The organism is Pseudomonas sp. NFX5, from assembly GCF_049132125.1.
In the GTDB taxonomy this organism is placed as follows: domain Bacteria; phylum Pseudomonadota; class Gammaproteobacteria; order Pseudomonadales; family Pseudomonadaceae; genus Aquipseudomonas; species Aquipseudomonas marginalis.
Genome location: NZ_JAFMZG010000038.1, coordinates 1 through 115,343 on the forward strand (window position 1 = coordinate 1; position 115,343 = coordinate 115,343).

A 115,343-nucleotide genomic window follows, 5' to 3' on the forward strand; every position below is an offset into this window, starting at 1 on the left:
AACTGGAGACCCTGGGCATGGAGCCGCAGCTGCTGGCGCGCCTCGACACCTTGATCCGCCAGCCCCATGGCATCGTGCTGGTCACCGGGCCTACGGGCAGCGGCAAGACCACCAGCCTGTACGCCGCGCTGGCGCGGCTGGATGCGAGCACCAGCAATATCCTCACCGTGGAGGACCCGGTGGAATACGACCTGCCGGGCATCAGCCAGATCCAGGTCAACGCCAAGATCGATATGACTTTCGGCCTGGCCCTGCGGGCGATCCTGCGCCAGGACCCGGACATCATCATGATCGGTGAAATCCGCGACCTGGAGACCGCGCAAATCGCGGTGCAGGCCTCGCTCACCGGGCACCTGGTGCTGGCGACCCTGCACACCAACGATGCGGTGTCGGCGGTCAACCGCCTGATCGACATGGGCGTCGAGCCGTTCCTGCTGGCCTCGTCACTGCTGGGGGTCTTGGCGCAACGCCTGGTCCGCCGCCTGTGCCCGCATTGCAAGCAGGAAGACCCGGCCGCGCCCGGCACCTGGCGCCCGGTGGGCTGCGCGCAGTGCAACCAGATCGGCTACAGCGGGCGTACCGGTATCCATGAATTGTTTTGCGTCGACGACGAGGTGCGCAGCCTGATCCACCAGGGCGCCGGCGAGCAGGATCTGCGCGTGGCGGCACGCCGTGCGGGGATGTTCAGCATGCGTGAAGACGGCGAGCGCTGGGTGCGCAGCGGCGCCACCGCGCCGGAAGAAATCCTGCGCGTGACACGGGACGCCTGATGAATCGCTACCGCTATGAAGCCGCCGATGCCAGCGGCAAAGTCGAGGCCGGGCACCTGGAGGCCGACAGCCAGAGCGGGGCGTTTGCCGTGTTGCGCAGCCGTGGCCTGACCGCGCTGCTGGTGCAGGTCGAGGGCGGCCAGCAAAGCGCCGCCGGCAGCAGCCTGTTCAGCGCCAAGCTGTCGGATAACGACCTGGCCTGGGCCACGCGGCAACTGGCGAGCCTGCTCGGCGCCAGCCTGCCCCTGGAGGCGGCATTAAGCGCCACGGTGGAACAGGCGGAGAAAAAACACATCGCCCAGACCCTGGCCGCCGTGCGTGCCGACGTGCGCGGCGGCATGCGTCTGGCGGATGCGCTGGCGGCGCGGCCACGGGACTTTCCGTCGATCTACCGCGCACTGATCGCGGCGGGGGAGGAGTCCGGCGACCTGGCTCAGGTGATGGAACGCCTGGCCGACTACATCGAGGAGCGCAACAACCTGCGCGGCAAGATCCTCACCGCGTTTATCTACCCCGGTGTGGTCGGGCTGGTGTCCATCGGTATCGTGATTTTTTTGCTCAGCTACGTGGTGCCCCAGGTGGTCAGCGCGTTTTCCCAGGCGCGCCAGGACTTGCCCGGGCTGACATTGGCGATGCTCAACGCCAGCGACTTTATCCGCGCCTGGGGCTGGCTGTGTTTCGGCGGGATTGTCGGTGGGTTCTGGGGCTGGCGCCTGTACCTGCGCAACCCGGTGGCGCGCTTGAACTGGCACAGCCGCGTGCTACGCCTGCCGCTGATCGGGCGTTTTGTGCTGGGCCTGAACACCGCGCGCTTCGCCTCGACCCTGGCGATCCTCGGCGGTGCTGGCGTGCCGTTGCTGCGGGCCCTGGAAGCGGCGCGGCAAACCCTGTCCAATGAGCGCTTGAGCCAATGCGTCAACGATGCCACGGCCAAGGTGCGTGAGGGCGTCAACCTGGCCCCGGCACTGGCGGTGGAAAAGGTCTTCCCGCCGGTGCTGATCCACCTGATCGCCAGCGGCGAAAAAACCGGCTCGCTGCCCCCGATGCTGGAGCGGGCGGCGCAGACGTTGTCACGGGATATCGAACGGCGGGCCATGGGCATGACGGCGTTGCTGGAGCCGCTGATGATCGTGGTGATGGGCGCGGTGGTGCTGGTGATCGTGATGGCGGTGCTGTTGCCGATCATCGAGATCAACCAACTCGTTACCTGAATGCATGCGGTTAAAAAATGTGGGAGGGGCGGTGCGACGATTCGACTTGCTCCCGATAGCGGTGGGTCAGTCACCTCAGTTATTGCTGACATACCGCAATCGGGGGCAAGCCCCCTCCCACATTGAACCCTGTCTGTTCAGTTGATGTTGGGGCAGGCCGATATCGCCGGCTCCCAACCTCGGGTTCCTCATTCCGTCACATCCAGGCCCCGCGCCACAGCCCGCGCCACCTTGGCGAAACCCCCGCTGAAACCTCGCTGTCACCTGCCGCCAAACCGCTCACAATCATGACCAAAACACCCGAGAATCTTTTTAAAAATCAAGCCCTTCCTCCCGAGGTTTTTTCCTTTTGCTGTCATCGGAAACTGCGAAATTTCCTACCCATGGCCTCACCCCTCGCCACCCCCGAGACCCGGCCTGGGACCGAAGCCATGGCGTCATGCAAGAGCCATCTACCCCAACGTACAAACACGACGAAAGGAGATTCTTCATGTTTAAGCGCAACGTTCTCGCGGTATCCATGACCCTCGCTGCACTGTGCTCGGCACAGGCTGCAATGGCTGACATCAACGGCGGTGGTGCCACCCTGCCACAAGCGCTGTACCAGACCTCCGGCGTGCTGACGGCCGGTTTCGCCCAGTACATCGGTGTCGGCAGCGGCAACGGCAAGGCAGCCTTCCTGAACAACGACTACACCAAGTTCCAGGCGGGCGTGACGAACAAGAACGTGCACTGGGCCGGCAGCGACTCCAAGCTGAGCGCCACTGAGTTGTCGACCTACGCCTCTGCCAAGCAACCGACCTGGGGCAAGTTGATTCAGGTGCCATCGGTGGGGACTTCGGTTGCCATTCCTTTCAATAAAAGCGGTTCCGCCGCTGTAGACCTGAGCGTTCAAGAGTTGTGCGGCGTGTTCTCGGGCCGTATCAATACCTGGGACGGGATTTCCGGTTCTGGCCGTACCGGTCCGATCGTTGTGGTTTATCGCAGCGAAAGCAGTGGTACCACTGAGCTGTTCACCCGTTTCCTCAATGCCAAGTGCAACGCAGAAACAGGCAACTTCGCCGTCACCACCACCTTCGGCACCAGCTTCTCCGGCGGCTTGCCTGCCGGCGCCGTTGCTGCTACTGGCAGCCAAGGTGTAATGACTGCCCTGGCCGCCGGCGATGGCCGCATCACCTACATGAGCCCTGACTTCGCCGCCCCGACATTGGCCGGCCTGGACGACGCCACCAAAGTGGCTCGCGTGGGCAAAAACGTCGCCACCAACACCCAGGGCGTTTCGCCTGCCGCCGCCAACGTGTCTGCCGCCATCGGCGCAGTACCGGTACCGGCTGCCGCTGATCGTTCCAACCCGGACGCCTGGGTTCCAGTCTTCGGTCCGGACAACACCGCCGGTGTACAGCCTTACCCAACCTCGGGCTACCCGATCCTGGGCTTTACCAACCTGATCTTCAGCCAGTGCTACGCCGACGCGACCCAGACCAGCCAAGTGCGTGATTTCTTCACCAAGCACTACGGCGCCTCCAACAACAACGATGCAGCCATCACCGCCAACGCTTTCGTTCCGCTGCCAACCGCTTGGAAAGCCACCGTTCGCGCCAGCTTCCTGACCGCGAGCAACGCCCTGAGCATCGGCAACACCAACGTCTGCAACGGTATCGGTCGTCCGCTGTAACCCTCGCTTTCAACGACCTGCACCACCTGATCAGCAACGGCCTGTGCCGTTGCTGATTTTTGCGTTTGTGCGGTTTTTTCGAGCCGTTAACAGCCCTCTATGAACTTTGCGTGACAGAAGTTCAGTCCCGTCCCTCGCCAACCGCCTAACCCTCATACGTGAGCCTGTCTTGCTCCCTGCGTGATAACAAAGAAGGAAGATCCCCGATGGTCCGCTGCAAATCGCCGGTTAACCTGAAAGCCCAAGAAACTGTGCTGCGCCTCAAGCCCCTGGCCCAGGCCATCGCCTTGTTGATGGTGGCGGGCAATGCCCATGCGGCCACGGCGTTCAGTTCCAGCTGGTTTGCCGATAAAGGTGCGACCCAGGCGGCGACGGCGGCGCGGATCAGTGCCGGGCAGGTGCAGGGGATTCCTTCGCTGAACCAGCAGGCGCGGGTCAACCAGCAGTTGGCGCGTTCCATCAGCACTTTGAACACCAGTGTGGCGGCGATTGCCGCGCAGCAGGCGGCGCAGGCCGCCGGGCGCCAGGCTGCGTTCGGCCAGGTCTCGACCATTCCCGATGGCCTGGGCAAGGGTGGCCTGCAGGTGGATAACAGCCTGACCCAGGGCTGGACCAACGCCAAGGGCCCGGTGCAGACCCAGGCCGGCGGCAAGACCACGGTGACCATCGAACAGACCGCCGACAAGGCCATCCTCAATTGGGAAACCTTCAACGTCGGGCGCAACACCAGCGTCGACTTCCAGCAGCAGTCGAGCTGGGCCGTGCTCAACCGCGTCAACGACCCGAATGCGCGCCCGAGCGAAATCCAGGGCCAGATCAACGGCGCCGGTACGGTGATGATCGTGAACCGCAACGGCGTGGTGTTCAGTGGCACCAGCCAGGTCAACGTGCGCAATCTGGTGGCGGCGGCGGCGAACATCACCGATGAGCAGTTCACCCAGCGCGGTATCTACGTGGACGCCACCGGCACCCAGCCGACCTTCACTGACGCGGCCGGCAAGGTCGAGGTGCAGCGCGGCGCATTGATCCAGACCCACAACCCCGCCACCTCCACCGACGCCGGCGGCTATGCCTTGCTGCTGGGCTCGGAAGTGGAAAACGCCGGTACCCTCACTACCGCCAAGGGCCAGACCACCCTGGCCGCCGGCGACAGCTTTTACATCCGCAAGGGTGTCGGCACCACCGGCAATGACCGCTCCACCACCCGTGGCAATGAAGTGGCCACCAGCCTCAAGGCCGGCAGCAGCGCAGGCAAGGTCAGCAACACGGGCCTGATCATGGCGTCCACCGGTGACATCACCCTGACCGGGCACCAGGTGCAGCAAAATGGCGTGGCCTTGGCCAGCACGTCAGTGGACGCCCGTGGCACCATCCATTTGCTAAATTCCGCTACCGACACCACCAGCAGCGTGATCCTGGGGGAGGGCAGCACCACCGCGATCCTGCTCGACAGCAGCGGCAGCACCGCGCTCAACGGCCAGAAGGACAACGGCCTGATCAAGCTCGACGGCACGCCCGCCAACCTGATCACCGGCCAGTTCAACAACCTCAGCGCCGTGGCCGACCGCACCGACCAATCACGCATCGAGATCGTCAGCGGCGGCACCGTGGACTTCCAGAAAGGCTCGATCACCCTGGCTACCGGTGGGCAGGTCGCGGTCAGTGCCACCGGGCGCAGCCTGGTACGCGACGGGGCGATGATCGATGTCTCCGGGGCGGTCGGTGTCAAGGTGTCGATGGAATCCAACAACATCAAGATCAACGTACAGGGCAACGAGCAGCGCGACGCACCGGTCAACCGTGACGATGGGCAGTTGATCAATAACGATGTGTGGGTCGACCTGCGCGAGCTGGTGTTTGTGCCCGCAGGCACCAACGGCTACGCGACGGATCGCTGGTACACCGCTGGCGGCTTGCTGGAAGTGGGCGGCTACCTGGGCACCCAAGGCCACTCGGTGGGTGAGTGGATGGCCCAGGGCGGTACCGTGACGTTTACCGGCAAGGACGTGGTGACCCAGAAGGACGCGCAGATCAACCTGTCGGGCGGCACCGTGGATGTGCAGGCCGGGTATATCCGGCAGACCTGGCTCAAGGGCCCGGACGGGCGCCTGTATGAACTGTCCAACGCGCCGGGCGACATTCTCTATTCCGGGTTCTACAAGGGGTATGAAGACACCAGCAAGCGCTGGGGCCAGACCGATTACTACTACAACCCGATGATCGCCAAGCAGCGTCGTTATGAGAGCGGTTACACGGTGGGCCGCGATGCCGGCAAGCTGGTGATCGGTACCACCAGCGCGGTGCTCGAGGGCCAGGTGATCAGTGACGTGTTCCAGGACGATCGCCAGACCCAGGCGCCGAACATCAACCTCGACGGTTACCAGCAGTCGCAGAAGGCCATGGCCCAGCGCGCGCAATTGATCATTGGCGGCTACACGCCTATCTACAACAAGACCACCGGCACCCTGCGCTATGCCCTGGGCGCAAACGCGGACGAGGTATTGATCGAGGGCGGTACGCAAAAAATCGCCGATGGCCTGGACCTCACCACCGCGCTGCCCGCGGACCGCCAGGGCAAGATGGTACTCGACAGCGACCAGCTCAATGGCTATCAGTTGGGCGCGATCAAGATCGCGGCCAAGCAGCAGGTCACCGTCAACGGAGCGCTCAAGGTGGCCGATGGCGGCGATATCACCCTGTTCGGGCCAAGGGTCGACATCAACGCCAACCTCACGGCCCACGGCGGCAGCCTCTATGCGGGCAATATCCTCAGCCAGGTCGACCCGCTTAAAGGCGGTGCGGTAGGCGACAGCATCCTCAACGGCGGCGGCACGCTGAACGTGGCCAGCGGGGTCATGCTGGATGCCACCGGGCGCTGGAACAATCTGCTGCTGGAACCGGCCAACAGCAGCGGCTTGGCCTATGTGAACGGCGGCAAGGTGTCGCTGCGCAGCACTGGTAGTGTGAACCTGGCGGCCGGCAGCGTGGTGGACACCTCCTCCGGTGGCACCCTCGGCTTGGATGGCAAGCTCAACGGTGGCAAGGGCGGCGACGTGACCTTGGCGTCTCTCGGTACCCTGGGTTTGGACGGCGAGATTCGCGGTTATGGCGTGAGCGGTGGCGGCACCCTGGCGTTACAGGCGCGCAAAGTACAGATCGGCGACAGCGCCACGGCGCCCGATGTTGGCACCGTGCAACTGGCGGGGGATTTTTTCAACAAGGGCTTCTCGGCCTATGACATCACCGGCAATGAAGGGCTGCTGGTCACGGACGGTACCCAGGTCGACGTCACGACGCCGGTCTACCGTATTGGCGAGCGGACCTCGGCCGCTCCCACGGGCAGCGACCCGGCCACCGCCCTTGAACGCTGGACGCCGGCGCTGTACCAGGAAGACGCTGCCAAAGGCGTACTGACCCAGCGCCGTGGCGCCAGCCTGACCTTGACCGCCGGCAATCTAAATTCCACGGCGGCTGAACTGGCCACCACAGCCTTGAGCGTGGGGCAGGGCGCGGTGATCACTGTCGACCCAGGCCAGGCCATTAACCTGCGCAGCGTCGGCCAGTTGACCATGAACGGCCGCCTCAACGCCTGGGGCGGCAGCGTCAGCCTGGGCGGCCTGACGGCGACGGGCTCGGAAGCGGCCAACGCCGCCGGCCATAGCCGTTCGATCTGGGTGGGTGAAAACGCGCTGATCGACGTGGCGTCGCGTGGGGTCACGGCGGTGAGCAACCGTGGCAATGTCTACGGCCAGGTGCGCAATGGGGGCACTATCAGCATCGGCGGCGACATCAACCTGGCCACCGGTATCGCCAAGGCCAGTGACCTGTTTGTGGTGGTGCGCGACGGCGCGCGCCTGGACGCGTCCGGTGCCCAGGCGATGCTGGATGTTCCCGGCCAGGGCCGCGTGCCGGTGGCCAGCAATGGCGGCAGCATCAGCTTTGCGTCGAACAACGGCCTGTACCTGGACGGCAGCTTCGTTGCCCGCGCGGGTGGCGCAGGTGCTGCGGGCGGTAGCCTGGCCCTGGCCCTGGAAAGCCCGTATTACCTCAAGGCCGGCGTCAACGACAGTGTGCTCAAGGTGCGTGAACTGGTGCTCAGCCAGACCCATCAAGCCAGCCCGACTTCCAGCCTCGAGTACGGCCATGGCCGCCTCGGCGTGGACCAGATCAGCGCCGGCGGCTTTGACAACCTGGCGCTGCTCAGCAACGGCTTGCTGAGTTTCGACGGTGACGTGTCGTTGAGCATGGGCCAGAGCCTGCGCCTGTACGGTGGCAGCTATAACCTCAGTGAAAACGCGGCGGCCAGTTCGCGGGTCAACCTGTCGGCGCCATACCTGCTGTTGGCCGGCATCCTCGCGCCGGCAGAATCCGGCAAGGAAGCCTATACCCGCGCGGTGCCGGTGTTGCCCAATCCCTCCGCGCTGGCCACCACGGAGCAGTTCAACGCCAACGCCAACCTGATCGACGTGCGTGGCAATGTGTTGTTCGGCAACAAGAGCTATCTGTTGCGGCCCGACAACAGCCAGGTCAGCCTCGAACGGCGGGGGTTTGATGATGTGCAACTGACCAGCCAGGGCGACTTGCGCTTCCTGGCGGGGGCGGGGGCAGATGTGATTGCCCAGGGCATTAGCACGCAATTAGTGACCAGTGGTGACATGACCCTGCGCGCGGCGCAGTTGTATCCGGCGACTGAAGTCGGCGCCCGGGTACTGGCGGGCTATCTGAATAATGCTGCCAGCAATGACACAGGCTTCAATTACGATCCGACACGCACCCTGACCATCGCACGCACCGCCAATAGCAATGCCGCCATGCCTTACTCGGCCTTTGGTCGTCTGCAATTGGGCGGGCCCACCATCAGGCAGGGCGGGGTGGTGCGTGCGCCACTGGGGCTGATCGAGATTGGCAACCTGGGCTCTACCAACGTGCAACTGCTGCCGGGCAGCCTCACGTCGGTGAGTGGCAAGGGCCTGGTATTGCCTTACGGCGGTACCGTGGACGGCCAGATCTACAAGTACAACGGCAAGACAGTGACGTTTGTCGGCCAGGGTGGCGGCAACAGTGCGGGCAGCCTGAACGTTGGGGTGATTCTCGGTGGCCAGCAGTTGACGGTGCTGCCGCAGGCGACGGTGGATCTGTCCGGCGGTGGCGAACTGCTCGGCGCCGGATTTATTTCCGGGCGCGGGGGCTCTACGGATGCACGTTACAACCCACTGGTACAGTTCGGTGCCAACGGCGGGTTTGTACTGCCGGGTCTGAGCACCAACCCGATCTATGCGATTGTGCCGGGCGTGCAACCGGGCTATGCACCGGTGGCGCCGGAAGGTGGCGCGGTCGATCCGTTGATCGGCCAGCAGATCACAATCGGCGCCGGCGTGCCGGGCCTGGCGGCCGGCACCTATACCCTGATGCCGTCCACCTATGCTTTGATGCCTGGGGCTTTCCGGCTCGAGATCAACGGCCTGGCCGGGTTGGGCACCGACGGTGCGACCCAGGCGTTGCGTAATGGCTCATGGGCCACGGCAGGGCGCTTGTCCATCGCCAATACCGGTATCAACAACAGTACGGCCAGCCAGGTAATTCTCACGTCGGCCGATATGTTGCGTCGTTACTCCCAATACAACGAAACCGGCTACGCACAGTTCGCCGTGGCCGACGCCACCAGGCTTGGTGTACCTCGGGCACTGCTGCCGGTGGATGCCAAGACCCTGCAACTGGCCCTGCGGCCAGGCGCAGGTGCGGACGCCTTTTCGTTCCAGGGGATCGGCCGCTTCGAGGCCGCTGACGGCGGTTACGGCGGTACCGTATCGCTGATAAACGAAGAAAAGGGCAGCTTGGGAAGGGACATCGAAATTGTCGCGGCAGGCAACGCGGCTACCGCCAATTTCAAAGGCATTACGGTGGATGCGGACAGCCTGAATGCAATGGGCGCGGCTCGCCTGTTGATCGGTGGAATGACCTATGTCACGTACGGCCAGGGTGGCAACTACATCAACCTCCCCAGCAGCATCATCAGTTCCATCATCCTGCGCGACGGCGCGAAACTGGCGGCACCGGAGGTATTACTGGTGACCTCCACCGGAAAAATTACGCTCGAACAAGGCGCCTCGATCAACACGATAGGCCAGGGCAAGGCCAGCTACGACGCACGTGACGGTTTTATCTACAACCTGAGCAATGTGCTGGCGGTGTCCAATGGTTTGCTCAACGTAATCGCCGCGCCGTCATTGGGCGAAGTCATCAGTGGGGGCATCCAGTTAGGCGTGTGCAACAGCGCGCCCTGCAGCGGCCAGACAGCCCTGTATTCCGAAGGCAGCATCGTTACCTTGACCGACAGCTCCCTGCAGATGGGCGATGAGGTGCGCTATGGCACCCGCCACCTGAACCTGGGCGTGTCCAGCATCAACGTCGGCAGCCCCGAAGCCCTGGCCGCTGCAGCCGCCAACAATCGCCTGCCGGTGGGCATGACCCTCAACCAGCAAGTGCTGGAACGCCTGCTGCGCGGCGACACCCAATTCGGCGCCCCGGCCCTGGAAACCCTGCAGCTGTCGGCGCGTGACAGCTTTAACTTCTACGGCACCACCACCCTGGATACTTATGACGCCGTGACCGGCAAGTCGTTGCTGAGCAACCTGATGCTGTCCACGCCGGCGATCTACGGCTCTGGCGGCATGAACGACGTGGCGACTATCCACACCGCCAACCTGATCTGGCAAGGTGCCGTCGCGCCGCCTGTGGCGGCGGTGACCGGCGGTGCCGGCAGCGGCAGCGGGCGCCTGGACATCAATGCCGAGCGTATCGAATTCGGCTATGGGGATTTTGCCCAGCCGAGCACGACCAATACCTTCGACCGCCTCGCCCTGGGCTTTGCCAACGTCAACCTCAATGCCAGTGAGCGCATCACCGCCAACCACAAGGGCAGCCTCTCGGTGTACCAGAGCCAGGGCGCGTTTGATGCGATCAAGGGCTTTGCCTACAGCGGCGGCAACCTGAATATCCTCACGCCGCTGATGACCGGTGAGGCCGGCTCGGTCAACCGTATTACCGCCGGTGGCGCGATTGATGTCAGCGCCTCGGCTGGCGCAGTAGGCAAGGTGGACGGCATCGGCGGCGAATTGTCATTGCAAGGCGATAGCCTTCGCCTGGCCACTGCCGTGGTGCTGCCCAGCGGCAAGGTCACTTTGGGCGCGCGGGGCGACGTGGTGTTGACCGATGCCGCCTCGATTGATGTGTCCGGCCGGGCCATTGCCTTCAATGACTTGACCAAATACAGCGCAGGCGGCGAGGTTTTGCTGGAGAGCCGTGCCGGCAATGTGCAGCAGGCCGCCGCTTCGACCATCAACCTGTCGGCGCAGCACAACCAGGCGGGCAAGTTGCGCGCGGTGGCGGTGGACGGCGCTGCGGGGATCGTCGACCTGGCAGGCAAGATCATCGCCGGCAGCAGCGGTGACTACGATTCCGGTGGTACGCGGGTGCCATACCTCGCGGGTGCGGTGGAGATCCAGGCCCAGCGCCTGGGCGGCAGCGGTACGCTCAGCGACCAGTTCGCAGCGCTCAACCAACGCCTCAACCAAGGCCAGGTCTACGGTGCACGCAGCTTCCAGCTCAAGCAGGGCGACCTGACCATCGGCAATGACGTCAAGGCCAACAGCGTCAACGTCTCGATCGACAATGGCAGCCTGCGCGTGACCGGCCTGGTGGATGCCAGCGGCGAGCGCGTGGGCAGCATAAACCTGGCCGCCAAGCAGGGCCTGAGCCTGGACGGCACGGCGGTGCTCGATGCCCATGGCAGCCAACTTCGGGTGGACAGCTACGGCAAGATCATCGATTCGCCTAACCGCGCCATCGTGGTCCTCGGCTCTGGCCAGGGCCAGTTGACCCTGGCCGAGGGGGCGCGCATCGACCTGCGTCACGGTACTGCTGCCGCGACCGGCAATGACGGCCGCAACCGTGGCACGCTGGAACTCAACGCGCCGCGCGTGGGCGGCAATGACATCGCCATTGATGCCAGTGGGCAGTTGACTATCCAGGGCGCGCGTTCGATTGCGCTCAATGGCATGAGAACCTACGACGATGCCCCGACCAACACCGATGAAACGCCCAATGGGCGCCCGTACCAAGTGATTGATCATGACTACCTCACGAAAGTCGTCGATCCAGCAAATACGAATTTCATCAACGCCGCGCGTGTTAACAGCAACTTGCTGCGCAAGCTCGCCGGCTTGAACAACGCCACGTACGGCGATGTGTTCCACCTGCGCCCCGGCGTAGAGATCATCAGCAAAACCCCGGATGGCGACCTGGTGGTGCAGGGCGACCTGGACCTCTCCAGCTATCGCTACGCCAGCCTCAAATCAACGGCCAAGACCGAGTCCGGCAGCCTGACCCTGCGCGCCGGTGGCGACCTGAATATCTATGGCAGCATCAACGACGGCTTTGCCGCGCCACCGGCCACCGACGATGACAATGGCTGGGTGCTGCGCGCCGGTATCGACTACACCGGCGGCACCGTGGTGGTACCGGGCAGCGGCGTGACCCTGGAGGTGGGCACCGTGTTCCCCGCGGGCGCTGCGCTTAATTTCGATGTACTGACCAACCCCCTGTTTCTGCCGCCGGGCACCCGATTGCCCGTCGCGGCTACGCTCAAACAACCGTTGGTACTCCCGGCGGGTACTGTGTTGGCGGCGGCTGTTCGGGATGCCTCGGGCAATGTGCTGTTCGCGGCGGGCACGTTGCTGACTCAGAGCCAGACCCTCGCCATCGGCAGTGTCCTGGATGCCGGCAGCCTGTTGAGCACGTCAGCCAGTGTCGACGGCTTGATCTGGCCCAAGGGCGTGCCATTGGCCACCAAGGTGACGTTGACCGCCAGCCAAGTGCTGCCCCGGGGCGCCCTGTTGCCGTCGGGAACAGACGTGAAGCTGCCGGGCGGCGTGGAGTCGGTGACGTTGCGTGACGCCGGCCACCCAGGCAAGAACTGGGCAATTGCACCCATGCTGGAGGAGGGTGCGCAGTCGTGGTCGATTCGCCTGGTTGCGGGGGCCGACACCGAGGCAGCCGACAGTCGCCTGCTGCAACCGCATCCGGTAAGCGGCAATCTGCGCTTGGCGGACAGTCACTATGGGACGTTCGGGAAAGGAGCCCAGGTCTGGACCGAGGAGGGCTCCATGGGGTGGTTCGGCGATGACAGCATGGTAGGCCAACCGGTTGATTTCGACGCAATACAATACCCAGGCGTATGTGACGACTTCCCGGAATACTGCGTTATCAGTGGTGAGGCCTACACGCTGCTGGTGGGCGGCAGTACTCGCTTCAGCGTAATCCGCACCGGCGCCGCAGACCTTGACCTGCTGGCCGCCGGCAACCTGAGCATGGAGTCGCTGTTCGGCGTATACACGGCAGGCAGCTCGTCCACCGGCACCTCGACCAACGATCCGTATAACCTCAAGCGAGCCCTGGGCAGCAATGGCAAGGTATTGGCTAACGCCGGGGGCAACGAAAAGCTGGTCAACGCAGACACCGGCAGCCTGTACCGCGCCTGGTACCCGGATACGGGCGGCAACTTGCTGCTTAAAGTGGGCGGCAACCTGACGGGCAATATCACCAGCCCGGCGCAGAATGGCGTTGGTCGTCCGGTACCCAGCGACCAGGGTCAGGATTCAGCCAACGTCGGCAACTGGCTGTGGCGTCAGGGCAATGGGCTCAGTGGGAGCCAGGCGCAAGCTACCGCCTGGTGGATCAATTTTGGTTCCTACGTCGCCAGCGACCGTTCGGACCAGATGGTCGGGTTCACCGGGTTTGGCACCCTGGGAGGCGGCAACCTGAATGTTGATGTGGGTGGCGATGCAGGACTCATCAGCCCTGTCTCGTCAACAGCTCTGAACGTCAGTCGCCGCAGCCAAGGCCTGGTACTGGCAGTCGGCAGCACCGGTCGGGTCGGGGCCGATGGCAGTGTGCAACTGACGGGGGGCGGTGATCTGAACCTGCGGGTCGGCGGAGCGGTGAACCCCGCCAGCCAGACCTTCGCAGACCACCTCAATGGTGCGCTGGTGAACCTGCGTGGGCACGTGCAATTGACCGGTGGCGCCCTGGGCAGCCTGACGCTGCGTTATGGCAACCGGTTCACAGACCAGAGCCCCAGCGAAGTGCGCGCCTACGATCCTTTACGTTCCACTTCGGCCATGGCCTCGGGTGGTTTGAGCCTGTTGCCGGGCGATGCCACTTTCAGCCTGTCCACCCGTGGCGACCTGGTGTTGCAGGACGTCGCCGACCCTGGGCGCGCGCCGCAGATGAACGCCTTGACCTTCGTCAATAAGGGGGTCAACGGGATCGGACAAAGCTGGTTCAGCTTGTGGACCGACCGCACAGCAGTGGACCTGTTCTCTGCCGGGGGCAACCTCACGCCGCTGACCCAGACCCTGGAAACCGATATGGCGGCGGTCTATCCCGCGACATTGCGTGCGGTTGCCGCTAACGGCAGTCTCTATTACGGCAGCGCCTCGACCAGTAATCCTGGCGACGTGCAGCCGCTCAGGGCGTTGGTACTCGCACCTTCGTCCAATGGGCAACTGGAATTGCTGGCCGGGGATTCGATCTCCGGCGGCGATCTGACGATCAGCCGCTCCAGTGCGGCACCCAATAGCCTGGCGACTATTCTGCGTCCGGCCTTCGCCGGTTTCCTGACGGATCAAAAAACGGCAATAGTGGGCAGTGGCAATCTTTCCAGCGATGGAAACCTTGCCACCTTGACGGTTTCCCCGCTGTTTGCCTTTGGCCCCAACACCGCCAGCATGGCCTGGGGTGACGCCCTGGAACCTGCGCGTTTCTATGCGCTGAGCGGGGACCTGCTGGGCGTCAATAGTGGGCGCGCCCTCACCATCACGGGGGTGGGTGACGCTCGGTTCGGGCAAACCTTTTACGAAGGCGCAGGCCCGGTATGGATGCAAGCCGGACGCGATATTGTTGGCAGCGGCACGCGCTTGAGCGGTGCCAGCGCAGGTGTCATCGTTACGGGGCAATACACCTTTACCGGCAACCTGTTCGTGCACAACAGCCCCACCGATATCTCCATCGCCAGCGCCGGCCGCGACATCCTCTACAGCAGCTTTAACATTGCCGGCCCCGGTACGCTGGAACTGACGGCGGGGCGCAACATCCAGATGGAAGACAAAGTCGCGGTGAACAGCCTGGGTGCTGTGGCGGCGGGCGACAGCCGCCCTGGCGCAAGCATCGTCATGCAAGCCGGCATGGGCGCCAATGGCCCGGATTACCGCCGCTTCGTCGAGGCCTACCTGAATCCCGCCAACCTGGCTCAAGCGGGTGAGTCGTTGCAGGGCAGCAAAGTCGCCAAGACCTACGAGAATGAACTGGTGTCCTGGCTCACCGAACGCTTCGGCTTCGCCGGCGACAGCGAACAGGCCCGGACCTACTACGCCGCACTGCCCGCCGAACAACAACGGATCTTCGCCCGCGACGTGTACTTTGCCGAACTCAAGGCCGCCGGCCGTGAGCACAACCAGGACGGCAGTGTGCGCCAGGGCAGCTATGTGCGTGGTCGTGCCGCGATTGCCCGGTTGTTCCCCGAGACCGACGTGGCCGGCAACCCGATCACCTACAAAGGCGATATCACGATGTTCGGCGGTGCCGGCGTGCACACCAACTTCGGTGGCTCGATCCAGATGCTCACGCCGGGCGGCCGCCAGACGTTCGGCATCGAAGGTTTCGCACCGCCGTCCACGGCTGGGGTGATCACCCAGGGCGCGGGAGATATCCAGCTGTACTCCCTGGGCAGTATCCTGCTTGGCCAGAGCCGCATCATGACCACCTTCGGCGGCTCGATCATGGCCTGGACCGCCCAAGGCGACATCAACGCCGGTCGCGGCTCCAAGACCACCGTGGTGTACACGCCGCCCAAGCGCGTCTATGACAACTGGGGCAACGTGAGCCTGTCGCCGTCGGTGCCGAGCACCGGTGCGGGGATCGCCACGCTCAACCCGATCCCGGAAGTGCCGGCGGGGGATATCGACCTGATCGCGCCGCTGGGCACCATCGATGCGGGGGAGGCGGGCATTCGGGTGTCGGGTAACGTCAACATCGCCGCCCTGCGGGTGGTGAACGCGGCGAACATCCAGACCCAGGGCAAGTCGTCCGGGGTGCCGGTGTCGGCCACCGTCAATACCGGCGCCATGAGCTCGGCCAGCGCAGCGGGCGCGGCGGCGTCCCAGGCCGCAGAAGACGCGGCGCGCAGCCAGCAGGCGGCGGCCAAACAGGGCCGGCCGTCGATCATGACCGTGGAGGTGCTGAGCCTGGGCACCGAGCCGTTGCCGCGTGAACCGGAACCTCGGAAAACCTCGGGCTACAACCCCGACAGCCCGGTGCAGGTGCTGGGCGCGGGGCCGCTGAGTGATCAGGCGCGGGCGCGGTTGACGGATGAGGAGCGTAAGCAGATCAGTTTGTAGAACTTCAGAAGGACCTCTCGATGTACCGTTCGGGGCGATCAGTGATCGCCCCATTTTTTTGCGCAAGCAGAAGGGTGGCGAGCTTCTTATTAGCCGACCGGTATGGTGGGGGAGACTCGGTTAAAACTGTGGGTCCGACGATTCGACTTGCTCCCGATGGCGGCCTTTGGGTCGACCATTTGTTGGAGTTGGAATGAGTACATATCCGTTGCTGCGGTAACGGCTGCCTATGGTTCCGCTCTTACAGCGGGTCACTTTTGGCAAACGCCCCAAAAGTAACCAAAAGGTCTTGCCCCACCACTTGGTGCCTCGCCTAGGCTCGGCATGCCCTCACTCCGGCTTGAATCCGTGGGCCGCCGTCATGGGCCATCCCTGGCCCAGGACGGCTAACCCGGCGTCCTGCCGGGTTACCCACGGATTCAAGCCTGCGTTCGGCCAGCGTGGTTGACGGGGCGCCTAGGATCAAGATCAAAAGCCAGAGCAAAAGCAGAGCAAAAGCAGACCGAGGTCCATCTGATATATGGAGATCCAAATGTGGGAGGGGGCTTGCCCCCGATGAGGGAGTGTCAGTTGATGGATTTGGTACTGACCCACTGCAATCGGGGGCAAGCCCCCTCCCACATTTACCCAGTACACCAGACCCAACTCCGGTCGGCTCCAGGGCCGCACATGCCGACCCGGAAAAATTGCCCCCCTCACAATCCCAAATGAAGCTTTCATGACAAAAGTTCGGTAGCTCATCGCCACTTCCGTCTTGCCTATGTAACGCGCTGGAGGCCGCCACGAGCCGCCTCCCCAGCCGTCAGCGGGACGCCAGGAGTGGGGCAATGGGAACTATGGAACGTTACTCGAAAGTTGGCATGCAGGAGCTCGACCAGCGCCTGTCGAAGATCGTCGAGGCTGCGCGCAAGAAGCCGGTTTCGGTGTACCGCTACGGCGCGCCGTGGGTGTGGATCGTCTCCCAGGACGACTGGCAGGGCGCCTTGAAGGAAGTGTCCAGCTACATCCCGGCGGGGCATTCGCTGGTGTTGTTGCGCCCGCAGATCGACGAGGTGCTCGAGCAGCATCGCGACCTGCTCCAGGCCGCGCCGGGCATGGCGATCGCGCCGCAGACCGTGGTGCAGATCCTGCTGCTGCAACTGCTGTATTCGGTGCCCAGCGAACAGCAGCTGCACGAGCAACTGAACTACAACCTGCTGTTCCGCTGGTTCGTCGGCCTGGAGCTGAACCAGAAGGTGTGGAGCATCCACGCTTTGCAGCGCGACATCGCCAGCCTGTTGAACAACCCGCAGGCCGTGCAGTTGATCCAGACCATCATCGGTGACGTGTTCTGTGGCGCCTTGCTGCACATGCCGGAGTTCTCTCTGAACTTCGCCTTGCTGCACACCTGGCTGGCGCGGCACAGCCATCTTTCGACCAGCAGCAATTGAGCAGGCCAGACGCCGTGCAATCGGCGACGGCGCAAAATCTTAGACAGTTAGGGGGCGGTGTGGAGCATCTGTTCAAATCAACGCTGGCGTTGTGCTGCCTGACGCTGGGCGTCCTGGCGCAAGCGGTGTGGGCCGAGGAGGGCGATGAGGCCCCGGCGCGCAAGGTGGACGTCAACGAGTACTTCGTGCGCGGCAATACCGTGCTCGATGCGGCGACGATCGAGGAGGCGGTGTACCCGTTCCTTGGCCCGCAAAAGACCCTGGACGATATCGAAGGCGCGCGCGATGCGTTGCAGAAGATCTACCAGGCGCGTGGCTACCAGTCGGTGTTTGTCGAGCTGCCGGAACAGAAGGTCGATGACGGCATCGTCTATCTGCAGGTCAGCGAAACCAAGGTCGGCCGCGTGCGTGTGGTCGGCGCCAAGCACTACTCGCCGGTGGAGATCCGCGAGGAAGTGCCGGGGCTCAAGGAAGGCGCGGTGCCGGATTTCACCACGGTGCAAACCCAGCTGGCCGGGCTCAACCGCAGTGCCGGCCGGCAGGTCACGCCACTGGTCCGCGAAGGCCAGCGCCCGGGCACCATGGACGTGGATCTGCAGGTCGAAGACCAGAACCCCTGGCACGCCAGCCAAGGCCTGAACAACGACTACAGCGCCGACACCGAAAAGCTGCGCTCGGTCGCCACCCTGGGCTACGACAACCTCTGGCAACTGGGCCACAGCATTTCCCTGACCTACTTCACCGCGCCCCAGGACACCGAGAATGCCAAGGTCTGGTCGGGCTCCTACAGTGCGCCGCTGAACGAACGCTGGACCTTGCAGTTCTCCGGTTACCAGTCCGACAGCAACATCGCCACCATCGGCGGCAGCAACGTGTTGGGCAAGGGCCATTCCTACGGCGTATCCGCCATCTACAGCTTGCCGGCGGCGGGCAACTGGGCCAATTCGTTTTCGTTCGGTGTGGACTTCAAGGATTTCGACGAGCAGATGAAGTTCGGCGCCAGCAGCGACCAGGTGCCGCTCAAGTACGCGCCGTTCACCCTGGGCTACAACGGCTATCGCTACACCGAGCAATCCCAGCTGGGGCTGGGCTTGAACCTGGTGGTCGGCACCCGTGCATTTTTTGGCTACGGCAGCGACGCCGAGGAGTTCGATTACAAGCGCTACAAGGCCAGTGCCAGTTTCGCCGTGCTCAAGGGCGACCTGAATTACACCTACACCTTCGCCAACGATTGGCAGTCGGCCTCCAAGGGCGCTTTCCAGCTGGCCTCCGGGCCGCTGGTGTCCAACGAGCAGTATTCCGCCGGCGGCGCCACCTCGGTGCGTGGCTACCTGGCGGCCGAGCGCACCGGGGACGAGGGCTATTTGCTCTCCCAGGAACTGCGCACGCCGTCCCTGGCCAAGTTCCTCGGCAGTTATGTGCAGGAGTGGCGCTTCTATGCGTTCGCCGAAGGCGCGCGCATGCGCCTGCACGACCCGCTGCCCGAGCAGGAAGACGAATACAGCCTGGCCAGTGTCGGCCTGGGCACCCGCGCCAGTTTGAGCAAGTGGTTGTCCGGCAGCCTGGATTGGGGTTACCCGCTGCTCGATGGACCGAACACCCAGAAACAGGACTCGCGACTGCACTTCAGTGTGCAGGCGACTTTCTGACTTTTTCTTCCGGAGACTTCACCCATGCAACGCCTATTCCTGAGCCTGTTGATCTGCCTGGGCTTCGCGCTCCCGGCCACTGCCCACGCCTGGTGGCAGGACGATTGGCACTACCGCAAACAGATTTCGGTGGACACCACCGCCCAGGGCGCCGCGATCAGCCAGGCCCTGGGCCGCACCGCGTTGCTGGTGCGCCTGCACACCGGCAACTTCACCTTTGACGGGGTCAAGGACGACGGCGCCGACCTGCGCTTTGTGAGTGCCGATGACAAGACCGTGTTCAATCACCAGATCGAAAGCTTCGACCCGTTGATGGGCATGGCGTTGATCTGGGTCGATGTGCCCAAGGTCGAAGGCGGCCAGCGCCAGGACTTCTGGATGTACTACGGCAACCAGAAGGCCCCGGCCACCGCCAATGGCCAGCTGACGTTCGATCCGAATTACACCGCGCTCTATCACTTCGATGGCGCCAACGCGACGCCGCCACGGGACACCACGGCCTACGCCAACACCGCGTTGAACGCCACCGGCGCGAGCATCGACGGCGTGATCGGCCGCGCCTTGCAGTTCGGCGGCCAGCCGCTGCTGTTGCCGGCCAGCCCGTCGCTGCAACACGCCGCCGGCGCTGCCTTCACGTTCAGCGCCTGGCTGCGCCTGGACCAGGCCAGCGGTGAGCAAATCGTGCTGGCCCGACGTGACGGTGCCCACAGCCTGTTGCTGGGCCTGAATCAGGGCTCGCCGTTTGTGGAGATCGACGGCCAGCGCGCGGTGTCGACCCAACCGCTGAACCCAGGCCAATGGCAGCACCTGGCGTTCACCGCCGAGGGCGACAAGGTCACGCTGTATGTGAATGGCCGTGAAAGCGCCACGCTCGCCGTGGCCATGCCTGGGTTCAACACGCAGCTGGCGGTCGGCGCCGACCTGCCGGAAGCCGGCAGCACGCACCTGCCGTTCGCCGGGGCCATGGATGAGCTGCGCCTGTCCAAGGTGGCGCGCCCGGCTGCGCTGTTGCTGGCTGACGCGAGCGCCCAGGGCGCCGAGTCGAAACTGGTGGCCTACGGCGTGGATGAAGAACAGTCCGGCTTCGGCTTCGGCAGCCTGGGCTTTTTGCTCAACGCCGTACCGGTGGACGCCTGGGTGATCATCCTGGTGCTGGTGGCGATGATGTTCCAGTCGTGGGTCATCATGCTGCGCAAGAACCGTCAGGTCGGCCGCCTCAGCAGTGCCAACGAAGTGTTCCGCGAGCACTTCGCCCAGATCGGCACGCGCCTGGAGATGTATGCCGACGACGCGCAGTTGGCTGAGCGCCTGAGCCACTCTTCGCTGTGGCGCCTGTACCTGGTGGCGGTCAAGGAGATCCGTACCCGGCGTGCCCAGGGCGCCGACACCTCGTCGGTGTCGGCGGCCACCATCGAAGCGATCCGCTGCTCCATGGACGGCGTGCGCACCCGTGAGAACCAGGCCCTGAGTTCCAAATTGTCGACCCTGTCCAACGCCATCGCCGGCGGCCCGTATATCGGCCTGCTCGGTACGGTGCTGGGGATCATGGTGGTGTTCCTCGGCACGGCCATGGCCGGCGACGTGAACATCAACGCCATCGCTCCGGGCATGGCGGCGGCCTTGCTGGCCACGGCCATGGGCCTGTTCGTCGCGATCCCCGCGTTGTTTGGCTACAACCGCCTGATCACGCGCAACAAGGAAGTCAGCGCCGACATGCGCGTGTTCGTCGACGAGTTCATCACCCGCCTGGCGGAGATGCACGGCGAGAGCCAGCACAGTGAAACCGCGCACCGCCGCGACCATCACGCATCGGTTCCGGCCTGAGGAGAATCGCCATGGCTTCCGTAAATGCCTCCCACGACGATGACGATGATGCCGCCGTCGACAGCATCAACATCACGCCCCTGGTGGACGTACTGATGGTGGTGCTGGTGATGTTTATCCTCACCGCCACCGCCCAGGTCTCGGGGATCCAGATCCACCTGCCCAAGGCCAGCGCCTCGGTGTCGCTGTCGGAGGCCAAGACCAAGGCCATCTCCGTGAATGACGGAGGCCAGGTGTTCCTCGACGCGTACCCGGTGACCCTCGGCGAACTGGAGGAGCGCCTGCGCATCGAGAAAGCGCTGAACCCGGACTTCCCGGTGATCGTGCGCGGCGATGCGATGGTGCAGTACCAGAAAGTCATCGAGGTGCTCGACCTGCTGCGCCGGCTGGAGCTGTCCCAGGTCGGGCTGGTCACCGGCAAACCGAGCCAGGGCTGAGTGATGACCGCACAGATCCCGATCGCGCCATTGCCGGTGAAGAACAAACCGCCGTTGCGCCCGTTGAAGTGGGGCGCCGGCCTGTTGCTGGGCGCCGTGGCGGCCTGGTTTCTCTGGCAGTGGGCCAATGACATGAGTGGCGTACGCCGTGAAGCGCCGAAGGTGCCGACGATTATTCCGTTGCCGCCACCGCCGCCGCCACCCCCGGAAAAACCCAAGGAACCCGAGCCCCAGGTTGAAGAGAAGGTCCCGGAACCGGTGCCCAGTCCCGAACCCGAAGAGGTCAAGCCGGCCGAGGAAGCACCGCCTTCACCGAATGAAGACCTGGCCAACCCGATGCAGATCGACGGGGATGCGCAGTCCGGTAACGACGGCTTCAACATCGGCGCCGGCAAGGGCGGCGGCATGGCCGGCAGTGGCGGCGGCGGGCTGGGGACCGGCACGTACAAGCAGTACCTGGCCGGTACCTATCAACGGCTGATGCGTGAAGACCCGGAGCTGCGCAAGAAGGCCTTTGCGATACAGATCGACCTGTGGCTGGGCACCGACGGCCAGGTGACGAAGGCGCTGGTGGCCAAGTCCAGCGGGGATGCCGACACCGACGCCCAGATGCTGGCGCTGATCCGTGCGCCCCGCGCCACCCAGAAACCTCCGGCGTCGCTGACGCTGCCCATGCGCCTGTCCCTCAAGGGCCGGCGTCCGGATTGATTGCACGAAACCTCTTATCTACGGTTTTTTACAGGAGTTGCGTACACATGATTTCCCCCGTGAATCGACTGACCCTGGCGGTTGGCATGGTCATCGCGACCCTGGTCGGGCAGGCGGCGGCCGCCCCGGTTGCGCCTTCGGAAAACGTCACCATCAACCTGATCCGCCTGCTGGTGCAGCAAGGTGTGCTGACCCAGGACACCGCCAATGGGCTGATCGCCCAGGCCGAAAAGGAAGCCCAGCAGGCCCGCCAGGCCAACGCCGCGCCGGTGGTTGCCAGCGGCCCGGCGACCGCGCCTGGGGATGTGCGCGTGCAGTACGTGCCGCAGGCGGTGCGCGACCAGATCCGCGACCAGGTCAAAGCCGAAGTCATGTCCACCGCCAAGCGGGAAAACTGGGCGCAGCCCAATACGTTCCCCGACTGGATCTCGCGCATCAGCTTTGATGGCGATATTCGTCTGCGCGACGAGTCGCGCTACTTCTCGGGCAATAACAGCAACAACATCACCGATTTTGCCAAGCTCAATGACACCGGCCCGTACGACGTCAACAAGAACTCCAACACCAAGTTCCCGCCGCTGCTCAACACCCGCGAGGACCGCGAGAACCTGTTCCGCCTGCGTGCACGCCTGGGCATGAAAGCGGTGATCTCGCCGGAATGGACCGCCGGCATTCGCATCGCCACCGGCTCCGACAATAACCCGGTGTCCACCACCCAGACCCTGGGCGGCGGCTTTGGCAAAAAGGACATCTGGCTCGACCAGGGTTATCTGAGCTGGAAAACCACCGACTACATGACGTTGACCGCCGGGCGCATCGGCAACCCGTTCTATTCCACCGACATGATGTATTCCAACGACCTCAACTTCGACGGCGTGGCGGCGATCTTCAACCATAGCCTCAACAGCGAGTGGGGCCTGTTCGGTACCCTTGGCGCCTTCCCGGTGGAGTACACCTCCGACACCGCCAGCACCAATGGTATCGACAAGGAAGACAGCGACACCAAATGGCTGTTTGGCGGGCAGATCGGCGCGGATTGGAAGATCAACCGCAGCAACCGCCTCAAACTCGCCGCGGCTTATTACCAGTTCCAGGACATCGAAGGCGAGCGCTCCAGCCCTTGCTCCACCTGGCAGGGCGCGGCAGGTTGCGACACCGACGGCACGCGCGTGGCCTTCATGCAGAAAGGCAACACGGTGTTCAACCTGCGCAACAACACCACCAACCCGGCGGATCCTGCGCGCACACCCGACCCGCAGTACGTAGGCCTGGCGTCCAAGTTCGATGTGCTGGACCTCAACCTGGTCTGGGACAGCGAACTGCCCAGCGACTTCAAGCTGCGCAGCCAGGCCAACTTCATTCACAACCTGGCCTACGACAAGGGCGAGATGCTCAAGCGCAGCGAAGGCGAGATCGTCAACAACATCAACAGCAACGGCCAGTTTGAAAGTGGCGGTAATGCGCTGATGGTCTCGTTCACCCTCGGCAGCGCCCTGGAGATGCGCAAGCGCGGCGACTGGAACCTGTTGGCCGGCTACAAGTACATCCAGCCCGACGCCTTGCCCGACGGCTTCAACGACTCGTCGTTCCACCTGGGCGGCACCAACGCCAAGGGCTATTTCATTGGCGGCAACTACGGTATCGACAAGAACATCTACGCCAGTGCGCGTTGGTTGAGCGCCTCCGAAGTGTATGGCCAGCCGTTCGAAGTCGATGTGATGCAACTGGAACTCAACACGCGCTTTTGATGCGCAGGGAGATGCCACATGAACACACGAATCTGCGCGCTGTTACTGCTGCTGATGAGCACCGGCGCGTCGGCCGAAGGCATGGAGGAGCGCCTGCGTACGCAACTGCGCAGCACCACCCAGCAATTGCAGGCGCTGCAAAGCGAACAGGCCCAGGCCAGTGCCGCACGGCTGGCCGCCGAAAACCAGGCCAAACAGGCCCAGGCGCAAATCAAGCAATTGACCGCTGAGCTGGAAAAGGCCCGTGGCACCGCCGAGCAACTGGCCGGCCAGCAACAGAGCCTGCACAGCCAGGCGCAGGCCCAGGTGGCGGCGAGCAACGAGCAGATCGGCAAGTTCAAGAAGGCCTATGACGAACTGCTGGTGCTGGCCAAGGGCAAGGAAGCCGAGCGCGCGCGCCTGCAGGCGGCCTTAAGCGAACGTGACACACAAGTGCAGCAATGTTCAGTCAAGAATCAACAGATGTACGGCGTGGCCCAGCAACTGCTCGCGGCCTACGAAAAAATCGATGTGGCCGAGGTGATGAGCATTCGCCAGCCGTTCGCCAGCAGCGCACGGGTCAAGTTCGAGGAACTGGCCCAGGGTTTTGGCGACGATCTGTACAAGAGCCGTTTTGATGCGCCCCAGGCAGCCGCCAATCACTGATAGACAAGGAAGAGATCACCATGAGCGAATTGATCACCAGCGTCACCGTCCAGAGCCTCACCGACCTGTTGCAGGACGCCGGCTACCGGGTTAACCAGAGCGAACAGAACGGCATCGTGCAGTTGCTCAGCGCCAGCCAGGGCATCGGCTTTGCCGTGAGCTTCGGCAACCCGGCGGCGGAGCAGGGCAGCTATGTTGACTTCACCTACAGCTGCGCGCTGCGGGTACAGGGCGAGTTGCCCGAAGGCCTGGCCCCGGTATGGAACGCCTCGCGGCGCTTTGCGCGGTTGTCGGTGCAGGGCGAGTTCCTGTTGATGGAAATGGACGTGGTGGTGGCCGGGGTTGGCGTCACGCACCTGCGCAGCCAGTTGGAATTGTGGGATCGCCTGTTGCAGGAGTTTATCGTCTACCTGCGTGAGTACAGCCAGCAGGCCGCGCAGTTGCAGGCTGCCGCGGTGGGTGAAGAGGTGGCGGTGCTGTGAAAAAGCCAACCCTGATGCTCGGCGCGGGGGCGCTGGCTGTGCTGGTGGTGGCCGTGGCGTTGAGCCTGCGACCGGGCAGCGACCCGGTGGCGGCGCAGCAATCGGCGCCGGTGATCACTCCCGCGCCGAGCGGGCCAGCGGTGGCGCGCCTGGGCAACCAGCAGATCGACCTGGCGGAGCTGAAAAGCGTGCTGGCCAGCCTGCCGGCCGAATCCCGCGAGCAATTGCGCGGCAACCGTGGCGCCCTGGAAACCTGGATTCGCTCGAGGCTGGCGCAAAAAGCCGTGCTTGAACAGGCCGATGCCCAGGGCTGGCGCCAGCGCCCGGAGGTGGAGCAGCAGACCCGCGCCGCCGCCGAGCAGATCGTGTTTCGCGACTACATGCTCTCGGTCAGCCAGGTACCGGCCGATTACCCCAGCGCCGCCGAGTTGCAACAGGCCTACGACAGCGGCAAGGCGCAATGGGTGACGCCGCCGTTGTACCAGGTGAGCCAGATTTTCCTCGCGGTGAATGACCCGCAAAACCTCGACGCCGTACGGCGCCAGGCCCAGGAACTGAGCCGTAAGGCCCAGGCCGCGCCGGCTGATTTTGCCGCCCTGGCCACGCAGTTTTCCCAGGACCCCGACAGCGCCGCGCGCGGTGGCGATTCGGGGATGCAGCCGTTGCAGCAACTGGTGCCGGAGGTGCGCGGCGCGGTGGCGCGGCTCAAGGTCGGTGCGGTCTCGGACGTGGTGCAGAGCCCGGCCGGGTTTCATGTGCTCAAGCTCATCGGCCAGCAGCCGGCGCGCACCGCCACCCTGGACGAGCTGCGTGAACGCCTGACCCAGGCCCTGCGCGCCCAGCGCCAGGAACAGATCGCCAAGGCCTACCTGGAAGGCATGCTCAACACCGCGACCTTGAGTATCGACGGCGCCGAGTTGAACAAAGTGCTGGAGTAACACGCCTCAACCCGCATTGGATGCACAGACCAACCAGACAGGGAGTCTCCCATGGCATTTCTCGAACCGTCTGCCCCACAGGGGCCCACTGCTTACCGTGCACCTACCGAGCCACGCAGTGCCTGGCTGGCCCTGGCCAGCGAGATCGACCCGGAGGTGGCCCGCTACTTTCTGGTGAGTGCGCGCTGCGGCTGTTTCATGCAGGCCGCGCGCAGCCTGAATATCAAGGCAACCCTGTTGCGCAAGCGCCTGGCCCAGCTGGAAGAACACCTGCGCCATGCGCTGTTCAGCTACCAGGGCAACGGCCTGGTGCTCAGCCGCGACGGCCAGCAGTTGCAGGCCCAACTGATCGCCCTGGCCCATGAACGGCGCCTGCCGGTACTGGAACAGCCGCTGATTCGCCTGGCGGTGGCCGAGCCGATCCTGCACGACATCCTCGGCCGCGACCTGATCGCCTTGCTGCGCCGCAATGCCAGCGTGCGCCTGGAGATCATCTCCCTCGACAGCCACCTGTCCCTGCAAGCGGTGGACGTGGATGTGGTGCTGTGGCTGGCGGACACCGACGGTCCGGTGCCCGGCCCGAGCTTCGTCACCGAACCGCCGCGGGCGCTGGCGCGATTGCGGTACCTGCCGCATATCGCCAAGCGCTATTCACGCCTGACCACGCGCCCGGACAGCGTGGAAGACCTGGCTGACTACATGCTGGTGCAATGGCAGCCGGACGCCCAGGTCGAGGCCCTGCAGCCATGGAACCAGGTGGTGCAACAGCGCCTGGCGGCGGTGGTGCAGGTGCATGCCTATTCGCTGATGCTGGAGATGATCCGCTGCGGCGCCTGCATCGGTTTGCTGCCGCACTACATGAGCAGCTTCGACCGGGGGCTGGTGGCGTTGCCGGGGTTGTTGGCCGAGGACAGCATGCAGCGCCAGGTGTGGCTGGCGGTGAATGCGCAGGTGCGCCACCCCGAGGCGGTGCAGATGATCGTCGAGTTGATCATCAGCACCTTTGAGGGGCGGCGGGAGTGGTTTGACTAGCGCAGCAATGCGAGGCTAACGGTGTCGTTAGCTTGCCTTGGTATCAACCTTGAGTGTTTCGAGGTATACCAGTCTGGTTTTACCTTCCTCGACCTTGTAGGTAAAGACAGGATATGACTTCCCATCGAACTCGGGGCCGGCTCGGTTAATGGCTCTCTGAAACTGTGGCTTGGCGGCCTCCCAGGTCTGACCGTTTGAACCATAGAAAACCAGGCCGGCCAGTGCGTCGGGTGGCACGCCCACTGTCTGGATTTCGCTGTTTTCAAGTGGGTTGTCGGGATGCTCGCCTTGTTGAGTTTTCAGTTCCGTCAATAAGTCTTGCATGCCTTTGCGGGCGTTCTCCTGCCCCATGTAACGCGTGTCGGCCTGGATGTTCCCAGAGAAGGCATCTTTTTCATGTATGGCGGTGATGTTGTTCTGGAGTTTTTCCGGAAACGCCAAGATGGCCATGTTTCGCGGCAGGGCTCCAGCGTTGTCACCCATTTTGTAGTAGTTGGGCAGCAAGTCTGCTTGAGCCAGGCTCCATTTGCGCAGCCCTCCATGTCCTCTGTTGGCATCGCCCTGTGCGCGAATGTTGTCAAGGGTCTCACCGGTGTTATGAAACTCCAGATGCGCGTTTCTGAGCTGAAGGGTTCTGATCAGTAATCCGTCTTTTTCGAAGGCTTCAATGACGGGGCGATATTGCGTTCCATCTGTTGCAGTCGAGGTTGTTACTTCGGTGGTGGGCACACGATTGTTTTCAACGACCGTTGTTGGTGGTTCGATGCGGCCTCCTGACACGAAGGCATTGTCAGTTAGTGGCGGTCGCCCACTATTTTCGGGCAGCATGCCGACGGCACTGCTTGAGTTTGAACGTGCAGCAGATCTTGATCCTGCAGCACGATGAAGAAACAGCAACATTGCGAAGTTGACCAACAGATCGGCTGCGGCGGTTAGTTTATCGCCCTTTTTACCTTCTTCTTCATTAGTCAGAGTTTCGAGATCGCCAAGGACGCCGTAAAGCTGCATTGCCATGCCGAGGACGGCAGCGGGTCCGCGAAGAACGGGCAATACTGCGGAGAGGACCATAAATCCACCTTCTTTCAGTGTCGCCCACCGACTTTCCGAATCCGAAACCGTGTGCTGTTCTTGCAACGAGATCATGGCCTTGGCATTGGCCTCGTACAGATAGTTCATCAATTGACCGGATTGCAGTTTTGTTTGCAGGTCATCCATCGCAGTTCCGGCGGTGGCGATCGTCGGCGCATCCGGCTTTCGCAATGCATTGAAGTCACTAAAAAAAACTCGGTTAGCTGGCAGGTGAGGTTCGCTGAACCCTCCATGGCGATAAACCGTGCGGCTGGACTCATCCGGTAGCCAGGCAATAATATCGGTTTGCAACTTTCCGGGCTTCTGGATGGCTTCCATCAATGCCTGCCGCGAAGGAAACTGCAGCAAAGGTGCATCGTTCATCAGTGGGCGATAGAGAATATGAGGGCCTTGGGTGCTGTCCTTGGGTTCGATCAGGAACATATTCTCAACAACGTCAGGGCTGCTGCCGGGCTGACGTACGAACGCCAATGGACGCATTGTGATCTCTTTGCCGTCAACCGTTTTATTGCCTGGCGTGGGATCAAGAATTGCCTGGAGATAGCGAAACCCCATTGCGTTATCGAAGCCGGACTCGCCTTTGGCGGTCAGTTCCAGGGCTTTGATTTTTAATTCAATGGGCACTTGCTGCCCATAACGTTGTTGGCGCTCTGTCTTTTTAGTTGGGTCGTCAAGCAATTCCTTTTTAAGTAACTCAGGATAGTTCTTGCCGACATCGATGCCCGCAATAAGCGTGTCGAAAGCATCTCTATTGCTTAGGGCGGGTATAAGCGCTCCCGTTGTTTTGTTTCGTACTTCTACTTCGGTGAACATGAACTGTGCAAGGTTCTGCATGAACGCTTCGGTGAGGGACATTTTACCGGACTTTTGGCGCACTAACGGGGTTGTAAGGTAGGCAAGATTCGTGGAGTAGTGCACTTCCACATCATCGATATCACAGGTGAAGGGGGGCGGTGAGAGGGCTTTTACTTGGTCCTGTATATACGTGTGGAGGTCAGGGATCCCGCTGTTATAGGTTTGTTCTTTGTTGCGATGCATGTAGCCCGCCAATTCCGTGGTGAGCTCATACAGCATGAAACGGTTGACATCGGTGGTGTTTTTTATCCAGTCGGACACCTTTTCCGCGGCTGCGTCAGAGGGCTGGGAGGAGAGCAGTGCAGGGTAGGTGGTGACTGCATCCGCGTTGTTTCTGTTGATAAGATTGCTTGCCTGGATATAGAACGCATCGGCATCCACTTTGGTCACTTCAGTGCTGAACGTTGCGTTCGGTTGTTGTATTTTCAGGTTCCCTTCCCACGCCTGTTTGGCTGCATTCAACGAGTTGTAGGGGGTCACCTTGCCGCTCGGCTCGCACACCAGCACGAGCGTACGCCCCGGGTACATACGTTCTATGACCAGGTTGGGGGTCAGGGATTGCGGGGTATCGGGGCGGGCATTGTCGGTGCTGGAGAAAGCGAACACGGTTACGGAGCTATCCGCCAATTTGGGGCGTGTCGAGCCGTGGGGGTACCTGGCCACCAGGTCGAGGGTTTCCCGTTGCATGTCATTCAACCCAGGGTGTTTCATACTGGCCAGGAGCAGGTTGCTGCGCATCAGTTCACCGAGCATCAATCGGCGATCTCCGCCGAAAATGGACGCGTCGGCACCGACACCAGGGGCGGGTTCATTGAAAGGTGGCTTGCCCCAATAATCGAGCCTGGCTGCTTGCATGGCTTCGTCCAGCTTGCCTGGCAACTGACTGATAGCCGTTTGCAGCGCCGATCTATCGATGTTCAGCGCGGTGCCCGGCGGATTGCCCGTAAGTGCCTGCGCGTTCGCACGCGTGTCGACAAACTTGCCGTCATGGCTGAACACCGGTGCATCGGCACCGGCAATGTGGTTAAGGGCGAGTTCCATAAGGGGTGTTTCCAGGAACTGGCCCGGATTCTGCGGGTCCGGGGCGGCGAAGGCCAACTGCTGGACATCGACGTTCAGAGAGGGAGATGCCGTGCTGATGGCATCCTTTAGCAATCCGGCTACCACTGTTTGACGGTTCGGTTCGCCCCCAAACAGACGCTGTCCGATGATATCCGCTGGCGTTACAGGCTGGGCGGATGGCTTGGCCGGCGTAGGTATGGCCGCGTCGATCTGGTTGCGTCTGAACGGCGTTGTGGGAACGGGGAAGCTTGGTGGGGGGAGTCCTTCTGTACGCGCCAGGCGCTGTTTGGCTGCCTGTTGGTGTTCGCGCACAGCAAGGGAGAGTGGGTCGTTTGGAGGATTGTCTTTGTCCAGGGCAGGGAACCCATCGCGAATGAGTGCTGCGCTTTGTTCGAGCCACTGCGGTGAGCCGTAATGCTCGCGGACTCCGTAAAAATCCAGAATGCCCGCCATGGGGAGATTTTCCCTAACGTAGTTATAGTTCTGCAATCTCTGCGAACTGCTACCCCTTATCTCGCGCGCCGCTTTCAAAATGTCATCTTGAATGGGTTTCCAATGTCGATTTTTAACCGGGAAATGGATCCATTTGAAGCTGCCGTCCGAGCTCCTTATCTTGCAAAACAGAGTCCCTTTATTATCGATTTCTACAGTTCTTGGATCTACGCAGTGTGTTTGCATGAACTTCTTGAAAGTATCGCTGGAGAGAGCCTCTTTATAGGCTTGCACTGCCTGCATATAGGATGAATCCTTAGGAAGGTCGGAGACCGTCAATTCAGTCGCTTCGTTCTGGCCGCCTGTGGCTTTGACTCCCACCCATCTGCTGACATCACGGGCAAGTTCCCGGTCGGCCTCCTCGACACGTTGCGAGATTGTCGGCGTGCGGTTGGCATCTGCTACACCCCGGGTTTCGTTGTAGGTCGCCGTGGCGATGGCGTTCTCGACTTCGCCTTGTGCCTTCCTGACGCGCATGAATTGCGGCGCCAGCGGACCGTTGTGGGGCATCAGGGATTTGAAGGTGCCGCCCTGGAGGCTGCGGATTGAACTGAGCAGGTCGAACTGACGGTTCACGGGCTCTTCGCCATAGAAGTTACCCACTACGTCAATGGGGGCACTGTGTTCGCCGGTGTACGGGAACGATTCAACTCGACCGGCAGCCACCTCTTTTGCCGCGGCTGCGACAGCGGCGCTGGCTTCTCTCCAGCCAGGCGTATTGCGCGAGAAAAGTTGAACTTTGCCATTGATAGTGCATTCCATAGAGTCCGCATGGGGGAACCACCTGAGGCTGGAAATATCGATGTTGTGGTTCTTGGCATAGCTTGCGAACGGCTCTTGTTTGAGCGCCAGTGTGAAGAGTGCCCAAGCCTGGCCGAAGGTGGAAAACGGTGGAATGTCAGTGACCGTGGGTGGCTGGTCGGCGGTTTTCGGAACAGAACCTTTGCGACTTTCCAGCAGCATCAATGCGGCGCAATACTGGCTCGCCATTTCCTTATCGCTCTTGTGCAGCAGTTGCTTGCTTTGTTCCAGGGTGTGTTGAAAATGGGGATCCCTGGGGCTGGGCGGTGGATTCACAGGCCACTGTGTGACGGTTTGAATCAGTGACCGTTTGGTCCTGCCCTGTACTGACGGTTCGCCGTCCTGAGCGCTCGCCGATGATCGGGTTGTGGCTGGCTGTGGTTGTACGGTTACCGGCTGGGACATGATGGTCATAGGATTTTCTCGTAATGGTCAGGGAAAAGACGACACCGTAATCGCGTTTTGTTGCCTGCGACCTGTGGCTTGTAGGGAGTGGCATGTCTAAACTCGGCAGTTCCGCCCATGTGTTTCTGGTGTATACGGAGCCCTATCCCGATGCAGAGCGAGCAGTGATGCAGGCCACCCGCTTGACCCTCATTTGCCACGCCGCCACGCCTGCTCAACAGTACGGGCGTTTTCCCGATAACGAGTCCGTGGCGATGGATTGGCAAGCCGCCGCGCTGTCCCTGGCCGGGCGCTATAAGAAAACCCCGCGCCTGGTGTGTGCGCCCGAGGCACGCGCCAGGCAGACTGCAGGACTATTCGGCAGTGACGCGGTGATTGAGGATGCCCTGCGCGATGGCGATTTCGGACGATGGAAAGGTGTGGACATTGGTCGCCTGCACGGCGATGAGTTGCAGGCCTGGCTCGCTGACAGCGCCAGCGCGCCCCATGGCGGCGAGTCGGTCGATCAGGTGTGCAGGCGGGTGGCGCAGTGGATGCAAACCCTGGAGGCCCAGCCCGGGCACATCGTGGCCATCACCCATCCCTTTGTCGTCCGCGCCGCGTTACTGCATGTCATGCAGTGCCCGGTGTCGATGTTCTACCGGATCGACGTCGAGCCGCTGTCCGCCACCGAGCTGCGCTTCAACACGGTGTGGCGCCTGCGCCTGGAAACTCACGCCTGAGGGCGTGAACATGGCAAAATCCACGCCCCGCAATGAGAGCACCCCATGAAACGCATCCAGATCATCGGCATTGGCGCCGGCAACCCTGACTACATCACGATGCAGGCCGTGAAGGCGCTGAACCGCACCGACGTGTTTTTCCTGATGGACAAGGGCCAGAGCAAGGACAAGCTGATCGACCTGCGCCGTGAGATCTGCGAGACCTATATCACCGAACCCGGCTACCGCTTTGTCGAGGCCGACTGCCCCGAGCGCGTACGCGGCGACGTCGACTACACCACCGCCGTGCAGGACCTCAACCGCGACAAGCAGGCCACCTTCGAGCGCATGATCAACGAAGAAATGGCCGACGGTGAAGTGGGCGCCTTCCTGGCCTGGGGCGACCCGGCACTGTACGACAGCACCATCCGGATCCTGCAGGCGATCCTGGCCAGTGGCCGCTGCGCCTTTGAATTCGAGGTGATTCCCGGCATCACCAGTGTGCAGGCCCTGGCGGCCCAGCATAAGGTGCCCTTGAACCGTATCGGCAAGTCCATCGAGATCACCACGGGGCGTCGCCTGGCGGCGGGGCAGGCCAGCGAGGCCGATACCCTGGTGGTCATGCTCGACGCAGAAGATTCCTACCGCACGGTGGCTGATCAGGACCTGGAGATTTACTGGGGCGCCTACCTGGGCACGCCGGATGAGATATTGATCAGCGGCAAGGTCAGTGACGTGGCGGAACAGATCGAACGGGTGCGCAAGGCGGCGCGCCTTGAGAATGGCTGGATCATGGACACCTATTTATTGCGCAAACCCTGAGGTCATTTCCCATGCTCAAACTGTTTGCCTTGGCGCTGACCCTGATGGCCGGCGTTGCCCACGCCGATTCCGAGTTGCACACCGATTTGCCGCTGGCGTACCTGGAACAGACCCAGGGCGATGCGCGCAACGAGCCGCTGGTGATTTTCCTGCACGGGTTCGGCAGCAATGAGGAAGACCTGTTCGGCATCAAGGACGCACTGCCGTCCACCTGGACCTACCTCTCGGCCCGTGCGCCGACGCCGGTGCAACCGAATGGCTTTCGCTGGTTTACCAAGACCCCGGGTGACGGCGATTACGATGGTGTGACCGCCGATTTGCACAGCAGCGCCCAACTGATCAAGGATTTTGTCGGCCAAGCCACCGCGAAGTATCACACCCAGCCTGACCGCGTATTCCTGGTGGGGTTCAGCCAGGGCGCGATCATGGCGTATGAGGTGGCTTTACGTGACCCGCAGCTGGTGCGTGGCATTGCGGCGCTGAGTGGCAGCGTGCTGCCGGTGCTCAAGGCTGAGCTCAAGCCGGATCAACGCTTGAACAACCTGGCGATCTTTATTGGCCATGGCACCCTGGACCAGGCACTGCCCTATGCCTCGGCGACGCGGGCGAATGAGGTGTTGGTGGGGCTTGGGTTGAAGCCGGAGTTTCATGGCTATCCGGGGATGAACCACACGGTCAGTGAGGCGGAGGTGCAGGACCTGAAGGCCTGGCTGGAAACGAGTTTGAAGTGAGCGCGCTGAACAAAGGTGGGAGGGGGCAAGCTCCCTCCCACCTTTGATGGGTGTTGTCAGGACTCTTTGTTATTTGCCGCCGGTAATCTGCTTCACCAGCTCTGCATGCCCCTTCGCATCATCGGCCCGCGAGATCGCCTGGATTACCAGCAAGTGGTTGCCGGAGCCGCCGAGGAACGTGGAGTTCAAGGTCTTGCCGCCGCCCTGGGTGGCGGTGCTGTCCACCTGGCGCAGGCCGAGGCCCTTGAAGGTCAGTTTCTTCTCGCTCAGCTTCTTGAAGTCGGGCAGGGCAGCACTCTGGTCCTTGACGAAACCGGCCACGGCACCATCGAGGAACTGCGGGTCGTTGTCCTTGATGCTCACCCCGTCGTTACGCACGGTTTCGGCGACGATCACCACGCTTTTCGTGCTCTGGTTGGCGTACATCGTGCCTTGGGTATTGGCGCTGCCGTCCTCGGCCTTGCCGGCCGGGAGGGTGTCGGCGGCATATCCCTTGGGCAGGTTGAAGTTGAACTTACCGCCCAGGGTGGAGATGGTTTGCGTGGCCGGCTTGGCGGCGGCGAAGACGCTGCCGGCGGTCAGCGCGAGGGCCAGCAGGATAGCGGTCTTGGTGAACGTGGCCATGAAGCGCTCCAGGGGTGAACGAGATTGCGGCACATTCTGTCAGAAAATTCGCAATATCGTTCGCCCTTAGCCTCACACCTTGTCGGACTCTTCCTCAAGCCGATCCATTTCAAACAGTCGCGCCAGTTCCGCCCGGGCTTCCTGGGCGGTCTGCATCACCTTGGCCGCATCGTCGTACACCGCGTGCTGGGCGGCGAGCACTTGCAGGTCGTGGTTCTTGAAGCGGGTGATGCGGGCATCGGCCTGGGCCTGGGTCAACCCGAGGCCCACCAGGGTACGGCGGCTCATTTCCAGGCTGGAGTAGAAGGTCTCGCGAACCGGCGAGGCGTCGAGGTCCACCAGGCGGTGCACGTGCTGGCGGTTACGCGCACGGGCGATGATCTGCATGTGCGGGTAGAGGTTGCGCACCAGTTCGGCGGTCTTGATGTTGATCTCCGGGTCGTCCATGGCGATCACGAAGAACTCGGCCTGGTCGACCTTGGCGGCGTGCAGGATCTCCGGACGTTGTGGATCACCGTAGAACACCGGCATGCCGCCGAAACTGCGGGTCAGTTCGATGGTTTCCACCGAGGTGTCGAGGGCGATGAAGGAGATGTTCTGCGCGCGCAGGATCCGCGCGACGATCTGGCCCATACGGCCCATGCCGGCGATCACCACGCGCGGCGCATCGCTTTCGATGGTGCGGTATTCCTCCGGTACTTCCACCGGCTTGACCTTGGGCTTGAACAGCTTGGGGCAGACCAGCAGCAACAGCGGGGTGACGGCCATGGACAGGGTGATGGTCAGCACCAGCACGTCGTAGAGGTGCGGTTCGAACAGGCCCTGGTCGCGGCCGATCTTGAACACCACAAAGGCGAACTCACCGCCCGCCGCCAGCACCACACCCAGGCGCAGGGCGCTTTCGCGGTTGAGATCACCTACCATGCGGCCCACGGCGTACAGCAGCGGCAGCTTCAAACCGATCAACAGCAGGGTCAGGCCGATCACCACCAGCGGCGAGCTGAGCAGCAGGCTGAGGTTGGCGCCCATGCCCACGCTGATAAAGAACAGCCCCAGCAGCAGGCCCTTGAACGGCTCGATCTGGGATTCCAGTTCGTGGCGATACTCCGAGTCCGCCAGCAGCAGGCCGGCGAGGAAGGCACCGAGGGCCATGGACACACCCACCAGTTCCATCAGCCAGGCGGTGCCGATCACCACCAGCAAGGCGGTGGCGGTGGACACTTCGCGCAGGCCGGTCTTGGCGACGATGCGAAACACCGGCCGCAGCAGGTAGCGCCCGCCGATGATCACCACGGCAATACTGCCGAGGATCTGCAGGACGTGTTGCAGGCCCTGGGCTTCGGTGGCCGGATGATCGCTGCCGGCCAGCAGCGGCACCATGGCAATCAACGGGATCGCGGCGATGTCCTGGAACAGCAGGATCGCAAACGCCAGGCGCCCGTGGGGCTGGTTCAGCTCCTTGCGCTCGGCCAGGCTTTGCAGGCCGAACGCGGTGGACGACAGCGCCAGGCCAAGGCCGAGCACGATGGCGCTGTTCCACGACTGGCCAAACAGCCACAACGCCACCGCGCCCATGACCAGGCCGGTGAGCAGCACCTGGGCCAGGCCGACGCCAAATACCGCCTTGCGCATCACCCATAAACGCTTGGGCGACAGCTCCAGGCCGATGATAAACAGCAGCAACACCACGCCCAGTTCGGAGAACTGCGCGACGCTTTGCGGGTTACCGATCAGGCCCAATACCGACGGGCCGATGATCACACCGGCAAACAGATAGCCCAGCACCGCGCCCAATTGCAGGCGCTTGGCCAGGGGCACGGTCAGCACGGCGGCGAGCAGGAACACCACGGCTGCTTGTAACAGATTGCCTTCATGGGGCATTGCGAACTCCAGGATCTTTAAAACCAATCGACAGGAGGGTATTAGAGCGCTTTTTACCTTTCGAAAATTGTGTTTTTGCTGCGTTTGAGGGGACAACACGCCAGTGTGTGTCTGGCGGCGGGCGGTTCACGCCGGCTTGCGGTACAAACCCACGGCCAGGCCGACGACGATGATCGCAATCGAGATCAGGTCTGGCGCGGGAACGCGCTCGCCAATCAGCAGCATCGAACTGCTGAGCCCGAACACCGGAATCAACAACGACAGTGGCGCCACCATGGACACCGGGTACAGCTTGAGCAGCGAGTTCCAGCCCCAGTAGGCAAAGTGCGTCGCCAGGTACACCTGAAACAGAATGGACAGGATCGCAATGATGTCGAGGCTGGATTGCAAGCCTTCGAACGGCGCGCTGCCATGCATCAGCCACGCCATGAGAAATAACGGGATCGGCGGAAACAGGCTGGCCCACACCATGAACGAGAAGACCTCAGTGACCCCCGACTTCTTGACGATGACGTTACCCACGCTCCAGGCCAGCGCACTGAGTACGATCAACATCACGCCCAGCACTGCGTGGCTGCCTTCTCGGGTGGAGATGATAGCTGCCAGGCCGATCAGGGCCATAAATGCACCCGCCATTTGCGTCCCGCGGAGTGTTTCCCTGAACAACACGCAACCCCAGCCCATGGTGAAAAATACGCTGAGTTGAATGATCAATGACGCGATGCCGGGGCTCACACCCCTCTCGATGCCATAGTTGATCACGCCCCACATGCCCAGCCCGAAGATGACGCCGTAGGCGGCCACGTAGCTGAATTTGACGGCGGGGCGCTTGATGAAGAACACCAGCGGCAGGGCGGCGAGGGAAAAGCGGATGCCCGTGAGGACAAAAGGGTCGACCGAGCGCAGGCCGAGTTTGGTGATGGGGAAATTCACCCCCCATACCAGGGTGACGAGCACGGCTAACGCCAGGTGTTTTTTCAGCATGGAATGTTCCCTTGGTCATGACGCTTTTCGAGGGCGTTGATGTTAGGGAGGGGCGGGTTGGCCCGCTTGCTATACAAGGCCATCTTTTGACAGAATCGGGCCATGATTCCGACCTTTGATTCCGCCAGCCCAGAAGCCGTGGTAACGCTGCGCGAATACCCTTGCGGCACCGTCTTTGAGCGGCACACGCACTCACGTGGGCAGTTCGCCTATGCCTCCACCGGCGCGCTGAAAATGTTCACCGATCTCGGCAACTGGGTGGTACCGCCGCAACGGGCGATCTGGGTGCCGGGTGGTGTGCCCCATGAAATGCATATGCGCGGGGATGTGGTGATGCTCAATACCTACCTGGACGCCGATGCCGCTAAGCGGGCGCGGTTGCAGGAGCGCTGCCAGGTGTTTGAAGTGTCGCCCCTGCTCAGGCATTTACTGGAGGCGGCGCTGGCTATCGACTCCTCGGCATTACCCAGCGTGAGGCATCACTGCGTGCTGACGCTGTTGATTGATGAAATCGCAGCCATGCCCGAGCTGCCACTCAGCGCGCCATTGCCGCGCGAGCCGCGGCTGGCGCGAGCATGTCAGCGCTTCCTGGATGCGCCCACGCAGAAAATCACCCTCGATGAGATGGCTGATTGGTCGAACATGAGCCGGCGCACCTTCACCCGCCATTTCTACGAGGGCACGGGGATGACGTTCGTGTCCTGGCGCCAACAGGTGTGCCTATTGGAAGCCACCGCACGGCTAAGCCATGGCACGTCCATCACCGATGTCGCGTTCGAATTGGGGTTCAGCAGTTCCAGTGCATTCACCTCCGTGTTCCGGCGCAACCTGGGGGATTCGCCGGCGCGCTACCTGGCCAAATCAAAGGCTGCGGCGCAGTTCTGAGCCTTCGCGACCGCCACGCCGGTCAGGATTCACCGTTCTGCAGGCCTCCCTTTGTTATTATCGCCGTCCCTCGTCACCAGGAGTCACCGGCCCATGCAGCACCAGTGGGATGAAATGCACCGCACCCGCAAGCCCACGTTCGTATTGTGCGGCGAGCCTCAGGGCGATGTGCTCAATCTCTATGTTCACGGTTACTCGGCGTTCTTTAACCGGCAACAGCTGGGCAATTTCAAGCAACAGCTGGCGGGTATCGAGGGTTCGACCAACCTGATGCTGTTCTGGCCGGCGGGGCATTTCCTGGAAAACCTGTTTGCGCCCTTCAAGGAGGTGATCGCCGCGATGCTGGGGGGCGGCAGCATCGGTGCCGCGACTGTCGGCGTGGGCAAGGCGATTGCCTATTTTCTCGACCACTACAAAAGCGTCGAGGCGCGGGTGGACGAAGTGGCCAGGAGCTTGCTGCCGGAGCTGGCCAGCTACCTGCATGGCGAGGCGCTGCCTGTGCGGCGTATCAACCTGATCGGGCATTCCCTGGGGGCGCGGATTCTGGTCAAGAGCCTGCTGGCCAGCCCGGATACCGCCCGGGAACTGCCGTTGGACAACCTGCTGTTGATGGGCGGGGCGATCTGTACGTCCAGCCCTTGGGATGAGGTGTGCGCGCCGCTCAAGGGGCGGGTGATCAATTGCCACTCCAGCAAGGACTGGGCCCTGGCCATGAAGCCGGACACCGAGCGGTGCATCGGCCGGTATGCGATCCCGGTGACGCCGGCGCTCAAGGCCAAGGTCACCAATGTGCACCTGGCCACCTTCGATCACGCTGCCTACTGGCCGCAGTTGCAGACCGTGGTGCAGTACACCGACCTGTTGCACGAGCGGCGCGGCCTGATCCGCGCCGACCAGCGCAGCAGCGAGGTACGCTTTGCCGAAGAGGACACCGACTTGTTAGCGGCCCTGGTGCAGGCGCGGCCGGAGGAGCTGGCGTTCCTGGCCGAATTGATGGCGCAAAAGCGCAGTGCATCGATCGACGCCACGGTGCGCGAGCCGCTCAAGCTGGCCATCGAGTTGCAGCGCATGGGCGGCGACAGCTTTATGAACCTGGCCCGTGGCCATGGCGTGAACTATCGGCAGATTGCCGAAGAGGTGGCGCAGCGACTGGGAATCAAGTTTGCCGAGCCCGTTGAAACGGTGGCATTGGCTGACCTCGAAGCCCGGGTCGCGGAAAAACTGCTCGAGCAGTACAAGGACAAACTCAGCCACGCCGACCGCCAGGTATTCGATGCTGAACTCAAGACGGCCGCGCAAAAGGAGCAGGGTCTGTTCAGCCGTTTCGATGTCGGCCGAACAGCCACTACGGCGTTGAGCGGCACGGCGCTGGCCGGGTTGACCGGGTTTATCCTGCGTCGGGGTGCGGCCTCTGCGATCCCGGTGGTCGGCCAGGCGTTGGCGGCGGCGATGCTGCTGGTGAGCGGTGTACGGGCGTTTTCCGGCCCGGCTTACTCGATCACCACCCTGGCCGTGCTGGTGATCGGGGTGATTCGCCAGCGCATGGAGCGTGAAGCCTTGAATCAGGAGATGGACCTGGTGGTACAGGTCGTGGAGGCGTTTGACCTGCCTCGGGAGACGGTGATGCGCACGGTTGCTTCCGACTGATAAGCTGAGCCCCTGTCGAGTGTGTTTGCCTGGGATACCGCGTGAAATTCAGCCTGCCGAAAATCGCTACCGCTCCATTCTGCCCGCCGGAAGTGGCCGGCTCCGTTGCCGTTGACCCCAAGGCGTCCTTCTTCAAGCGCATCCTGATGTTCGCCGGCCCCGGCCTGCTGATCTCCATCGGCTACATGGACCCGGGCAACTGGGCCACGGCCATCGAAGCCGGGTCGCGCTACGGCTACAGCCTGTTGTTCGTGGTATTGCTCGCCAGCCTGGCGGGGATGGCGGTGCAGTGCCTGTGCTCGCGCTTGGGTATCGCTACCGGCAAGGACTTGGCGCAACTGTGCCGTGAGCGCTACAGCAAACGCTCGGCACGCACCCAGTGGGTGCTGGCGGAAATCTCCATCATCGCCACCGACCTCGCCGAAGTACTCGGCTGCGCCCTGGCGTTTCACCTGTTGCTGGGCGTTTCCCTGACCACCGGCATTGTCATCACCGCCTTCGATACGCTGTTGGTCCTGGCCCTGCAAAACCGGGGGTTCCGCCGCCTGGAAGCGATCATGCTGGCGCTGGTGGCGACCATCGGCGTGTGTTTCTTCATTGAGCTGGTGCTGATCAAACCGTATTGGCCGGATGTGTTCAGCGGCTTCACCCCATCACTGTCGGCCATCAGCGATGCCGCGCCGTTGTACCTGGCCATCGGTATTCTCGGCGCCACGGTGATGCCCCATAACCTCTACCTGCACAGCTCGGTCGTGCAAACCCGCCTGATCGGCAAAGACCTCGCCAGCAAACAGGACGCGGTCAAGCTGGCCCGGATCGACACCATTGGCTCCCTGGCCCTGGCACTGCTGGTCAACGCCGCCATCCTGATACTCGCGGCCTCCGCCTTCTACAAGACCGGGCACACTGAGGTGGTGGAGATCCAGGACGCCTACCGCTTGCTTGACCCGTTGGTGGGCGGCGCCTTTGCCAGCATCCTGTTCGGCATCGCCTTGCTGGCGTCCGGGCAAAGCTCGACCTTTACCGGCACCATCGCCGGGCAAGTGATCATGGAGGGGTATCTCAACCTGCGCATTCCCTGCTGGCAACGCCGCCTGATCACCCGTGGGCTGGCGCTGATCCCGGCGTTTCTCGGGGTGTGGTTGATGGGCGACCAGGCCATTGGCAAGCTGCTGATCCTCAGCCAGGTGGTGCTCAGCCTGCAGTTGCCGTTTGCGTTGTACCCGTTGATCCGCATGACCGGCGACAAGCAGCTGATGGGGCCGTTCGTCAATCGCCTGCACACCCGGGTGCTGGCATGGTTTCTGTTTGCGCTGATCAGTGGCGCCAATGCGTGGTTGATCGGGCAGTGGGTGTTCTGAGTTCCAGGCCGTAGGTGCGGGCTATACCAGGATTGCCAAGGATGTGTACTGGGCAATCTGCGTGTCGGCGGTCAATAGCCTCATCGGTTCACTGATGGCTGTCGCTACGATGAGCCGATCAAAAGGGTCTTTGTGATGAGGCTCAAGCTCCTTGACGGCAATCGCGTGTTCCGAGGTGATGGGCAGTTCGACGAAACCGCTTTCAAGGCAGTATCCCCGGATTTCGTCCAGGTCTGCATCGAGTTTTCCAAGGCCGACCTTGATCGCCATTTCCCAGAAGGTTGCCGCGCTGACGTAGATCTCTGCGGCATTCTCGATCAGTCGTCGGGCTTTGCTGGATAGCTTCGGGTCGTCACTCAGTGCCCAGAGCAGAACATGGGTATCCAGCAGCACCCTCATGGATGGCTGCCCTCAAACGCATCCAGCAGATCGCCTGGCAGGGGCGCATCAAAGTCCTCGGGGACAACGAGCTTTCCTTTCATCGCGCCAATTCGCTGACCGTTGGATTTCCCCACGGGAACAAGTTGTGCCATCGCACGCCCATGCTTGGCAATGGTGATAATTTTGCCGGCGGCGGCGTCATCCACCAGTTTTGACAGGTTATTTTTTGCTTCGCCCAAGGGTACGGTAATCATGAGGTGCTCCGCGTATTTTGGCCAAATATAGCCAAAACTGGGTGAGCTATCCAAGACGAGCCGACCGCTGGTTGCCGCCTCACGTTCAGCGCGTGACGGCTTTGGGTACATGAAAACCATGGCATCTCTCCAAAAAGGACATCGCCAAAGTCTGCCCCAATGCACCCGGTCCAAAATAGGGTGGCCCGTTAAATCAGACCGAACCTACTTTTACTACTCGGAAAATTCCTCAACCGTTTATCGATCCCAATACGGTACCGTCCCAAAACACTCCACGAAATAATCGATCACCGTGCGCACCTTCAGCGACAGCCTGCGGCTCCCCGGCCACAGCGCCGCGATCTGCTGCGGCTCCAGCGTGGTCGCCACTTCATATTCCGTCAGTACTGCTTGCAGGGTGCCAGCGCGCAGGCCTTCGCCGATCAGCCAGGACGGAAACACCACCAGGCCCAGGCCTTGTTCAGCGGCGTGGGTGAGGGTGTCGGCGTGGTTGCCGGTGATCGGGCCCTTGACGCTGTAGGGCGTCCAGTCGTCCTGGCCTTTGCGGAAGAACCAGCGTTGCTGGCCGGTGATGCCCTTGTAGGCCAGGCACTGATGATGGAGCAGTTCCTCGGGGTGCTGGGGCGTGCCCTGGCGGGCCAGGTAGGCTGGGCTGGCGGCGAGGCGAAAGCGCTGGGGGGCGAAGATGCGTGCCTGCATGCTGGAATCGTTGAGCACGCCGATACGGAACAGCAGGTCGGTGCCGTCTTGCAGCGGGTCGACGTATGTATCGGTTTGCTGGATGTCCAGTTGCAGCTTCGGGTAGCGCCGGCATAACTCGCCCAGCCACGGTGACAGGTGACGCTGGCCGAACACCATCGGCGCGTTGATGCGCACCAGGCCGCTGGGTTCGCTTTCCTGTTCCTGCAGGGCCTGGCCGGCAGCTTCCAGCTGTTCGAGCAGCAAGCGCGCGTGTCGCCCCAGCAGGCGCCCGGCCTCGGTGGGGCTCACTGCGCGGGTGTGGCGGTAGAGCAACTGCTGGCCGAGGGCCTGCTCCATCAGTTGGATCTGCCGGGAGATGGAGGAGGGCGCCAGGCCTTCGCGGCGGGCCACTTTGGAAAAGCTGCCGTGGTCCAGCACCGCGACGAACAGGCGCAGCGCCTTGAAACTCAATTCATTCAAGCCCTGCATCAGGCCTCCGGGTTGTGCGTATTGCGCAAAGGTGTTGTCGGCATACTCCCATTTATCGCACAGGCAGGCCACCGGATAATGCGCGCCATGTTTCCTTTATTGACGCGCAGGTGATGTATGCAGGCCAGTTCTATCGAGGGTGTGGCGCAAGCCAGGCCAAAAAACAGCCTTTTACGGTTGCTGTTGTTGCCGCTGGTGATCCTGGCGGGCATGGGGCTGTCGGTGGAGGCCGGGTTGCTCGGGCCATTGGGCGTGCAGGTTGGGCATTTATGGGCAACCTTGAGCATCTTCGGTGTCGGCTCGGCGATTCTGTTTTTGCTGCTGCTGTTCAGCGGCCCGCAAAAGGGCCCGGCGTTGTCCGAGTTGCCGCGCTGGCAACTGATCGGTGGGTTCCTGGGGCCGATGTATGTGGTGGTGCTGACCCTGGCCACGCCGCACATCGGTATTGCCATGACCATGATCGCGATTTTGTCCGGCCAGGTGGGCAAGAGCGTGCTGATCGACCATTTCGGCTGGTTCGGCACCGCACGCAAACGGGTCAATGGCGAGCGCTGGATAGCCCTTGCGTTGATTGTGGCGGCACTTGTTCTGATTGCACGAGGGTAAGGCGATGAATCTGATTCTGTTATTGGTGCTGGTGATCGCGGCGGGTGCGGTGCTGAGTGTGCAGGCGGCGATCAATGGTCGCCTGGGCCAGGCGGTGGGTGTGTTGCGCAGCAGTCTGTTGACCTTTGCGGTCGGCGCGCTGACCACCGCGCTGTTGATTTTCTTCTTTGAGCCGGCCCAGTCCGTGAGCCTGCTCGACGTACCCAAATGGCAATTGACCGGCGCCCTGTTCGGCGTGGTGTACATGATGGTGATGGTCGGGGCCGTGCCGGTGGTCGGTACTGCAGTGGCGACCGTGGCCGTGATTACCGGGCAATTGGGCATGGGCATGCTGATCGACAACTTCGGGTGGCTGGGCAACCCGGCCGTCGAACTGTCGAGCAGCCGCATCCTGGCGATGGTGTGCCTGGCTCTGGCCTTGGTGTTCATGTACCGCAGCAATACGCGCACCGACTGATGGTTTGAACCATCGCCGAGGCCTGGCAGTCACTGCTTAAGGTGCCGGCAACCGCCGCACCGGACGACCATGAAGAAGGAGTCTGGCCATGCCTGATCAAACCTGTGCCTGCCCGCATTGCAAGTGTGTGCTGGGCGTCGATGCGGTAATGAAGGACGGTAAGGGCTATTGCTGCCAGGGCTGCGCCGAGCATCATGCCCATGGCGAGCCTTGTGCGGCGGCGACGGGGTGCGAGTGCGCCAAGTCGGCTAAAGGCTGAATACGTTCGCAGGGAGCGTCGATAGCGGGCTCCCTGCGTATCCCTTACTGGGGTTCCAGCTCCAGGCGCAGGCTGTGGTCGGACAAGCGCCGGCTGTCTTTTACCACGCCGCTGGTTCGTCGACCTTCGAGGGCCAGCACCAGGGTCTGCGCATCATGCAAATCGTCCGGCAGCGGCTGGAACACCTTCAGCACCAGCCAGCCGGGCTTATGCTGCACGCTCACCTGGCACTCGACATGCTTGGCCAGTGGCCCGAACAATGTGTCCCGGGTGTAATCGATGCGTGCCTTGCCGTTGATTGAATCCATGCTCATTTCTCCTTGATCAAGCCTGGGCGCGCGCATCCGAGCGGCGCCATTGCACGTTTTTTATGCCGAATTTCTCGGCCTGTTCCTGGCTGGTTTTCTTCACCCGCTCGCGGGCGAAACGGCCGATACGGCCCACGCCAGCGTCACAGCTTGCCCAATGCCAGGCCTCCAAGGTATCCAGCTTTTCCAGACGAATAATGAAGGACTTGGCTTCGCCATGAAGGGTGTAGTCGATCACAAACAGTTTTGCGTTATTCATTGGCCCCTCAACCCTGGTGGTGTAAGCAAGTGATCGCCCTCGGCGGCAAAAATTCACTCGGATTGTCCGGCGGTGGTCATTACCATGGCGGCTGACTCCCGATAGATGTGCTCCCCATGGCCCTGGCCGCACCCCCTGACCTCAGTGATCACGCCGTCCCCGTGCAACCCTTGGCGCGTACTTACCCGCGTGGCCTGTACGTGGAGCCCCATCGCCACGACTGGGGCCAATTGCTCTATGCCATGAGCGGCGTGATGTGGGTCGAGACCCCTCGGGAGGCCCTGGTGGTACCGCCCCAGCGCGCCGTCTGGCTGCCGCCGGGCGTGGAGCACGGCATCCGGGTGGTGTCGGATTTGCAGATGCGCAATATCTACTTGCGCCCGGCCTTGGCGGCGACATTGGACCGCCAGGTGCAGGTGATTGAAGTCGGTGGGCTGCTGCGTGAGTTGATCGTCACGCTGGTGGAGCAGGGCGACCGCGATGACGCGGGGTATTACGACGCGGTGGTCGGCCTGGCCCTGCTGGAGTTGCGCCGGGCATGCCGCTCGCAGATTCGTATCGCCATGCCGGTGGAGGCCGATCGCCGGCTGATCAGCGCGTGCCAGGCGGTCATGGCGGCGCCGTCCCTGGAGATTCCTTTCGAGCAGCATGCGGAAGCGGCCGGTGCCAGCGTGCGCACCTTGGCGCGGCTGTTCCAGCACCACCTGGGCATGGGCTTTGCCGAATGGCGCCGCCAGGTGCAATTGGCCACGGCGGTGGCCGAGTTGATCCAGGGTCAGTCGGTCAGCGCTATCGCGCGTTCCCTGGGCTATTCGCCGAGCAGTTTCAGCGACATGTTCCGGCGTGAACTGGGGATGGCGCCTTCCCAGTATGTGAGTTGGCCGAAATCCTGAAGCGTTTGGCCGATGCTGCCGGGATGGGCTTCCTACACTAAGCCCATCAAACCACCAGGCGTCGCCCCCATGAGTTACCTGATCTCCCTTGCCATTGGCCTCTTTGTCGGCGTGATCTACGGCGCGCTGGACTTCCGTTCGCCCGCACCGCCTGCTATTGCGCTGGTGGGCCTGATGGGCATGCTGCTCGGCGAAAAACTCTGGCCCATGGGGCGGCAGTTGCTCAGCGGTTGGTGGTCCTGATTCCTCTTCTCCCTTCGATGGATACTGGCAATGAAAGCACTGCAATTTTCCGCTACTGGCGACCTCGGCGCCCTGAGCTTCGTCGACGTCGCCACGCCGGTACCGGCCGCCGATGAAGTGCTGGTACAGATCAAGGCGGCGGGCCTCAACCCCAGCGACGTGAAGAACGTACTCGGGCGTTTCCCCTACACCACCGTGCCGCGCATACCTGGCCGCGACTTCGCCGGCGTGGTCGTGCAGGGGCCCCAGGCGCTGGTGGGGCAGGAGGTCTGGGGCACCGGTCGCGACCTGGGCTTTTTCGCCGACGGTTCCCACGCCCAATACCTCACCGTGTCGGCCAAAGGCGTGGCGCATAAACCTGCCCACCTGAGTTTTGCCCAGGCCGCCAGCCTGGGTGTGCCCTACACCACGGCCTGGGATGCGCTGCAGCGCAGTGGCGTGGGCAAAGGGACGCGCTTGCTGGTGATCGGCGCCAATGGGGCGGTGGGCAGCGCGGCATTAGCCTTGGGGAGGGTTCTGGGTGCCCAGGTGTTGGCGGCGGTGCGCAAGGCTGACCAGGTCGAGGTATTGCAGGCGCAAGGGTTCGACGCGATTGCGTTGGGCAAGCCCGAAGCGCTGGGCGCGCAGGTGAATGCGGTGTTCAAGGGCGGCGCCGATGTGATCTTCGACACTACCGGTTTCTGGCTGCCGGCGGCCGTGGCAGGCCTGGCGCCGTTCGGTCGCATCGCGATCATTGCCGCGCCGGTGGACGGTCACGTACAACTGCCGGCCCTGGCCCTGTATCGCAAGGGCGGCTCGGTGGTGGGGATCAATTCATTGCTCTACAACTGTGAGCAGTGCGCGGTGATGCTGGAGCAGTTCGGACGTTTTTTCGACGAAGGCTTGTTGCCGCTGCCCACCGGCCTGCGCGAGGTGGCGCTGGCCGATGGCGTGCAGTGCTATGAGGACGTGAATCAAGGCAGTGCGGACAAGATCATCTTGCTGCCTTGACCCTTGTCGCTCCGCACTAGGCTTCTGGGACGCCTTTTTCCCACGCCTGCCAGTTCTTGAGGATCGCCTGTACCAGCGGGTTCCCCGTGCGGTACAGGTTTTCCAGCGCCGGTACGAACCCGCCCTGGTCGGCGTACTTGAGCAGGTTGTCGACTTCGCTGTAGCCGGGGTATGGGCGGTCGAAGTCCGAACCGGCACGTACGACGGCCAGGCGCTGGATGTCCACCAACCCCTCGCGGCTGGCGCGCAGCAAGGCTTCGTAGGTGGAGTTGTCTTCCTGTTGGGTGGTGCAGTACTCGCCTTTGTTATCCGTGAGCAGCTTGGTCCACACCTCGGCGCGTTCGCTCAGGCGCGTACCGGAGAACCAGGTGTTGCCCGCCAGGGTGTCGCAGCGGGTGACTCGCGGCGGCTGGTTGGCGGGGGCGGCGGGGTAGTGTTTGCGCCAGGCGGCGGACTCTTTGCTTTCCGTAAGTTCGACGGTGTGCGACAGGGCGAACGCCTTGGCCTGCAGCTTGGGGTTCAGCTCAAACACTTCGGTCTTGTAGTCCAGCGGCGGCTTTTCGTTGGGCCCCTTGGTGTTGATGCCAAGGTAGCCGGTCGGCCAATCCTTGGGCGCATCCCGCGAATCCAGCTCCCACTGGGTGCCGAACTCCACCAGGTAGTGGGCCCAGGCGGCAGTGCCGATGGTGCCGTGTTTCGGGCTGATCCCGGCAATCCCGGCGATCAGGAAATAGCTCTGGCGCAGGTCGAACTTGGGCGACAACGCCAGGGCCAGGGTGGACGCGGCGGCGTTGGTCTGGCCCATGCCGGTCACCAGCAGGCACACGTCCCGGGTGTTGCAGCGGATCACCGGGTATTCGGCAGACAGGCCCGGCACGCGCACTTCCTGCTTGAGTTCCAGGCGGTCGATCCAGGTTTGCGCCTCGGGGGCGAACATGGTGATCAGCATCACCTTGGGCTTGATGGGGGCAGCAGAATCAGCCAGCACCACATGGGGCAGCAGGGCAAGGCCGACGGCCAGCGAAAGACGGGTAAATGTATTCATCTAATACTCCTTGATCAGAATTGGTAGCCCACGCCAGCGTAATAACCCCAGCCGTCGGAGCGGGCGCGGAAGTTACCCTCGCCGAAGTTCAACTCACTGCCATCTTCCCAGTTGCCGCCGTTATGAAAATAACGACCGACCAGGGTGAAGCGCAGGTGGGTGAAGGAATACAGCAGCACGTTGGTCGCCACCAGGGCGTTGGCGGTGCGCGCCGGGTTGTCCTTGTGCAGGTCCGAGCCGAAATCGTAGTTGGTGAAACCGATATAGGTCAGCGACGCACCGTTATCGAACTTGCCGATGGGCACGATGTATTTCATCTGTGCGCGGTAGCCATCCCAGGAATACTCATTGCTGGCGCCGTAGTTTTCCCACTGGTAACGCCCGTAGAAGTTCGCCGACAAGTTGACCCGCGAGTGGGTGTCGATATCGGTGCCGAGGCCGCTGTACAGGGTGTTGGCACGGTTGGCTTTGTTGCTGCCGTGGTCGTAGATCCAGTCGAACGCCACATACCATTCCTTGAACGGGCCGATGGCCAGGCTGCGTCCGGCCAGGTAGTCGATGGAGATACGCGGCTCGTGCTCCATGAACACCGGCGAGCCATGGTCCCACGCGCCTTTGTCGTTACTGTTGCCGATGCCGAGGATCTTCGGCACGTCGATGTAGCCGTACAACTCGAAGGGCCCCTTGCGGCCGAAGTACTCGTATTCCAGGTACACATCATCCTGGGGCTTGGGGCCGAAGCTGATGTCTTTACTGCCGATCAGCGTCAGGTCCTGGTTGAACCATTCCGACAGATAGACGCCTTTTTTTGCCGGGCTGGCCTCAGGGCTCAGGGTTTCGCCCTGTGCTGAGTCATCCACGGGTTTTTCCTGCGCCAAAATGGGCGCGCTGAGTACTCCCGTTACGGCGGCCAGTAGCAAGGAAACACCAAAGCAGGCACGGGGCCTTGAGGTGGGGTGCATTGAAAGTCCCTATTCGTACGCGGTTTGAACCCGATTCATCGGGTCGTGGTGAACTTGGCGGTCAAGTTCGTACCGCAAACGGTTGCACAGGCTGTACCAACTTTTCTTAATGGCTTGAATGTCATGGAAAAAAGCAGAATTACTCGACCTTTTGATCAGAAATGACTGGGTGTCATTTTCTCGATGGGGTTGAACAGGTGTATCGGCGGTTCGCGGCGATATTCACTGGGCGTCTGGTGCATCTCGATCCGGAAGTGCCGGTTGAAGTTGGACAGGTTGGCGTAGCCCACTTCAAAACAGATATCCGCCACCGACATCTCGCTTTGCAGCAATAACCGACAGGCGCGTTGCACGCGGAATTTGCGCATCAGGTCGATAAACCCATGGCCCGTGTTGCGCTTGAAGAAACGTGAGAAGCCCGGTTCGCTCATGTCCAACTGTTGGGCGATGACCGAGAGGCGCACGTCGCCGGTGAGTTCGCGCATCAGGTAGTCGAAGGCCTTGTTGATGCGCTCGGCGCTGCGTGCGTCCAGGGTCGGGGCGTAACAGGGGCTGGCCAGGGCCTTTACCTGCTGGGCCGGGGCGTTTTTCAGGCTGTCGAGCAGTTGCAGGAACAGGGTCAGCCGTTGCAGGCCGTGGGCGTTGCCGATAGCTTCCATCAACCTCGCAGCCTGTACGGCGGTGTCGCCGCTGAACTCCAGGCCGCGCCGGGCCTGTTCGAACAACGGCTGCAAGTCGCCGAGTTCCGGCAGGGTGTTGCGCAGGGCGAGGAGGGCGGCGCCGTCGAATTGCAGCACCACGTCGCGGCCGGCCAGGTGTTCGCCGGGGGCCAGTTCGCCGATCCAGTCATGGGGCAGGTCCGGGCCGATCAGCGCCACATGCCCGGCACTGAACGCACCGATATAGTCGCCCGCCACCAACTTGCCGCTGCCTTGGCGGATCAGGTGGATTTCAAATTCGGGATGGTGATTCCAGCGCGCCAGATCGTAAGGGTAGTCGTGCTCAAACCAGCGAAAGCAGTGCTGCGGCTCGGGCAGGATCACCTCAAGCTCGGCGGGGCGATGTTCGAACAGCTTGGCGCGACTGACGGGCATGGTGCTGCCTCTTCTATGGGTGCAGTCGCCTCAAAATACGCGGGTGGCACTACCTGCGCTACCCCCGGTTTCGCCCGGCACTGATACTTTTTTGCGCCCTATTCAGCGGTTAAAAAAGTATCAGCCAGGCATGCGTCAGGCGTTTGTGAGGGCCTGGCCCAAGCTGCTGTAATCGGCCCTCAACAACAAAAACAACAGGTGGAAACCGCTATGTCCAAGATTCCGCAAGCGTTGTTCCTGCTTTCCGGCCTGGCCTTGGCTATGCCCAGCCAGGCAGCCGACACCGTGACCATCGCCACGGTCAATAACAGCGACATGATCCGCATGCAGCGCCTGTCCAAAGTGTTCGAGCAGCAGCATCCGGACATCCAGCTCAACTGGGTGGTGCTGGAAGAAAACGTGCTGCGCCAGCGCCTCACCACCGATATCGCCACCCAGGGCGGCCAGTTCGATGTGCTCACCATCGGCACCTACGAAACCCCGCTGTGGGGCGCCAAGCACTGGCTGGAACCGCTGACCCAATTGCCGGCCGATTACGACGCCGACGATATCTTCCCCTCGGTCCGCCAGGGCCTGTCGGTCAACGACACCCTGTATGCCTTGCCGTTCTACGGGGAAAGCACCGTCACCTACTACCGCACCGACCTGTTCAAGCAGGCCGGTCTGAGCATGCCTGCGCACCCGACCTGGACCCAGCTGGGTGAATTCGCCGCCAAGCTCACGGACAAGAACAACGGCCAATACGGCATGTGCCTGCGCGGCAAGGCCGGTTGGGGCGAGAACATCGCGCTGCTGAGCACCATGGCCAACGCCTTCGGTGCGCGTTGGTTCGATGAGCAGTGGAAGCCTGAGCTGACCAGTCCCGAATGGACCGCCGCCGCCAACTTCTACGTCAACACCCTCAAGCAATACGGCCCGCCCGGCGTGTCCAGCAACGGTTTCAACGAAACCCTGGCGCTGTTCAACAGCGGCAAGTGCGCGATCTGGGTCGATGCCAGCGTCGCCGGCTCCTTCACCACCGACAAGAGCCAGAGCAAAGTCGCCGACAGCGTAGGCTTCGCCGCGGCCCCCACCGAAGTCACCGACAAGGGATCCTCCTGGCTGTACGCCTGGTCGCTGGCCATCCCGGCCACGTCCAAGCACAAGGACGCCGCCAAGGCCTTTATCGCCTGGGCCACGTCCAAGGACTACATCCAGCTGGTCGCCGATAAAGAAGGCATCACCAACGTACCGCCTGGCACCCGCCAGTCCACCTACAACGCGGGGTACCTCCAGGCCGCACCGTTTGCCCAGGTGACCCTGGAGATGATGCGGCATGCCGACCCCGCGCACCCGTCGGCCAAACCCGTGCCGTACGTGGGCATCCAGTACGTGACCATTCCCGAGTTCCAGGCCATCGGCACGTCCGTCGGCAAGCTGTTCTCGGCGGCGCTGACGGGGGGCATGTCGGTCGAGCAGGCGTTGCTCCAGGCGCAGTCCACCACCGAGCGCGAAATGAAACGCGCCGGCTATCCCAAATAATGTTCAAAGGACAGATGCCTTATGAAACGACTCGAAGGTAAGAGCGCGCTGATCACCGGCTCGGCGCGCGGGATTGGCCGCGCGTTTGCCCAGGCCTATATCGCTGAAGGCGCGACCGTCGCCATCGCCGACATCAACCTGCAGCGGGCCCGGGACACCGCCGCCGAACTTGGTCCGCAGGCCTACGCGGTAGCGATGGACGTCACCGACCAGGCTTCCATCGACAGCGCGATTGCCGCCGTGGTCGCCCAGGCCGGCAAGCTCGACATCCTGGTCAACAACGCGGCGCTGTTCGACCTGGCGCCTATCGTCGATATCACCCGCGACAGCTTTGATCGGCTGTTCTCGATCAACGTCGCCGGCACGCTGTTCACCTTGCAGGCCGCTGCCCGGCAGATGATCCGCCAGGGCCATGGCGGCAAGATAATCAACATGGCCAGCCAGGCCGGGCGGCGTGGCGAGCCGTTGGTGGCGATCTACTGCGCGACCAAGGCGGCAGTGATCAGCCTCACGCAATCGGCGGGGCTCAACCTGATCAAGCAGGGCATCAACGTCAACGCCATCGCCCCGGGCGTGGTGGATGGCGAGCATTGGGACGGGGTGGATGCGTTGTTCGCCAGGCATGAAGGGCTGGCGCCTGGCGAGAAGAAGCGGCGGGTGGGGGCCGAGGTGCCGTTCGGGCGGATGGGGACGGCCGAGGATTTGACCGGGATGGCGATCTTCCTGGCGTCCAAAGAGGCTGACTACGTAGTGGCGCAAACCTATAACGTGGATGGCGGTAATTGGATGAACTAAGCCATACACCGCTCAAAATGTGGGAGGGAGCAAGCCCCCTCCCACATTTGAAGGTCATCGTTCTTGAAAAGGGTGCCTAGTCGGCAAAACTGCGATCAAAGAAGTAAACCGCCCCAGGCTTCAGGTTCTCCACCGTCGCCTGGGGCCTGCCGCCTTCACCCTGTTTCTTGCGCCCCGTCTCGCGCAAATATCCCGCCTCCGTCAGCTTCAACAGGCGCTGGCGAATACTGGTCTTGAGCACCGGCCGTTCCAGCACCAGGGAAAAGATCGTGGTCGCCTCCGGCGCGCTGAATTCATTGCCCAGGAACATCAGCGGCAGGTTGCTGTACAGCGACTTGGAGAACAACCGCTCCTGCACGGCCGCGGCGATGCTGTTGTGATCGAACGGCAACTTGATGCTGCCATCAGCCACCGCCTTCAGCGCGAACCAGCCTTGATGCGCACTCGGCGCCACCTCATCCGCGACGATCGCCAGGTAGTACGTGGACGACGACCAGCAACGCGGATCGCGAAACGCATCGCCCACCGTGCCCACTTGCTCGCTCCAGGCCAGCTCCAGGCCGACCTTGCTGCTGGCGCGCAAGCGTTCCACCGCATCCTGGAGGCTCAGATCTTGCACGCCGCCATTCACCACCACCCCCGGCAACGCCCAATGCCCGGCGAAGGGTTCGGCTTCGCGCTTGTTCAGCAACAACTTGAGTTCCCCGGCGGCGCGGCAGTAGCACAGCACGCATAGGTCGACGGTATGGAGGTAGGGGCTAAGGGGCATGTGACGTCCTTCTGAACAGCGGTGGGGCACAGTCTAACGGATCGAACAGATATGTCATGTACCTGGTTCAGGATAGATAAATAAATGTTTCTTGCATTGAAAGTACATGACGTGTACTTTTGTTTCCAGGCCACAGGAGAACCGCCATGACCCTTGCGAAAACTGCCATTGCTTCATTCGACGTCGATGCCCAGAAGAGCTTCACGCCGTTGTGCCCCAACGAGTTGCCGGTGGCCGGCGGTGACCGGATCGGTGCCGAACTCAACTACATGGCCAGCCTTGCCGGCCACCGCGTCGGCAGCAAGGACGCCCACACCCCGCACGCACCCTGGGTGGTCGCCCAGCACAGCGAGATGCTCCAGCCCACTGGCCTGGTACACGCCGACGTGACCTGGGTCAGCCACTGCGTACCGGGCACCGAAGGCTTTACCTTGCTCGACGAGTTGCCCACGCCCTATGACTACGACTACTTCATCTGGAAGGGCGTCGAACCTGACCTGCACCCCTATGGCGCCTGCTACCACGACCTGCACGACAAACTCTCCACCGGCGTGATCGAGTACCTCAGGGCCCAGGGCGTCACTCGCGTGATCGTCGGCGGCCTGGCCCTGGACTACTGCGTCAAGACCACCGCCTTGCAACTGCTCAAGGCCGGCCTGGAGGTGGTCCTGCACCTGCCGGCGTGCCGGGGGATCAGCGAGGAGGGCGGCGTACAGGCCGTCAATGAGTTGCTCAAGGCCGGTGCCGTCATCAGCAGCACCCGCGAAGAACTGGCGGCGATGGCCACGCGTTAAGGAGATACACCATGGAAAGTGCCTACGACTACGAAGCCCCGGTGATCCAGGGCTTGCTCGACACCGACTACTACACCTTCACCATGATGCAGGCGGTGTTGCACCAGCACCCGAATGTCGATGTGGAATACAACTTCATCGTGCGCGCCAAGGAAAAGCTCGGCCACCTGATCCCCGAGTTACGCGCCGAGCTTGAGAACATGGCTGGCCTGCAGATGCGTGAGGGCGAGCTGCGCTTTCTGTTCAACCCACGCTTTCGCGAATACCTGACCCCCGACTACGAACGCTTCCTCGGCCTGTTCCGCTTCAACCTGCGCTACATCCACGTCAGCGAAGTCGACGGCCAACTGAACATCCGCGTGGTCGGGCCGATGCTGCACTGCATCATGTTCGAACAACCGCTACTGGCGCTGGTCAGCGAGCTGCGCAACCGCGCCAAATACCCCGACGTGACCCTGGAAGACGTCACCCGCAAGCTCTACCAGAAGTTCGACTGGCTGGAGAGAAACCTCAGTCGCGACGAGTTGGCCGACCTGCGGGTCTCCGATTTCTCCACGCGCCGGCGCCTGTCGTTCAAGGCCCAGCGCGAAGTGGTGGACATCATGCGCCGCGACTTTCCCGGCCAGTTCGTCGGCACCAGCAATGCGCACCTGGCTTACGAATTCGACCTGCCACTGATCGGCACCATGGCTCACCAGTGGATGATGGTGCACCAGCAACTGGGGCGGTTGCGCGAAAGCCAGAACGCCGGCCTGGAAAACTGGGTGCGTGAATACCGCGGCCGCCTCGGCATTGCCTTGACCGACACCATCAGCACCGACTTTTTCCTCAAGGATTTCGACCTGTACTTCGCCAAGCTCTACGACGGCCTGCGCCAGGACTCCGGTGACCCCATCGCCTGGGCCGACAAGGTGCTGGCCCGCTACAAACAGCTGGGTATCGACCCGATGACCAAGGACCTGATGTTCTCCGACGGCCTGAACTTCGAAAAATGCCTGCCGATCCTGCGGCACGTGCGTGGCAAGGCCAAGTTCGGTTTCGGCATGGGCACCAGCCTGGCTTGCGATGTGGAAGGCGTCGAGCCGCTGAGCATCGTCATGAAACTGGTGCGCGTGCACGGCGAACCGGTGGTGAAGTTCTCCGATGACCCGGTGAAGAACGTCTGCGAAGACCCCTCGTTTTTGCAGTACGCAGCGAAGGTATTCAATGTCGGCAACGTGGAGGTGTGACATGCAGGAACGTATCGCGCAGGAACTCAATATCGATCGCACATTGGTGAAGGGCGGTGAAGCCCAGGAAATCCAACGGCGTCTCGACTTCATCAAGACCACCTTGCGCCATTCAGGCTGCAAGGCCCTGGTACTGGGCATCAGCGGTGGCGTCGACTCCCTCACCGCTGGGCGCCTGTGCCAATTGGCGGCGGAGCAATTACGCAGCGAGGGCTACGCCGCGCGCTTTATCGCCATGCGCCTGCCCTACAAGACCCAGGCCGATGAGAGCGATGCCCAGGCCTCGCTGGATTTCATCACCCCGGACCACATCGACACCCTGAACATCGCCGCCAGCGTCGACGGCCTGATGGCCAGCCTCGGCGCCACCGAAGCCAGTGCCTCGCAGGTGGATTTCATCAAGGGCAACGTCAAGGCCCGCACCCGCATGATCGCCCAGTACGCCGTGGCCAACCTGCACAACGGCCTGGTGGTCGGCACCGACCATGGCGCCGAAGCATTGATGGGCTTCTTCACCAAATTCGGCGACGGCGCGTGCGACCTGGCGCCATTGTCGGGCCTGACCAAGACCCAGGTGCGCCTGTTGGCCGGTGCCCTTGGTGCCCCGGCGAAGCTGGTGCACAAGCAGCCCACTGCCGACCTCGAAGAGTTGGCGCCGGGCAAGCTGGATGAGCACGCCTATGGCTGCACGTACGAGGAGATCGATGCGTACCTGATGGGTGAGCCAGTGAGTGAGCGGGTACGGGCGATTGTCGAGGGGGCGTATAGCAAGACAGCGCACAAGCGCGCGCTGCCTGTCGTGCCTACACCTTGATATTTTCGCGAATGTTCCAGCCGAACCGGATGGCCCCGCCATCCTTGCCGCCATCGGCTTTCTGTGGCTGGTAACTGACTTCCACCTTGGCGAAGTTAAGGCTGATTTCTTCCGTCAGTACGTCATTGGTTGCCGCTGCACGCGTGTCGTAAGTGGCAACCATGACCTCCTTCAACGTGATCACCAGATACTCCACGCTGCTGTCGCCTCCAGCCTTGCGCACCACAATGCGTGCTTCGGGGTAATGCTTGCCGGTGGCACAGGCCATCATCAGGTTTGGGGTGGATTTATCCAGTGTCTTCTCAATCGCGATATTCGCCATATTGACCTTGCCCGCGCCGCCGCCCGTACCGCTATGCATGGAGCCGGATTGGGACAGGCTCCAACCCCAACGGGTGATATCGATTTCATCACGATGCACCTGGTCCCTGGACTCGCCCTTGATGTCTCCCAGCTTCAAAAACATATCGGTCGCCATGTTCGCTCCTTGTCTGATCGTTCGCCGGTGGTGGCGCGGGGCGTACTTTTCCTATTCCCAGGATTGACTACAAGACGCTGAGGCCAGATCGGGAAGTGCCTGTCTTAAAAAAGGAAACCTTCCTACATTCCTGGCAGATATTGATTCTTTACGCTCTGCGCTCTTGTGGATTCAGGAGTAAAGGAATGGCCACCAGCTTATTGAAGGACGGTTTCCCGAAGGCTCACCTCACCACCCGTGAGCGGGTAGAAAGCAGCATTGACGTGCGTCGACTGTTTGCTGTGATCGACGCCGATCCTGCAATTGCCGGGGCAGGGGTGGTTTACCTCGACGCCCAACTGTGGCCGGTGACGTTGCGTGAGTTTCAGCCGATTTGCAGTGTGTTGCCCAAGCGCGTGATCTTGCGGGAGATGCCGAGGTCGGTGGCGCGGTTGGATTTTGTGCGGCGGTTGGAGCATGAGCCGGTGGAATCGCAACTCGTGTTTGAGGCGCTCGGGATGGGGCTTGCATGCGGCAGTGCGATTTTAGGTTGGCTTGTGGCAGTCAGTGGTACTGCTGCAATCCCATTTACTGGCGGTATCGGCTCAGTGGTTGCAGTTGTTGGCTATACGTCTGCTACGGCCAGTTTCGCTCAGTGCATTGTTGGCGGGTATCGTGTGTACAACGAATTGACCGATCCCTCGAAAAATCAACTGCTGGACAGTGATCCTTGGTATCAACATGCAACCGCTGCTCTGGACGCTGTTGCGCTTGTGGGGGCCGGCACCTCCTTCCTAACGACTGTAAAGCTAGTCAGTTTGACGAAGGCAACCACCGGCAAGGGTTGGTACCCAGTACTCAAGGGGCTTACTCGACAGGAAAGAGCAAAATTGACGAAGGAGTTGTTGAGTATTCAACATCCGCGGTTGACTTCGAAAATGATCAAGTTGAAACAGCTGGCAGGTGATTTACCTAAGCGACTGACCCCTGCGAAGCTTCGTCATGCCACGGTTACTCAGATCAAGGATGTCGTAGGCGCTTCAATGACTGTGGGAGGTAGCGTTGTAAATGGCAATTTTCGAACGATTGCCGTGGGGTTATATGAGGCGTTTGAAGAATGATATTTCTGATGACTTACAAGGAACTTCTGCGTTATTTGAAACGCTATTTTCCTGTTTCTACGGGGGCACTTTTTGCTCAAGGTTTTACGATTGCCATCGGTGTTCCGATGATGATTGGCAGTTACTTTGAAGTGCTACCCGCCGGTGAGAACCTCAGGTATTCCTATTTTTCGGTACTCGGTGCGTCTTTTCTTATTGCCCACTGCAATTTCATGGTTGTCCGTGGCTATCCAGGATGGATATGGGTCCCAGTTATCTTGATGTTCTTGTGCTTGGTTGGTGTTCTACCCACCATCGCCTATCGCCCTCATAAGGTTTTCTATGTGTCAGGCATTCTGTTTCCATTGCTTGCCCTATTACTGCTCAACAGCAAGCGCCACCGCGAAGCTCGCAATGAGTGGGTAAAACTGCGCGAAAAGCGCCAGCGCATCGGCAGAATAATCCGCACCCAGCGCCAACGAGTCCGGCGCTAGGCGCGGTTATAAGGCCCTACCGCTCAATCGACCGACTCACCGCGCCTTCCTTGGACTGTGCATATTCCATCGGCACGCCGAGCCGTTTCTGAACGGCGACCTGAGTCGGGGTGACGCTGAAGATCCAATGTGGGCATCGGAACCAGCGAGTGTTGGCGATCCATCCATCATGCAAAGCACAGGAAGATCGGATCCAATTACGGTATAACCCTCGGACGCTTTAGTTTTCCGAGGCCCCGTTTTTCATGCAAAGCCCTTTGCAACGCCCGCTGTGGCAGGTCTACCTGATCTTTCTGGCACCGATGGTGCTGTCCAATTTCCTGCAAAGTTTTTCCGGCACCCTCAACGGTATTTATGTCGGGCAGATGCTCGGTACCCAGGCGCTGGCGGCGGTGTCGGGGATGTTCCCCATCGTGTTCTTCTTCATTGCCCTGGTGATCGGCCTGGGGGCGGGCGCTTCGGTGCTGATTGGCCAGGCCTGGGGTGCCCAGGAAACCGGGATGGTCAAGGCGATTACCGGTGCCACCCTGACCCTCGGTGCACTGGTGGGCCTGATCGCAGCGGTGCTGGGCAGCCTGTTTGCGCGCCCGGCGTTGCAGGCATTGGGTACGCCTGCGGATGTGCTCGACGATGCCGTGGGCTATGCCCAGATGATGATGCTGATCATGCCGCTGCTGCTGGTATTTATCCTCTACACCCAGCTGTTGCGCGGGGTCAGCGACACGATCTCGCCGCTGCTGGCGCTGATGGTCTCGACCCTGGTCGGCCTGCTGTTGACCCCGGCGCTGATTCGCGGCTGGATCGGCCTGCCGCCCCTGGGGATCCAGAGCGCGGTGTACGCAGGCCTGGTGGGGAATGCCTCGGCGATGCTGTTTCTGATCCTGCGCCTGCGCCATAAAAACCATGTGATGGCGCCGGACCGCGAACTGCTCGCGGCCTTGCGCCTGGACCGCGTCATTCTCGGCAAAGTCCTGCGCATCGGCTTGCCTACAGGCTTGCAGATGGTGGTGTTGTCGCTGTCGGAGTTGGTCATCCTCGCCTTGGTCAATGGCCATGGGTCCCAGGCCACGGCGGCCTATGGGGCGGTGACGCAGATCGTCAACTACGTGCAGTTTCCGGCCCTGTCGATTGCCATCACTGCTTCGATCCTTGGGGCCCAGGCGATTGGGGCAGGGCGGCTGGAGCGTATCGGGCCGATCCTGCGTACCGGGCTGTTGATCAATACGTGCCTGACCGGTGGCCTGATCGTGCTGGGCTATCTGTTGTCGCACTGGTTGCTCGGGTTGTTCATCACCGATGACGCCGCACGCGTGAATGCCGAGCACCTGCTGCACATCATGCTGTGGAGCATCCTCGTGTTCGGCTTCCAGGCCGTGATCGGCGGGATCATGCGCGCCAGCGGCGTGGTGCTGATGCCGGTGGCGATCTCGATCTTCTGCGTGCTGTGTGTCGAGCTACCGATGGCGTACCTGCTGAATGCGCACTTCGGCCTGGAAGGCGTCTGGATGGCGTTCCCGGTGACGTACCTGGCGATGCTGGGGTTGCAGGCCGCGTACTACCGGCTGGTGTGGCGGCATAAGCAGATCAAGCGGTTGGTATGAGTTTCAGGCCGCGCAGCAGGATTTCCAGGCCCTGCAAACCTTGCTCCAGACGCTCCTGCGGATGTTCTGACCGGGCGATCCACAGGGCGGTGTTGACCAGGCTGCCATTGATCAACTGCGCCAGCGCCAGGCTCGGTGCGTCAGGGACGACGCCCGCGTGCATCAGGGCTTCCAGCTGTTGGCGCAACGACTCGACACAGTGTTGCTGGGAGCCGGTATCGCCCAATACAGCCGGCGCATCCTGCAGCACAACGCGTTGGATTTCGCCGTCCTGGGCCATGCGCAAATAAGCGCGGCAGCGTTCGCAAAAACCGCTCCAGGGGTCTTGGGCTTCGTCTGAGATACGCTGCAAACATGCGTCCATCTCACGATCGAGTTGAGCAACCACGGCGGCCAGCAGCCCCTTTTTGTCACCAAAGTGATGGTACAGCGCGCCGCGTGTCAGGCCGGCGTGGGCCGTGAAATCGTCCATCGATGTGTTGGCATAGCCTTGCGTGGCGAAGGCCTGCCGTGCACTGGCAAGCAGCCGGGCGCGGGTGTCTTCGATCATTTCGGCACGGGCTCGGCTCATGGGCAGGACTCACAATGGGCAAGTGAAAGATTGACATACGCCGCGTATGTTACGCATGATTCGCCACATACGCACCGTATGTATTTTGCCTTGATCACTGCGGATAGCAAGTTCCAGGGCATCAGGAAGAGGTTGAGCAGGATGGCAAACCCTTACGCCGAGTTGTTCCAGGTTCCCGGCTCGCGGGCCTTCGTATTGGCCGGCATGCTGGCACGCATGCCGGTGTCCATGGCCGGTATTGGCTTGATCACCATGCTTTCCCAGGTGCACGGCGGCTATGGCCTGGCCGGTTCGGTGGCGGCGGTGTTCGCCCTGGCCACGGCGTTTTGTGCGCCGCAGGTGTCACGCTTGGTGGACCGGTACAGCCAGGGCCGGGTGCTGCCGATTGCCGCCCTGATCGGCGGCGGGGCGCTGTTGCTGCTGTTGCTGTGCACGCGGTTGCAGGCGCCGACCTGGACGCTGTTCCTGTTTGCTGCCCTGGCGGGCTGCATGCCGAATATGTCCGCCATGGTGCGGGCGCGCTGGACCGAGCTGTACCGCGGCCAGCCCAGGCTGCAAACCGCATTCGCCCTGGAATCGGTGCTGGATGAGGTGTGCTTTATCATCGGTCCACCGATTTCGGTGGGCTTGAGCGTGGTGCTGTTCCCCGAAGCCGGGCCGCTGGTGGCCGCGCTGCTGCTGGCGGTTGGGGTTACCACGTTTGTGCTGCAACGCGCGACCGAACCCCCGGTGCATGAACACCACGCTCATCATCGGGGCTGGCTGATCGCCTCACCGTCGGTGCTGATCCTGATGATCCTGCTGCTGGCCATGGGGGTGATCGTGGGTGTGGTGGATGTGGTCAGCGTGGCCTTTGCCCAGCACCAGGGCCAGCCGGCGGCGGCAAGCATCGTGCTCTCGGTGTACGCCATCGGCTCGTGCCTGGCGGGGTTGGCCTTTGGCACCCTAAAACTCAAGGCGCCGCTGCCCCGGCAGTTCCTGTTCTGCGGCGCGGCCACGGCGTTGACCACCTTGCCGTTGCTGCTGGTCACCCACATTCCGGGCCTGGCAGTGGCCATCTTCATTTCCGGACTGTTCTTCGCCCCCACCCTGATCGTGTCCATGGCCCTCGTGGAAAAGAGCGTGCCTGCGAGCCGCCTGACCGAAGGCATGACCTGGCTGATCACCGGCCTGAGCATCGGCGTGGCCATCGGTGCCGCCAGCTCCGGCTGGATGATCGATCACTTCGGGGCAGCCAGCGGGTTCTGGGTGGCGCTGGCGGCGGGGGCGGTGGTGATGGGGTCAGCGGTGTTGGGGTATCGGCGGTTGGGTTGAGCATTACAACCCACAATGAAACGTCAGCCAGTCACGGGGCAGGAATCCCCTCGGTGGTGTTGCAGGAATTCGTTCAGCGCCTGGCGCGTCAGGTCATTCAGGGTCACCTTTTTACGTGTCGCTTCAAGGGCGGCGGCAAGATGAAGGTCGTGGCCGACGCGCACGTTGAAAGAGCCTTTGCACGGCTTCTCCGGTGTTTGCCCAAGGGCCTGGCAGGTAGTGAGGTAGTCGTCCACCGCCTCGCGAAACGCGGCGTCCAGTTCCGCGACGGTTTTGCCTTCGTAACTCACCAGTGCCTTGATGAACAGGATCTTGCCGAACAGGCAATTGTCTTCGAGGCTGGCTTCGATAGAGCCGATGTAGCCATTGTGTTTCAGTTGGTTGTTCACTGAATCAGTTCTCCTGATTTCAATTGTTCGATGATCTGGCGTCGAATGTAGTGTTTCAGTTCGTTGCCGGGATGAGGCTTGTGCAAGGTGATCATTGCGCTCGGATCGCCGATGTCGAACTTGACCCGGCTTCCAGCCCCCTCAATCTGTGTGTAGCCGAGACGACGCAGCAGCGTGACGAGCTCTGGCCAGGTAAATGCCATCTGCTCGTTGAGCAATTTGGCGAGCAGCTTTTCATTTTTGGACACGGCGTTCCCTGCGTGTAACTAAATGTAGTTGCAAAAAGTGGTATTCGTCAATGCTAGCTGGGGTTCGTGGGTCTTTCCCGAGGATTGATGTAACCCCTGATGACAGCTCGCTCTACGCCTCCCATCCCCCGCTAATTTTTCCCTGTCCGGTTCGTTTTATAGGGACGACGTGCCTTTGTGCTTCCTGCCTATTGCTCCGGACTCCAACAAATGAATGCTGAAGACTCCTTGAAACTTGCTCGCCGGTTTATCGGGTTGCCCCTGGAAAAGCGCCAGCTGTTCCTGCAGGCACTGCAGAAAGAAGGGGTGGATTTTTCGCGGTTTCCGATTCCGGCCGGCGTGGAGGCAGAGGACCGCCAGGCGCTGTCCTATGCGCAACAGCGCATGTGGTTTCTCTGGCAACTGGACCCGAGCAGTGGCGCCTACAACCTGCCGGGCGCGGTGCGCCTTAAGGGTGCGCTGAACCTGGGCGCCATGGAGCAGGCGTTTGCCAGCCTGGTGGACCGGCACGAAACCCTGCGCACGGTGTTCCAGCGCCAGGCCGATGAGCGCCTGATGCAGGTGGCCGTACAGCCGTCGCTGGCCATTGAGCAACTGGACCTGACGGCGTTGGCCGCGGCCGAACGCGAACACGCCGTCAACGATGCGGCCACCCGCCAATCGCTGCTGCCGTTCGACCTGGAACACGGCCCGCTGCTGCGTGTGCAACTGCTCAAGCTCGATGCCCAGGAGCACGTACTGCTGCTGACCCTGCACCATATCGTCTCCGATGGCTGGTCGATGAACGTGTTGATCGACGAGTTCATTCGTTTCTACGACGCCCATGAGCGCAACGAAGCGCCGCCATTGCCGGCGCTGCCGATCCAGTACAGCGACTACGCCCTGTGGCAGCGCCGCTGGCTGGAAGCCGGGGAGCAGGCTCGTCAATTGGACTACTGGCAGGCGCGCCTGGGCGACGAGCACCCGGTGCTGGAACTGCCGACGGACCGCCCGCGCCCGGCCATGCCCAGCTATCAGGGCACCCGCCACACCTTCGCGATTGAGCCGGCGCTGGCCGCGCAGTTGCGCACCTGCGCGCAACAGCACAACGCCACCCTGTTCATGCTGCTGCTCGGCGCCTTCAATGTGTTGCTGCATCGCTACACCGGCCAGGGCGATATCCGCGTCGGGGTGCCGATCGCCAACCGCAACCGTACGGAAGTCGAAGGGTTGATCGGCTTCTTCGTCAACACACAAGTCCTGCGCACTGAGCTGAGCGGGCAAACCCGGGTCGCCGAGTTGCTGCAAGGTATCAAGGAGCACGCCCTTGGCGCCCAGGCGCACCAGGAATTGCCCTTCGAGCGCCTGGTGGAAGCCCTGAAGGTCGAGCGCAGCCTCAGCCATACGCCGCTGTTCCAGGTGATGTACAACCATCAGCCGGTGGTGGCCGACATCGCTTCGGTCAGCACCGCCTCCGGCCTGGAACTGGCCCTGGTGGAGTGGCAAGGCCGCACCACCCAGTTCGACCTGACCCTCGACACCTATGAAAAGTCCGGCACCCTGCACGCTGCGCTGACCTACGCCAATGACCTGTTCGACGCGCCGTCCATCGCGCGGATGGCACGCCACTGGATCAGCCTGTTGCAGGCCATGGTGGCCGATGGCGAACAGCGCATCGGCGAGTTGCCGATGCTGGCCGTCGATGAGCAACAGAGGCAGGTGCACGCCTGGAACCAGACCGCACAAGCGTATCCCACCGAACGTGGCATTCATCACCTGATCGAAGACCAGGTACAGCGCACGCCGGATGCGCCGGCGCTGGTGTTCGGCGCGACCACGCTGACTTACGCGCAACTCGACGCCCGTGCCAACCAGCTGGCCCATGCCTTGCGCGACCACGGGGTCGGTCCTGATGCGCTGGTGGGTATCTGCGTTGAGCGTTCCATCGAGATGGTCATCGGCCTGCTGGCCGTGCTCAAGGCCGGCGGCGCCTACGTCCCCCTCGATCCCGAATATCCCCAGGAACGCCTGGCCTACATGATCGAAGACAGCGGCATCCAGCTGCTGCTCAGCCAGCACAGCCTGCTGCCACTGCTGCCTGTCGAAGGCATTCGGGTGATGCGCCTCGACCAGGCGCCCGGCTGGCTCGACGCTTACAGCGTCGCAGCGCCCGCCGTCGACATCCACGCGCTGAACCTGGCCTATGTGATCTACACCTCCGGTTCCACCGGCAAGCCCAAGGGCGCCGGCAACAGCCATCGCGCACTGGTCAACCGCCTGTGCTGGATGCAGCAGGCCTACGGCCTGGATGCCAGTGACGCGGTGCTGCAGAAAACCCCGTTCAGCTTTGATGTGTCGGTGTGGGAGTTCTTCTGGCCGCTGATGACCGGCGCCCGCCTGGTGGTCGCCGCCCCTGGCGAACACCGCGAGCCGGCGCGCCTGATCGAGACCATCGGCGAGCACGGGATCACCACCTTGCACTTCGTGCCGTCCATGCTCCAGGCGTTTATCCATGAGCCGGGCGTGCAGGCCTGCATAAGCCTCAAGCGCATTGTCTGCAGCGGCGAAGCCTTGCCCCTGGACGCGCAACTGCAGGTGTTCGCCAAGCTGCCCCAGGCCGGTTTGTTCAACCTCTATGGTCCGACGGAAGCGGCCATCGACGTGACCCACTGGACCTGCATCGACGAAGGCCGTGACGCCGTGCCCATCGGCCGTCCGATTGCCAACCTCGGCACCTACGTGCTCGATGCGCAGCTCAACCCGGTGCCTGCCGGCGTGGCCGGCGAGCTGTACCTGGGCGGTACCGGCCTGGCGCGCAGCTACCACCGCCGTCCGGCGCTGACCGCCGAACGTTTTGTGCCCAGCCCCTTTGGTGACGGCGCGCGCCTGTACCGTACCGGCGACCGGGTGCGCCAGCGTGACGACGGTGTGATCGAATACCTTGGCCGTCTCGACAACCAGGTCAAGCTGCGCGGCTTGCGCATCGAATTGGGTGAAATCGAGACACGCCTGATGCAACACCCGGCGGTGCGTGAGGCGGTGGTGCTGGTACACGGCGGCAAACAACTGGTGGCCTACCTGGTGCTGGAGGGCGAGACGCCCACCGACCTCAAGGCCTGGCTGCTCGGCAGCCTGCCGGAATACATGGTACCGACCCATATGGTGCCCCTGGCCAAGCTGCCGGTGACCGCCAACGGCAAGCTCGACCGCAAGGCCCTGCCGTTACCGGATGCAACGCCACAACAGGCCTATATCGCGCCGCAAGACGACCTGCAAAAAGCCCTGGCGGCGATCTGGAGCGATGTGCTCGGCGTCGAGCAGGTGGGCCTGGACGACAACTTTTTTGAACTGGGCGGCGATTCGATCATCTCCATCCAGGTGGTCAGTCGCGCGCGCCAGGCGGGGATTCGCCTCAGCCCGCGCGACCTGTTCCAGTACCAGAGCGTGCGCAGCCTGGCGTTGGTGGCCGGCTTCGAGCACACCGCCGTGATCGACCAAGGTCCCGCCCGCGGCGAGGTGATCCTCACCCCGGTGCAGCAAGGCTTTTTCGCCCAGGCGATCCCCGCGCGTCACCACTGGAACCAATCGTTGTTGTTGACCCCGCGCGAGCGCTTGGAACCGGCGCGCCTGGAAGCCGCCCTGACCCAGGTGATCAACCATCACGACGCCTTGCGCCTGCGTTTTGTGCAACAGGCCGACACCTGGCAGCAAGCCTATGCCGCGCCGGTCACCGCGCCGGGCCTGTGGCAAGCACAAGCCAGCAGCGACGATGAGCTGTCGGCGCTGTGCGATGAGGCCCAGCGCAGCCTCGACCTGGCGCAAGGCCCGCTGCTGCGTGCCGCGTTGGTGAGCATGGCCGATGGCAGCCAGCGCCTGCTGCTGGTGATCCATCACCTGGCGGTCGATGGCGTGTCCTGGCGCATCGTCCTGGAAGACCTGCAACAGGCTTACCGCCAGGCAGCGTTGCCGACCAAGACCAGCGCCTACCAGCTGTGGGCCGAACAGTTGCAAGCCCATGCCCTTACGCTGGACCACCAGTTGGCGTACTGGCAGGCGCAGACGGCGGACGCGGACTTGCCGTGCGACAACCTCCAGGGCGGCCTGCAAAACCGCGTGGGCAGCAAGCTCGAAATACGCCTTGACGCCGAACACACCCGTCAACTGCTCCAGGACGCGCCAGCGGCCTACCGTACTCAGGTCAACGACCTGTTGCTCACCGCCCTGGCGCGGGTGGTCAGCCGTTGGAGCGGCCAGGCCGCCGCACTGATCCAGCTGGAAGGCCATGGCCGCGAAGACCTGTTCGACAGTGTCGACCTGACCCGCACCGTGGGCTGGTTCACCAGCCTGTTCCCGGTACGCCTGCAAGCCGACGGCGAGCTGTCGGCCGCGATCAAGTCGGTCAAGGAGCAGCTGCGCGCCGTGCCCGCCAAAGGCATCGGCTACGGTCTGCTGCGCTACCTCGGCCCGCCTGCGGCCCGCGAAGCCCTGGCGAACCTGGCCGCGCCACGCATTACCTTCAACTACCTGGGCCAGTTCGACCGCCAGTTCAACGAATCCGCGTTGTTTGTACCGTCTACCCAGGGCAGCGGCCACGCCCAGGATGCCGAGGCACCGTTGGCCAATTGGCTGACGGTGGAAGGGCAGGTGTACGGCGGTGAGCTGGCGCTGCAATGGGGGTTCAGTCGCGAGATGTTCGAGGTGTCGACTGTGCAGCAGTTGGCGGATGACTACGCGGCAGAGCTCAAGGCCTTGATCGAGCATTGCCGAGCCACCCCGGCAGGGCAGGTTACCCCTTCGGACTTCCCACTGGCGTGCTTGACCCAACAGCAACTGGACGCGTTGCCCGTGGCGGGGCCGGCGATTGCCGACCTTTATCCGCTGTCGCCGATGCAGCAGGGCATGTTGTTCCATACCCTCTACGCGCCAGAAGCCCAGGCGTACATCAACCAGTTGCGCGTGGATATCGACGGCCTCGACCTGCTGGCGTTCGGCCGCGCCTGGCAGGCGGCACTGGACCGCCATGACATTCTGCGCAGCAGCTTCCACTGGCTGGGCCTGGACAGTGCCCATCAAGTCATCCAGCGTCAGGTCGACGTGCAGTTGCACGTGATCGAAGACATCGATGCCGACTTCGATGCGCTTGCCGAGGCTGAACGCGAGAAGGGCTTCGCGCTTAATGCTGCGCCGCTGTTTCGCCTGATGCTGGTGCGGGGCGCCGGTAACGCCTGGCATCTGATCTTCACCAGCCACCACATCCTCATGGACGGTTGGAGTAACGCCCAGTTGCTGGGTGAAGTCATCGCCCACTATGCCGGCCAGGCCTTGCCCGCGCCGCTGGGGCAGTTCCGCGATTACCTCGGCTGGCTGCAACAGCAAGCGTCGGGTGAGACGTTCTGGAAAGCCGCCCTGGCGCCGTTGCAAACACCCACCTTGCTCGCGCAAGCGCTGCGCGCGCCGGTCGATGGCCTGGGCACGGCTGAGCATCAATTGATCCTTGAGGGCGAGTTCACACAGGCCCTCGGCGAGTTCGCCCGTCGCCAGAAAATCACTCTCAATACGGTGCTGCAAGGAGCGTGGAGCCTGTTGCTGCAGCGCTACACCGGTCAGGATTGCGTGGCCTTTGGCGCGACTGTCGCCGGGCGTTCGGCACCGCTGCCGGGGATCGAGCAGCAACTGGGCCTGTTCATCAACACGCTGCCTATCGTCAGTACGCCTTCGCCAGCCCAACCGGCCGCCCAATGGCTCAACGAGTTGCAAACCCTGAATCTCAGCCTGCGTGACCACGAGCATGTGCCGCTGTACGACATACAAGGCTGGGCCGGCCAGCAGGGCGCATTGTTCGACACTTTGCTGGTGTTCGAAAACTTCCCTGTGGCCGAGGCCCTGAAGCAGGGCGCACCCGCAGGCCTGGCGTTTGGCCATATTCACAACCATGAACGCACCCATTACCCTTTGACCTTGGGCATTGAGTTGGGGGCCAGCCTGCGCCTGGAGTTCAGTTACGACCGGGCGCGGTTCAGCGCTGAACAGGTCGCACGCTTGAGCGCCAACCTGCACCACCTGCTGGTGCAGTTGCTCGCGGATGCCCAGGCGTCCCTTGGCAACCTGCAATTGCTTGACGCCACCGCACAGCGCGACGTGCTTGCCCTGAGCCAGTCGCCGGGCGCTGCCCAACGCCAGCTGCGCGTGCACGAACGCATTGCGGCCCAGGCTGCTGCCACACCGGACGCGCTGGCGGTACAGGCTGGCGAAGCGCGCTTGAGCTATGCCCAGCTCAATGCCCATGCCAACCGGCTCTCCCATCGCCTGCTGGAACTGGGCGCGGGCCCGGGCCAGCGCGTGGGCCTGGCGTCGCGGCGCGGCCCGCAACTGATCGTCAGCCTGCTGGCCGTGCTCAAAAGCGGTGCGGCCTATGTGCCCCTGGACCCGAACTATCCCGCCGACCGCCTGGCCTACATGCTGGCGGACAGCCGCCTGGACCTGTTGCTCAGCGAAGCCGGGTTGCTGGCCGACCTGCCGCTGCCGCAAGGGCTGGCCCGTCTGGACTTCACCGTCTCCGGTACCGAGCTGGCCGGCTACCCTGTCAGCAACCCACTCACCCACGCTGCCGCTGCCGATCTGGCGTACGTAATCTACACCTCGGGCTCCACCGGCCAACCCAAGGGCGTGGCCATCGACCATGCGGCCCTCGGCCAATTCTGCGACAGCGCCGAGGTCTACAGCCAACTGTGTGCAGAGGACCGCGTGCTGCAGTTCGCGACCTTCAGTTTCGACGGCTTTGTCGAACAGTGCTACCCGCCGCTGTGTGTGGGCGCCGCGCTGATCATGCGTGGCGATGAACTGTGGGATGCCGGGCAACTGGCACGGGAAATCGTCGAGCAGGGCGTGACCCTGGCTGACTTGCCGGCGGCCTACTGGTACCTGTTGGCCAAGGAGTGCGCGGCCGATGGTCGCGCCCTGGGTAACCTGCGCCAGGTGCATGTGGGCGGCGAGGCCATGTCGGTGGAAGGGCTGCGCGCCTGGCACGCGGCCGGCCTGGGCGGCGTGCGCCTGGTCAACACCTACGGGCCGACAGAGGCCACCGTGGTGTCCAGCGTGCATGAGTGCCAACTGGCGGATGCCAGTGATGCGTTCGGTGTGCCGATTGGCCGGGCGAGCGATGGTCGCTCGCTGTATGTACTCGACAGCGGTTTCGAGCTGTTGGCCACCGATGGCGTCGGCGAGCTGTGCATCGGTGCCGAGTTCGGCCTGGCCCAGCGTTACTTCGACCGCCCGGCGTTGACCGCCGAGCGCTTCCTCCCGGATCCGTTTTCGACGGTTCCCGGTGCGCGACTCTACCGCAGTGGCGACCTGGCCCGTTACAACGAGGCGGGCGCCTTGGAGTACGTGGGGCGTATCGACCATCAGGTGAAGATCCGCGGGTTCCGTATCGAAATGGGCGAAATCGAGGCCAGTCTGCAAGCCCTGCCGTGGGTGCGCGAAGCTGCCGTCGTTGCGCAGCCGAGTGCCACCGGTACGCAGTTGGTCGCGTACGTTGTCGCGGCCCACGGCCAATCACTGGATACCCAGGCGCTGGCGGCGGTCTTGCGCCAGTCCTTGCCGGATTACATGGTGCCGGGGCATTGGCTGGTGCTCGATGCCCTGCCGTTGAACAACAACGGCAAGCTTGACCGCCGCGCACTGCCGCTGCCGGACCTGAGCCAGGCGCGACACGCCTACCGCGCTCCGCAAAGCCCGCTGCACATGCAATTGGCGGCGATCTGGCAAACGGTGTTGCACGTCGAGCAGGTGGGGCTCGATGACCATTTCTTCGAACGCGGTGGCCATTCGTTGCTGGCCACTCAGGTGATCTCCCGCGTGCGTCACGACCTCAAGCTGGACGTGCCGTTGCGAGCGTTGTTCGAGCAGCCGACGCTGGAAGCGTTCGCGGCGGCCTGCGCAGGGTTGCAGGCCGGCACTGCCAGCTCGATGGTGGCGCTGGGGCGCGACCGGCCGTTGGCACTGTCCTTCGCCCAGGAACGCCAATGGTTCCTTTGGCAACTGGATCCCTGCAGCACCGCCTACCACGTACCGACCGCATTGCACCTGCGCGGTGAGCTGGATATCCCGGCACTGGAGCACGCGTTCCAGGCCCTGGTGCAGCGTCATGAACCGCTGCGTACCACCTTCGTGGAAGAGGCTGAGCACACCTGGCAGGTCATCCAGCCCAACCTGGCGATGGTGATCCAACGCCAGCAGGTGCAAGACTCGGCCATCGAGCAGGCGGTCGCGCAAGAGATCCAACGCCCGTTCGACCTGCTCAACGGTCCGCTGATGCGCGTCATGCTGCTGGAGATCACGGCCGCGCACCATGTGCTGGTGATCACCCAGCACCACATCATCTCCGACGGCTGGTCGATGCAAGTGATGGTCGACGAACTGCTGGCGCTGTATCAAGGCCAGGCGCCGTTGCCGGCCTTACCGATCCAGTACGCCGACTATGCCGTGTGGCAGCGCGATTGGATGGCGGCCGGGGAGAAACAACGCCAACTCGATTACTGGCGTGCACGCCTGGGCACCGAACACGCGGTGCTGGAACTGCCCCTGGACCACCCGCGCCCGGCGGTGCAAAGCCATCGCGGTGCGCGTCGGCGGGTACATCTGGACAACGCCCTGGTGGCCGAGCTCAAGGCACTTGCCCAGCGCCAGGACGTGACTTTGTTCATGCTTCTGCTGGCGTCGTTCCAGACGTTGCTGCACCGCTACAGCGGCCAGGCCGAGATCCGTGTCGGGGTGCCGATCGCCAACCGCAATCGCCTGGAAACCGAGCGTCTGGTTGGCTTCTTCGTCAACACCCAGGTGCTCAAGGCCGACCTGCACGGGCAGATGGCCTTCGAGCAGTTGCTGGCCCAGGTCAAGCAACGTGCCCTGGAAGCCCAGACCCATCAGGACTTGCCGTTCGAACAACTGGTAGAAGCGCTGCAACCGGAACGCAGCCTCAGCCATAACCCGTTGTTCCAGGTGATGTTCAATCACCAGGACAACCTGCGCGCCGGCCCGGTGCAACTGCCTGGCCTGGCTCTGCAGCCGGTGGATTGGGCCGGTCACACGACCCAGTTCGACCTCAATCTGGAAACCGAGGAGTCCGTCGACGGCCTTTGGGCATCCCTGACCTACGCCACCGACCTGTTCGACGCCGCCACCCTGGAGCGCCTGGCCGTGCACTGGCAGAACCTGCTGCGCGCAGTGGTCAACGATGCCTCCCAGGCCCTGGACGAACTGGCGATGCTCAGCCCATCGCAATGGCAGCAGATGGTCGAAGACTGGAACCACACGAGCGTCGACTACCCACGCGAGCGCTGTGTCCACCAGTTGTTCGAAGCACAAGCCCTGACACAGCCGCACGCCATCGCGCTGCAATTTAATGGCGAGGCCGTGAGCTACAGCGAACTCAACCGCCGCGCCAACCGCCTGGCCCATCGCCTGATCGCGGCGGGCGTCGGCCCGGACGTGCGGGTGGCGGTGCATGTGGAGCGTTCCCTGCACATGGTGGTCGGCCTGCTTGCGACCCTCAAGGCCGGTGGCGCCTATGTGCCGCTGGACCCGCAATTCCCGGCGGAGCGCCTGGCCTTCATGCTCGAAGACAGCCGCGCCCAGGTGCTGCTGACTCAGTCGCCGCTGATTGGGCGCCTGGTGCAACCGCAAGGCCTGCAGGTGCTTTTGGTCGAGGACGCCGGCGGTGACGAACACAACCCGCAGGTCAGCGTCACGCCACAACACCTGGCCTATGTGATCTACACCTCCGGCTCCACCGGCAAGCCCAAGGGCGTGATGGTGCCGCACCAGGCGCTGTGCAGCTTTACCTGCGGCATGGTCGGCACCCTGGACATCGGCGCGCAGGCGCGGGTGCTGTCGCTGACGACGTTCTCGTTCGACATCTTTGCCCTGGAGCTATACGTGCCGCTGACAGTCGGCGCCACGGTGCTGCTGAGCGGTCAGGAACTGGCGCTCGACCCGGAGGCGATAATCGATCTGGTCACCGCCCAATCCGCCAGCGTACTGCAAGCCACGCCGTCCACCTGGCGCATGCTGCTGGAAAGCCCACGTGCCGACGTGCTGCGCGGTATCAAGTGCCTGTGCGGCGGCGAAGCGCTGCCGGCCGATCTGGCCCAGCGCATGCTCGACCTGCAAGGCCCGGTATGGAACCTCTATGGTCCCACCGAAACCACCATTTGGTCGGCGGCCCATCGCCTGCTGGAGGCGCAACCTTTGGTCGGGCGCCCGATCGCCAACACCGCGTTGTTCATCCTCAATGCCGGACTCAGTCCATGCCCGGTGGGTGCGGCCGGCGAACTGCTGATCGGCGGCGTCGGCCTGGCACGCGGCTACCACGCGCGGCCAGCCCTCACCGCCGAACGTTTCGTGCCCAACCCGTACGGCGCGCCGGGCGAGCGCCTGTACCGCACCGGCGACCTGGCACGCTACCGTGCCGACGGCGTGCTGGAGTACATCGGCCGGGTCGACCATCAGGTCAAGGTACGCGGCTTCCGTATCGAACTGGGCGAAATCGAAGCTTGCCTGCGCGAGCATGAAGGCGTTCGCGAAGCCGTGGTGCTGGCCGACAACGACCGCTTGATCGCCTACCTGGTGACGTCTGCGGCACAGCCGGCGCAAGCCTACACAGCGGCATTGCGTGAGCGCCTGCCGGACTACATGGTGCCGGCGCACCTGATGTTCCTCGACAGCCTGCCCTTGACCCCCAACGGCAAGCTCGACCGCAAGGCCTTGCCCAAGGTCGATACCCGCCTGTTGCTGAAGAGCCATGTGGCCGCCGTCACCCCGCGCGAACAACAGGTCGCGGCGATCTGGGCCGAGGTGCTGGGCGTGCCCCAGGTCGGTCTTGACGACCATTTCTTCGAGCTGGGCGGGCATTCGCTGCTGGCCACGCGGGTGGTATCGCGGGTGCGCCAGGCACTGGCGCTGGAAGTGGCGCTCAAGACCCTGTTCGAACACCCGTTGCTGGGTGACTTCGTGATGGCCCTGGGTGAGGAGGGCGTGCTCGCGCCGGCGCTGCTCAAGGCCGATCGCAGCCAGCCGTTGCCGCTGTCGTATGCCCAGGAACGTCAATGGTTCCTCTGGCAACTCGACCCCGAAAGCGCCGCGTACCACATCCCCAGCGCCCTGCGTTTGACAGGCCCGTTGGACCTGGCGGCGCTGCAACGCAGCGTCGACACCTTGCTGGCACGCCATGAAAGCCTGCGCACCCATTTGCGCCAGGACGCCGCCGGTACGGTCCAAGTGATTGAAGACTCGGGCCTGATTGAAATCGATTTGGTCGACACCGATGAAGCCGGCCTCAAGGCACGGGTGGCTGACGTCGTTGCGCAGCCATTCGACCTGCTGCGCGGGCCGTTGCTGCGGGCCCGGTTGCTGCGCCTGGCCGAGGACGAACATGTGCTGGTGCTGGTGCAGCACCATATCGTCTCCGATGGCTGGTCGATGCAACTGATGGTCGAGGAGCTGGTGCAACTGTACGCCGCCTTCAGCCACGGGCAGACGCCAGCCCTGCCGGCCTTGCCGATCCAGTACGCCGACTATGCCGTGTGGCAGCGCCAATGGATGGAGGCGGGAGAGAAGGCCCGTCAACTGGCCTACTGGCATGAGCAGTTGGGCGGTGTGCAGCCTGTGCTGGAATTGCCTTTCGACTACCTGCGCCCGGCCGTGCAAAGCCATCGCGGCGCTCGCCTGGGCATCGAGTTGCAACCGCAGCTGCTGGCCGGTTTGCGTCGCCTGGCGCAGAGCGCCGGAGTGACGTTGCCGATGGTGCTGCTGGCGTCCTACCAGGCGTTGCTGCACCGCTACAGCGGCCAGGAAGACGTGCGTGTCGGGGTGCCGATCGCCAACCGCAATCGCCTGGAAACCGAGGGGCTGATCGGTTTCTTCGTCAATACCCAGGTGCTCAAGGCCGATATCCACGGGCAGATGAGCGTTGTGCAACTGCTGCAACAGGTACGCCAACGTTCCCTCGAAGCCCAGGCCCACCAGGACCTGCCGTTCGAGCAGCTGGTCGAAGCGCTGCAGCCCGAGCGCAGCATGAGCCTGAGCCCACTGTTCCAGGTGATGTTCAACCATCGCGTGACCTCGGCAGCCAATCACCTGCAACGCCTCACCGAACTGGACGTCGAAGTGCTGAGCTGGGATGAAGGCGTGGCCCAGTTCGACCTGGCACTGGACGTGGAGGAAAGCCAGGCGACCCTGCGTGCCTCCCTGAGCTACGCCACCGATCTGTTTGCCCCAGCGACCATCGAGCGTATGGCCGACCACTGGCAGAACCTGTTGCAGGCGATGGTTGCCGATCAACAGCAATCCATCAGTCAACTCAACCTGCTGGGCCAGGATGAGCAACGACATATCCTGCAGCTGTGGAACCAGACCGACGCCGGCTTCTCGGCCGAGCGTCTGGTACACGAAATGGTTGCCGACCGCGCCGCCGAAAACCCCGCTGCGGTGGCGGTCAAGTTCGATGCGCAAACCCTGAGTTATGGCGAGCTGGACCGCCAGGCCAACCGCCTGGCCCATGCCCTGGTCGCCCGTGGCATCGGCCCCGAAGTGCGCGTGGCGATTGCCATGCCGCGCAGTGCCGAGAGCCTGGTGGCGTTCCTCGCGGTGATGAAAGCCGGCGGCGTCTACGTGCCGCTGGATATCGAGTACCCGCGTGATCGCCTGCTGTACATGATGCAGGACAGCCGCGCGCAACTGCTGCTGACCCACACCAGTGCGTTGCCGCAACTGCCGATTCCCGACGGCATGCAGACGCTGGCCATCGATCGCACCGAGGCGTGGGCCGACTACAGCGACACCACGCCGGCGGTAAAATTGCACGGCGACAACCTCGCCTACGTGATCTACACCTCCGGCTCCACCGGCCTGCCCAAGGGCGTGGCGGTGTCCCACGGCCCGTTGGTGGCGCACATCATCGCCACCGGCGAGCGTTATGAAACATCGCCGGCCGACTGCGAACTGCACTTTATGTCCTTCGCTTTCGACGGTTCCCACGAAGGCTGGATGCACCCGCTGATCAACGGCGCCAGCGTGCTGGTCCGTGACGACAGCCTGTGGCTGCCCGAGTACACCTACGCGCAGATGCACCGTCACAACGTGACCATGGCGGTGTTCCCGCCGGTGTACCTGCAACAACTGGCCGAGCATGCCGAGCGCGACGGTAATCCACCGAAGGTGCGGGTGTACTGCTTTGGCGGCGATGCGGTGGCCCAGGCCAGCTATGACCTGGCCTGGCGCGCGCTCAAGCCGACCTACCTGTTCAACGGCTACGGCCCGACCGAAACCGTGGTCACGCCGTTGCTGTGGAAGGCGCGCAAGGGCGACCCCTGCGGCGCCGTCTACGCGCCAATCGGCACGCTGCTGGGCAATCGCAGCGGCTACGTGCTGGACGCGCAACTCAACCTGCAACCCATCGGCGTCGCCGGTGAGCTGTACCTGGGCGGCGAGGGCGTGGCCCGTGGTTACCTGGAACGCCCGGCGCTGACCGCCGAACGCTTCGTGCCGGACCCGTTCGGCACGCCGGGCAGCCGCGTGTATCGCAGCGGCGACCTGACCCGTGGCCGTCCGGATGGCGTGGTGGATTACCTCGGTCGCGTCGACCACCAGGTGAAGATCCGTGGTTTCCGCATCGAACTGGGGGAAATCGAAGCGCGCCTGCGTGAGCAGGACAGCGTCGGTGAAACGGTGGTCGTGGCCCAGGACGGCCCGACCGGAAAACAGCTGGTGGCCTATGTGGTTCCGGTGTCCGCCCCGTCCAACGAAGCCGAGTTCCGTGACGCGTTGCGTCGCGCACTCAAGGCCCGCCTGCCGGACTACATGGTCCCGGCGCATTTCATCTTCCTGGCGCGAATGCCGTTGACCCCCAACGGCAAGCTCGACCGCAAGGGCCTGCCGCAACCGGATGCGAGCCTTATGCAACAGGCCTATGTGGCGCCCGAGACCGAGCTGGAACAGCAGATCGCCACGATCTGGGCCGAGGTGCTGCGCCTGCCGCAGGTCGGCTTGAACGACAACTTCTTCGAAGTGGGCGGCCACTCCCTGCTGGCCATCCAGATCACCTCCAGGGTCCAGGCCGAGCTGGGCCTGGAAGTGCCGCTGGTGGAAGTGTTCCAGACTGAAACGCTGCGCGCCTATGTGCAGGCGGCTGCCACCTTCCGCGCCGGCAGCGCGGAAGACTTTGATGATCTTCGTGACTTTTTGAGCGAACTAGAGGCGATTTGACCCATGCTTTCCAACCCTAATATCGATCTGGTTTCGCGCTTTCTTCGCCTGCCTCTGGAACAGCGCCAGCAGTTCTACCAGCGCCTGCAAAGCCGGGGCATGAGCTTCGCCCAGCTGCCGATTGCCTCGATCCGCGAGGACGGCCGGAAGCTGCCGTTGTCCTACGCCCAGGAACGGCAGTGGTTTCTCTGGCAACTGGACCCGGACAGCGCCGCCTATCACGTACCGGGCGCCCTGCGCCTGAGCGGGCGCCTGGACAAGGTTGCGCTGCAAAAGAGTTTCGACACCCTCGCGGTGCGCCATGAAAGCCTGCGCACGCGCCTGCACCTGGATGATGAACAGCGCTCCCAGGAAGTACTGGCCCACGGCGTGATCGAGATCGCTGAAAGCTCGGTCGACGAGGCCCTGCTCAAGGCCCGCGTCGAAGCCGAAATCACCCGCCCGTTCGATTTGCAGCAAGGCCCGCTACTGCGCGTCAGCCTGCTTACCGTCGCTGAAAACGAGCACGTGCTGGTGCTGGTGCAGCACCATATCGTCTCCGATGGCTGGTCGATGGGTGTGATGGTTCAGGAGTTGATGCAACTCTATGCCGCCTACAGCCAGGGCCAGGACTGTGCATTGGCGCCGCTGCCGATCCAGTACGCCGACTACGCACTGTGGCAACGCAGCTGGATGGAAGCGGGGGAGAAGGCCCGTCAACTGGCGTACTGGCGCGAATTGCTCAGCGGCACGCAGCCGGTGCTGGAATTGCCGTTCGACCAGCCCCGCCCGGCGCAACAGAGCTTCCGTGGCGCGCGTCTGGACATCGCGCTGGAACCGGTACTGGTGGCAGGATTGAAAGCCCTGGCCCAGGGCGAAGGCGTGACGATGTTCATGCTGTTGCTGGCCTCGTTCCAGGCGTTTCTGTACCGCTACAGCGGCCAGCAGGACATCCGCATCGGCGTGCCAATTGCCAACCGCAACCGGGTCGAGACCGAATCGCTGATCGGCTTCTTCGTCAATACCCAAGTGCTCAAGGCCGACCTCGATGGCCACATGAGCTTCGCCCAGCTGCTGCAGCAGACCAAGCGCCGTGCGCTGGAGGCCCAGGCCCATCAGGACTTGCCGTTCGAGCAGTTGGTGGAAGCCCTGCAACCGGAGCGCAGCCTGAGCCATAACCCGCTGTTCCAGGTGATGTTCAACCACCAGGCCAATTCCCCCGCCGCCGCGCAGCAGTTACCGGGCCTGCGCGTGGCCAACCTGGAATGGGACAGCCACAGCGCCCAGTTCGACCTGAGCCTGGATACCCAGGAAAGCGGCGACGCGATCTGGGCGTCCCTGACCTACGCCACCGACCTGTTCGGCGCCGCCACCGTCGCGCGCATGGCCGAACATTGGCTGAGCCTGTTGCGGGCGGCCGTGGCGAATCCTGCATTGCCCTTGCACGACCTGGCGACACTCAACGCCGCTGAGCGCGAGCAGATACTCGCTCAATGGAACGCCACCGCGCGCGACTACCCCCAAGGGCAGTGGGTGCATCAGATGATCGAGGCCCAGGTGCAGGCGCAGCCGGATGCACCGGCGTTGCGTTTCAATGAGGTGTCGCTCAGTTATGCCGAGCTGAACCGCCGCGCCAACCGCCTGGCCCATCGCCTGATCGAAGCCGGCGTAGGGCCGGACGTGCTGGTCGGCCTGGCGCTGGAGCGCTCCATTGAAATGGTCGTGGGCCTGCTCGCGGTGCTCAAGGCCGGTGGCGCCTACGTGCCGCTGGACCCGGAATACCCGCGCGAACGCCTGGCCTACATGCTGGACGACAGCGGGGTGAAACTGCTTTTGACCCAGGCGCATTTGCGTGAACAGCTGCCCATTCCCCAAGGCCTGGAAACCCTGGTGCTGGGCGAGTCTGCCTTCGAGGGCTACAGCGACGCCAACCCAGGCATCGCCCTGGACGGCGAAAACCTCGCCTACGTGATCTACACCTCGGGCTCCACCGGCCAGCCCAAAGGCGCCGGCAACCGTCATTCGGCATTGCTGAACCGTCTGCACTGGATGCAGGAAGCCTATGCCCTGGACGCCAGCGACGCGGTGCTGCAAAAGACCCCGTTCAGCTTCGACGTGTCGGTGTGGGAGTTCTTCTGGCCGCTGATGACCGGTTCGCGCCTGGTGGTTGCAGCGCCCGGTGATCACCGTGATCCGGCCAGGCTGATCAACCTGATCAATCAACAGCAGGTCACCACGCTGCACTTCGTGCCGTCGATGCTGCAGGCCTTCCTGCAGGATCCGGCGGTGTCGACCTGCCAAAGCCTGCAGCGCATCGTGTGCAGCGGTGAAGCGTTGCCGGTAGATGCCCAGCAGCAGGTCTTCGCCAAGCTGCCCCAGGCCGGGCTCTACAACCTGTACGGCCCGACCGAAGCCGCCATCGACGTAACCCACTGGACCTGCGTGGACGAAGGCCGCGATGCGGTGCCAATTGGCCGCCCGATCGCCAACCTCGGCTGCTACATCCTCGACAGCCACTTTGAACCTGTACCGGTCGGCGTGCTCGGCGAGTTGTACCTCGGCGGCATCGGCCTGGCCCGGGGTTACCACCGCCGCCCGGCACTCACTGCCGAACGTTTTGTCGCCCACCCGTTCATCCAGGGCCAGCGCCTGTACCGCACCGGCGACCTGGCACGCTACCGCGCAGACGGCGTGATCGAATATGCCGGGCGTATCGACCATCAAGTCAAGCTGCGCGGCCTGCGCATCGAGCTGGGAGAAATCGAAGCGCGCCTGCTGGAACACGCGTGGGTCCGTGAGGCTGCCGTGCTGGCGGTCGACGGTAAATACCTGGTGGGCTACCTGGTGCTGCAGGACGCTGCCGATGATTGGCGCGAAGTCCTCGGCGCCCACCTGGCCCAGCACCTGCCGGACTACATGGTCCCGGCACAGTGGGTGCTGCTGGAGCAAATGCCCCTGAGCCCCAACGGCAAACTCGACCGCAAGGCCCTGCCCAAACCCGAAGCCACCCATCACTACGAAGCCCCGCAAAGTGCCCTGGAGCAGCAGATCGCGGCGATCTGGGCCGAGGTGCTGGGTGTCGAACAGGTGGGCTTGAACGACAACTTCTTCGAGCGCGGCGGTGACTCGATCATTTCGATCCAAGTGGTCAGCCGCGCCCGCGCCGCCGGTATCCATTTCACCGCCAAGGCGTTGTTCCAGCACCAGACCGTGCGCAGCCTGGCGCGGGTGGCGCAGTTGCAGGTTGCCCAGGTGTTTGACCAGGGCCCGGTGCAGGGCGAGACGCCGTTGCTGCCGTTCCAGCAGCTGTTCTTCGAGATGGACCTGCCGGAGCGCCACCACTGGAACCAGTCCTTGCTGCTGGTGCCACGCGAGCCGGTGCGGGCAGATCGACTGCAAGCGGCCTTGCACGCCATCGTCCACCACCACGATGGGCTGCGCCTGAGCTTCAGCCAGCCCGCCGAAGGGTGGCGGGCCGAGCATGCAGCCGCCACCCCTGAGGTGTTGTGGCAGGCCACGGTGGCGGATGCCGACGAGCTGGCCGCGCTGTGCGAAAAAGCCCAGCGCAGCCTCGACCTGCAACAGGGGCCCTTGTTGCGTGCGGTGCTTGCTGAACTGGCCGATGGTTCCCAGCGCCTGTTGCTGGTCATGCACCACCTGGTGGTGGATGGCGTGTCCTGGCGGGTGTTCCTCGAGGACCTGCAAAGCCTCTACCGCCAACAGCCGTTGCCGGCCAAGACCTCGTCGTTCAAGGCCTGGGCCGAGCGTTTGCAGGCCCATGCCCGCAGCGAAGCGGTACAGCCGCAAAAACACTTCTGGCTGCAACAGCTCCAGGACGTGCCTACCGATCTGCCCTGCCGTGATCCCCATGGCGCGCGTCCTGGCCGCCTGGCGCAGACAGTGGTCAGCCGACTGGACGCCGAGCACACCCGGCAATTACTGCAACAGGCGCCTGCGGCCTATCGCACCCAGATCAACGATCTGCTGCTGACCGCCCTGGCGCGTGTCATCTGCCAGTGGACCGGGCAGGCTTCCAGCCTGATCCAACTGGAAGGCCACGGCCGTGAAGACCTGTTCGAGGATATCGACCTGACCCGCACCCTGGGCTGGTTCACCAGCCTGTTCCCGGTGCGCCTGACCCCGGCCGAATCCCTTGGCGCCTCGATCAAGCAGATCAAGGAGCAACTGCGCGCCGTGCCGGACAAGGGCCTGGGCTTCGGCGCGCTGCGCTACCTCGGCGACGAGGCCACGCGCCAGGCATTCAGCGCGTTGCCGGTGCCGCGCATCACCTTCAATTACCTGGGCCAGATCGACGCCAGCTTTGACCAGCCGGACGGTTTGTTTGTACTCGCAGCGGAAAGCGCCGGAGCCGAGCAGAGCCCGGAGGCGCCGCTGGGCAACTGGCTGACCCTCAACGGCCAGGTATTCGGCGGTGAACTGCACATGGGCTGGACCTTCAGCCCGCTGATGTTCGAGGCCGCGCAGATCGACGCCTTGAGCCAGGCCTTCAGCCGTGAGCTGACGGCATTGGTGGAACATTGCTGCACCCCCGGCAATCACGGCGTGACGGCTTCCGACTTCCCGTTGTCACGCCTGAACCAGCATCAGCTTGAGTCCTTGCCGCTGGCCGCCGATGGGATTGACGACATCTACACCTTGTCGCCCATGCAGCAGGGCATGCTGTTCCACACCCTGTACGAACAGGCCGCCGGCGACTACATCAACCAGATCCGCGTGACGGCCGAGGGCCTGGATGTGGCGCGCTTCCAGCAGGCCTGGGATGCCACGGTGCAGGCCCATGACGTGCTGCGCAGCGGGTTTTTCTGGGAGGGCCAGCTGGAGTGGCCATGCCAGGTGGTGTACCGCGAGGCCCGGCTGCCCATCGAGCTTCTCGACTGGCGCGCCATGCCGGAGCCTGAGCTGGCGTTGCAAGACCTGCAGCAAGCCCAGCGTCGCCAGGGCTTTGAGCTGGCCAAGGCGCCCCTGGTCCGTCTGGTGCTGGTGCGTACCGACGAGCACCGCCATGAGCTGATCTACACAAGCCATCACATCCTGATGGACGGTTGGAGCAATTCGCGCCTGTTCGGTGAAGTGCTGCAACGTTACGCCGGCGTGGCGGTGCCCGAAGCGGCCGGGCGCTATCGCGATTACATCGGTTGGTTGCAGCAGCGTGATGCCGGTGCGACCGAAACCTTCTGGCGCGAGCAGTTGAGTGCACTGCAAGCGCCGACTCGCCTGGGCCGCAGCCAGCCCATGGCGACGGACGGGCATGGCGAGCACGCGCTGAGCCTGGATCGCCCGCTGACGGGTCGCCTCGAGGCCTTCGCCCGCCGCCATAAAGTCACGCTCAACACCTTGGTCCAGGCGGCGTGGCTGGTCCTGTTGCAGCGCCATAGCGGGCAGGCGGTGGTGTCGTTCGGCGCCACCGTGGCCGGGCGCCCGGCAGACCTCGTGGGGGTGGAGCAGCAGATTGGCCTGTTCATCAATACCCTGCCGGTGATCTGCGCAGTGGAGGGCGAGCAAACCGTGGCCGACTGGTTGCAAAGGGTGCAGGCGCAGAACCTGGCCCTGCGCGAGCATGAACACACCGGGCTGTACGATATCCAGCGCTGGGCCGGGCAGGGCGGTGAAGCCCTGTTCGACAATATCCTGGTGTTCGAGAACTACCCGGTGTCCAAGGCCCTGGAACAGAGTGGCGGCAGCGGTATCCGTTTTGGCCTGCCGGAGTCCCGCGAGCAGACCAACTTCCCGCTGACGGTGCTGGTGGACGTCGGTGACACGCTGTCGGTGCAGTTCAGCTTTGCGCGTGCGCACTTCGACCCGGACACGGTGCAAACCTACGGCCGCCATCTGCTCAACCTGCTGCAAGCCATGCTCGAGGGCGGCCAGCAGCGCCTCGGCGAACTGGCGATGCTCGATGTGGCCGAACGCCGGCAAGTGGTACAGGACTGGAACGCCACGGCGCGGGACTACCCGTTGCAGCACGGCGTGCATCAGCTGATTGAACAGCAGGTGACGCGCACGCCAGGCGCCACGGCACTGGTATTTGCCGAGCAGCGCTTGAGCTACGCCGAGCTGAACCGCCGCGCCAACCGCCTGGCCCACCGCCTGATCGAAGCCGGCGTAGGGCCGGACATACTGGTGGGCCTGGCAGTGGAGCGTTCCATCGAGATGGTGGTCGGCCTGCTCGCGGTGCTCAAGGCCGGTGGCGCCTACGTGCCGCTGGACCCGGAATACCCGCGCGAACGCCTGGCCTACATGCTGGACGACAGCGGTGTGAAGCTGCTGTTGACCCAGGCGCATTTGCGTGAGCAGCTGCCGATTCCCCAAGGCCTGGAAACCCTGGTGCTGGGTAAGTCTGCCTTCGAGGGCTACAGCGACGCCAACCCAGGCATCGCCCTGGACGGCGAGAACCTCGCCTACGTGATCTACACCTCGGGTTCCACCGGCCAACCCAAAGGCGCCGGCAACCGCCATTCAGCCCTGGCCAACCGCCTGCAATGGATGCAGGAAGCCTACGGCCTTGACGTCAGCGACACGGTGCTGCAAAAGACCCCGTTCAGCTTTGACGTGTCGGTGTGGGAGTTCTTCTGGCCGCTGATGACCGGTTCGCGCCTGGTGGTCGCCGCGCCGGGGGATCATCGTGATCCGAGCAAACTGGTGCGCCTGATCAATGCCGAGCAGGTCACCACGCTGCACTTTGTCCCGTCGATGTTGCAGGCCTTCCTGCAGGAGCCGACGGTTGCGACTTGCCATACCCTGCACCGCATCGTGTGCAGTGGTGAAGCGTTGCCGGTGGACGCCCAGCAGCAGGTCTTCGCCAAGCTGCCCCAGGCCGGTCTCTACAACCTGTACGGCCCGACCGAAGCCGCCATCGACGTGACCCACTGGACCTGCGTGGACGAAGGCCGCGATGCGGTGCCAATTGGCCGCCCGATCGCCAACCTCGGCTGCTACATCCTCGACAGCCACTTTGAACCTGTACCGGTCGGCGTGCTCGGCGAGTTGTACCTCGGCGGCATCGGCCTGGCCCGGGGTTACCACCGCCGCCCGGCACTCACTGCCGAACGTTTTGTCGCCCACCCGTTCATCCAGGGCGAGCGCCTTTACCGTACCGGCGACCTGGCACGTTACCGCGCAGACGGCGTGATCGAATACGCCGGGCGTATCGACCATCAAGTCAAGCTGCGCGGCCTGCGCATCGAGCTGGGGGAAATCGAAGCGCGCCTGCTGGAACACGCGTGGGTGCGCGAGACCGCCGTGCTGGCGGTCGACGGTAAATACCTGGTGGGCTACCTGGTGCTGCAAAACGCCGGGGACGACTGGCGCGATGTGCTCAGCGCCCATCTTGCCCAGCAGTTGCCGGACTACATGGTGCCCGCCCAATGGGTGCTGCTGGAGCAGATGCCTCTGAGCCCCAACGGCAAACTGGATCGCAAGGCTTTGCCCGAGGCGGACGCCAGCTTGCACGCGCGGGCGTACGTCGCGCCGCAGAGCGAGCTGGAACAGCAGATCGCCGCGATCTGGGCCGAAGTCCTGGCGGTACCGCGCGTGGGGTTGAACGACAACTTCTTCGAACTGGGCGGGCACTCGCTGCTGGCGACCCAGGTGGTGGTGCGCCTGCGCGAGCAGCTGCATGCCGAATTCGACGTCAAATCGATCTTCACCACCCCGACCCTGGCCGATTTCAGCGCCTATGTGGCAGGCCAGCAGACAAATAATTCGCCGGTGCAGGACGCATTGGCTAAATCCTTGGAGGCTCTCAAACGTCTATCAGCAGAAGATTTGGATAAATTGACTTCCTGAGGGGCGTGGCGTGCAAGCATTAATCGAGTCGGTAGGGTCACTTTCGGCGCAGCAAAAGAAAGCGTTGGCGGTAATGCTCAAGCAGCAAGGCATCAACCTGTTTGAGATTGCCCCGGTTTTCAAGCGCCAGGAAGGTGAGCCTCTTCGGCTCTCTTATGCCCAGGAGCGGCAGTGGTTTTTGTGGCAGTTGGAGCCGCAGAGCACCGCCTATCATGTGCCAAGGGCCTTGCGCCTTACCGGCGAACTGGACGTGGCCGCGTTGCAGCGCAGCTTTGACACACTGGTGCTGCGCCATGAAAGCCTGCGCACGCATTTGCAGGAGGACGGCGACAGTGCCTTGCAGGTGATTGCCGATCAGGTACGGGTGGAGATCGCCCTGGTCGACGCCGAGGAATCCGAACTCAAGGCGCTGGTGGAAGCCGAGATCGCCCAGCCATTCGATTTGCAACAAGGCCCGCTGTTGCGGGTCAAGCTGCTGCGCCTGGCGCCCCAGGAGCATGTGCTGGTGCTGGTGCAGCATCACATCGTCTCCGATGGCTGGTCGATGCAGGTGATGGTCGACGAGCTGGTGCAACTGTACGCCGCCTATGTGCAGGGCCAGGACCTGCAACTGCCGGCCTTGCCGATCCAGTACGCCGACTACGCGCTATGGCAGCGCAGCTGGATGGAGGCGGGCGAGCGTGAGCGCCAATTGGGTTACTGGAAAGGCATGCTCGGCGGCGATCAACCGGTCCTCGAAATGCCCATGGACCGTCCACGGCCAGCGCTACAGAGCTACCGCGGGGCCAGGCTGGACCTGACCCTGGAAGCCTCTCTGGTGGCAGGCCTCAAGACCTTGGCGCAGCGTGAAGGTGTGACGATCTTCATGCTGTTGCTGGCGTCGTTCCAGGCTGTGCTGCACCGCTACAGCGGCCAGGGTGATATCCGCATCGGCGTGCCGGTGGCCAACCGTAATCGGGTGGAGACCGAGCGCCTGATCGGCTTTTTCGTCAACACGCAAATCCTCAAGGCCGATATCGACGGCCAGATGACCTTCCGTGAACTGCTGCAGCAGACCCGCCAACGCGCGGTCGAGGCCCAGGCCCATCAGGACCTGCCGTTCGAACAGCTGGTGGAAGCGCTGCAGCCCGAGCGCAGCCTGAGCTACAACCCGTTGTTCCAAGTGATGTTCAACCACCAGACCGACACTCAGCGCGGTGGCGGCAGCGTAACGGGGTTGCAAGTGCAAGGGCTGGAGTGGGACAGCAAGACGTCGCAGTTCGACCTCAGCCTCGACACTCAGGAGTCGGCTGACGGTATCCAGGCGTCGCTGACCTATGCCACTGACTTGTTCGACGCCCCGGGCCTGGAGCGCTTCCTTGCCCATTGGCATCGCCTGTTGCACCGGGTGGCCCAGGATTGCGGTGGCCGTATCGGTGAATTGCCCCTGTTGGATGATGCCCAGTGGCAGCAACAGGTGCACGGCTGGAACCACACGCCCATGGCGTTTGCGCAGGACGAGGGCGTGCATCGGTTGCTGGAGGCCCAGGCGCAAGCGCGCCCCGACGCCATTGCCCTGGTGTGCAACGGCCAGGCGCTGAGTTACGGCGAGCTGAACTGTTGCGCCAACCGCCTGGCCCATCGCCTGCGCGCTGCGGGTGTCGGGCCGGACGTGCTGGTGGCGGTGGCCCTCGACCGCTCGGTGGACATGGTCTTGGCCCTGCTGGCGACGCTGAAGGCCGGTGGCGCCTACGTGCCGCTCGATCCGCAATTCCCGGCGGACCGGCTGGCCTTCATGCTGGAAGACAGCCGCGCTCGCGTGCTATTGACTGCCGGCGACCTGCACCAACGCCTGCCCCTGGCGGCCGACCAGCAGGTGTTGTTCATGGACGCGCAGCAAGACGCACGCTACAGCAGCGCCAACCCCGAGGTGGCACTGACGGGCGAGCACCTGGCCTATGTGATCTACACCTCCGGTTCCACCGGCAAGCCCAAGGGCGTGATGGTGCGTCATGGCGCACTGAGCAGCTTCACCCATGGCATGGCCAGCACCCTGGCCATTGGCGCTGACGCGCGGCTGTTGTCGTTGACCACGTTCTCGTTCGATATCTTTGCCCTGGAACTCTACGTGCCACTGGCGACGGGAGCGACGGTGGTGCTGGCCGACAAGGAAGTGTCCCTGGACCCCGAGGCGATTCTGGGTCTGGTGCAGCGCGATGCGATCAGTGTGGTGCAAGCCACACCCTCGACCTGGCGCATGCTTCTGGACAGCGAACGCCGTGCCTTGCTGCACGGGGTCAAGTGCCTGTGCGGTGGCGAAGCGTTGCCGGCCGACCTGGCCCAGCGCATGCTGGCCCAGCAGGGCACGGTGTGGAACCTGTATGGCCCGACCGAAACCACTATTTGGTCGGCGGCCCATGAGTTGGTCGAGCCGGTGCCCTTTGTCGGGCGGCCGATCGCCAACACCTCATTGTTCATTCTTAATGCCGATCTCGTGCCGTGCCCGGTAGGCGCTGCAGGCGAGCTGCTGATCGGCGGTGTCGGCCTGGCCCGGGGGTATCACGGCCGGGCTGCGTTGACCGCCGAGCGTTTTGTGCCCAGCCCGTTTGCGCGCAACGGCGAGCGGCTTTATCGCACAGGCGACCTGGCGCGCTATCGCGCGGATGGCGTGGTCGAGTACATCGGCCGCGTCGACCATCAGGTCAAGGTGCGTGGGTTCCGTATCGAACTGGGAGAGATTGAGGCGTGCCTGCGTGAGCAGGCCGATGTGCGCGAAGCCGCCGTGGTGGCTGAGCATGACCAATTGCTGGCCTACCTGGTCACCCGGCACCCGGTGTCGGATGAGGAGCAGGTCACCCTGCGCGAGCGTTTCAAGGCCGCCCTGCGCGAGCAGTTGCCGGAGTACATGGTGCCGGCCTACCTGGTGTTTTTGGAGCGGATGCCACTGACGCCCAATGGCAAGCTCGACCGCAAGGCGTTGCCCAAACCTGATGCCGCTGCCCTGCTAAAACGCTTTGTGCCGCCTGTCACCGAACGCGAGTGCCAGGTCGCGGCCATCTGGGCCGAGGTGCTGGGGTTGCCTCAGGTTGGCCTGGAGGATCACTTCTTCGAAATCGGTGGGCACTCGTTGCTGGCCACGCGGGTGGTGTCTCGTGTACGCCAGTCACTGGGTATCGATGCACCGTTGAAAGGCCTGTTCGAACAGCCGGTGCTTGGCCGGTTCGTGCAGGCGTTGTCAGGCACCGTGCTGGACTCGCCGCCGATCCTGCTGTTGGCACGTGATCAAGCCCTGGCGCTGTCCTATGCCCAGGAGCGGCAGTGGTTCCTCTGGCAACTGGAGCCGCAGAGCACCGCGTATCACATCCCGGCGGCCCTGCGCTTGCGCGGCGCCCTGGATCGCCGGGCCTTGCAACGTAGCTTCGATAGGCTGCTTGAACGGCATGAAACCCTGCGTACCGTGTTTGTCGTGGATGGCGAGCGCACGGTACAGCGGATCGATGCGCCGACCGCGTTGCTGATCGAAAACGAGGTTCTGCACAGTGATGAGCCGGGCAGCTTGAAGGTCCGGGTCGAAGCAGAAATCGCTCGTCCGTTCGACTTGTGCAAAGGCCCGCTGCTGCGGGTCAAGCTGTTGCGCCTGGCCGCGGACGATCATGTGCTGGTGCTGGTGCAGCACCACATCATCTCCGACGCCTGGTCGATGGAGGTCATGGTCGATGAGCTGGTGCAAGCTTATGCTGCGTTCAGCCAGGGCCTGGAGCCTCAGTTGCCGACACTGCTGGTTCAATATGCCGATTATGCGGTGTGGCAGCGTGGATGGATGGAGGCGGGCGAGCAGGCCCGCCAGCTGGCCTACTGGGCTGAACGCCTGGCCGGTGAGCAGCCCGTGTTGGAGCTGCCGCTGGATCATCCACGCCCGGCGGTACAAAGCCATCGCGGCGCACGCCTGGACCTGGTGCTGGACGCCGCGCTGGCGAGCGAACTGCAGGCTTTGGCCCAGCGTCAGGGCGCGACCCTGTTCATGGTGTTGCTGGCGTCCTTCCAGGCCTTGTTGTATCGCTACAGCGGCCAATCGGATATTCGCGTCGGCGTGCCGATTGCCAACCGCAACCGGGTCGAGACCGAGCGTCTGATTGGTTTCTTCGTCAATACCCAAGTGCTGAAGGCCGATATCACCGGTGAGTTGTCGTTTGTCGAATTGTTGCAGCAGGTCAAGCACACGGCCCTGGACGCGCAAGCGCATCAGGACCTGCCGTTCGAGCAGTTGGTGGAGGCGTTGCAGCCGGAACGCAGCCTGAGCCATAGCCCGTTGTTCCAAGTGATGTTCAACCACCAGTCCGATGCGCGCGACGAGGCGGGCGCGCAGTCGATTCCGGGTTTGCAGGTCGAAGGTCTGGAATGGGATAGTCACACTGCACACTTTGACTTGAGCCTGGATACCCAGGCGTCCGCGGACGGGCTCTGGGCATCGTTGACCTACGCGACAGATCTGTTCGAGGCGGCCACCATTGGACGCATGGCCCAGCATTGGCTTGGCCTGCTGCGGGCGGTGGTGAAGACACCGACCCATCCTATTGCGTGCTTGCCATTGCTGGCGGCTGAAGAACAGCACACGCTGCTGCAGGCCTGGAATACCAATTGCCCGGCGGCTGCGTGGCAGAGCGGCGTCCATCGCCTGTTCGAGGCCCAGGTGCTGCAACGCCCGCAAGCGGTGGCACTGGTACTCGATGGCGAGTCACTGACCTATGACGCGCTCAATCGGCAAGCCAACAGTCTGGCTCATTGCCTGGTGGCAGAGGGCGTGGGTCCGGAAGTGTTGGTGGGGGTCGCAGTAGAGCGCTCCTTTGCCATGGTGGTCAGCCTGTTGGCGGTCCTTAAGGCCGGTGGTGCCTATGTGCCGCTCGACCCGCAGTACCCGCGCGAACGCCTGGCTCATATACTCGAAGACAGTGGCGTGCGCCTGGTGCTGATCCAGTCCCGTGTGCCGATGGCGTTGCCCGCAGGCGTTGCTGTTTTGGAGATCGATACGGTCTCGCTGGCGTCGTACGCCGAGGAAAACCTTAGCGCAACAGTCGGGCCGCACAACCTGGCCTATGTGATCTATACCTCCGGCTCGACCGGTAAACCCAAGGGCGTGGCGATCGACCATGGCGCCTTGAGCGAATTCGCGAGCATTGCCGCCGGTTATTCCAAGCTGACTGAGAATGACCGCGTACTGCAGTTTGCGACCCTGAACTTCGATGGGTTCGTCGAGCAGTTGTATCCGGCGCTCACCCACGGCGCAGCCGTGGTACTGCGTGGCCCGGAACTGTGGGACAGCGGGCGCCTGTACCGCGAAATCCTGCAACAAGGCATTACCCTGGCCGACTTGCCGACGGCCTACTGGAACGTGTTCCTGCTCGACTGTCTGGCAGCCGGACCGCGTACCTATGGTGCCTTGCGGCAAATGCATATCGGTGGCGAAGCCATGCCGCTGGACGGTCCCGCACAATGGTTGCGTGCGGGCCTGGGGCATGTGCGACTGCTCAACACCTATGGACCGACCGAGGCCACGGTGGTCTCCAGTGTGCTGGACTGCACCTCGGGCGATGACGTCATTGGCGCCACCGCCAGCCCGATTGGTCGCTCCCTGCCGGGGCGTGCTTTGTACGTGCTGGACCGGGACCTCAATCTCGCGCCGTTGGGCGCCGTGGGCGAGTTGTATATCGGCAGCGCCTGTGGTCTGGCGCGCGCTTACCTGAACCGGCCATTGCTGACGGCCGAACGCTTTGTCGCTGATCCTTTCAGCGGTAACGGCGATCGCCTGTACCGTACCGGGGATCTGGCGCGTTACCGTGCCGATGGCGTGATCGAATACGTAGGGCGGGTCGATCATCAAGTCAAGATCCGCGGTTTCCGTATCGAGCTGGGTGAAATCGAAGCCCTGTTGCTGGCCCAGGCGGGTGTTCGTGAGGCCGTGGTGTTGGCGGTGAACAACCAGTTGCTGGCCTATCTGGTGGCCGAACAGCCAGACACCCGCGCATTGGACGAAGCGCTCAAGGCGGTACTGCGTGAGCAATTGCCGGACTATATGGTGCCGGCCCACCTGATGTTCCTTGAGCGCCTGCCGCTGAACCCCAACGGCAAGCTGGATCGCCAGGCATTGCCAAAACCGGATGCGAGCCTTTCGCTGCAAACCTGGGTCGCGCCGGTCAGTGCACTTGAGGTGCAAGTGGCGGCGATGTGGGCGGATATCCTCGGGGTGGAGCGCGTCGGCCTCATGGATCACTTCTTCGAGCTGGGCGGGCACTCGCTGCTGGCCATGCAAGTGGCCTCGCGACTGCGCCAGGCGCTGGCATTGGAAGTGCCGCTCAAGGTGCTGTTCGAAAAGCCGCGCCTGCAAGGATTTGTCGCCGCGCTGCTCGCGCTCGAAGCGAGTGAGGGTGCCAAGGCGCCGGCGCTGGTTCCCGTGGCACGTGACCGCGGCTTGCCGCTGTCATATGCCCAGGAACGGCAGTGGTTCCTCTGGCAACTGGACCCAGGCAGCGCCGCTTACCACGTGCCCAGCGCGCTGCGCCTGAAGGGGCCGTTGGATCAAGCTGCGCTGCAACAAAGCTTTGACCGCCTGGTGGCGCGTCATGAGAGCCTGCGCACTCTGTTGCGCCAGGAAAACCACGGCGCCGTGCAAATCGTGGCTGAGCCTGCACCTGTCACCATCACCCGTAGCGACGTGCTGGAGGCTGACCTCCAAGCCACCGTGGAGGCTAAGATAGCGCTCACGTTCAACCTGGAGCAGGGCCCGCTGCTGCGTGTTGAGCTGCTGCGCATCGCTGATGAAGACCATGTACTGGTGCTGGTACAGCACCATATCGTTTCCGATGGTTGGTCGATGCACGTCATGGTCGATGAACTGGTGCAACTGTATGGTGCGTTCAGCCAGGGTCAAGACCTGCAGTTGCCTGCACTGCCGATTCAATATGCCGATTACGCCGTATGGCAACGCGACTGGATGGATGCTGGCGAGAAAGAGCGCCAACTCGCCTACTGGCTTGATCTGCTGGCAGGTGAACAACCCGTGCTTGAGTTGCCGTTCGACTTCCAGCGCCCGGCGGAGCAAAGCCATCACGGTGCGCGTTTGCACCTGGAGTTGCCGACCACACTGGTGTCCGGCCTCAACGCCTTGGCCCAGCGCGAAGGCGTGACGATGTTCATGCTGTTGCTGGCTTCGTTCCAGACCTTACTGCATCGCTACAGTGGTCAGGAAGACATCCGCGTCGGTGTGCCGATTGCCAACCGCAATCGCGTTGAAACTGAACGGCTCATTGGCTTTTTCGTCAACACTCAGGTGCTCAAGGCTGATATCGATGGGCAAACCACCGTTGCCCAGTTGCTGCAGCAGGTCAAGCAGCGCGCGCTGGACGCCCAGGCCCATCAGGACTTGCCGTTCGAGCAATTGGTAGAGGCGCTGCAGCCGGAGCGCAGCCTGAGTCTGAACCCGTTGTTTCAGGTGATGTTCAACCACCAGGTGGCCAACCGCCAGGCTTTCGCGGAGCACGCGTCGAGTGAGCTGAGTGTCGAAGGGCTGGCCTGGAACAGCCACACCGCGCATTTCGATCTTGACCTGGACGTCCACGAGTGGGGTGAGGGGCTGAGTGCTTCACTGGGGTATGCCACCGATCTGTTTGCCCCAGCGACCATCGAGCGTATGGCCGACCACTGGCAGAACCTGTTGCAGGCGATGGTTGCCGACCAACAGCAACCCATCAGCCAACTCAACCTGCTGGGCCAGGATGAGCAACGACACATCCTGCAGCTGTGGAACCAGACCGACGCCGGCTTCTCGGCCGAGCGTCTGGTACACGAAATGGTTGCCGACCGCGCCGCCGAAAACCCCGCTGCGGTGGCGGTCAAGTTCGATGCGCAAACCCTGAGTTATGGCGAGCTGGACCGCCAGGCCAACCGCCTGGCCCATGCCCTGCTCGCCCGTGGCATCGGCCCCGAAGTACGGGTGGCGATTGCCATGCCGCGCAGTGCCGAGAGCCTGGTGGCGTTCCTCGCGGTGATGAAAGCCGGCGGCGTCTACGTGCCGCTGGATATCGAGTACCCGCGTGATCGCCTGCTGTACATGATGCAGGACAGCCGCGCGCAACTGCTGCTGACCCATTCCAGTGCGTTGCCGCAACTGCCGATTCCCGACGGCATGCAGACGCTGGCCATCGATCGCACCGAGGCGTGGGCCGACTACAGCGACACCGCGCCGGCGGTAAAACTGCACGGCGACAACCTCGCCTACGTGATCTACACCTCCGGCTCCACCGGCCTGCCCAAGGGCGTGGCGGTGTCCCATGGGCCGTTGGTGGCGCACATCATCGCTACCGGCGAGCGTTATGAAACATCGCCGGCCGATTGCGAACTGCACTTCATGTCGTTCGCCTTCGACGGCTCCCACGAAGGCTGGATGCACCCGCTGATCAACGGCGCCAGCGTGCTGGTCCGTGACGACAGCCTGTGGTTGCCCGAGTACACCTACGCGCAGATGCACCGTCACAACGTGACCATGGCGGTGTTCCCGCCGGTGTACCTGCAACAACTGGCCGAGCATGCCGAGCGCGACGGTAATCCACCAAAGGTGCGGGTCTACTGCTTCGGTGGTGATGCCGTGGCCCAGGCCAGCTATGACCTGGCCTGGCGCGCGCTCAAGCCGACCTACCTGTTCAACGGCTACGGCCCGACCGAAACCGTGGTGACGCCGTTGCTGTGGAAGGCGCGCAAGGGCGACCCCTGCGGCGCCGTCTACGCGCCAATCGGCACGCTGCTGGGCAACCGCAGCGGCTACGTACTCGACGCGCAGCTCAACCTGCAACCCATCGGCGTCGCCGGTGAGCTGTACCTGGGCGGCGAGGGTGTAGCCCGTGGATACCTGGAACGTCCGGCGCTGACCGCCGAACGTTTCGTGCCGGACCCGTTCGGCACGCCGGGCAGTCGCGTGTATCGCAGCGGCGACCTGACCCGTGGTCGTCCGGATGGCGTGGTGGATTACCTCGGGCGTGTCGACCATCAGGTGAAGATCCGTGGTTTCCGCATCGAACTGGGGGAAATCGAAGCGCGCCTGCGTGAGCAGGACAGCGTCGGTGAAACGGTGGTCGTGGCCCAGGACGGCCCGACCGGAAAACAGCTGGTGGCCTATGTGGTTCCGGTGTCCGCCCCGTCCAACGAAGCCGAGTTCCGTGACGCGTTGCGCCGCGCACTCAAGACCCGCCTGCCGGACTACATGATCCCGGCGCATTTCATCTTCCTGGCGCAAATGCCGTTGACCCCCAACGGCAAGCTCGACCGCAAGGGCCTGCCGCAACCGGATGCGAGCCAGATGCAGCAAGCATATGTCGCACCGCAGAGCGAGCTGGAACAGAAGATCGCTGCCATCTGGGCCGATGTACTGCGCCTGCCGCGTGTGGGCTTGAATGACAACTTCTTTGAGCTGGGTGGCGACTCGATCATTTCGATCCAGGTAGTTAGCCGTGCACGGCAGGCCGGTGTTCGATTTACGCCCAAGGACCTGTTTCAGCATCAGACCGTACTGAGCCTGGCAGCAGTTGCCCAGGCGGGCGGGGAGGGCCTTGTGATCGAGCAAGGGCCGGTCACCGGCGAAGCGTTGCTGTTGCCGATACACCAGTACTTTTTCCAGGCAGACATTGCCGAGCGTCACCACTGGAACCAATCCGTGGTCCTGCGCCCGGGCGAACGACTGGATGGCGCGACATTGCGCACCGCCCTGGCAGCGCTGCTGGCGCATCACGACGCATTGCGCCTGAGTTTCAGCCCGCAAGCGGCCGGCTGGCAGGCTCACTACCGAGGGGTTGAAACCCAAGACGAGCTGCTCTGGCAAACCGCCCTCGATACCATTGAGGCGCTTGAGCCCTTGGGCCTGCAGGCACAACGCAGCCTGGATCTGTCAGAAGGGCCGCTGATGCGTGCGGTGCTGGTCGAGTTGCCGGATGCATCGCAACGGCTGTTGCTGGTGATTCACCACCTGGTGGTGGACGGCGTGTCATGGCGGATCCTGCTCGAAGACCTGCAGACCGCCTACACCCAACTGCAGGCTGGGCAGGCGGCTGTGCTGCCGGCTAAGAGCAGTTCGATCCAGGCATGGGGCAAGCGATTACAGGCTCATGCGCATAGCCCGGCACTGCAGGAAGAACTGCGGTTCTGGAAGGCGCAGCTGCAAGGCGTCGATGCCGATCTGCCTTGCGATAACCCGCAAGGTGGTTTGCACAATTCACTGGCTCTGAGCGTGGGCACGCACCTCGATCAATCCTATACCCGACGCCTGCTGCAAGAGGCTCCGGCGGCATACCGTACGCAGATCAATGACCTGCTACTGACCGCGTTATCCCGGGTCATCACACGGTGGACGGGCGGCGAATCGCTGTTGGTCAAACTTGAAGGGCACGGTCGTGAGGATCTGTTCGAGGACGTCGACCTGACCCGCACAGTCGGTTGGTTCACCAGCATGTACCCGCTGGCGCTGACCCCGGCCACGTCCCTGGCCGACTCGATCAAGGGTATCAAGGAGCAATTGCGCGCTGTCCCGGATAAAGGGATTGGCTTCGGCGCACTGCGCTACTTGGGCGATGACCAGGCCCGGCAGGTATTGGGCGGGCTGGCGCAGCCACGGATCACCTTCAATTACCTGGGGCAGTTCGACGGCAGTTTCAATGATGCTGCGGCACAGGCCTTCTTCACCCCTACGGGCGAAAGTGCTGGCGCTGACCAGAGCGAGCACGCCTTGCTGGGTAACTGGTTGGAAATCAACGGGCAGGTGTACGGCGGTGAACTGAACCTGAGCTGGAGCTTCAGCCGCGAGATGTTCAGCGAGGTCACCGTACAACGCCTGGCCGATGGCTATGCGCAGGAACTCAAGCATTTGATCGAGCATTGCTGCCTGGCCGCACATCAAGGCGTGACGCCGTCGGACTTCCCGCTGGCCCGACTCAGCCAGGCACAGCTGGACCAGTTTGCGTTAGCTACCGTCGATGATGTGTACCCGCTGTCGCCGATGCAGCAGGGCATGTTGTTCCACGCCTTGTACGAGCCCCAGGCGGGCGACTATGTCAACCAGATGCGCGTGAATGTTGAGGGCCTGGACATCGCTCGTTTCCGTGAAGCCTGGCAGGCAGCGCTGGATAACCATGACATTCTGCGTACCGGCTTCATCTGGGACGGGGATCTTGCGCAGCCTCTGCAAGTGGTGCATCGCCAGGTACAAATGCCGTTTATCGAAACAGAGTGCCCGGAAGGTGCCGATCAGCAGCAGCAACTGGATCAGTTGGCCGATGCGCAGCGCTTGCAAGGCTTCGCGCTGGAGAGCCCGCCGTTGGTGCGCATTGCCCTGGCGCACACCGGCCCGCAACGTTGCCATCTGATCTACACCAGCCACCATATCCTGATGGATGGCTGGAGCAGCTCCCAACTGCTCGGCGAAGTTCTGGGGCGTTACGCTGGCCATGTGCCGCAGGCTCAGGTCGCGCGTTACCGGGACTTTATCGCCTGGCTGCAATCCCAGGATAAAACCCTGCGCGAAGCCTTCTGGAAGACCCAGCTGGCCAGCTTGGATGAGCCGACACGTCTGTTCCAGGCGCTGCCTCGCAACAAGGATGTGAGGGCGTCCGGGCTGGGTGAATACGCCCATGAGCTGGATGCCGTGGGCATGGCCCGCCTCAAGGCCTTTGCCCAAGGCCAGAAGATCACCCTCAACACCCTGGTGCAGTCCGCCTGGTTGCTGTTGCTGCAACGCTACACCGGGCAGGACACCGTGGCCTTCGGCGCCACAGTATCGGGACGCCCCGCGGACCTGCGCGGTGTTGAGCAGCAAGTTGGGTTGTTCATCAATACCTTGCCAGTGGTAGCAACTCCTCGCCCGGATATGCCCGCGTCGCAATGGATGCAACAGATCCAGCAACAGAACCTTGCGTTGCGCGAGCATGAACACACGCCGTTGTTCGAGCTGCAACGCCTGGCCGGGCTGGGGGGCGAGGCGTTGTTCGACACCATTCTGGTGTTCGAGAACTACCCTGTATCGGAGGTGCTGGAGCAGGGTGCCCCGCAAGGGGTGCGGTTTGGCAGTGTCAGCAGCCGGGAACAGACGCACTATCCGCTGTCGATCGCCGTCGGTGTCGGCGAAACCCTGACGTTGCACTACAGCTATGACCGCAGTGAGGTCGACGGCCCCACGGTTGAACGTCTCAACCGGCATCTGCTGCACCTGTTGGCAGAGCTGGTCGCCAAGCCCCATGCGGCTCTGGCACAGTTGACGTTGTTGACAGAGTCGGAGCACCTGGCCCTGCTGGAGCAAGGCAACGGGTTGCCGAGCGAGACCTCTTGGCAGTCTGTCCAGCAGCAATTCGAACAGCAGGTGCGCCGCACGCCACAGGCAACCGCTGTGATCTTCGGCGAGCAGCAGTTGACCTACGATGCGCTGAACCGACGTGCCAATCGCCTGGCGAATGGGCTGATCAAGCAAGGTGTAGGCCCGGATTCGCTGGTAGGTATCGCGCTGGAGCGTTCTTTCGACATGCTGGTCGGGCTGCTGGCGATCCTCAAGGCCGGTGGTGCGTATGTACCGCTTGACGCCGACTACCCCGAAGAGCGCCTGGCCTACATGCTTAAGGACAGCGGCGTGAAGTGGCTACTGACTCGGTCGCACCTGAACCTGCCGTTGGCCGATGACGTGCAGTGCCTGAGCCTTGAAGGTGATCAATGCTGGTTGAGCGGGTGCGGTGAAACCGATCCGCAGGTGCCCGTCAACGGTTATAACCTGATGTACGTGATCTACACCTCCGGCACCACCGGCAACCCGAAAGGTGTGGGTGTGACACACGAAGCATTGGCGCAACGCTTGCAATGGATGCAGGACACCTACGCATTGCAGGCCGACGATGTGCTGTTGCAGAAAGCCCCGATGAGTTTTGACGTATCGGTATGGGAGTGTTTCTGGCCGCTGATCAGCGGCAGCCGGCTAGTGATAGCGGCCCCGGGCGAACATCGGGATCCGGTTCGCCTGGTGGAGTTGATCCAGGCATTTGGCGTGACCACGCTGCACTTTGTGCCCTCGCTGTTGCAATTGTTCATGGATACGCCGGGCGTCGCCCAGTGCACCCGCGTGCGTAGGGTGTTCTCAGGCGGTGAAGCGTTGACCGCCGATTTGCGCGATCAGATCCTGCGGACCCTGCCCGGCGTAACATTGCACAACCGTTACGGGCCGACCGAAACGACGATCAACGCGACCTGGTGGGCGTGCTCCCTTGAGGACGGCACCCGTTCGCCGATTGGCCGGCCATTGGACGGTGTGATTTGCCGGGTACTGGACGGTGATCTGAACCCGGTCCCGATCGGTGTTGCCGGCGAGTTGTGCGTGGGGGGAGCCGGTTTGGCGCGCGGCTATCTCGGACGTCCGGGGTTGTCGGCCGAGCGCTTTATCGCGGACCCGTTCGGCGGCGCCGGTTCACGCCTGTATCGGACCGGCGACCGTGTGCGCTGGGCCGAGGATGGCGCGCTGGAGTACCTGGGGCGCCTGGACCATCAGATCAAGATTCGCGGCTTCCGCGTGGAGCTGGAGGAAGTTCGTGCGCTGGTGCTGCTCCAGGCCGGAGTGGCCCAGGCCGAGGTCGTCCTGCGCCAGGACGGTGTTGGCGGCCAATTGATAGGCTACTACGTGGCCCTCCCAACGGTACTCGATGAGATCGATCACGCTCAGGCGTTGCGTCATGCCCTGCAGGCGCTACTGCCGGACTACATGGTGCCCAAACAGTTCGTGCGCCTGTCGCACATGCCGTTGAGCCCCAGCGGCAAACTGGACCGTAAGGCCCTGCCGGAGCCCGACAGCCATGTTTTGCAAGGTGAATATGTGGCGCCTTGCAGCGACCTTGAACAGCACCTGGCGGCAATCTGGCAAGACGTGCTGGATGTTGAGCAAGTGGGGTTGAATGACAACTTCTTCGAGCTGGGCGGGCACTCGTTGCTGGTGATCAATGTGATGTCGCGCATTCAGCTGGACCTGGGCGTGAAGATCAGCGTGCACGAGCTGTTCCAGCATGCCCAGCTCAGGGAACTGGCAGCGCATTTACAGGGTCAGGGCGGCGGCATAAGCACTGAGAAACTGTCGTTCCTAGATTCACTCCTCGACGAAATGGAGCAGCTGTAATGGACGGCCAGATGGCGTACAAAATCATGCAGCGCTTTATAGGGCTGCCGCTGGAACAGCGCAAGGTGTACCTGCAGAGGATGCTGCAGGAAGGCGTTTCGCCGGGCAACCTGCCGATCCCGAAGGTACGGCGAGAGGCGCCCTCCCTGACGCTCTCGTATGCTCAGGAGCGGCAATGGTTTCTCTGGCAATTGGATCCGCAGAGCGCTGCATACCATATCCCCAGCGCTTTGCGGCTCAGGGGGCATCTGGATGTTACGGCGCTGCAAAAGAGCTTTGAACACCTGATAGCTCGACACGAGAGTTTGCGCACGCGGTTTCGCCAGGTCGGTGAGGACATGCAGCAGGAAGTCCAGCCTGCATACCTCGTGACACTGGTGCCTGAAACCATTGATGAAAGCCAGTTGAAAGCGCGCGTCGAACAGGAAATTGCGCAACCCTTTGACCTGGAGCGCGGCCCGTTGCTGCGCATGACGCTCCTGCGTCTGGCAGAGCAGGACCATGTGCTGGTCCTGGTGCAGCACCACATCATTTCCGACGGTGGGTCGATGCAAGTGATGGTGGAGGAAGTGATACAGGCCTATGGCGCCTACACCCATGGGCGTGAGTTTGAGTTGCCTGAACTGCCAATCCAGTACACCGACTACGCCCTGTGGCAGCGCAGTTGGATGGAAGCGGGGGAAAAGGACCGCCAACTGGAATATTGGCGCAGCCTGCTCGGCGGCGACCAGCCGGTGCTGGAACTGCCGTTGGACCGGCCACGCCCGGCGGTGCAGAGTTTTCGCGGTGCTTCCCTGGACCTGGTGCTGGATGAGCGCGTGGTAGCGGGTGTCAACGCCTTGGCTCAGCGTGAAGGCGCCACCGGTTTCATGGTGCTGCTGGCCTCCTTTCAGGTGTTGTTGCATCGCTACAGCGGGCAACAGGACATCCGTATCGGTGTGCCGACCGCCAACCGTAACCGGGTCGAGACGCAGCGCCTGGTCGGCTTCTTCGTCAATACCCAGGTGCTGAAGGCTGAGGTGGACGAGCACACCAGCGTGCTGGCGCTGTTGCGCCAAGCCCGCCAACGGGTGCTGGAAGCCCAGGCGCATCAAGACTTGCCGTTCGAACAACTGGTGGAAGCGCTTCGTCCCGAACGCAGCTTGAGTTACAGCCCATTGTTCCAGGTCATGTTCAACCATCAGAACCGTGGCGCTGGCAGTACAAGCGAGCCGGGAAGCTCCGGCCTGGTGTTGGAGGGCCTGGACTGGGAGAGCCGAACCGCTCAGTTCGACCTTAGCTTGAATGTTGTGCAGGAGGCATCGAGCATTCGGGCTTCCTTTGTCTACGCGACCGACCTGTTCGACGCAGCAACCATCGAGCGCATGGCGCAGCACTGGCAACGACTGTTGAGTGCAATGGTTGCAACGCCGGAGGCCCTGGTCGACTCTCTGGCAATCCTGGACGCAGCAGAGCGCCGGCAGATCGTCGATGGCTGGAATGCCACTGCTGTCGATTACCCCCTTGAAAAGACCGTGCACCAACTGTTTGAAGCCCACGCCGAACATGACCCGCATCGGCCAGCCCTGGTGTTTGGCGCGCAGCAGTTGAGCTATGCCGTCCTGAACCATCGCGCCAACCGCCTGGCCCATGCCTTGATCGCACGTGGTGTCGGTCCGGACGTGTTGGTGGGCGTGGCAATGGAGCGTTCCGTGGAAATGGTCGTCGCCTTGTTGGCGATCCTCAAGGCTGGAGGTGCCTACGTGCCTGTGGACCCGGATTACCCCGCGGAGCGCCAGGCCTATACGCTGGAGGACAGTGCGGTAAGCCTGTTGCTCAGCCAGTCGCACTTGAGCCTGCCGGCCGCCGACAGCGTGTTGCGTATTGACCTGGACCGCGATGAGCGTTGGCTGGACGCGTACAGCGAGGCCAACCCTGACGTAGCCCTCAGCGGTGAACACCTTGCCTATGTGATCTACACCTCCGGTTCCACCGGCAAGCCCAAGGGCGCGGGCAACAGCCATGCAGCCTTGACCAACCGCTTGTGCTGGATGCAACAGGCGTATGCATTGTGTGCCGGTGATACGGTGCTGCAGAAGACGCCGTTCAGTTTTGATGTGTCGGTGTGGGAGTTCTTCTGGCCATTGCTCAGCGGCGCGCGATTGGTGATGGCGGCACCCGGCGATCACCGTGATCCGACGAAGCTGGTAGAGGTGATCACGCGCGAATCTGTCACCACGCTGCACTTTGTGCCGTCGATGCTGCAAGCCTTCCTGCAGGACTGCCTAGTGGGCCGTTGCAGCAGTGTGCAGCGCATCATCTGTAGCGGCGAAGCCTTACCGGTGGATGCGCAACAACAAGTCTTCGCCAAGCTGCCTCAGGCCCACCTTTATAACCTCTACGGGCCTACGGAAGCAGCCATTGATGTCACCAGCTGGGCCTGCATTGACGAAGGCAAGGACGCGGTGCCCATTGGCAAACCCATTGCCAACCTGAGGTGTCATATCATGGACGCTAACCTTGAACCGGTGCCGATCGGTGTGCTCGGAGAGTTGTACCTGGCAGGCAAGGGGCTGGCACGTGGTTATCATCGTCGGCCAGTGTTGACCGCCGAGCGATTTGTCGCCAGCCCGTTCGGGGGCGGCGAGCGCATGTACCGCACTGGAGACCTGGCGCGTTATCGTCCCGATGGGGTGATCGAGTACGCCGGGCGTATTGACCATCAAGTCAAGCTGCGCGGCCTGCGGATCGAGTTGGGTGAGATCGAAGCGCGCCTGCTTGAGCATGACGGGGTTCGCGAGACCGCCGTGCTGGCGCTGGACGGCACACAATTGGTCGGCTACGTGGTGCTCGATCAGCCAATGCCGCACTGGCGAGAAACCCTCACGGCCTATCTATCGACTCATCTGCCGGCGTTTATGGTGCCGGCCCAGTGGGTCTTGCTGGACAGTATGCCATTGAGCCCCAACGGCAAACTTGAGCGCAAGGCACTGCCGCGCCCCGAAACCGCCGTTCAGCGACGCGAGTATGTGGCGCCGCATTCGGCGCTCGAACACCAGGTCGCGCAGATCTGGCAACAGGTGCTGGGTACCGAGCGGGTTGGCCTGGACGATAACTTTTTTGAACTGGGCGGTCATTCATTGCTGTTGCTGGTGGTGAAAGAACGCCTGGCGGCTCAATGCGGGTTGATGCTCACGGTCAACCAATTGATGACGCGCCCAACCGTTAGGGCGTTGGCGGGCAGCGCGTCGGATGAACGAGCGCGCTCGCTGCTCGTTGACTTGAATGGCCAGCAGGGCGGGCCGTCATTGTTTCTGTTTCACCCGAGTTTCGGTTCAGTGCACTGCTACAAGGCGCTTGGCATGGCCTTGCGCTCGGAGATGCCGGTACAGGGCGTTATTTGTCGGGCTCTGCTTGATCCGCAAAGCCAGGTGCCGACGTGGGATGCCATGGTTCAGGACTATACCCATCAGGTTCTTGCGAGCCAGCCGCAGGGGCCGTATTACCTCGCGGGGTGGTCGCTGGGTGGGAACCTTGCGTTGCAGGTGGCTGGCAGACTGGAGGCGCAGGGGGCCAAAGTGGCGTTCCTGGGGAGCATCGATGCGCCTCCGCCGATGCATGTCACTGCGTTCTGGGACAGGGACAAAACCCTGCGGCCGGCGTTTGAATCACTGGAAGCAGGCGATAAGCGCGTGGAGTTGCTGACGGTCATGTTCCCTGACGCGGCCCAGGATATTGCACAGGCCTGGCAGGATATCGAGCACTCGGGCGCCACGGCGGACCAACGGTGGGAGGCGCTTTGCGAGTGGGGAAAGTCGGCTTTGGGCGAGGTATTTGTCAGCTTGCGCAACGAGCTGCAACAAGGCGGCGAGCTGGAGGTTTCGTGGGCGTTGAAACGCACACTCGATGAGCGCTTGAAGGATGCCGCCTATGTGCGCCTCGCTGCTCCTGTGAGTTGCTGGTGGGCTGCACAAAGCAAATCTGCCAGTGATCGGCAAGTCATCTGCACGGCACTTGAAGAGGGGATCGGCCATGGACTGGACACTTCGGTGGTCATCGATACGACCCATGATCGAATCGTCGACAACCCTGAGTTCATTGCCTCGTTCGTAGCGGCCCTGACGGCTGCCAGGCACTAGCCCGGGCGAGCACGCTTACACTGGACACCGGCCTTGCGCCGGTGTTTTTTGCGTGGTGTTCCAGTCACGTCGCTACGCGCCATGCCTGGCGCGCAACAAAGAAAACCCCCGCCTGATGGCGGGGGTCTAAGTGCTGCTTGCACGCAACTGCCGGGGGTTAGAAGTCCCAGCGTGTGCTCAGCATGACGTTGCGTGGGTCACCATAATAGGCCGTGTTATAGAAGCCAATGTTGGTGTAGTAGTACTTGTCGAAGATGTTGTTCACGTTCAGTGTCGCGGAGACGTTGTCGGTGATCTGGTACTTGGCCATTGCGTCCACGACCCAATACGCTTCCTGGGTGAAGTCCTCCTGCCGTCCCTTGCCACTGTTGGTCACTTCCTGCCAGGACTTGCCCTGCCAGCGAGCGCCACCGCCGATGGTCAAACGGTCCAGCGGCCCGCTGAGCTTGTACGAGGTGAAGAAGCTGACCTGATCCTGAGGCTCCCAAGTAGATACTTTTACACCATGCTCATCCCGGATGACTTTATGGGTGTAACCAGCCTGGGCCTGCCAGCCTGGGGCTAGCTCACCGGACATTTCGGCCTCGAAGCCTTTGGTTTTGGCGGCGATGCCTTTATAGGCATACAAGATCGACGGGTTGGTCGGGTTGGCGTTGTAGTCAGAATCCGGGTCAGCCCTGTTGGTTTCATGCACTTCGAAGTAGGCCAAACTGGTGTTCAGGCCACCGTTGAAAAACTCGCCTTTCAAACCCAGTTCGTAATTCTTGCCTTCATCCGGTTCGAGCAGTTTGTTCTCTCTGTCGCGGTTATACACCTGCGGCATGAAGATCTCGCTGTAGCTGGCGTACGCGGTGAAGTTGTCGTTCAGGTCATAAGTTACGCCGGCATAGGGTACGAGCTTACCGGTTTCGGTGGACTTGTTGTCGCCAGTCAGCCAGTAGTTGGCCACGCGGGTGCCCATGAAGACGTTCAGGTCATCCGCGAGGTTGAACCGGGCGGTCATATAACCAGCGGTTTGCCGGGTGGTTTCATCAATGATTCGAGTCGGTGTGCCCCAGTTCGGCTCCGGGAAGTTACCGTCGAAGTTCCAGAAATCGACAATGCGCCCATTGGCGTGAATCGGCGCACCGTAATCCTTGCCTTTCCACTGGGAATTGGACGCAGAGGCGCCCACCACCAACTGATGCTCGCGGCCGCCCAGACTGAACGGGCCGCTGGCGTAGATATCGCCGGAGTCGGATCGGGTATCGCCGGTGAATTTGTTCGCGTAGAGCGTCGACAGACCGGTTGCCGTGAATGGGCCCAGCTGGATCGCACCCATCGGCGCGTCATAACCGGAGAACTGGTGTGTGTACTGGCCTTTGACCACCCAGCCGTTGTCGAAATTGTGCTCCAGGGTCGTGAAGAAACTCTGAGTGAACTGTTCCCAGCTGCTCCACTTCGCGCCGTTGTTGTATGAGCGCTTTACATCGATGCGGTTGCCGCTACGGTCAAACAGCGGGCGGCTGCCCGACCAGCCAGAACCTTGAGGATCGCTGTTCTGGTAGTCGAAGCCGATGGTGAGCAGGGTGTCCTCGTCCAGGTCCGCTTCCACGGTGCCGAAGTAAACGTTGGTCTTGCGCTCGTAGCGGTCCATGAACGAATGTTTGTCCTGATACGCGGCTACGGCACGGGCGCGGATGTTGCCGCTCTCGGTGAGAGGGCCACTTACGTCGACCTGGGAGCGATAGTTGTCCCAGCTGCCGGCACCCAGCTCCACGCTGCCTTTGAAATCACGGGTAGGCTTTTTGCGGATCAGGTTGATGGTAGCGCCCGGTGCCCCGGCACCCGTCAGCAGGCCGCTTGCGCCCTTGAGGACTTCCACGCGGTCGTAGATCGCCATGTCGCTCAGGGTTTGCCCGGACGAATAGGCCGAGTTTCGCAGGGTAGGGATGCCGTCGTACTGGAAGTTCTCGATCGAGAACCCACGGGAGAAATAGTTAGTGCGTTCGCTGTCCAGGGCCGACAAGGTAATGCCCGGTGTATGACGCATCACATCATCAATGGAGTTGAGTGCGAAATCATCCATATGCTGGCGCGTAATCACGCTGATCGACTGCGGTGTTTCACGCGGGGTCAGCACCAGTCGCGTGGCGGTAGCGATAGTGCCTGGTGTGTAGGAGCCCGTGCCTTCGGTGACCGTACCCAACTGGTTGGCGGTCACCTGGGTGGCCCCCAGCTCCAGCCCGGAGGTCGCGCCCGCCGTGATGGTCACTGCGCTGCCTTGCAGGCCGTAGCTGATGCCGGTGTCCTTGAGCAGGGCGGCGATGGCGTGGGCTGGCTCCAGCTTGCCCTTCACCGTCGTGCTGTTTTTGCCCTGTACATCCGTCGGGCTGTATAGCACCTGCAAGTTGGTCTGACGGCCAAATTCCTGGAGCGCTGTCCCCAACGGCTGTGCAGGAATGTCGATCTCAATCTCTTGTGCCTGCACGTAACTCGATAGCGGTAACGACACCGCCAGGGCCAAGGCGCAAGGCTTGAGGTGGATGTTCAAGGCCCTGCGCATGGAGAGCGCTTTGCTCAGGGGGCTGAGACCGAGTCGTACTGACATGGGTGCTTTCTCTTCTATATTTTAGTTGGGCAGTTTATAGGTATTTATGAGGTTGGTTCTCATTACCACTAGTGAGACGTTCCCACCTGGGAAAACCGGAAAAGAAAATTCATGCTGGCTCCATTTCGTGCACCACCTTGCCAGCGCGCAAGCGCACCAACTGGTCGGCGATGTCGAAATAGCGGTCGTCGTGGCTGATCACGATGATGGTTTTGCCCAGGCGCTTGAGGTCTGGCAGCAGCTCCGTGTAGAAGATGCGGCGGAAGGCCGGATCCTGGTCGGCGGCCCATTCGTCGAACACCAGTACCGGGCGTTCCTCCAGCCAGGCATTGACCAGCGCGAGGCGCTTGCGCTGGCCGGTGGACAGGTCGGTGGTGCTGAACGCGCCGTCCTTGATCGTGACCTTGTGGGCGATCTCCAGGCGGTCCAGATACTGGGCCGCACTGTCCAGAGACTTCTGCCCACCCCCTTGGACGAGATCGTCGAATAGGTAATAGTCGGCGAATACGGTGGTGAACAGTTGGCGGTAGTCGTCGCGGGTAGGGGCAATCACAGCTTCGCCATTGAGGTGTATTTCACCTGATTGCGGCTGATAAAGCCCCAGCAACAGCTTGATCAGGGTGGTTTTGCCGCAGCCGTTTTCACCGACGATAAACACGATATCGCCTTGCTTGATGCTCAGGTTGATCGGGCCCAGGTGGAACGGCTCGCTGCCTTCCACCGGCGGCGGGCTGTAGGTCACGCCGCGCAGCTCAAGGCTGTGCACTTGGGGTTTTGGCGCTTCACTGTCTTCCAGCAGCAGGTGCGGTTCGGGGGATGAGAACCGCTCGGACAGCTCGGCGATGCGCGAGAACGCGATCTGTGCCCGACTGACGATCGGCAGTGCGGTCACCACGTGTTCCAGTGGGCCTTTCATATACAACAGCACCAGCACAAAACCGGTGATCACCGCTGGGTCCGGGTTGGGGTTATAGGCCTGGAAGGCCAGCGCCAGGCCGATCACCACGAAAAACAGCATGGAGCCGAATGTCTTGGCGACAATGAAGATGTTGACCGAGCGGATCTGGATATCGCCGATACGATCAGCAGTCGCCTGGATGCGATGTGTATTCATGCGATAGCGGCGTGGCCGATGAATGCGCAGCTCCTTGGCACCCGAGGCGATGGCGGTATAGTAGCGCTGCAGCTCGTCTTCCTGGTCGCGAGCGGCTTCGAACCCCTTGATGCCCGCCGAGCGTGCCGCGTACTGCACGGCGGTACCGATGACGATCGCCACCACCATCATCAGGAACATCGGCACCGACAGGTACGCCAGGTAGCCCAGGCAGCCCAGCGTCACCGTGGTTGCAATGGCCAGTGGTGTGAAGGAGAAGGAAAAATCGCTGATGGTATCGACATCATGAGTCAGCACGGGGATCAACTTGTGAGTGCGGTAGCGCTCGATCTGCTCGATGGGCGCTGACAGAACCTTCTCGCCCAGTTCTTTGCGCAGTGCTGCAATGATGCGTTGGCCGACAAAGTTGGTGCCGATATCCGACACGATCGAACTGACCAGCGCCAGTACACACAACGCCGCAAACGTCAGGATCACCCCCTGGGTCATACCCGTGGAAGAATGCAGCGCGTTGTTGATGGTCGCCAGCAACAGCGTGATGGCCAGGCCGCCGGCCATGCCCAGGGCGATGGAGACCGTCACGATGGTGCGAAACGGCCTGAGCAATGCAAGCAAACCTGTGAAGGCGCCGCGCTTGGGGTCGGTCATAAGTACTTCCCGGAAAGTGAAAAAGAGGGGGCTGGGCACACAGACCCTTACCCATGACAAACGAAGGATTGGCGCGACTATTTAGCTCGGCGTGCCCGGCGGTGGTGGTGGCGGATAAATTGCGCGTGGGCTGGTTCGTTCTTGTGGTGTAGGCGCACGCGTATCGGCGCGTGCCTGATCTTTCCAGCGAGAGCGAAACAATGACGAAAAAGAACCTGGTGTACGTGTGGTCCCTGCGCAATGCCGCTGCCGACAAGGCCGGCCAGCCGGTGGCCTACAAGGACCACGAGCGCTACATGAAGTCGGTGCTGGAGTTTCTGGTGGGGTCGCTCAACGACACGTCACTGGGCGAGGCCTACAACCTGGTGGGCGTGATATATGACGACGATGAGCAGAACCCGCGGGACCAGCAGTTGGTGGCCGACTACGGCTTTGCCTATAAGCCCGGCCGCCAGTGGCTGTACCCGGCCGACCTGCGGGTGCAGGGGCGCCTGGTCAACGATCTGCTGCTGAGCGTGCCGTCCACCTATCGGCGCCTGCCTCGGGGCAGCGCGGAACACGTTGCCGGCAAGCAGGATTTCGAACGTCGCCTGCATGACACCCTGGTGGAATTGAAGGCCGATATCGTGGTGCTCGACGGCCTGCTGGTGATCCTGGACGAGCTGGTGCGCCCCGGTGCGCCGTTTGCCCGTCGGATCATGAACATTCACCCCGGTATTACCCGTATCGAATCGCCCTATGAACGCCGGGGTGCCTACGCCACCTGGAATGCCTTGTACGGTGCCCGCGGACAAGCCGTGGTGGATTGGGCGACCAAGCAGACGCAGCCGTGTGAACCGCTGTACCTCACCGGCGCCTCGTTCCACTACGTGGACAACGGCATCGACTCCGGCGAAGTGTTCCACGACGTGCTCAAGACCGAAATCTCGCCGGACGACACCATCCTCGAACTGCGCTGGAACAACTTCAATAACAGCCTGTTCCCGGCGTTGCATGAAGGCCTGGAGTTGCTGGCGCAGAAGGGGGTCTAAGCCGCGCACGATTTGACTGTGGGAGGGAGCTTGCTCCCGATGGCGGAGTATCGGTCAATGGCGATGTCGACTGCCGCACCCCATCGGGAGCAAGCCCCCTCCCAGATTAAATCCCGTCAGCTTCAGAGATCGCGCACGACCCTGAAGCCAATCCAATCCCCCCGTGTCTGCGGATAGATGTTGTTGCGGTTGCCCGAGCGCGAAAACACCGGCGCCTCGCCCCAGTCATTGCCGCGAATCATGTAGCCCTCGCAGTTTGGCTCCATCCATGCGCTGCCGTCGGTGGGCGCGCCGATGTAGCTGGAGTGCTCGCAGTCGGCCACCCGCTCATAGACATTGCCATGCATGTCGTACATGCCAAACGCATTCGGCGGGTAGCTGCCCACGGGCGAGGAATAGCTGTAGCCGTCCGCCGGGCCGTAGGTGTTGGCATGCTTGGCGATGCTGTAGCCCTTGCCCTCGTCGAACGGGAACGGGAATGGCCCGGTGGAGCCGGCGCGTGCGGCGTATTCGCGCTGGGCTTCGCTGACCATGTGGTACTGCTGGCCGGTCTTTTTCGACAGCCAGGCCACATAGTGCTTGATGTCGTCCATGTCCATGCACACCGCCGGCTGGCGCGGGCCCTGGGGGTAGCGTGGCTTGCTGGCGATGCATTCGCGGCCGGGGCGGGTGTCGCCGTCGGCGATCTTCACCCCGGTCTGGCGGATATAGCTGTCCCATTCGCCGGCGGTGATGTGGAAGCGGCTCATGGCGAACGGCTTGGCGAAGGTCACTTCATGCATCGGGCCTTCGTCCGGCTCGCGGCCGACTTCGTCTTCCGGCGTCCCCATGGTGAAGGTGCCGGCGGGCAGTACCACCATTTCCGGGCAGTCCTTGCAGTCCTTGAACACTTTGCCTGGTTGCGGCGTGGCAGCCTGGGCCAGGCCCGGCAGCAGCGCGCCGCACAGGGCGGTCAGTGCCAGGGTCGTCAGGGGGTTGAGTCGCAGTGGCGTCATAGGGGCCTCTCGTGCAAAGGGAAAAAGGCGCGTCACAACCGCTGGCTGAGCAGGGTCATGAAGCGCTGGATTTCGTCGGAGTTGTTGAGCAGGCCTGGCGCCGTGCGGATCACCGGGCCGACGTCGCGGTCCACCGCGTCGATCACCACGCGGTTCTTCTGCATGTAGGCCGCCACCCGATCACTGTCCTGGCCCTTGACCCGGAAGAAGGTAAAGCCGGCAGACAGTTCGGGGCTGCGCGGCGTGACCAGTTCGATCTGCGGGTGTGCCAGCAATTGCTCCTTGAGTTCGGCGTTCAGCCCATGGATGCGCGCCTGGACCGGCGCCTTGCCCAGTTGCAGGTGCAGCTTGAAGGCCTCATCCGCGGCCCAGCGATGCTCGAAGGCGTGATAGCCGCCGGGGGTCATGATGGTGGCGAAGTCCTTGTCTTCGGAGAAGGTCGGCACCATGGGCGTGACGTAGGTGTTTTCAGGGTTGCGCGCGCACACCAGCCCGGTACCCCGCGGACCGAACATCCATTTATGGGTACCGGCGATAAAGAAGTCGCAATGCATGTCGGGGAAGTCGAGGTTTTCCACGCCGAAACCATGCACACCATCCACCACATAGAGGAGGCGGTCCTTGTCGTCGCGGTTGCGGTTGTGCGCCGCCACCAGCTTGCCGATCTCGCCGATGGGCAGTTTTACGCCGCTGCCGGACTGTACCCAGGTCATGCCCAGCACGCGGGTGTTGGGTCGGATATTGCGCTGGATATTCCCCAGCACCTCATCGGCAGAGACCTGGCTGGCCCGCTCGAACAGCTTGATCCGGCGCACCTGGGTGCCTTCCTTGAGTACGCGAAAATCCAGCACGTTCTGGGTCGCGTAATGCTCATGCACGGTGGTGAGGATTTCCTGGTCCGGGCGCACCTTGATGCCGCCATAGATCATCGCCAGGCCTTCGGAGGTGCTGCCGGTCAGGGCGATCTGCGCCGGGGTGGCCTTGAGGTAGCGGCCGGCCCATTCGCGTACCTGGCCTTCGCGCTTCCAGGTTTCCTCCAGGTCCCAGTCCATGGCGAGCCCTGGGTTGCGGTCGATCTGGGCGCGGTAACGCTCGATAGCCTCGCGTACCGGCCTGGGGTGCGAGGCCACCAGGAAGTTGGAGAAGTGCAGGTAATCCGGGTCCTGGTTGAACAGCTGCTTGAACCCCGTCCATGGGTCATCCGTGGTGGTGGCAGCCAGTGCCTGCGGGATGAGTGCAGCGCCCAATGGCAGGCTGGCGGCGAATACCCCGGCCTGCTTGAGAAACGTACGGCGGTCAGTCATGGACTTGCTTCTAGGTGATTAGCGGTTGGCCAAGGGTCTGGCGGCTTTTTGTACCTGGTCCCACACCCGCAGGAAGTTGCCTCCCCACAGCTTGGCGATGTCGGCTTCGGAGTAGCCGCGCTGGATCAGTTCGGCGGTGACGTTGCGGATTTCGCCGACGTTGTTCCAGCCGTCGATACCGCCGCCGTCGTTGAAGTCCGAAGCGATGCCGACGTGATCGATCCCGATCTTGCGCACGGTGTAGTCGACGGCGTCGCCCCAGTCCTTGAGCGTGGCCTTGGGTTCTTCCTCAAGAATCCCGTACAGCCCTTGGGCGTACTGGCCGAACTTCTGCTCCGGCCATGCCGCGATGATCGCGTCCCCCGGCATCAGGGCCATGGCCAGGTTGGGCAGCGGCGGCAGGTCGAAACGCGCGCGCAGGGTGTTGAGCTTGTCCTGGGTCGGCTGGCTCAGGGGGCGTATGTAGGCCGGGAAGCCCACCACCTGCACCACGCCGCCGCTGTTCTTGATCAGTTGCAGTTCCTTGTCGCTGAGATTGCGCGGGATGTCCACCGACGCGCGCGGTGCCGAGTGGGACGCCACCATCGGCGTGCGACTCAGGTGCGCGACTTGCTCCAGGGCCTTGGTCGACATCTGCGACACGTCAATGATCACCCCCAGGTCATTGAGGCGCTGCACTGCTTGCTTGCCGATGTCCGACAGGCCTTCGAGGGCATCGACGGAATCATTGAAAAACGGCAGTGGGCGCGATGAGTCGGACCAGGTGTTATTGCCGATATAACTGAAGCCGAACATGCGCATGCCCCGGGCGGCCCACAGGTCCAGCTGGTTCAGGTCATTGCCCAGCGGGTAGGCGTTGAGCATGCTGATAAAGATCGCGAACTTGCCTTCGCCATGCAGGCGTCGAAAGTCATCCGGGGTATAGGCGATGCCGACTTGATTGGGAAAGTCACGCACCATGCCGGAGATGATCTTGTAGCGCACCTCCTGCTCGTGGCGGGCTTCCTCGACAAAGCCGTCAGTGGGCTTGTGCGGGGCGTTGGGGCCATTCCAGATTTCCGGCCAGCCGAAGATCGTCAGGGCTGCGCCGGACAAGCGACCGCGTGCCGCCTTGGCCAGGTCGAACTGGCCGCTGCCGTCCTTGTCCGCCTCGTTGCCGGCGGTGCCGAAGTCCATGGGCACGGTGATGTGGCTGTCGAACGACAGCAGGCGGTCCTGCAGTTCATTGGCCTGCTTGATCACGGCGAGCGGGTAGCCGGCATTGCCCTTGAACCAGTGATCCCAGGCCAGGAAGCCTGCGCCGGCACCGATGGCCAGTGCCAGCGGCACGCCGATGTACAGCGCCTTTTTCGAACGTGGTTTTGTCATTGCCATCTCAGTCAGTTGAGGCCTTCGCTATCAGGGAAGAACGAGTGGTGCGCGGGGAAATTTAGGCGGCACGGGCAGGGCGGTAAATTTCCCCGGCCTGCAAACGTTCTAGCTCTGATAAAGCCGTTTCCTAAGGTAGACAATGACCATCTCTCGACGTGGGTTCATCGCAGGCTTGGCGCTGACCGGCGCGGCTGTGCCGGCCGCTTTCTATGCCCATCGCGAGTTGACGCGCGAAGAAGAATTCCCCATCACCCCCGGCGAAGCCACCGTGGACCTGGCCGACACCGCCGGGCAGCATCTGGCCAACACCTTGCGCGGGGTGTGGCGCCTGCGCCTGGAAGGCCGCGATGCCGGCCTCAAGGGCCTGCCGCTGCAAGGCCTGGAACTGTTGCTCGACATCGCCCCCCGTGGCCGTGGCCTGCGCGGCTACCTGGACACCGCCGCCAACCTGCGCAGCGAAGGCGAACCGCGCTACCGCGTGCTGGGTGACCTGCTGACGGGCGAGGGCGCCTTGCTCTACTGGCGCCTGATCGACCGCGATGCCCTCGACGGCAGGCCCGCCTATGAGTTCAAGATGACCCTCGATGAAGTCTGGGCCGACTTCGCCAACGCCGGCAGCAGCACCCTCAGCGGGCACATCCTCGACCTGGATCGCCCCCTGGCCTTGACCGAACGTGACAACCGCTTTATCGCCCACAAACAGCTGTTTCCCGAAGCCCGCCAACGCATCGGCCTCAACCCGACCCTGCTGGCCTGGCTGATTGCCCCGGAGCACCGCCTGTTTCACCAGCTGTGGCACGCCACCCGTGACCAGTGGCACAAACTCTCCGAAGAAAAACGCGACGCCCTGCGCGGCATCGGCTGGCAACCCGGCCCGCGCGGCAAGGAGCGTGACGCCCGTGGCAAACACAAAGACCGCAACGGCTCGGGCATCGATTTCTTCTTCATGCACCGGCATATGCTCGGCACCGCGCGTTCCATGCAGGATCTGCCCTCGTGGCCCGTATTCCCCGAACCGCAACCGGCGCTGGAGCGCGACCGCCTAGGCTTCCTGCGTTACTTCGACAACCACGACGGCTTCGCGCTGCCGCCCACCTGGTCAGCCCCGGACGACAGCGAATACACCCAGTGGGTCAGCGACATCAAGGCCGCCGAGACCTACCACAGCAACTTCCAGGTCTGGGAATCGCAGTACCGCGACCCGCGCTACCTGGCCAGACTGACCTTGGGCCAGCTCGGCTCCGAAATGGAACTGGGCCTGCACGACTGGCTGCACATGCGCTGGGCCTCGGTGCCCCGCGACCCGTCCAACGGCGCGCCGGTCCCCCTGGCCCGCGACCCGGCAGACTTTGCCCCGCGCTGGTACGCGGCAGAAAACGACTTCCTCGGCGACCCGTTTTCATCCCATGTGAACCCGGTGTTCTGGCACTTCCACGGCTGGATCGACGACCGTATCGAGGACTGGTACCGAGCCCACGAACGCTTCAACCCCGGCGAAGTCAGGCGCCTGGACGTCAACGGCGTGGCCTGGTTCGCCCCGGGGCGTTGGGTCGAAGTCGACGACCCGTGGCTGGGCCCGGACACCCATGGCTGCAGCACCACCCCGGGGTTGCAGATGGGCAAGTCGATGGAGATGGACCCGGAGACCATGAAGCTCGCCTTGCGCATTACCTTTGGCGAGGACGAGCACCTGTTGCAGGGCCTGTTCAAGCGCGTGCCGCAGCGGCCTTGGTATGCGCGGCATTTGAAGGTGAAGGCGCGAGAGGCTTGAGCGCTTGGCGTGGCACGGCGCGGGTGCACTTGGCCAGCGCCCGCTGCACGTCCGCCAACAGGTCGGCAACGTCCTCAAGCCCCACCGATAAACGCACCAGGCCTTCGCTGATGCCGTGGTGCGCGCGTTCTTCAGGGGTGTAGGTGCTATGGGTCATGCTCGCCGGGTGCTGGGCCAGTGACTCGGCGTCGCCCAGGCTGACCGCGCGGGTGAACAGCTTGAGGGCATTCATGAAGCGTCGTCCGCTGTCGATCCCGCCCTTGAGTTCGAAGGCGATCATGCCGCCGGCCTGGCTCATCTGCCGCGCCGCCAATGCGTGTTGCGCGAAGCCGCGCAGCCCCGGATACGTCACCCACTCCACGGCGGGATGCGCCTGCAAGGCTTCGGCCACGGCCTGGGCGTTGCTGCAATGGCGGTCCATGCGCAGGGCCAACGTCTTGAGGCCGCGCATTAACAGCGAAGCGTCCTGGGGCGACATCACCGCGCCGGTCAAGTCCTTGAGGCCTTGCAGGCGAATGCGCTGGGCCAGGGCCTGGTTGCTCACGGCGATGCCGGCGGTGATGTCGCCATGGCCGCTGAGGTACTTGGTGGCCGAGTGCACCACCACATCGGCGCCCAGTTCCAGGGGCCGTTGCAGGTACGGCGTGCAGTAGGTGTTATCCACCACCACGGTCACGTTCGGCTGTTGATGGGCGAGGGCGGCCACGGCGGCGATGTCCACCAGTTGCAGGGTGGGGTTGGCCGGGGTTTCGCAGTAGATCATGCGCGTGGCGGGGCTGAGTGCCGCTTGCAGGGCCGCCAGGTCGGTGAGGTCCACGTGGCGCACCTTGATGCCGAATTCGCCGATACCGTGATGCAGCAGGGCGAAGGTGCAGCCGTAGAGCGTCTGGCTGACGATCACCTCATCGCCTGGGCGCAGCAGGGTCCAGAACGTCGCGGCAATCGCGCCCATGCCCGAACTGAACGCCACCGCCGCCTCGCCGTTTTCCAGGCTGGCCATGCGGGACTCCAGCAGCGCCAGGGTCGGGTTGGAAATGCGCGTATAGAAATGGCCGCCGGCCTCGCCGGCGAAACAGGCGGCGCCGTATTCGGCGGTGGGAAAGGCAAACGTGGCCGACAGGTAGATCGGCGGCACGAGTGCGCCGTGGTGGTCCTTGGGGTCGTAGCCGTGGTGGATGGCACGGGTGGAAAAGCCGAATGCATAGTGTTTAGTGTTCATGTCGGGCGCTCCTTATTTCCTACAATGCTATGCTTATAACCACGGCCGTATTTTCCAAACTTTGCCGACAAATCCCTTGTCCTGGGATGAAAACTCGCTAAAAACAATAAACAGAGGCACGTCATGCCCATCACGCTGGATCGCACCGACAAAGCGCTATTAAACGCCCTGCAGGGTAATGCCCGTTTAACCGTGGCCGAGCTGGCCGACCGCGTGTCCCTGACCACTTCACCGTGCTGGCGACGGGTCAGGAACCTGGAGGAAAGCGGGGTGATCAGCGGCTACCAGGCGATCCTCTCGCCCAAGGCGCTGGGGTATGGGGTGACGGCGTTTGTCAGCATCATGATGGAGAGCCACACCCAGGAAATCGCCCGGGCGTTCGAGCAACGCCTGTTGGATATTCCGGAAATCGTGGCCTGTCATAACGTGTCGGGACGCTATGACTTTTTGCTCGAGGTGGTGGCCAGGGACCTGGAGTCGTTCGGCGAGTTTGCGCGGGAGGTGTTGCAGACGCTGCCGTGCGTCAAGGAGATCTATTCGAGTTTTTCCTATAAGTCGGTGCGACCGTTGCGGGTAATTCCATTACCAGGTTGATCGCGCCATTGGTCACCTGTTCTTCCCCGTAATTGGCTATTTC

Annotated in this window: 65 protein-coding genes; 42 read left to right on the forward strand and 23 right to left on the reverse strand. The window is 62.8% G+C overall.

Annotated features, from left to right (window positions below; all coding sequences use genetic code 11):
- The 14 genes from J1N02_RS26615 to J1N02_RS26680 form a co-directional block, all read left to right on the forward strand.
- A partial coding sequence (locus tag J1N02_RS26615) for a GspE/PulE family protein (protein ID WP_421148009.1) occupies positions 1–770 on the forward strand: 770 nt, incomplete at its 5' end.
- Positions 770–1,981 carry a type II secretion system inner membrane protein GspF gene (gene gspF, locus J1N02_RS26620; protein WP_027607539.1) on the forward strand — a complete coding sequence of 404 codons (1,212 nt, stop codon included), beginning with the start codon at positions 770–772 and terminating at the stop codon, positions 1,979–1,981. The genes J1N02_RS26615 and gspF, both read left to right, overlap by 1 nt.
- 490 nt (positions 1,982–2,471) lie before the next feature.
- Positions 2,472–3,656, forward strand: coding sequence for a substrate-binding domain-containing protein (locus tag J1N02_RS26625; RefSeq protein ID WP_027607538.1), 1,185 nt, complete (start codon positions 2,472–2,474; stop codon positions 3,654–3,656).
- A gap of 206 nt (positions 3,657–3,862) precedes the next feature.
- Positions 3,863–16,111 carry a filamentous haemagglutinin family protein gene (locus J1N02_RS26630; protein WP_421148010.1) on the forward strand — a complete coding sequence of 4,083 codons (12,249 nt, stop codon included), beginning with the start codon at positions 3,863–3,865 and terminating at the stop codon, positions 16,109–16,111.
- Positions 16,112–16,947: 836 nt separating this feature from the next.
- On the forward strand, positions 16,948–17,541 hold the full coding sequence (locus J1N02_RS26635) for a transposase (RefSeq protein ID WP_027607535.1): 594 nt from the start codon (positions 16,948–16,950) through the stop codon (positions 17,539–17,541).
- A 59-nt stretch (positions 17,542–17,600) separates the two neighbouring features.
- A complete protein-coding gene (locus J1N02_RS26640) occupies positions 17,601–19,190 on the forward strand; it encodes a ShlB/FhaC/HecB family hemolysin secretion/activation protein (RefSeq protein ID WP_421148011.1) in 1,590 nt (529 codons plus the stop codon).
- A gap of 24 nt (positions 19,191–19,214) precedes the next feature.
- Entirely contained in the window at positions 19,215–21,014 is a 1,800-nt protein-coding gene (locus tag J1N02_RS26645; protein WP_027607533.1) for a DUF2341 domain-containing protein, read from the forward strand.
- An 11-nt stretch (positions 21,015–21,025) separates the two neighbouring features.
- Positions 21,026–21,451 (forward strand): ExbD/TolR family protein, encoded by a 426-nt coding sequence (locus tag J1N02_RS26650; RefSeq protein WP_010211136.1) that lies wholly within the window; start codon positions 21,026–21,028, stop codon positions 21,449–21,451.
- A gap of 3 nt (positions 21,452–21,454) precedes the next feature.
- On the forward strand, positions 21,455–22,159 hold the full coding sequence (locus tag J1N02_RS26655; protein WP_027607532.1) for an energy transducer TonB family protein: 705 nt from the start codon (positions 21,455–21,457) through the stop codon (positions 22,157–22,159).
- 47 nt (positions 22,160–22,206) lie between these two features.
- Positions 22,207–23,907 (forward strand): putative porin, encoded by a 1,701-nt coding sequence (locus J1N02_RS26660; protein ID WP_092357721.1) that lies wholly within the window; start codon positions 22,207–22,209, stop codon positions 23,905–23,907.
- A gap of 18 nt (positions 23,908–23,925) precedes the next feature.
- Positions 23,926–24,552, forward strand: a complete 627-nt coding sequence (locus J1N02_RS26665) for a DNA repair protein (RefSeq protein ID WP_421148012.1) — start codon at positions 23,926–23,928, stop codon at positions 24,550–24,552.
- A gap of 20 nt (positions 24,553–24,572) precedes the next feature.
- A complete protein-coding gene (locus J1N02_RS26670; RefSeq protein WP_421148013.1) occupies positions 24,573–25,034 on the forward strand; it encodes a YbjN domain-containing protein in 462 nt (153 codons plus the stop codon).
- Positions 25,031–25,972, forward strand: coding sequence for a peptidylprolyl isomerase (locus J1N02_RS26675; RefSeq protein WP_027607528.1), 942 nt, complete (start codon positions 25,031–25,033; stop codon positions 25,970–25,972). Before J1N02_RS26670 ends, J1N02_RS26675 begins: the two co-directional genes overlap by 4 nt.
- Before the next feature lie 51 nt (positions 25,973–26,023).
- A complete protein-coding gene (locus tag J1N02_RS26680; RefSeq protein WP_027607527.1) occupies positions 26,024–27,004 on the forward strand; it encodes a LysR family transcriptional regulator in 981 nt (326 codons plus the stop codon).
- Positions 27,005–27,031: 27 nt separating this feature from the next.
- Here J1N02_RS26680 and J1N02_RS26685 read toward each other — a convergent pair whose 3' ends face one another.
- On the reverse strand, positions 27,032–31,717 hold the full coding sequence (locus J1N02_RS26685) for a dermonecrotic toxin domain-containing protein (protein ID WP_421148014.1): 4,686 nt from the start codon (positions 31,715–31,717) through the stop codon (positions 27,032–27,034).
- A gap of 158 nt (positions 31,718–31,875) precedes the next feature.
- On the opposite strand from J1N02_RS26685, the gene J1N02_RS26690 reads away from it, so the two are divergent.
- From J1N02_RS26690 to J1N02_RS26700, 3 genes are read left to right on the forward strand one after another with little or no spacing between them, the layout of a single operon-like run.
- Complete coding sequence (locus J1N02_RS26690; protein WP_027607525.1) at positions 31,876–32,430, forward strand: histidine phosphatase family protein; 555 nt, start codon at positions 31,876–31,878, stop codon at positions 32,428–32,430.
- A 45-nt stretch (positions 32,431–32,475) separates the two neighbouring features.
- Complete coding sequence (cobF, locus tag J1N02_RS26695; protein WP_092357727.1) at positions 32,476–33,231, forward strand: precorrin-6A synthase (deacetylating); 756 nt, start codon at positions 32,476–32,478, stop codon at positions 33,229–33,231.
- 11 nt (positions 33,232–33,242) lie between these two features.
- The gene (locus J1N02_RS26700) at positions 33,243–33,962 is read left to right on the forward strand and encodes an alpha/beta hydrolase (RefSeq protein ID WP_027607523.1); all 720 of its coding nucleotides are present in this window, start codon (positions 33,243–33,245) and stop codon (positions 33,960–33,962) included.
- A 69-nt stretch (positions 33,963–34,031) separates the two neighbouring features.
- Here the strand turns inward: J1N02_RS26700 and J1N02_RS26705 are convergent, their stop codons facing one another.
- From J1N02_RS26705 to J1N02_RS26715, 3 genes are all read right to left on the reverse strand, one after another.
- Positions 34,032–34,586, reverse strand: a complete 555-nt coding sequence (locus tag J1N02_RS26705) for a hypothetical protein (protein WP_027607522.1) — start codon at positions 34,584–34,586, stop codon at positions 34,032–34,034.
- 72 nt (positions 34,587–34,658) lie between these two features.
- Positions 34,659–36,467: a monovalent cation:proton antiporter-2 (CPA2) family protein gene (locus tag J1N02_RS26710; protein ID WP_092357729.1), complete on the reverse strand. Its 1,809-nt coding sequence runs from the start codon at positions 36,465–36,467 to the stop codon at positions 34,659–34,661.
- A gap of 126 nt (positions 36,468–36,593) precedes the next feature.
- Positions 36,594–37,451, reverse strand: a complete 858-nt coding sequence (locus tag J1N02_RS26715) for an EamA family transporter (RefSeq protein WP_421148015.1) — start codon at positions 37,449–37,451, stop codon at positions 36,594–36,596.
- Between the two features lie 102 nt (positions 37,452–37,553).
- Here J1N02_RS26715 and J1N02_RS26720 point away from each other — a divergent pair, with 102 nt between their 5' ends.
- The 3 genes from J1N02_RS26720 to J1N02_RS26730 all read left to right on the forward strand — a co-directional run bounded on the left by J1N02_RS26720 (position 37,554) and on the right by J1N02_RS26730 (position 41,344).
- A complete protein-coding gene (locus J1N02_RS26720) occupies positions 37,554–38,336 on the forward strand; it encodes an AraC family transcriptional regulator (RefSeq protein WP_027607519.1) in 783 nt (260 codons plus the stop codon).
- A gap of 93 nt (positions 38,337–38,429) precedes the next feature.
- Positions 38,430–39,983, forward strand: coding sequence for a DUF726 domain-containing protein (locus tag J1N02_RS26725; RefSeq protein ID WP_092357733.1), 1,554 nt, complete (start codon positions 38,430–38,432; stop codon positions 39,981–39,983).
- A gap of 41 nt (positions 39,984–40,024) precedes the next feature.
- The gene (locus tag J1N02_RS26730; protein WP_368963749.1) at positions 40,025–41,344 is read left to right on the forward strand and encodes an Nramp family divalent metal transporter; all 1,320 of its coding nucleotides are present in this window, start codon (positions 40,025–40,027) and stop codon (positions 41,342–41,344) included.
- Between the two features lie 21 nt (positions 41,345–41,365).
- Here the strand turns inward: J1N02_RS26730 and J1N02_RS26735 are convergent, their stop codons facing one another.
- The 3 genes from J1N02_RS26735 to J1N02_RS26745 form a co-directional block, all read right to left on the reverse strand.
- Positions 41,366–41,743, reverse strand: coding sequence for a type II toxin-antitoxin system VapC family toxin (locus J1N02_RS26735; protein ID WP_027607516.1), 378 nt, complete (start codon positions 41,741–41,743; stop codon positions 41,366–41,368).
- Positions 41,740–42,090, reverse strand: a complete 351-nt coding sequence (locus tag J1N02_RS26740) for a type II toxin-antitoxin system Phd/YefM family antitoxin (RefSeq protein ID WP_371914519.1) — start codon at positions 42,088–42,090, stop codon at positions 41,740–41,742. The genes J1N02_RS26735 and J1N02_RS26740 overlap by 4 nt, the downstream gene beginning before the upstream one ends.
- 126 nt (positions 42,091–42,216) lie before the next feature.
- Positions 42,217–43,149, reverse strand: a complete 933-nt coding sequence (locus J1N02_RS26745) for a LysR family transcriptional regulator (protein ID WP_421148016.1) — start codon at positions 43,147–43,149, stop codon at positions 42,217–42,219.
- Between the two features lie 117 nt (positions 43,150–43,266).
- On the opposite strand from J1N02_RS26745, the gene J1N02_RS26750 reads away from it, so the two are divergent.
- The 3 genes from J1N02_RS26750 to J1N02_RS26760 all read left to right on the forward strand — a co-directional run bounded on the left by J1N02_RS26750 (position 43,267) and on the right by J1N02_RS26760 (position 44,471).
- Positions 43,267–43,755 carry a DMT family transporter gene (locus J1N02_RS26750; RefSeq protein WP_027607513.1) on the forward strand — a complete coding sequence of 163 codons (489 nt, stop codon included), beginning with the start codon at positions 43,267–43,269 and terminating at the stop codon, positions 43,753–43,755.
- A 4-nt stretch (positions 43,756–43,759) separates the two neighbouring features.
- Positions 43,760–44,212 carry a DMT family transporter gene (locus tag J1N02_RS26755; protein ID WP_027607512.1) on the forward strand — a complete coding sequence of 151 codons (453 nt, stop codon included), beginning with the start codon at positions 43,760–43,762 and terminating at the stop codon, positions 44,210–44,212.
- 88 nt (positions 44,213–44,300) lie between these two features.
- Entirely contained in the window at positions 44,301–44,471 is a 171-nt protein-coding gene (locus J1N02_RS26760; RefSeq protein WP_074846300.1) for a metallothionein, read from the forward strand.
- 44 nt (positions 44,472–44,515) lie between these two features.
- Here J1N02_RS26760 and J1N02_RS26765 read toward each other — a convergent pair whose 3' ends face one another.
- Both J1N02_RS26765 and J1N02_RS26770 read right to left on the reverse strand, forming a co-directional pair.
- Entirely contained in the window at positions 44,516–44,779 is a 264-nt protein-coding gene (locus tag J1N02_RS26765) for a hypothetical protein (protein ID WP_027607511.1), read from the reverse strand.
- Between the two features lie 16 nt (positions 44,780–44,795).
- A complete protein-coding gene (locus tag J1N02_RS26770) occupies positions 44,796–45,038 on the reverse strand; it encodes a DUF6555 family protein (protein ID WP_027607510.1) in 243 nt (80 codons plus the stop codon).
- A gap of 116 nt (positions 45,039–45,154) precedes the next feature.
- Here J1N02_RS26770 and J1N02_RS26775 point away from each other — a divergent pair, with 116 nt between their 5' ends.
- The 3 genes from J1N02_RS26775 to J1N02_RS26785 all read left to right on the forward strand — a co-directional run bounded on the left by J1N02_RS26775 (position 45,155) and on the right by J1N02_RS26785 (position 47,164).
- Positions 45,155–45,931: an AraC family transcriptional regulator gene (locus tag J1N02_RS26775; RefSeq protein ID WP_146478184.1), complete on the forward strand. Its 777-nt coding sequence runs from the start codon at positions 45,155–45,157 to the stop codon at positions 45,929–45,931.
- Positions 45,932–46,000: 69 nt separating this feature from the next.
- Positions 46,001–46,174: a DUF1427 family protein gene (locus tag J1N02_RS26780; protein WP_098479756.1), complete on the forward strand. Its 174-nt coding sequence runs from the start codon at positions 46,001–46,003 to the stop codon at positions 46,172–46,174.
- 30 nt (positions 46,175–46,204) lie between these two features.
- Positions 46,205–47,164: a quinone oxidoreductase family protein gene (locus tag J1N02_RS26785; protein ID WP_169899881.1), complete on the forward strand. Its 960-nt coding sequence runs from the start codon at positions 46,205–46,207 to the stop codon at positions 47,162–47,164.
- 16 nt (positions 47,165–47,180) lie between these two features.
- Here the strand turns inward: J1N02_RS26785 and J1N02_RS26790 are convergent, their stop codons facing one another.
- The 3 genes from J1N02_RS26790 to J1N02_RS26800 form a co-directional block, all read right to left on the reverse strand.
- Positions 47,181–48,209, reverse strand: coding sequence for a purine-nucleoside phosphorylase (locus J1N02_RS26790; RefSeq protein ID WP_027607507.1), 1,029 nt, complete (start codon positions 48,207–48,209; stop codon positions 47,181–47,183).
- A gap of 14 nt (positions 48,210–48,223) precedes the next feature.
- Positions 48,224–49,171, reverse strand: coding sequence for a nucleoside-specific channel-forming protein Tsx (locus J1N02_RS26795; RefSeq protein ID WP_027607506.1), 948 nt, complete (start codon positions 49,169–49,171; stop codon positions 48,224–48,226).
- Between the two features lie 155 nt (positions 49,172–49,326).
- Positions 49,327–50,265 carry an AraC family transcriptional regulator gene (locus J1N02_RS26800; protein ID WP_027607505.1) on the reverse strand — a complete coding sequence of 313 codons (939 nt, stop codon included), beginning with the start codon at positions 50,263–50,265 and terminating at the stop codon, positions 49,327–49,329.
- A 210-nt stretch (positions 50,266–50,475) separates the two neighbouring features.
- Between J1N02_RS26800 and J1N02_RS26805 the strand changes: the two genes are divergently transcribed.
- Both J1N02_RS26805 and J1N02_RS26810 read left to right on the forward strand, forming a co-directional pair.
- On the forward strand, positions 50,476–51,786 hold the full coding sequence (locus tag J1N02_RS26805) for an ABC transporter substrate-binding protein (RefSeq protein WP_027607504.1): 1,311 nt from the start codon (positions 50,476–50,478) through the stop codon (positions 51,784–51,786).
- 21 nt (positions 51,787–51,807) lie between these two features.
- Positions 51,808–52,581, forward strand: a complete 774-nt coding sequence (locus J1N02_RS26810; protein WP_027607503.1) for an L-iditol 2-dehydrogenase — start codon at positions 51,808–51,810, stop codon at positions 52,579–52,581.
- 76 nt (positions 52,582–52,657) lie between these two features.
- Here the strand turns inward: J1N02_RS26810 and J1N02_RS26815 are convergent, their stop codons facing one another.
- The gene (locus J1N02_RS26815; protein WP_027607502.1) at positions 52,658–53,350 is read right to left on the reverse strand and encodes an NUDIX hydrolase; all 693 of its coding nucleotides are present in this window, start codon (positions 53,348–53,350) and stop codon (positions 52,658–52,660) included.
- A 146-nt stretch (positions 53,351–53,496) separates the two neighbouring features.
- On the opposite strand from J1N02_RS26815, the gene J1N02_RS26820 reads away from it, so the two are divergent.
- Genes J1N02_RS26820 through nadE form a run of 3 tightly spaced genes read left to right on the forward strand, consistent with a single transcriptional unit; the run spans position 53,497 to position 56,187 of the window.
- Positions 53,497–54,144: a nicotinamidase gene (locus tag J1N02_RS26820; protein ID WP_027607501.1), complete on the forward strand. Its 648-nt coding sequence runs from the start codon at positions 53,497–53,499 to the stop codon at positions 54,142–54,144.
- A gap of 11 nt (positions 54,145–54,155) precedes the next feature.
- The gene (gene pncB, locus J1N02_RS26825; RefSeq protein WP_027607500.1) at positions 54,156–55,373 is read left to right on the forward strand and encodes a nicotinate phosphoribosyltransferase; all 1,218 of its coding nucleotides are present in this window, start codon (positions 54,156–54,158) and stop codon (positions 55,371–55,373) included.
- Position 55,374: 1 nt separating this feature from the next.
- Positions 55,375–56,187 carry an ammonia-dependent NAD(+) synthetase gene (gene nadE / locus J1N02_RS26830; protein WP_421148017.1) on the forward strand — a complete coding sequence of 271 codons (813 nt, stop codon included), beginning with the start codon at positions 55,375–55,377 and terminating at the stop codon, positions 56,185–56,187.
- On the opposite strand, the gene J1N02_RS26835 is transcribed toward nadE, so the two are convergent.
- Positions 56,177–56,665: an Hcp family type VI secretion system effector gene (locus J1N02_RS26835; RefSeq protein ID WP_027607498.1), complete on the reverse strand. Its 489-nt coding sequence runs from the start codon at positions 56,663–56,665 to the stop codon at positions 56,177–56,179. The two genes, nadE and J1N02_RS26835, sit on opposite strands and share 11 nt — an antisense overlap.
- Before the next feature lie 185 nt (positions 56,666–56,850).
- Between J1N02_RS26835 and J1N02_RS26840 the strand changes: the two genes are divergently transcribed.
- From J1N02_RS26840 to J1N02_RS26850, 3 genes are all read left to right on the forward strand, one after another.
- A complete protein-coding gene (locus J1N02_RS26840; protein WP_421148018.1) occupies positions 56,851–57,765 on the forward strand; it encodes an NAD synthetase in 915 nt (304 codons plus the stop codon).
- 8 nt (positions 57,766–57,773) lie between these two features.
- On the forward strand, positions 57,774–58,238 hold the full coding sequence (locus J1N02_RS26845) for a membrane protein (RefSeq protein ID WP_027607496.1): 465 nt from the start codon (positions 57,774–57,776) through the stop codon (positions 58,236–58,238).
- Positions 58,239–58,483: 245 nt separating this feature from the next.
- Positions 58,484–59,839: an MATE family efflux transporter gene (locus J1N02_RS26850; protein WP_065924401.1), complete on the forward strand. Its 1,356-nt coding sequence runs from the start codon at positions 58,484–58,486 to the stop codon at positions 59,837–59,839.
- On the opposite strand, the gene J1N02_RS26855 is transcribed toward J1N02_RS26850, so the two are convergent.
- Complete coding sequence (locus J1N02_RS26855; protein WP_027607494.1) at positions 59,823–60,410, reverse strand: TetR/AcrR family transcriptional regulator; 588 nt, start codon at positions 60,408–60,410, stop codon at positions 59,823–59,825. The genes J1N02_RS26850 and J1N02_RS26855 overlap by 17 nt on opposite strands.
- Before the next feature lie 141 nt (positions 60,411–60,551).
- On the opposite strand from J1N02_RS26855, the gene J1N02_RS26860 reads away from it, so the two are divergent.
- The gene (locus J1N02_RS26860) at positions 60,552–61,724 is read left to right on the forward strand and encodes an MFS transporter (RefSeq protein ID WP_027607493.1); all 1,173 of its coding nucleotides are present in this window, start codon (positions 60,552–60,554) and stop codon (positions 61,722–61,724) included.
- A gap of 23 nt (positions 61,725–61,747) precedes the next feature.
- Here the strand turns inward: J1N02_RS26860 and J1N02_RS26865 are convergent, their stop codons facing one another.
- Positions 61,748–62,113, reverse strand: a complete 366-nt coding sequence (locus tag J1N02_RS26865; RefSeq protein ID WP_098479748.1) for a type II toxin-antitoxin system HicB family antitoxin — start codon at positions 62,111–62,113, stop codon at positions 61,748–61,750.
- A complete protein-coding gene (locus J1N02_RS26870; protein WP_027607491.1) occupies positions 62,110–62,361 on the reverse strand; it encodes a type II toxin-antitoxin system HicA family toxin in 252 nt (83 codons plus the stop codon). The genes J1N02_RS26865 and J1N02_RS26870 overlap by 4 nt, the downstream gene beginning before the upstream one ends.
- A 210-nt stretch (positions 62,362–62,571) precedes the next feature.
- Here J1N02_RS26870 and J1N02_RS26875 point away from each other — a divergent pair, with 210 nt between their 5' ends.
- The 4 genes from J1N02_RS26875 to J1N02_RS26890 are packed head-to-tail and all read left to right on the forward strand — an operon-like array spanning position 62,572 to position 102,663.
- Positions 62,572–76,602 carry a non-ribosomal peptide synthase/polyketide synthase gene (locus J1N02_RS26875; RefSeq protein WP_421148019.1) on the forward strand — a complete coding sequence of 4,677 codons (14,031 nt, stop codon included), beginning with the start codon at positions 62,572–62,574 and terminating at the stop codon, positions 76,600–76,602.
- Positions 76,603–76,605: 3 nt separating this feature from the next.
- Positions 76,606–84,387 carry an amino acid adenylation domain-containing protein gene (locus J1N02_RS26880; RefSeq protein ID WP_421148020.1) on the forward strand — a complete coding sequence of 2,594 codons (7,782 nt, stop codon included), beginning with the start codon at positions 76,606–76,608 and terminating at the stop codon, positions 84,385–84,387.
- Between the two features lie 10 nt (positions 84,388–84,397).
- Positions 84,398–98,545 (forward strand): non-ribosomal peptide synthase/polyketide synthase, encoded by a 14,148-nt coding sequence (locus J1N02_RS26885; RefSeq protein WP_421148021.1) that lies wholly within the window; start codon positions 84,398–84,400, stop codon positions 98,543–98,545.
- On the forward strand, positions 98,545–102,663 hold the full coding sequence (locus J1N02_RS26890) for an amino acid adenylation domain-containing protein (protein ID WP_169898264.1): 4,119 nt from the start codon (positions 98,545–98,547) through the stop codon (positions 102,661–102,663). Before J1N02_RS26885 ends, J1N02_RS26890 begins: the two co-directional genes overlap by 1 nt.
- A 157-nt stretch (positions 102,664–102,820) precedes the next feature.
- Here J1N02_RS26890 and J1N02_RS26895 read toward each other — a convergent pair whose 3' ends face one another.
- On the reverse strand, positions 102,821–105,208 hold the full coding sequence (locus tag J1N02_RS26895) for a TonB-dependent siderophore receptor (RefSeq protein ID WP_098479743.1): 2,388 nt from the start codon (positions 105,206–105,208) through the stop codon (positions 102,821–102,823).
- A 154-nt stretch (positions 105,209–105,362) separates the two neighbouring features.
- A complete protein-coding gene (locus J1N02_RS26900) occupies positions 105,363–107,015 on the reverse strand; it encodes a cyclic peptide export ABC transporter (protein ID WP_169898262.1) in 1,653 nt (550 codons plus the stop codon).
- 200 nt (positions 107,016–107,215) lie between these two features.
- Here J1N02_RS26900 and J1N02_RS26905 point away from each other — a divergent pair, with 200 nt between their 5' ends.
- Positions 107,216–108,046 (forward strand): N(5)-hydroxyornithine transformylase PvdF, encoded by an 831-nt coding sequence (locus J1N02_RS26905; protein WP_027606555.1) that lies wholly within the window; start codon positions 107,216–107,218, stop codon positions 108,044–108,046.
- A gap of 122 nt (positions 108,047–108,168) precedes the next feature.
- Here J1N02_RS26905 and J1N02_RS26910 read toward each other — a convergent pair whose 3' ends face one another.
- From J1N02_RS26910 to pvdM, 3 genes are read right to left on the reverse strand one after another with little or no spacing between them, the layout of a single operon-like run.
- A complete protein-coding gene (locus J1N02_RS26910; protein WP_092357756.1) occupies positions 108,169–109,041 on the reverse strand; it encodes a formylglycine-generating enzyme family protein in 873 nt (290 codons plus the stop codon).
- A gap of 32 nt (positions 109,042–109,073) precedes the next feature.
- Complete coding sequence (locus tag J1N02_RS26915) at positions 109,074–110,345, reverse strand: aminotransferase class V-fold PLP-dependent enzyme (protein WP_027606553.1); 1,272 nt, start codon at positions 110,343–110,345, stop codon at positions 109,074–109,076.
- 18 nt (positions 110,346–110,363) lie between these two features.
- A complete protein-coding gene (pvdM, locus tag J1N02_RS26920; RefSeq protein WP_027606552.1) occupies positions 110,364–111,713 on the reverse strand; it encodes a pyoverdine-tailoring dipeptidase-like protein PvdM in 1,350 nt (449 codons plus the stop codon).
- A 142-nt stretch (positions 111,714–111,855) separates the two neighbouring features.
- On the opposite strand from pvdM, the gene J1N02_RS26925 reads away from it, so the two are divergent.
- On the forward strand, positions 111,856–113,487 hold the full coding sequence (locus J1N02_RS26925) for a PvdJ/PvdD/PvdP-like protein (protein WP_421148022.1): 1,632 nt from the start codon (positions 111,856–111,858) through the stop codon (positions 113,485–113,487).
- On the opposite strand, the gene J1N02_RS26930 is transcribed toward J1N02_RS26925, so the two are convergent.
- Positions 113,423–114,706 carry a methionine gamma-lyase gene (locus tag J1N02_RS26930; protein WP_421148023.1) on the reverse strand — a complete coding sequence of 428 codons (1,284 nt, stop codon included), beginning with the start codon at positions 114,704–114,706 and terminating at the stop codon, positions 113,423–113,425. The genes J1N02_RS26925 and J1N02_RS26930 overlap by 65 nt on opposite strands.
- A gap of 123 nt (positions 114,707–114,829) precedes the next feature.
- Here J1N02_RS26930 and J1N02_RS26935 point away from each other — a divergent pair, with 123 nt between their 5' ends.
- A complete protein-coding gene (locus tag J1N02_RS26935) occupies positions 114,830–115,300 on the forward strand; it encodes an Lrp/AsnC family transcriptional regulator (RefSeq protein WP_027606550.1) in 471 nt (156 codons plus the stop codon).
- Positions 115,301–115,343 lie beyond the last annotated feature (43 nt).

Bases quoted from the DNA above. Each gene is read 5' to 3' on its own strand.
- gspF (WP_027607539.1), top strand. From the start codon at position 770: ATGAATCGCTACCGCTATGAAGCCGCCGATGCCAGCGGCAAAGTCGAG.
- J1N02_RS26625 (WP_027607538.1), top strand. From the start codon at position 2,472: ATGTTTAAGCGCAACGTTCTCGCGGTATCCATGACCCTCGCTGCACTG.
- J1N02_RS26630 (WP_421148010.1), top strand. From the start codon at position 3,863: ATGGTCCGCTGCAAATCGCCGGTTAACCTGAAAGCCCAAGAAACTGTG.
- J1N02_RS26635 (WP_027607535.1), top strand. From the start codon at position 16,948: ATGGAACGTTACTCGAAAGTTGGCATGCAGGAGCTCGACCAGCGCCTG.
- J1N02_RS26645 (WP_027607533.1), top strand. From the start codon at position 19,215: ATGCAACGCCTATTCCTGAGCCTGTTGATCTGCCTGGGCTTCGCGCTC.
- J1N02_RS26650 (WP_010211136.1), top strand. From the start codon at position 21,026: ATGGCTTCCGTAAATGCCTCCCACGACGATGACGATGATGCCGCCGTC.
- J1N02_RS26655 (WP_027607532.1), top strand. From the start codon at position 21,455: ATGACCGCACAGATCCCGATCGCGCCATTGCCGGTGAAGAACAAACCG.
- J1N02_RS26660 (WP_092357721.1), top strand. From the start codon at position 22,207: ATGATTTCCCCCGTGAATCGACTGACCCTGGCGGTTGGCATGGTCATC.
- J1N02_RS26665 (WP_421148012.1), top strand. From the start codon at position 23,926: ATGAACACACGAATCTGCGCGCTGTTACTGCTGCTGATGAGCACCGGC.
- J1N02_RS26670 (WP_421148013.1), top strand. From the start codon at position 24,573: ATGAGCGAATTGATCACCAGCGTCACCGTCCAGAGCCTCACCGACCTG.
- J1N02_RS26680 (WP_027607527.1), top strand. From the start codon at position 26,024: ATGGCATTTCTCGAACCGTCTGCCCCACAGGGGCCCACTGCTTACCGT.
- J1N02_RS26685 (WP_421148014.1), bottom strand. From the start codon at position 31,717: ATGACCATCATGTCCCAGCCGGTAACCGTACAACCACAGCCAGCCACA.
- J1N02_RS26690 (WP_027607525.1), top strand. From the start codon at position 31,876: ATGCAGGCCACCCGCTTGACCCTCATTTGCCACGCCGCCACGCCTGCT.
- cobF (WP_092357727.1), top strand. From the start codon at position 32,476: ATGAAACGCATCCAGATCATCGGCATTGGCGCCGGCAACCCTGACTAC.
- J1N02_RS26700 (WP_027607523.1), top strand. From the start codon at position 33,243: ATGCTCAAACTGTTTGCCTTGGCGCTGACCCTGATGGCCGGCGTTGCC.
- J1N02_RS26705 (WP_027607522.1), bottom strand. From the start codon at position 34,586: ATGGCCACGTTCACCAAGACCGCTATCCTGCTGGCCCTCGCGCTGACC.
- J1N02_RS26710 (WP_092357729.1), bottom strand. From the start codon at position 36,467: ATGCCCCATGAAGGCAATCTGTTACAAGCAGCCGTGGTGTTCCTGCTC.
- J1N02_RS26715 (WP_421148015.1), bottom strand. From the start codon at position 37,451: ATGCTGAAAAAACACCTGGCGTTAGCCGTGCTCGTCACCCTGGTATGG.
- J1N02_RS26720 (WP_027607519.1), top strand. From the start codon at position 37,554: ATGATTCCGACCTTTGATTCCGCCAGCCCAGAAGCCGTGGTAACGCTG.
- J1N02_RS26725 (WP_092357733.1), top strand. From the start codon at position 38,430: ATGCAGCACCAGTGGGATGAAATGCACCGCACCCGCAAGCCCACGTTC.
- J1N02_RS26735 (WP_027607516.1), bottom strand. From the start codon at position 41,743: ATGAGGGTGCTGCTGGATACCCATGTTCTGCTCTGGGCACTGAGTGAC.
- J1N02_RS26740 (WP_371914519.1), bottom strand. From the start codon at position 42,090: ATGTACCCAAAGCCGTCACGCGCTGAACGTGAGGCGGCAACCAGCGGT.
- J1N02_RS26745 (WP_421148016.1), bottom strand. From the start codon at position 43,149: ATGCAGGGCTTGAATGAATTGAGTTTCAAGGCGCTGCGCCTGTTCGTC.
- J1N02_RS26750 (WP_027607513.1), top strand. From the start codon at position 43,267: ATGCAGGCCAGTTCTATCGAGGGTGTGGCGCAAGCCAGGCCAAAAAAC.
- J1N02_RS26755 (WP_027607512.1), top strand. From the start codon at position 43,760: ATGAATCTGATTCTGTTATTGGTGCTGGTGATCGCGGCGGGTGCGGTG.
- J1N02_RS26760 (WP_074846300.1), top strand. From the start codon at position 44,301: ATGCCTGATCAAACCTGTGCCTGCCCGCATTGCAAGTGTGTGCTGGGC.
- J1N02_RS26765 (WP_027607511.1), bottom strand. From the start codon at position 44,779: ATGGATTCAATCAACGGCAAGGCACGCATCGATTACACCCGGGACACA.
- J1N02_RS26770 (WP_027607510.1), bottom strand. From the start codon at position 45,038: ATGAATAACGCAAAACTGTTTGTGATCGACTACACCCTTCATGGCGAA.
- J1N02_RS26775 (WP_146478184.1), top strand. From the start codon at position 45,155: ATGGCCCTGGCCGCACCCCCTGACCTCAGTGATCACGCCGTCCCCGTG.
- J1N02_RS26780 (WP_098479756.1), top strand. From the start codon at position 46,001: ATGAGTTACCTGATCTCCCTTGCCATTGGCCTCTTTGTCGGCGTGATC.
- J1N02_RS26785 (WP_169899881.1), top strand. From the start codon at position 46,205: ATGAAAGCACTGCAATTTTCCGCTACTGGCGACCTCGGCGCCCTGAGC.
- J1N02_RS26790 (WP_027607507.1), bottom strand. From the start codon at position 48,209: ATGAATACATTTACCCGTCTTTCGCTGGCCGTCGGCCTTGCCCTGCTG.
- J1N02_RS26795 (WP_027607506.1), bottom strand. From the start codon at position 49,171: ATGCACCCCACCTCAAGGCCCCGTGCCTGCTTTGGTGTTTCCTTGCTA.
- J1N02_RS26800 (WP_027607505.1), bottom strand. From the start codon at position 50,265: ATGCCCGTCAGTCGCGCCAAGCTGTTCGAACATCGCCCCGCCGAGCTT.
- J1N02_RS26805 (WP_027607504.1), top strand. From the start codon at position 50,476: ATGTCCAAGATTCCGCAAGCGTTGTTCCTGCTTTCCGGCCTGGCCTTG.
- J1N02_RS26810 (WP_027607503.1), top strand. From the start codon at position 51,808: ATGAAACGACTCGAAGGTAAGAGCGCGCTGATCACCGGCTCGGCGCGC.
- J1N02_RS26815 (WP_027607502.1), bottom strand. From the start codon at position 53,350: ATGCCCCTTAGCCCCTACCTCCATACCGTCGACCTATGCGTGCTGTGC.
- J1N02_RS26820 (WP_027607501.1), top strand. From the start codon at position 53,497: ATGACCCTTGCGAAAACTGCCATTGCTTCATTCGACGTCGATGCCCAG.
- pncB (WP_027607500.1), top strand. From the start codon at position 54,156: ATGGAAAGTGCCTACGACTACGAAGCCCCGGTGATCCAGGGCTTGCTC.
- nadE (WP_421148017.1), top strand. From the start codon at position 55,375: ATGCAGGAACGTATCGCGCAGGAACTCAATATCGATCGCACATTGGTG.
- J1N02_RS26835 (WP_027607498.1), bottom strand. From the start codon at position 56,665: ATGGCGACCGATATGTTTTTGAAGCTGGGAGACATCAAGGGCGAGTCC.
- J1N02_RS26840 (WP_421148018.1), top strand. From the start codon at position 56,851: ATGGCCACCAGCTTATTGAAGGACGGTTTCCCGAAGGCTCACCTCACC.
- J1N02_RS26845 (WP_027607496.1), top strand. From the start codon at position 57,774: ATGACTTACAAGGAACTTCTGCGTTATTTGAAACGCTATTTTCCTGTT.
- J1N02_RS26850 (WP_065924401.1), top strand. From the start codon at position 58,484: ATGCAAAGCCCTTTGCAACGCCCGCTGTGGCAGGTCTACCTGATCTTT.
- J1N02_RS26855 (WP_027607494.1), bottom strand. From the start codon at position 60,410: ATGAGCCGAGCCCGTGCCGAAATGATCGAAGACACCCGCGCCCGGCTG.
- J1N02_RS26860 (WP_027607493.1), top strand. From the start codon at position 60,552: ATGGCAAACCCTTACGCCGAGTTGTTCCAGGTTCCCGGCTCGCGGGCC.
- J1N02_RS26875 (WP_421148019.1), top strand. From the start codon at position 62,572: ATGAATGCTGAAGACTCCTTGAAACTTGCTCGCCGGTTTATCGGGTTG.
- J1N02_RS26880 (WP_421148020.1), top strand. From the start codon at position 76,606: ATGCTTTCCAACCCTAATATCGATCTGGTTTCGCGCTTTCTTCGCCTG.
- J1N02_RS26890 (WP_169898264.1), top strand. From the start codon at position 98,545: ATGGACGGCCAGATGGCGTACAAAATCATGCAGCGCTTTATAGGGCTG.
- J1N02_RS26895 (WP_098479743.1), bottom strand. From the start codon at position 105,208: ATGCGCAGGGCCTTGAACATCCACCTCAAGCCTTGCGCCTTGGCCCTG.
- J1N02_RS26900 (WP_169898262.1), bottom strand. From the start codon at position 107,015: ATGACCGACCCCAAGCGCGGCGCCTTCACAGGTTTGCTTGCATTGCTC.
- J1N02_RS26905 (WP_027606555.1), top strand. From the start codon at position 107,216: ATGACGAAAAAGAACCTGGTGTACGTGTGGTCCCTGCGCAATGCCGCT.
- J1N02_RS26910 (WP_092357756.1), bottom strand. From the start codon at position 109,041: ATGACGCCACTGCGACTCAACCCCCTGACGACCCTGGCACTGACCGCC.
- J1N02_RS26915 (WP_027606553.1), bottom strand. From the start codon at position 110,345: ATGACTGACCGCCGTACGTTTCTCAAGCAGGCCGGGGTATTCGCCGCC.
- pvdM (WP_027606552.1), bottom strand. From the start codon at position 111,713: ATGACAAAACCACGTTCGAAAAAGGCGCTGTACATCGGCGTGCCGCTG.
- J1N02_RS26925 (WP_421148022.1), top strand. From the start codon at position 111,856: ATGACCATCTCTCGACGTGGGTTCATCGCAGGCTTGGCGCTGACCGGC.
- J1N02_RS26930 (WP_421148023.1), bottom strand. From the start codon at position 114,706: ATGAACACTAAACACTATGCATTCGGCTTTTCCACCCGTGCCATCCAC.
- J1N02_RS26935 (WP_027606550.1), top strand. From the start codon at position 114,830: ATGCCCATCACGCTGGATCGCACCGACAAAGCGCTATTAAACGCCCTG.